This is a genomic window from Paenibacillus massiliensis subsp. panacisoli DSM 21345, from assembly GCF_000426545.1.
GTDB lineage: Bacteria > Bacillota > Bacilli > Paenibacillales > Paenibacillaceae > Paenibacillus > Paenibacillus panacisoli.
Window position 1 is genome coordinate 288,358 of the sequence record NZ_AUFO01000007.1, and the last position, 91,245, is coordinate 379,602.

At 48.2% G+C, this 91,245-nt stretch carries 85 protein-coding genes (1 of these 85 only partly in view); 1 reads left to right on the forward strand and 84 read right to left on the reverse strand.

From position 1 onward, the window contains the following. The 84 genes from dapG to pdxR all read right to left on the reverse strand — a co-directional run. Positions 1 to 576, reverse strand: the 5' portion of a protein-coding gene (gene dapG, locus K331_RS0104440) for an aspartate kinase (protein ID WP_028589356.1). 642 nt of this gene lie to the left of the window's left edge; 576 of the gene's 1,218 nt are visible here — the first part of the coding sequence; the start codon lies at positions 574 to 576; its stop codon lies beyond the left edge, outside the window. Positions 577 to 613: 37 nt separating this feature from the next. Continuing rightward, positions 614 to 1,651 (reverse strand): aspartate-semialdehyde dehydrogenase, encoded by a 1,038-nt coding sequence (locus K331_RS0104445; RefSeq protein ID WP_028589357.1) that lies wholly within the window; start codon positions 1,649 to 1,651, stop codon positions 614 to 616. Between the two features lie 316 nt (positions 1,652 to 1,967). After that, positions 1,968 to 2,558, reverse strand: coding sequence for a dipicolinate synthase subunit B (locus tag K331_RS0104450; RefSeq protein ID WP_018883351.1), 591 nt, complete (start codon positions 2,556 to 2,558; stop codon positions 1,968 to 1,970). Beyond that, a complete protein-coding gene (gene dpsA, locus K331_RS0104455) occupies positions 2,555 to 3,454 on the reverse strand; it encodes a dipicolinate synthase subunit DpsA (protein ID WP_028589358.1) in 900 nt (299 codons plus the stop codon). Before dpsA ends, K331_RS0104450 begins: the two co-directional genes overlap by 4 nt. Positions 3,455 to 3,587: 133 nt before the next feature. Continuing rightward, positions 3,588 to 4,034: a dUTP diphosphatase gene (dut, locus tag K331_RS0104460; protein WP_018883353.1), complete on the reverse strand. Its 447-nt coding sequence runs from the start codon at positions 4,032 to 4,034 to the stop codon at positions 3,588 to 3,590. Then, a complete protein-coding gene (locus K331_RS0104465) occupies positions 4,012 to 5,277 on the reverse strand; it encodes a M16 family metallopeptidase (RefSeq protein WP_028589359.1) in 1,266 nt (421 codons plus the stop codon). The genes dut and K331_RS0104465 overlap by 23 nt, the downstream gene beginning before the upstream one ends. Before the next feature lie 96 nt (positions 5,278 to 5,373). Then, positions 5,374 to 6,363: a polysaccharide deacetylase family protein gene (locus K331_RS0104470; protein WP_404821464.1), complete on the reverse strand. Its 990-nt coding sequence runs from the start codon at positions 6,361 to 6,363 to the stop codon at positions 5,374 to 5,376. A 168-nt stretch (positions 6,364 to 6,531) separates the two neighbouring features. Beyond that, positions 6,532 to 8,634, reverse strand: coding sequence for a polyribonucleotide nucleotidyltransferase (gene pnp / locus K331_RS0104475; RefSeq protein ID WP_028589361.1), 2,103 nt, complete (start codon positions 8,632 to 8,634; stop codon positions 6,532 to 6,534). Between the two features lie 290 nt (positions 8,635 to 8,924). After that, entirely contained in the window at positions 8,925 to 9,194 is a 270-nt protein-coding gene (rpsO, locus tag K331_RS0104480) for a 30S ribosomal protein S15 (protein ID WP_025679857.1), read from the reverse strand. A 161-nt stretch (positions 9,195 to 9,355) separates the two neighbouring features. Next, complete coding sequence (locus K331_RS0104485) at positions 9,356 to 10,303, reverse strand: bifunctional riboflavin kinase/FAD synthetase (RefSeq protein ID WP_028589362.1); 948 nt, start codon at positions 10,301 to 10,303, stop codon at positions 9,356 to 9,358. A gap of 47 nt (positions 10,304 to 10,350) precedes the next feature. Next, positions 10,351 to 11,274, reverse strand: coding sequence for a tRNA pseudouridine(55) synthase TruB (gene truB, locus K331_RS0104490; protein WP_028589363.1), 924 nt, complete (start codon positions 11,272 to 11,274; stop codon positions 10,351 to 10,353). After that, a complete protein-coding gene (locus K331_RS0104495) occupies positions 11,271 to 12,248 on the reverse strand; it encodes a DHH family phosphoesterase (RefSeq protein ID WP_028589364.1) in 978 nt (325 codons plus the stop codon). Before K331_RS0104495 ends, truB begins: the two co-directional genes overlap by 4 nt. Before the next feature lie 22 nt (positions 12,249 to 12,270). After that, positions 12,271 to 12,624, reverse strand: coding sequence for a 30S ribosome-binding factor RbfA (gene rbfA / locus K331_RS0104500; protein ID WP_018883361.1), 354 nt, complete (start codon positions 12,622 to 12,624; stop codon positions 12,271 to 12,273). 21 nt (positions 12,625 to 12,645) lie between these two features. Further along, entirely contained in the window at positions 12,646 to 15,150 is a 2,505-nt protein-coding gene (gene infB / locus K331_RS0104505) for a translation initiation factor IF-2 (RefSeq protein WP_028589365.1), read from the reverse strand. Next, positions 15,143 to 15,466, reverse strand: a complete 324-nt coding sequence (locus K331_RS0104510) for a L7Ae/L30e/S12e/Gadd45 family ribosomal protein (protein ID WP_025679865.1) — start codon at positions 15,464 to 15,466, stop codon at positions 15,143 to 15,145. Before K331_RS0104510 ends, infB begins: the two co-directional genes overlap by 8 nt. Then, entirely contained in the window at positions 15,459 to 15,770 is a 312-nt protein-coding gene (gene rnpM, locus K331_RS0104515) for an RNase P modulator RnpM (protein ID WP_018883364.1), read from the reverse strand. Before rnpM ends, K331_RS0104510 begins: the two co-directional genes overlap by 8 nt. A gap of 23 nt (positions 15,771 to 15,793) precedes the next feature. After that, positions 15,794 to 16,891: a transcription termination factor NusA gene (nusA, locus tag K331_RS0104520; RefSeq protein ID WP_018883365.1), complete on the reverse strand. Its 1,098-nt coding sequence runs from the start codon at positions 16,889 to 16,891 to the stop codon at positions 15,794 to 15,796. A 114-nt stretch (positions 16,892 to 17,005) separates the two neighbouring features. Then, positions 17,006 to 17,467 (reverse strand): ribosome maturation factor RimP, encoded by a 462-nt coding sequence (rimP, locus tag K331_RS0104525; RefSeq protein ID WP_025679867.1) that lies wholly within the window; start codon positions 17,465 to 17,467, stop codon positions 17,006 to 17,008. Between the two features lie 383 nt (positions 17,468 to 17,850). After that, a complete protein-coding gene (locus tag K331_RS0104530) occupies positions 17,851 to 22,167 on the reverse strand; it encodes a PolC-type DNA polymerase III (RefSeq protein WP_028589366.1) in 4,317 nt (1,438 codons plus the stop codon). A 307-nt stretch (positions 22,168 to 22,474) separates the two neighbouring features. After that, positions 22,475 to 23,923 carry a proline--tRNA ligase gene (gene proS / locus K331_RS0104535; RefSeq protein WP_028589367.1) on the reverse strand — a complete coding sequence of 483 codons (1,449 nt, stop codon included), beginning with the start codon at positions 23,921 to 23,923 and terminating at the stop codon, positions 22,475 to 22,477. Between the two features lie 57 nt (positions 23,924 to 23,980). Then, entirely contained in the window at positions 23,981 to 25,252 is a 1,272-nt protein-coding gene (gene rseP, locus K331_RS0104540; RefSeq protein ID WP_018883369.1) for an RIP metalloprotease RseP, read from the reverse strand. Between the two features lie 263 nt (positions 25,253 to 25,515). After that, positions 25,516 to 26,655 (reverse strand): 1-deoxy-D-xylulose-5-phosphate reductoisomerase, encoded by a 1,140-nt coding sequence (locus tag K331_RS0104545; protein WP_028589368.1) that lies wholly within the window; start codon positions 26,653 to 26,655, stop codon positions 25,516 to 25,518. Positions 26,656 to 26,698: 43 nt separating this feature from the next. Next, positions 26,699 to 27,490, reverse strand: a complete 792-nt coding sequence (locus K331_RS0104550) for a phosphatidate cytidylyltransferase (RefSeq protein WP_028589369.1) — start codon at positions 27,488 to 27,490, stop codon at positions 26,699 to 26,701. Between the two features lie 15 nt (positions 27,491 to 27,505). Next, positions 27,506 to 28,273: an isoprenyl transferase gene (locus K331_RS0104555; RefSeq protein WP_028589370.1), complete on the reverse strand. Its 768-nt coding sequence runs from the start codon at positions 28,271 to 28,273 to the stop codon at positions 27,506 to 27,508. Between the two features lie 87 nt (positions 28,274 to 28,360). Then, on the reverse strand, positions 28,361 to 28,915 hold the full coding sequence (gene frr / locus K331_RS0104560) for a ribosome recycling factor (protein ID WP_018883373.1): 555 nt from the start codon (positions 28,913 to 28,915) through the stop codon (positions 28,361 to 28,363). After that, positions 28,915 to 29,643: a UMP kinase gene (gene pyrH / locus K331_RS0104565; protein WP_028589371.1), complete on the reverse strand. Its 729-nt coding sequence runs from the start codon at positions 29,641 to 29,643 to the stop codon at positions 28,915 to 28,917. Before pyrH ends, frr begins: the two co-directional genes overlap by 1 nt. Positions 29,644 to 29,930: 287 nt before the next feature. Continuing rightward, positions 29,931 to 30,581 carry a translation elongation factor Ts gene (tsf, locus tag K331_RS0104570; RefSeq protein WP_018883375.1) on the reverse strand — a complete coding sequence of 217 codons (651 nt, stop codon included), beginning with the start codon at positions 30,579 to 30,581 and terminating at the stop codon, positions 29,931 to 29,933. Between the two features lie 144 nt (positions 30,582 to 30,725). After that, positions 30,726 to 31,424, reverse strand: a complete 699-nt coding sequence (gene rpsB / locus K331_RS0104575) for a 30S ribosomal protein S2 (protein WP_018883376.1) — start codon at positions 31,422 to 31,424, stop codon at positions 30,726 to 30,728. 182 nt (positions 31,425 to 31,606) lie between these two features. Further along, positions 31,607 to 32,236, reverse strand: a complete 630-nt coding sequence (locus K331_RS0104580) for an endolytic transglycosylase MltG (protein WP_028589372.1) — start codon at positions 32,234 to 32,236, stop codon at positions 31,607 to 31,609. Then, positions 32,229 to 32,807: a hypothetical protein gene (locus K331_RS0104585; RefSeq protein WP_028589373.1), complete on the reverse strand. Its 579-nt coding sequence runs from the start codon at positions 32,805 to 32,807 to the stop codon at positions 32,229 to 32,231. The genes K331_RS0104580 and K331_RS0104585 overlap by 8 nt, the downstream gene beginning before the upstream one ends. Before the next feature lie 33 nt (positions 32,808 to 32,840). Continuing rightward, positions 32,841 to 33,167, reverse strand: a complete 327-nt coding sequence (locus K331_RS0104590) for a hypothetical protein (RefSeq protein ID WP_226383531.1) — start codon at positions 33,165 to 33,167, stop codon at positions 32,841 to 32,843. A gap of 91 nt (positions 33,168 to 33,258) precedes the next feature. Beyond that, the gene (locus K331_RS0104595; protein ID WP_028589375.1) at positions 33,259 to 34,668 is read right to left on the reverse strand and encodes a DUF342 domain-containing protein; all 1,410 of its coding nucleotides are present in this window, start codon (positions 34,666 to 34,668) and stop codon (positions 33,259 to 33,261) included. Between the two features lie 41 nt (positions 34,669 to 34,709). Beyond that, complete coding sequence (locus K331_RS0104600; RefSeq protein ID WP_018883381.1) at positions 34,710 to 35,498, reverse strand: FliA/WhiG family RNA polymerase sigma factor; 789 nt, start codon at positions 35,496 to 35,498, stop codon at positions 34,710 to 34,712. Between the two features lie 15 nt (positions 35,499 to 35,513). Then, complete coding sequence (locus K331_RS0104605) at positions 35,514 to 35,933, reverse strand: hypothetical protein (protein ID WP_018883382.1); 420 nt, start codon at positions 35,931 to 35,933, stop codon at positions 35,514 to 35,516. A 3-nt stretch (positions 35,934 to 35,936) separates the two neighbouring features. Next, positions 35,937 to 36,434, reverse strand: a complete 498-nt coding sequence (locus tag K331_RS0104610) for a chemotaxis protein CheD (protein WP_028589376.1) — start codon at positions 36,432 to 36,434, stop codon at positions 35,937 to 35,939. A gap of 3 nt (positions 36,435 to 36,437) precedes the next feature. Then, positions 36,438 to 37,046, reverse strand: coding sequence for a chemotaxis protein CheC (locus K331_RS0104615; protein ID WP_018883384.1), 609 nt, complete (start codon positions 37,044 to 37,046; stop codon positions 36,438 to 36,440). 3 nt (positions 37,047 to 37,049) lie between these two features. Beyond that, complete coding sequence (locus tag K331_RS0104620; RefSeq protein WP_028589377.1) at positions 37,050 to 37,511, reverse strand: chemotaxis protein CheW; 462 nt, start codon at positions 37,509 to 37,511, stop codon at positions 37,050 to 37,052. A gap of 33 nt (positions 37,512 to 37,544) precedes the next feature. Next, the gene (locus K331_RS0104625; protein ID WP_028589378.1) at positions 37,545 to 39,659 is read right to left on the reverse strand and encodes a chemotaxis protein CheA; all 2,115 of its coding nucleotides are present in this window, start codon (positions 39,657 to 39,659) and stop codon (positions 37,545 to 37,547) included. Between the two features lie 33 nt (positions 39,660 to 39,692). Then, on the reverse strand, positions 39,693 to 41,162 hold the full coding sequence (locus K331_RS0104630; protein ID WP_028589379.1) for a chemotaxis protein CheB: 1,470 nt from the start codon (positions 41,160 to 41,162) through the stop codon (positions 39,693 to 39,695). A 31-nt stretch (positions 41,163 to 41,193) separates the two neighbouring features. Then, the gene (locus K331_RS0104635) at positions 41,194 to 42,084 is read right to left on the reverse strand and encodes a MinD/ParA family protein (RefSeq protein ID WP_028589380.1); all 891 of its coding nucleotides are present in this window, start codon (positions 42,082 to 42,084) and stop codon (positions 41,194 to 41,196) included. Beyond that, positions 42,081 to 43,457 carry a flagellar biosynthesis protein FlhF gene (flhF, locus tag K331_RS0104640; RefSeq protein ID WP_028589381.1) on the reverse strand — a complete coding sequence of 459 codons (1,377 nt, stop codon included), beginning with the start codon at positions 43,455 to 43,457 and terminating at the stop codon, positions 42,081 to 42,083. Before flhF ends, K331_RS0104635 begins: the two co-directional genes overlap by 4 nt. Then, on the reverse strand, positions 43,454 to 45,487 hold the full coding sequence (gene flhA, locus K331_RS0104645; RefSeq protein WP_028589382.1) for a flagellar biosynthesis protein FlhA: 2,034 nt from the start codon (positions 45,485 to 45,487) through the stop codon (positions 43,454 to 43,456). The genes flhF and flhA overlap by 4 nt, the downstream gene beginning before the upstream one ends. Positions 45,488 to 45,510: 23 nt before the next feature. Further along, positions 45,511 to 46,599, reverse strand: coding sequence for a flagellar biosynthesis protein FlhB (gene flhB / locus K331_RS0104650; protein WP_028589383.1), 1,089 nt, complete (start codon positions 46,597 to 46,599; stop codon positions 45,511 to 45,513). Between the two features lie 16 nt (positions 46,600 to 46,615). Further along, positions 46,616 to 47,401, reverse strand: a complete 786-nt coding sequence (gene fliR / locus K331_RS0104655; RefSeq protein WP_028589384.1) for a flagellar biosynthetic protein FliR — start codon at positions 47,399 to 47,401, stop codon at positions 46,616 to 46,618. Positions 47,402 to 47,411: 10 nt separating this feature from the next. Then, entirely contained in the window at positions 47,412 to 47,681 is a 270-nt protein-coding gene (fliQ, locus tag K331_RS0104660) for a flagellar biosynthesis protein FliQ (RefSeq protein WP_028589385.1), read from the reverse strand. Between the two features lie 43 nt (positions 47,682 to 47,724). Next, positions 47,725 to 48,489 (reverse strand): flagellar type III secretion system pore protein FliP, encoded by a 765-nt coding sequence (fliP, locus tag K331_RS0104665; RefSeq protein WP_028589386.1) that lies wholly within the window; start codon positions 48,487 to 48,489, stop codon positions 47,725 to 47,727. Then, on the reverse strand, positions 48,486 to 48,998 hold the full coding sequence (locus tag K331_RS0104670; protein WP_036634111.1) for a flagellar biosynthetic protein FliO: 513 nt from the start codon (positions 48,996 to 48,998) through the stop codon (positions 48,486 to 48,488). The genes fliP and K331_RS0104670 overlap by 4 nt, the downstream gene beginning before the upstream one ends. Before the next feature lie 38 nt (positions 48,999 to 49,036). After that, entirely contained in the window at positions 49,037 to 49,399 is a 363-nt protein-coding gene (locus K331_RS0104675; RefSeq protein ID WP_028589388.1) for a response regulator, read from the reverse strand. 27 nt (positions 49,400 to 49,426) lie between these two features. Then, complete coding sequence (gene fliY, locus K331_RS0104680; RefSeq protein WP_028589389.1) at positions 49,427 to 50,701, reverse strand: flagellar motor switch phosphatase FliY; 1,275 nt, start codon at positions 50,699 to 50,701, stop codon at positions 49,427 to 49,429. Continuing rightward, positions 50,691 to 51,689 carry a flagellar motor switch protein FliM gene (gene fliM / locus K331_RS0104685; protein ID WP_028589390.1) on the reverse strand — a complete coding sequence of 333 codons (999 nt, stop codon included), beginning with the start codon at positions 51,687 to 51,689 and terminating at the stop codon, positions 50,691 to 50,693. Before fliM ends, fliY begins: the two co-directional genes overlap by 11 nt. Positions 51,690 to 51,729: 40 nt before the next feature. Further along, entirely contained in the window at positions 51,730 to 52,200 is a 471-nt protein-coding gene (locus tag K331_RS0104690) for a flagellar basal body-associated FliL family protein (RefSeq protein WP_028589391.1), read from the reverse strand. Beyond that, complete coding sequence (locus K331_RS0104695) at positions 52,197 to 52,421, reverse strand: flagellar FlbD family protein (protein WP_028589392.1); 225 nt, start codon at positions 52,419 to 52,421, stop codon at positions 52,197 to 52,199. Before K331_RS0104695 ends, K331_RS0104690 begins: the two co-directional genes overlap by 4 nt. 64 nt (positions 52,422 to 52,485) lie before the next feature. Continuing rightward, entirely contained in the window at positions 52,486 to 53,304 is an 819-nt protein-coding gene (locus K331_RS0104700; protein WP_028589393.1) for a flagellar hook-basal body complex protein, read from the reverse strand. A gap of 86 nt (positions 53,305 to 53,390) precedes the next feature. Continuing rightward, entirely contained in the window at positions 53,391 to 53,774 is a 384-nt protein-coding gene (locus tag K331_RS0104705) for a TIGR02530 family flagellar biosynthesis protein (RefSeq protein ID WP_028589394.1), read from the reverse strand. Continuing rightward, positions 53,771 to 54,316 (reverse strand): flagellar hook capping FlgD N-terminal domain-containing protein, encoded by a 546-nt coding sequence (locus K331_RS0104710; RefSeq protein ID WP_028589395.1) that lies wholly within the window; start codon positions 54,314 to 54,316, stop codon positions 53,771 to 53,773. Before K331_RS0104710 ends, K331_RS0104705 begins: the two co-directional genes overlap by 4 nt. Before the next feature lie 20 nt (positions 54,317 to 54,336). Next, positions 54,337 to 55,647 carry a flagellar hook-length control protein FliK gene (locus tag K331_RS0104715; RefSeq protein WP_028589396.1) on the reverse strand — a complete coding sequence of 437 codons (1,311 nt, stop codon included), beginning with the start codon at positions 55,645 to 55,647 and terminating at the stop codon, positions 54,337 to 54,339. 25 nt (positions 55,648 to 55,672) lie between these two features. Then, a complete protein-coding gene (locus tag K331_RS0104720) occupies positions 55,673 to 56,614 on the reverse strand; it encodes a magnesium transporter MgtE N-terminal domain-containing protein (protein ID WP_028589397.1) in 942 nt (313 codons plus the stop codon). Between the two features lie 39 nt (positions 56,615 to 56,653). Further along, positions 56,654 to 57,097: a flagellar export protein FliJ gene (fliJ, locus tag K331_RS0104725; protein ID WP_028589398.1), complete on the reverse strand. Its 444-nt coding sequence runs from the start codon at positions 57,095 to 57,097 to the stop codon at positions 56,654 to 56,656. Between the two features lie 10 nt (positions 57,098 to 57,107). Continuing rightward, entirely contained in the window at positions 57,108 to 58,427 is a 1,320-nt protein-coding gene (gene fliI, locus K331_RS0104730) for a flagellar protein export ATPase FliI (protein WP_028589399.1), read from the reverse strand. Beyond that, positions 58,414 to 59,256 carry a FliH/SctL family protein gene (locus tag K331_RS0104735; protein ID WP_028589400.1) on the reverse strand — a complete coding sequence of 281 codons (843 nt, stop codon included), beginning with the start codon at positions 59,254 to 59,256 and terminating at the stop codon, positions 58,414 to 58,416. Before K331_RS0104735 ends, fliI begins: the two co-directional genes overlap by 14 nt. Continuing rightward, positions 59,249 to 60,259, reverse strand: coding sequence for a flagellar motor switch protein FliG (fliG, locus tag K331_RS0104740; RefSeq protein WP_028589401.1), 1,011 nt, complete (start codon positions 60,257 to 60,259; stop codon positions 59,249 to 59,251). The genes K331_RS0104735 and fliG overlap by 8 nt, the downstream gene beginning before the upstream one ends. 11 nt (positions 60,260 to 60,270) lie before the next feature. Continuing rightward, positions 60,271 to 61,851 carry a flagellar basal-body MS-ring/collar protein FliF gene (gene fliF / locus K331_RS0104745; RefSeq protein ID WP_028589402.1) on the reverse strand — a complete coding sequence of 527 codons (1,581 nt, stop codon included), beginning with the start codon at positions 61,849 to 61,851 and terminating at the stop codon, positions 60,271 to 60,273. A gap of 33 nt (positions 61,852 to 61,884) precedes the next feature. Beyond that, a complete protein-coding gene (fliE, locus tag K331_RS0104750; protein WP_028589403.1) occupies positions 61,885 to 62,196 on the reverse strand; it encodes a flagellar hook-basal body complex protein FliE in 312 nt (103 codons plus the stop codon). A gap of 33 nt (positions 62,197 to 62,229) precedes the next feature. Next, on the reverse strand, positions 62,230 to 62,679 hold the full coding sequence (flgC, locus tag K331_RS0104755) for a flagellar basal body rod protein FlgC (protein ID WP_018883412.1): 450 nt from the start codon (positions 62,677 to 62,679) through the stop codon (positions 62,230 to 62,232). Between the two features lie 2 nt (positions 62,680 to 62,681). Continuing rightward, entirely contained in the window at positions 62,682 to 63,092 is a 411-nt protein-coding gene (gene flgB, locus K331_RS0104760; protein WP_028589404.1) for a flagellar basal body rod protein FlgB, read from the reverse strand. A gap of 560 nt (positions 63,093 to 63,652) precedes the next feature. Continuing rightward, the gene (gene hslU, locus K331_RS0104765) at positions 63,653 to 65,050 is read right to left on the reverse strand and encodes an ATP-dependent protease ATPase subunit HslU (RefSeq protein WP_018883414.1); all 1,398 of its coding nucleotides are present in this window, start codon (positions 65,048 to 65,050) and stop codon (positions 63,653 to 63,655) included. Between the two features lie 68 nt (positions 65,051 to 65,118). Next, on the reverse strand, positions 65,119 to 65,661 hold the full coding sequence (gene hslV / locus K331_RS0104770) for an ATP-dependent protease subunit HslV (RefSeq protein ID WP_028589405.1): 543 nt from the start codon (positions 65,659 to 65,661) through the stop codon (positions 65,119 to 65,121). Positions 65,662 to 65,693: 32 nt separating this feature from the next. Next, positions 65,694 to 67,028, reverse strand: a complete 1,335-nt coding sequence (trmFO, locus tag K331_RS0104775; protein WP_028589406.1) for an FADH(2)-oxidizing methylenetetrahydrofolate--tRNA-(uracil(54)-C(5))-methyltransferase TrmFO — start codon at positions 67,026 to 67,028, stop codon at positions 65,694 to 65,696. 48 nt (positions 67,029 to 67,076) lie between these two features. Further along, a complete protein-coding gene (gene topA, locus K331_RS0104780; protein WP_018883417.1) occupies positions 67,077 to 69,179 on the reverse strand; it encodes a type I DNA topoisomerase in 2,103 nt (700 codons plus the stop codon). A 263-nt stretch (positions 69,180 to 69,442) separates the two neighbouring features. Continuing rightward, positions 69,443 to 70,564: a DNA-processing protein DprA gene (gene dprA, locus K331_RS0104785; RefSeq protein ID WP_028589407.1), complete on the reverse strand. Its 1,122-nt coding sequence runs from the start codon at positions 70,562 to 70,564 to the stop codon at positions 69,443 to 69,445. A gap of 197 nt (positions 70,565 to 70,761) precedes the next feature. Beyond that, positions 70,762 to 71,691 (reverse strand): succinate--CoA ligase subunit alpha, encoded by a 930-nt coding sequence (gene sucD, locus K331_RS0104790; RefSeq protein WP_018883419.1) that lies wholly within the window; start codon positions 71,689 to 71,691, stop codon positions 70,762 to 70,764. Between the two features lie 85 nt (positions 71,692 to 71,776). Then, on the reverse strand, positions 71,777 to 72,937 hold the full coding sequence (sucC, locus tag K331_RS0104795) for an ADP-forming succinate--CoA ligase subunit beta (protein WP_018883420.1): 1,161 nt from the start codon (positions 72,935 to 72,937) through the stop codon (positions 71,777 to 71,779). Positions 72,938 to 73,194: 257 nt separating this feature from the next. Continuing rightward, a complete protein-coding gene (locus K331_RS0104800) occupies positions 73,195 to 73,659 on the reverse strand; it encodes a MarR family winged helix-turn-helix transcriptional regulator (protein ID WP_028589408.1) in 465 nt (154 codons plus the stop codon). Positions 73,660 to 73,940: 281 nt separating this feature from the next. Further along, positions 73,941 to 75,011 carry an AI-2E family transporter gene (locus K331_RS0104805; RefSeq protein WP_028589409.1) on the reverse strand — a complete coding sequence of 357 codons (1,071 nt, stop codon included), beginning with the start codon at positions 75,009 to 75,011 and terminating at the stop codon, positions 73,941 to 73,943. 37 nt (positions 75,012 to 75,048) lie between these two features. Next, positions 75,049 to 76,392, reverse strand: coding sequence for a magnesium transporter (mgtE, locus tag K331_RS0104810; RefSeq protein WP_028589410.1), 1,344 nt, complete (start codon positions 76,390 to 76,392; stop codon positions 75,049 to 75,051). A 342-nt stretch (positions 76,393 to 76,734) separates the two neighbouring features. Next, positions 76,735 to 77,358, reverse strand: coding sequence for a copper amine oxidase N-terminal domain-containing protein (locus K331_RS0104815; protein ID WP_028589411.1), 624 nt, complete (start codon positions 77,356 to 77,358; stop codon positions 76,735 to 76,737). Positions 77,359 to 77,675: 317 nt separating this feature from the next. After that, the gene (locus K331_RS0104820; protein ID WP_018883425.1) at positions 77,676 to 79,316 is read right to left on the reverse strand and encodes a sensor domain-containing diguanylate cyclase; all 1,641 of its coding nucleotides are present in this window, start codon (positions 79,314 to 79,316) and stop codon (positions 77,676 to 77,678) included. 105 nt (positions 79,317 to 79,421) lie between these two features. After that, entirely contained in the window at positions 79,422 to 81,668 is a 2,247-nt protein-coding gene (locus K331_RS0104825) for a helix-turn-helix domain-containing protein (RefSeq protein WP_028589412.1), read from the reverse strand. Between the two features lie 81 nt (positions 81,669 to 81,749). Further along, positions 81,750 to 82,940, reverse strand: a complete 1,191-nt coding sequence (locus K331_RS0104830) for an MFS transporter (RefSeq protein ID WP_028589413.1) — start codon at positions 82,938 to 82,940, stop codon at positions 81,750 to 81,752. A gap of 159 nt (positions 82,941 to 83,099) precedes the next feature. Next, positions 83,100 to 84,794, reverse strand: a complete 1,695-nt coding sequence (locus tag K331_RS0104835; protein ID WP_028589414.1) for a hypothetical protein — start codon at positions 84,792 to 84,794, stop codon at positions 83,100 to 83,102. A gap of 17 nt (positions 84,795 to 84,811) precedes the next feature. Then, entirely contained in the window at positions 84,812 to 85,681 is an 870-nt protein-coding gene (locus tag K331_RS0104840) for a carbohydrate ABC transporter permease (protein WP_018883429.1), read from the reverse strand. Positions 85,682 to 85,720: 39 nt separating this feature from the next. Beyond that, positions 85,721 to 86,572, reverse strand: coding sequence for an ABC transporter permease (locus K331_RS0104845; protein ID WP_404821469.1), 852 nt, complete (start codon positions 86,570 to 86,572; stop codon positions 85,721 to 85,723). Positions 86,573 to 87,041: 469 nt separating this feature from the next. Continuing rightward, positions 87,042 to 88,649: an extracellular solute-binding protein gene (locus K331_RS0104850; protein WP_036634175.1), complete on the reverse strand. Its 1,608-nt coding sequence runs from the start codon at positions 88,647 to 88,649 to the stop codon at positions 87,042 to 87,044. Between the two features lie 309 nt (positions 88,650 to 88,958). After that, positions 88,959 to 90,410, reverse strand: coding sequence for a MocR-like pyridoxine biosynthesis transcription factor PdxR (gene pdxR, locus K331_RS0104855; protein WP_028589416.1), 1,452 nt, complete (start codon positions 90,408 to 90,410; stop codon positions 88,959 to 88,961). 139 nt (positions 90,411 to 90,549) lie between these two features. Between pdxR and K331_RS0104860 the strand changes: the two genes are divergently transcribed. Beyond that, a complete protein-coding gene (locus K331_RS0104860; RefSeq protein ID WP_028589417.1) occupies positions 90,550 to 91,122 on the forward strand; it encodes a GNAT family N-acetyltransferase in 573 nt (190 codons plus the stop codon). Positions 91,123 to 91,245: the final 123 nt, after the last annotated feature.

A 91,245-nucleotide genomic window follows, 5' to 3' on the forward strand; every position in this document is an offset into this window, starting at 1 on the left:
CTCCACAATCCGCGGATCTGCCGTGAGAATGCCGTCTACATCTGTATAGATATCTACTATGTCAGCATGCAAAGCGGCTCCAATAGCTGTAGCTGAGGTATCGCTCCCACCCCTGCCAAGTGTCGTGAAATCTCCTTGTTCATCCTGCCCCTGGAAGCCGGTAACGATAACGACACGTCCCTGCTCCAGCTCTTGCAGCACCCGGTCCGGGCGAATATCTACAATACGCGCATTTCCGAACTGGCTATCCGTCAGGAAGCCTGCCTGTGCTCCTGTCAATACCGTTGCCTCAATGCCCTCATGGCAGAGGAGACTGCACAAGGTGGCTGCAGAGATAATCTCCCCACAGCTCATAAGCAAATCCCGCTCCCGGGTAGGCAGACTGTCCCCATTACTTGCAGCCCAGCCCAGCAGAGTATCAGTAGCATAGGGCTCACCTATGCGCCCCATAGCAGATACGACCACGACCAGTTGATATTGATTAGCCAGTTCTCTTTTAATATGTCCAATAACAAGCTCACGGGCTTCAGGTGTAGATAGTGAAGTTCCCCCGTATTTTTGCACTAATATCCCCATTACCTATTTCTCCTCTACGGTAGACACCTTTGGAACCTTATGCTTTCTTTGCTGCGATGATCTCGGCAATCTGAACAGCATTCCATGCTGCACCCTTAAGCAGATTATCCGATACGATCCACATATTCAGACCACGGCTATTGCCCAGATCCTCCCGAAGACGTCCTACAAAGACATCCAGTTCACCCGCAGCCGTCGTAGCCAGCGGATACGCTTGATTCGTTGGATCATCCACCAGTGTAATTCCAGGGGCTGAGGCCAGAAGCTCTCGTACATCCTCCAGCTTGTAATCCTGCTTCAGCTCGACATACACGGATTCCGAATGCCCGTAGACGACAGGAATGCGCACACATGTAGCCGTTACCGACACGGACTCGTCATTCAGGATCTTCTTCGTTTCACGAACCATCTTCATTTCTTCCAGGGTGTAACCATTATCTTGGAATTTATCAATTTGCGGTACTGCGTTGAAGGCGATCTGATGCTTAACAGGCAGGGCACCTACAGGAAGAATGTCCGGCTCAAAAGCATCCCCATTCAGCACTGCCACCGATTGTCTGTTCAATTCGCTAATTGCTTTGGCGCCAGCGCCAGACACAGCTTGATAGGTAGATACGATGATGCGTTCAATTCCATAGCGGTCATAGAGCGGCTTCAAGGCCGCTACCATTTGAATGGTAGAGCAGTTCGGATTCGCAATAAGACCATTGTGCTCAAAGATCTGATCTGGATTCACTTCTGGGACCACCAACGGAGTGTTCGGGTCCATGCGGTACGCATTGGTATTGTCAATGCAGACAACTCCACGCTCAATGGCATGAGGAGCCAACGCTTTACTTACGTCTCCACCTGCACTGAATAATGCAATATCGACACCTTCGAAGCTCTCAGGGGTTGCTGTTTCTACTACGATATCTTGGCCCTTAAAGTTAATGACTGTGCCAGCAGAACGCGGAGAAGACAGCAGCTTGAGTGTCTTAATCGGAAAATTCCGTTTATCCAGCAATTTAATAATTTGCTCTCCAACCGCACCTGTTGCTCCAACGACAGCGACATTAAACTCTACATTGCTCATCTGGCATATCTCCTCTTCTAATCGCACTCATTAATAGTTGCTGCATACAGAACACGTCTATCGTCGTATTCACGATGAAGACCGACCGCAATTCGCGATCATTTTTTCTGCTGATGACAGAATCACGCTGCCCTAATAAAAGCTTATGAATCATGCCATCATAAATAAAACTAGCATTTTGCCAGCGCACATCTCACTCAGCAAAATGCACGAAAGGCCCTTCCTCTTACTCATCACACATATAAGGAAGGAATATATAATTCTTCAGCTTAGCTGAATTATTACCTGGATGTTAGCTTGGTCTGACCGTTATGCGTTAGTCATGACGTTCAATAATCATGGGCTGTAGCTGTTGGCCTTGTATGGCAGCATAGCATGCTTCTGGAATAATCGACATTTTGGCCACTAGTGAGTTAGGCTTCTGCTGGGGATTATCCTGACCGAAAGGTACGAAGTATATGTTCTTTGCCACCAGTAGCTTGGCGATATTAGCAGCATTCAAGCCCAGACCATCATTGGTCGAAATGGCGAGGACAAGCGGTCGTCCGTTCCTCATCTGTGCTTTGGCAGCCATCAGCACAGGACTGTCAGTCATGGCATTCGCAAGTCGACTGATCGAATTGCCGGTGCACGGCGCAATGACCAGTACATCCAGCAACTGCGAGGGGCCTAGCGGCTCAGCCTCCACAATTGTAGAAATGATATCATTCCCTGTTATATCTTTCAACTGTTTTTGCCAACTTTGCGAGGTGCCAAAGCGCGTGTCTGTAGTCATGACCGTATTGGAGACAATCGGAATTACCTTAGCCCCACTGTCTACAAAACGTTGAATAACGGGCATCACTTCCTCAAAGGTACAGTGAGAGCCCGTAATTGCATAGCCGACTGTTTTACCCTGCCAGTTCATTTGCCTTCCCCCCGATTCGGATTATCTTCCATTAACAGCTGCACCAATGCATTTGCCATAATCACGCCTGCCGTCTTGGGAGCTACGATGCCGGGGAGTCCCGGAGCCAGGATCGCCTTAATGCCGCGTTTGGCAGCATATCGGTAATCACATCCGCCGGGGGAAGAAGCAATATCTATAATCACTGCACTTGTCTGCATTCTGGACAGGATTTGTGCTGTGATTATCATAGAGGGTATCGTATTAAAAATCAAGTCGATCTCCCCGACCTCATTGGCCAGATCCCTTGTCATAAAAGGCCTCCAGCCCATCGCACTCGCTCGTGCCGCTTCCTCACGCAGCTGTATTCCTACCTGTACATCGGCACCAAGCCCTTGCAGCGTCCTGGCCAGGGTAAAGCCGGTTCGACCCAGCCCCAGTACCATACAGCGCGCCCCATGCAGCGTGATATCCGTATTCTGAATCGCCATCATAATGGCTCCCTCTGCTGTGGGGATGGAATTATAGATGGCAACATCATCGCGCTCCAGCAACTCCACAAGCCTGAGATTGTACTTATCACACAGCTTTTGCAAATAAGGTTTGGCCATACCCGTATACACTACGCAATGAGGCGGTAAAGCGGACGCATGCTCATGCTGAAAGTGAAGTGGCTGTTCCGTAAAATCAGCCTTCACACTCCCATCCTCCTCACAGCCTACCACTGGCAGTACAATGGCATCTGCAGATTCAAAAAGCCGGACGCTCAGCTTCTCGTTGCTCACACCCTTAAGCTGATCGGCGATCCGGTCAAAACCCACTACACTTACAGTCGCGTCCATATCTACACACTTCCGAATGACCTCAAGTTGCCGTGCATCACCGCCAAGAATGACGGTGCGAACTCCTGTCAGCATCTGGACCTCACCCCTTTCCCAGATACGGTATGCATTATCCTATGCATTAGCCCGTGAAGGGTGATACGCAGCACAAAAAACCACTCCAGAATTGGAGTGGTCTAATGTCATGCGCTCTATGGTCATACTTTCTTTATTTCCCCGTGTGACCGAACCCACCTGCACCGCGTACGGTCTCGGATAGCTGATCGACTTCCTTCCACAGCACCTCAGGCACCTCCTGGAACACCATTTGAGCTATACGCTCATGACGAGTGATGGAAAAGGGTTCTTGACCAAGATTAATGAGTAGCACCTTGATTTCTCCCCGATAGTCCGCATCAATAGTTCCTGGTGTGTTCAGGCAAGTAATGCCATGCTTGAGAGCCAATCCACTGCGTGGACGGATCTGTGCCTCGAGTCCTCCTGGCATAGCTATGGCAATGCCTGTAGGGACCAGACAACGTTGCCCCGGCTCCAGCACTAGCGGCTCATGCACAGCAGCATGAAGATCAAAGCCAGCAGCAAGCTCAGACATTTTGCGTGGAAGCTGAATATCCTCATTGCCTGCCAATCTGTTAATTTCTACGTAATGCGGCAAGTTCATTCCTCCTCATTCCCGAGATAGGGGCATCCGATGCGCCTACCATCGCCAGTGCAAATGGCTGTGAGAACACACGGTCCAGCACAGCATGCACATCATCCATCGTTACTCGTTCTATTTTACGAATCATTTCATCCAATGTATAGTGCTTGCCCAGCATCAGTTCATTTTTGCCCAATCGATTCATTCGACTGCCTGTGCTCTCCGAGCTGAGAATCAAGCTACCCTTAAGCTGCTCTTTGCCCTTGCTCAGCTCATCGTTCGTCAAGCCATGGACAGCAACATCTCGCAGCAGTTCATGCGTGAGCTCAAGCACATCCTTCGTCTGCTTAGGAGCAGTTCCCGCATAGATTGTCAGCAGGCCACTGTCTGCGTGAGAGCTATGATAGGAATAGACGGAATAGGCCAGACCTCGCTTCTCGCGAATCTCCTGAAACAGTCGGGAGCTCATACCGCCACCAAGCGCATTATTGAGCAGCACCATAGCATATTGCAGATCATCCCCAATACGATTGCCCGGGAAGGACATACAAATATGATTCTGCTCTGTAGCCTTCTCATGGAACATGAGATCACCGTTAAAGACAGGCTCTAGCAATGCAGGAGATTGTCCATGGTTGTTGAAATGTCCAAAATGGCGCTCCAAGAGCTCAACTACATCATCATTAATATTCCCCGCAAGACTGATTACGGTATTTTCAACTGTATAGTGCTCCTTCATGTAGCTGCGTAAGCTGGAGCTGTCCATTGCATGCAGCCGTTCCTCAGTCCCCAGAATGGGGTAAGCGAGCGGATGCTCCTTGTAGGCTGCTGTAGCCACCAGATCATGCACCAGGTCATCAGGAGTATCCTCATACATGGAGATTTCCTCCAGAATAACGTTTTTCTCCCGGCTGAGCTCCTCCTCATCCAGCTTCGAATGGAAGAACATATCTGATAACATATCAACGGCAATCGGCAAATGCTCATCAAGTACCTTGGCATAATAGCAAGTATATTCTTTAGACGTAAACGCATTGACATTTCCGCCGATGGAATCGAAGCGTTCTGCGATATCCTTGGCAGAATAACGTTCTGTTCCTTTGAAAAGCATATGTTCAATGAAATGGGTTACTCCATTTTGCGGCAGCAGCTCATTTCTGGACCCGGCCTTCACCCAGATCCCGAATGAAACGGAGCGATAGTTCGGAATCTTCTCCAGAACTACCTTTAGCCCATTGCTTAGCTGTATTCGTTCCACGCATAGTCCTCCTAATTAACATAGACTTACCTACTCTGGCATAATTAAAAACAAAATTGCCCGTACAATCCCTTCATCGTAACAGAAAAATACGCATCACTCAACCTGTGTGGATGGTACACGTCTTGAGGAAAGCGTCTCACTGACCGTTCCAAGCGTCAGCCCCTTACTTCTGATGCCCTGAATCATGCCTTTGAGTGCCTGGGAGGAGGAGGAGGTTGGATGCATCAGAATAAGAGCCCCGGGCTCTACTCGTTTGGTGATTTTATTCACGACAGCACCAGGCTCCGGCTTCTTCCAGTCCACTGTATCCAGAGTCCAGAGCACTGTCCTTAGCCCAGCCTCCGCAGCAACCTCTATTGTCTCTTGATCAAAATCACCCGATGGGGGGGCGAACCAGACATTTTTCACCCCTAATGTGTCCTTGAGCAGCTGCTCCGTCTTGGTAATCTCCAGTCTCGCCCGCTCCCGGCTAACTCTGCTCATGGCTGGGTGAGAATAAGCATGATTACTTAGCTCATGTCCTCGCTTCTGAATGGTTTTGGCTAGCTCTGGATTCTTCTTCAGCCAGCTACCATCCAGAAAAAAAGTCGCCTTCACTCCCTCAGCATCCAGCGTATCCAGCATGGGCACAATGAATTCATTACCCCACGCTACATTGATCATGAATGCGACCATCGGCTTGTTCGGATTCCCACGATAGGTTGGGTGCTGTCCGAGCTGTTCAAGCTGGATCTTCGGTGCAACCTCTTTGTAAATATACTTTATTGGCGTGCCAGGGGCTGCCAGTGCCTGTCTGTAAGTCGCCTCTACGTCAACCTCAAGTCCGTTATAGCCCGGGATTGCCTTCCAGATCGGGTCCATACGCGCATCTACGGCCGGCTTGCTTCGTGTCCTCGCCTCGGCCTGGATCTGCTCTAATAATGGTTGCTCCGCTACAGATGCTGCAATGGCGGGTACAGAGTTGCTGTCCTCCACATGTCTATTTCTCATGTCCTGCAGGTAATCGCGTACTCCAGTGAGTTGTCCAACTAGCAGCACGGCTGCTGCGCTGATGACAATGACTGCCGCTTTATTAGACCTCATTCTCATTCATCCTTCCGCTAGCCTTTGTCCCCAATTTATGCAGAGCGGACAAGGTTTATGCCGTCAGGATGAGCATTCATGGCAAAGAAAAAAGAGCCAGAAATCACTCTCTGCCTCTTTGACTTTTATATGTTTTTGGTGAAACGATAACGCTTCTTCTCATGCTGCTTAGGACTTAGCAGGCTCCTCGGCTGTCAGCACAGCTTTACGGGATAGATTCACGCGCCCTTGCTGATCAATCTCGGTCACCTTCACGGTAATAGTATCACCGATCGCTACTACATCCTCAACCTTGCCGACACGCTCAGTAGAGAGCTGTGAAATGTGCACAAGGCCATCCTTACCAGGCAGGATTTCTACAAACGCACCGAACTTCTCGATTCGCTTAACAGTTCCTACATAGATCTCGCCAACAACCACTTCGCGAACAATACCTTCAATGATAGAACGCGCTTTTTCATTCATTTCCTGATTGGAGGAAGCGATGAACACACGGCCATCCTGTTCGATATCGATCTTGACGCCAGTCTCTTCGATGATCTTGTTAATGATCTTACCACCTGCGCCGATTACATCACGGATCTTGTCCGGATTAATGAACATCGTGATAATCTTTGGTGCATATTGTGACAAAGTCGCTCTTGGAGCCTGGATAGCCTCCATCATCTTGCTCAAAATGAACAAGCGGCCTTCCTTCGCCTGGGTCAATGCATCCTGCAAAATGGTACGGTCGATTCCATCGATCTTGATATCCATCTGGATCGCCGTTACTCCTTCAGCAGTACCAGCTACCTTGAAGTCCATATCCCCGAGATGATCCTCCATACCCTGAATATCTGTCAGAATGGAGACATGCTCCTGATCCTTGATCAGACCCATAGCTACACCAGCCACTGGCGCCTTGATCGGCACACCTGCATCCATCATTGCCAGCGTGCTTGCACAAATGCTAGCCTGTGAAGTTGAACCGTTGGATTCAATAACCTCAGATACCAGACGAATCGTGTACGGGAATTCCTCTTCCGAAGGAATAACCTTGGATAGAGCGCGCTCACCAAGAGCACCATGCCCGATCTCACGCCGACCTGGAGCACGAAGCGGACGAGCTTCACCCACGCTGAACGGAGGGAAATTGTAATGATGCATGAAGCGTTTGGTTTCTTCCAGAGAGATCCCGTCCAGAATCTGTACATCTCCCAGAGCACCAAGAGTACATACGCTAAGCGCTTGTGTCTGACCGCGCGTGAACAGACCGGAGCCATGCGTACGCGGAAGCAGACCTGTGTCAGATTCGATTGGACGAATTTCGTCCAGCTTACGACCATCTGGTCTTACCTTATCATGGGTAATCAGACGGCGTACCTCTTCCTTCACAATGTCATAGAGCACTTCATTCACGTCTTTCATGAATTCCGGTGTATCTATGTATTTCTCTTCAAAATGAGCCACAGTCTCCGCATTGATCGCATCAATCGCGTCCTGGCGAGCATGCTTCTCAGCAATGCTTACAGCCTCAACCAGTCGTGCAGCAGCATATTCACGTACTTCCTTGTTAACGGACTCGTCTACCGCATGCAGCTTGACTTCCATTTTTTCCTTACCAGCAATCTTCACAAGCTCTTCAATGGTAGCTACAATATTCTTGATCTCGTCGTGCCCGAACATGATTGCTTCCAGCATCGTCTCTTCAGGAATCTCATTGGCTTCTGCCTCTACCATCATGATAGCGTCCTTCGTACCTGCAACCACAACATACAGATCACTTACGTTCTGCTGTTCAATGGTTGGGTTAATCACGAATTGGCCGTCAATACGTCCTACAGCCACTCCACCAATCGGTCCGTTGAAAGGAACGTCCGAAATACTGAGGGCAGCAGAAGTACCGATCATAGCAGCAATTTGAGGCTCACAGTCCTGATCCACACTCATGACCAGATTTAATACCTGTACATCATTTCGGAAGCCTTCTGGGAACAGTGGACGAATCGGACGGTCTGTCAGCCGGCTGGCCAGAATAGCCTTCTCGCTCGGACGACCCTCTCTTTTAATGAATCCACCAGGTATTTTACCAACAGCATACAGTCTCTCTTCATAGTTCACAGTGAGTGGGAAAAAGTCCAAATCCTTAGGCCCACTGGATGCTGTAACTGTACACAATACCGCTGTGTCACCATATCGAACCATAACTGCTGCATTTGCCTGCTTAGCCAGTCGGCCTGTCTCCAGGACCAGCTTTCTTCCGCCAAGCTGCATCTCAACTTGTTGTTGCATGGGATCCCTCCATTCTTCAAAATAGTTACTTCGGCATAAAACAAGTATTTCCTGCTTCACGCGTATTCATAATGGATGCAAGCCACTCATTTCAAATGTATTGGATTGTATCCATAACTCAAATCATTTATATTAAGAAATCTTCAATGAACATACTGCATTGCAGTGAAAAGCTTGTCCATTTATAAATTCGATCATCTTAAAAAATAACCTGGCTGCTGTCCGCAGTCGCCTCCTAAGGGACAAGCGGTGAACAACCAGGTTGTTTTTTTGGATAGCTTATCTAAAAATTAACGACGCAATCCAAGTCTTTCGATCAACGCGCTGTAACGTTTAACGTCAGTCTTCTTCAAGTAAGCCAAAAGCTTACGACGTTGACCAACCATTTTCAGCAATCCACGACGGGAGTGATGATCTTTCTTGTGCGAACGAAAGTGGCTTTGCAAGTTAACAATGTTCTCCGTAAGGATCGCGATTTGTACCTCTGCAGAACCAGTGTCGGATTCATGAGTTTTGTACTCACCAATCAATTGTTGTTTGCGCTCTTGAGTCAATGCCATTCTGTTCACCTCCTTCATTATAATCGCCATTAGCCTCGTAACCGCCGGTGAGAGCGAGAAACCAAGCCAAGGTTCAGTGTTGCTTGACACAACATAAAACAGTATAGCACACCAGCATGTCCTATGTAAATCATGGAATGCTGTTTTGCATGAATTTACATCTATTCAGCTGAGGAGAGCAATTGGCGTGCTGTGTCCGCATCATGGCCAATCTGAGCCACCAGTTCATCCACAGAAGCAAATTTCCGTTCAGGTCTTATGTAATAGTACAAATCAACCTTCACCTGCTCGCCGTAAATATCCTCCGCAAAGTCAAACAAGTGTACCTCAAAGGAAGGTCGAGTTACTCCATCATGGAAGGTAGGCTTCACGCCCACATTCATTACCCCGCTGTACACCGCGTCCCGTACATGAGCTTTCACAGCATACACGCCCTTGGTCGGCATTACAAATTTATCCTCTAGCTGCAAATTCGCTGTCGGAAAACCAATCGTCCGTCCGCGCTTCTCACCGTCCGCTACGATTCCACGTACTCGGTATGGACGTCCCAGCCAGCTACGTGCTCTTGCAAAGTCTCCGTCCTGAAGTGCACGACGAATACCCGAGCTACTGACCTTCTCTCCATTCAGCTCATAAGGAGGGACCGTCTCAACCTGCATTTCTTGCCCGCCCAACTCACGTAGCAGGGCTTCATTGCCTTCACCGCGATATCCGAAGCGGAAATCAAATCCAACTACGGCCTGCTTGACCTGAAGCGGGAGCAACAATTGCTGTACGAAGTCAGATGGGGATACCTGCGAGAATTCCGGATTGAATTCCACAATATATAGAATATCCACTCCCATGGATTCCAGCACCTCCTGCTTCTCAACAAGTGGCGTAAGGTAGCCTTCGTAATCTCCCTTCTTCATTACTTCCTTCGGATGTGGGTAGAAAGTCATTACGGCAACGGGATATTCATGTTTCTGGCCGAATGCAATCGCATTGCGGATCACACTGGCATGTCCCATATGAAGGCCGTCAAATTGGCCAATAGCCATCACCTGCGGACGTCCCCATGTCTGCAGTAGCTCCGGTAAAATTGGGTACGACAGTGATACGGTTATCATATGATTTCACCTGCAATTCATCTTCGATTTCACGGGAGCCCGTGCATCTATCCATTGCCTGGAAGAAATACCTTCACTGGTGCAATAGCACTCGACGATTCTTCACGCTTGTAGATTCCTAGAAACTGTCCATTCTCCCGATAAAGACGAATCGGTTGATCTGTACTTACAGGAGGATGAACTACAGTGAAGGACAGACGCTGTCCCTGTAATGCTGCTGTCGCCTTGGCTTCCTCAACAGTATGTGAGGCTAAGAAGGATATCGCCTCATCCACAGGAATCAGATATTTATCCAGGGTCCCATCTGCAGCATACTGCTCAATCTGCTCCAGCGTCAAGCAACGATCGAGAGGAATCCCTGCCGACATCGTACGCTGAAGCTCTACCATCGTAGCTGGCAATCCAAGCGCTTGTCCAATGTCTACACATAGGGTTCGGATATAGGTTCCCTTCGAGCATAGTACGCGGAAGGTAATATCCGTAAAGGAGTCATGATGCACACACTCCGTCATTTCGATCTCATGTATAGTTACCTGGCGACTCTTTCGCTCAACGGTCTTTCCCTCACGAGCCAGCTCATACAATCTCTTGCCATCAACCTTAACGGCAGAGTACATTGGCGGCACCTGAGAAATGGTTCCTATGAACTGCTCCAGAACCGCCTTGGCTTCCTCCAAAGTCACATGACTACCATCTGCTTGCTCCAGAACGGTTCCCGTCAGATCTTCCGTATCTGTCGAGATACCAAGGCGTAGCGTGGCTCGATATTCCTTGGGCTGCTCCTGTACATATTCGACGACACGCGTAGCTTTGCCCAAGCACAAGGGCAGTACGCCTGTCACCTGTGGGTCCAGCGTCCCTGTGTGTCCGATACGCTTCATACGCAGCAATCTGCGAGTCTTGGCAACGACGTCATGAGAAGTGAAGCCCGCTGGCTTGTATACAGGTAGTATTCCTTCCCAGTGGCTCATAGCATCTCCTTCGCCTTCATAACAATCTGGTTCATCGCCTGCTCCAGCGAGTCCTCGATACGACAGCCAGCGGCACGTACATGCCCCCCGCCACCGAAGCTCTGAGCCAGAGCCGCAACATCGACATGACCCGCAGAACGAAGACTGACCTTGACAGACTGCTCTTCTACTTTCTTGAATAGAATACCGACTTCCACACCCTCGATATTTAGCGCATAGTTCACAATGCCCTCAAGGTCTTCATTAATAGCACCACAGGCAGCCATCGCTTCCGGCGTTACATAGACCCAAGCAATTTTACCATCATCCGTCATGGACAACGTCTGCAGTGTATTCGTTAGAATCCTGAACTGGGATCGGGTCAGCCGCTCCAGAAGCATTTCTGACAAGCCTGGGCCATCCACTCCGTAAGTCAGCAGCTTCGACGCAATAGCCATAACCTTCGGCGTAGTATTGGAGTAGCGGAATCCGCCTGTATCCGTCAACAGCCCGGTATACATAGCTGTAGCGACGTTAACATCCAGTTCCAGATCAAACTGCTCCAGTAGATCAAACAGGATCTCAGCCGTTGCCGCTGCATCCGTCTTGATGAGGTTCACGACACCATATCCGTTATTGGTCGGATGATGATCGATGTTCAAAATAAGGGCATCCTCCGCAAAATACTGCTCGGTTAGTCCAACCCGTCGGTAATCAGCACAATCGACTGCAATGACCCGGCTATACTTCCGTTCAGGTGGCTGAGCCGACAAATCATGTATTTGATCGGCGTTCCACAAGAAGCGCATTCGCTGCGGAATCGGTCCCTCATTCAGCATTGTGAATTTTTTGCCCAGACATGAGAGAAGCCAGCCCACCGTTAAGGTGGAGCTGACTGCATCTCCGTCAGGCTGTACATGCGACACGATCAGGTAATCATCATGCTCCATCAGAAATTCCTTTCCTAGTTGAAGCGCCTGTTCATAAGTGTGCATCGCCGTCTCCTTTACATTCAGTTCAAGATTGTTCTTCTTTCTCGATATCACTCAGCAGTCTCTCAATGCGGCTGCCGTAGGCGATGGACTCGTCGATCTTGAAGATCAGCTCAGGCACATGACGAAGGCGGATACGTTTACCTACCTCCGAGCGAAGAAATCCGCTTGCCTTCTCGAGCCCCTTCAGAGACCCCTGCTTCTGTTCCTCATCACCCAACACACTCAGATATACTTTGGCCTGTGACAAATCGTTGGTTACCTCTACACCGGTTACTGTAATAAAGCCGATGCGTGGGTCCTTTAGTTCCGACTGAATTAAAAGACTCAGTTCCTTTTTGATTTGTTCACTGACTCGTCCCGTACGTATTTTAGCCATGGATGTTCTACCTTTCTGCCCTTAGCGCTCCACGGTCTCCATGACGAAGGCTTCAATAACATCCAGTTCCTTCACATCATTGTAGCCGTCCAGAGTAATACCGCACTCGTAGCCTTGTGCAACTTCCTTGGCATCATCCTTGTAGCGTTTCAAGGAATCAATCTTGCCTTCGAAAATTACAATGCCGTCACGGATGAGACGCGCTTCTGCCGAGCGAGTAATTTTACCGGAGGTCACCATACAACCAGCAATCGTACCGACCTTGGTAACTTTAAATGTACTTCTTACTTCAGCATGCCCGATAATATTTTCTTTATAGATTGGATCAAGCATTCCCTTCATGGCCTGCTCAATCTCTTCAATTACATTATAGATAACGCGATGCAGACGGATATCTACCTTCTCAGACTCAGCTGTAGCTTTCGCCTGATTATCCGGACGGACGTTGAAGCCGATAACGATCGCATTCGAAGCCGCCGCTAGAATAATATCCGATTCATTGATAGCACCCACGCCATTATGAATAATCTTGACGCGAACACCTTCCACTTCGATCTTGTTCAAGGAGCCCTTAAGCGCCTCAACCGAGCCCTGCACGTCACCCTTAATAATGACGTTCAGATCCTTCATCTCGCCGTCCTTAATGTGCTGGAACAGGTCATCCAGGGTAACCCGAGTGTTGCTGCCCAGCTCGGACTGACGATGAGTAATAGCACGTCTGTCAGCGATCGCACGAGCTTTGCGCTCATCCTCGAACACCATGAACGGATCACCAGCCAGAGGCACCTCTGTCAGACCTGTAATTTCTACAGGCGTAGACGGCCCGGCTTCCTTCAGACGACGACCCTTGTCGTTCACCATCGCACGCACACGACCGAAGCAGTTACCAGCTACGAACGCATCCCCGACTTTCAGCGTACCGTTCTGCACCAAGATTCGCGCTACAGAACCGCGACCTTTGTCCAGCTCGGCTTCAATAATCGTACCACGAGCACGCTTGTTAGGGTTAGCCTTGTATTCATTGACCTCGGCTACCAGCAGGATCATCTCAAGCAGATCCTCCAGCCCCATGCGCTGCTTGGCAGACACGTTCACGAAGATCGTATCACCGCCCCACTCTTCAGGTACCAATTCATATTCAGTCAGCTCTTGCTTGACTTTATCCGGATTCGCATCCGGCTTGTCAATCTTGTTGACAGCCACAATGATCGGAAGACCTGCAGCCTTGGCGTGATTGATCGCCTCAACAGTTTGCGGCATGACACCGTCATCCGCTGCCACGACTATGATCGTCATGTCCGTTACTTGTGCACCACGGGCACGCATCGCTGTAAAGGCTTCGTGACCAGGCGTATCCAGGAAGGTGATCTTCTTGCTGTTGATCTCAACCTGGTAAGCACCAATATGCTGGGTGATCCCGCCAGCTTCTCCGCCAGTTACGTTCGTAGAACGAATCGCATCAAGCAAAGTCGTCTTACCATGGTCAACGTGACCCATAATGGTAACAACGGGTGGACGTGTAACCAGATTAGCTTCATCGTCAACCTCTTCTACAGTCTCGAAGCGGTCTTCTTCAACCGGAATCTTCACTTCAACCTCAACACCGAAATCGCCGGCAAGCAGCAAAATGGTGTCCATGTCAAGCTCTTGGTTGATTGTCGCCATTGTACCAAGGGTAATGAGCTTCTTGATTACCTCGGATGCATCCTTGTGGAGCAGCTTAGCAGTCTCGCCTACAGTCATCTCTCCACGCACAATAATCTTCTTAGGCGTGTTGTCGATCTTCTCGCGGCGCTCTTGCTGTTGGCCTCCACGACCTCGGTTATTGAACTTACCGCCTCGGTTATTGCCACCTTTGTTGCCACCACGGCTGTTGTTACGGTTGCCGCCCTGACGGTTGTCATCAAAACGGTTCTGTCCCGGACGGCCGCCACCGCTATTGTTGTTGCTGCGGTTGCCGCCACGATTATTGCCGCCTCCGCTTGAATTACTGCCCGAACCACTGCGTTCGGCTGTTCTTACTGGAGCTCCACCATCACGTTGTCCACCTTGCCCACCTTGTGGACGGCTATTAGCTGTGGCTGTACCTGCAGGGCGGTTGCCGCCTTGCGGACGAGGGGAGGATCCTGTATTACCTTGACTACCTTGGCGCGGTGCGCCACTGCGATTTGCATTCGACTGACTGCCTTGACTGCGGGAAGCACTTCTTTGACTTGAGTTTTGGTTTGAGTTTTGGTTTGGTTTATTATTCATACTTACCTGCTTTTCCTGTTGATTTTTGGACTGCTCTGTTTTCTGGGAACTGATCTGGGCAGCTCCGCTGTCACCAGGCTTCGCAGCACTGGATTTAATATCCTTGAAGAACTTTTCAACCTTGCTAACCGAATCGTTCTCCATTACACTCATGTGATTGTTAACGGGAATGTCCAGCCTTTTAAGGATGGTAATAATTTCTTTGCTGCTCATATTCAACGATTTGGCATATTCGTATACCCGCAATTTATCTTTGCTTTCCTGTTTACTCAATATACTCCACCTCCGACATGATCCCAGCATGTTTTACGATCAGCTTCGCGAACCCTTGATCCAGAACTGCCAGCACCACCCGTTCAGGCTTGCCGACACTATTCCCCAAGCTTTCCCGGTCAAATCCTATCAGTAGAGGAATGTTGTAAGACCCGCATTTATCACGGAATTTTTTTTGAGTATTCTCTGAAGCATCTTTAGCAAGGATGACCAGCTTGGCTTCGGAAGAGCGGACAGCCTTTAGCACGATTTCATCGCCGGTTGCCAATTGACCTGCCCTCATCGCGAGCCCTATATTAGACAGTGCTTTATTCATCATCATCAGCCCTGTGTTGTGCCGCTAGGAATTCTTCCTCGGCGGCAGCGAAATCACGAGCAAGCTGTTCGTGAATTTCCGGTTGTACTTGATGTTTGAGCGCCCGGTCCAGCGCTTTATTCTTCTGAGCCAGCTTAAAGCAAGCAGCCTTGCCGCACAAGTAGGCTCCGCGGCCTGATTTTTTTCCGGTCAGATCAATCAGCACCTCATCTTCAGGGGTCTTGACGATGCGGATCAGCTGCTTTTTAGGCATCATTTCCTGACAAGCCACGCACTTGCGCAGTGGTATTTTTCTCTGTTTCATGACCACACCCCCTCTAATTGCCACTAATCGACGGATACGGAATCCTGATGCATTTCTCCATCGGATGTTCTCGGTCTGCCGAATTCCTCTTCCGCCTGCGTCTCACTCTTAATATCGATCTTCCATCCAGTGAGCTTGGCAGCCAGACGGGCATTTTGTCCTTTGATACCGATCGCAAGGGAGAGCTGATAATCCGGTACGATTACTCGTGCCATCTTCTCTTCTTCAAACACCTGTACTTCCAGTACCTTGGATGGGCTGAGTGCATTTGCCACATATTCATCCACATTATCAGAGAAGCGCACAATGTCAATCTTCTCACCACGCAGCTCGTTCACGATAGTCTGGACACGAGTCCCTCTCGGGCCGACACAGGAGCCAACCGGATCGACTTCTGTATTTCTCGAATACACAGCAATTTTGGAGCGGAAGCCTGCTTCACGCGCAACGGAGCGAATCTCAACGACACCATCAAAGATCTCAGGCACCTCCAGCTCGAACAGGCGTTTGAGGAGGCCTGGATGCGAGCGAGACAGCATAATTTGCGGCCCCTTGGTGGTGTTCTCTACCTTAGTAATGTAAGCCTTGATTCGATCCAGATGATTGAACTTCTCGTTCGGCATGAGCTCGCCCAGCGGAAGCACAGCTTCTACCTTACCCAGATCCACATAAATATTACGCAGATCCTGACGCTGCACCGTTCCAGTAACGATGTCCTCTTCTTTGTCTACGAAGGCATTGTAGATCAGACCACGCTCAGCTTCACGAATGCGCTGTGTGACAACCTGCTTGGCCGTCTGTGCTGCGATGCGTCCGAAATCACGCGGTGTAACTTCGATCTCTGCAATATCCTCCAGTTGGAAATGTGGGTTGATTTCGCGGGCAGCTGGCAAAGAAATCTCCGTACGCGGGTCCAGCACCTCTTCCACAATCAACTTGCGGGCATACACCTTAATTACCCCAGTGTTACGGTTCATATCAACACGCACATTCTGAGCCGTATTAAAATTACGCTTGTAGCTGGAGATCAAAGCGGCCTCAATCGCCTCGAACAGAACATCCTTACTGATGCCCTTCTCTCTCTCCAATTCATTCATTGCTTCAATAAAATCCATACTCATGGACTTGTTTCTCCCCCTTTCATATCATGGCGCCCTGCTATGAGAAAGCTTGCTGATACATCAAGGCCGCCTCTCACCGCAGGACTAAACAGTCATTCGTGTGTGTGTCAAGCATTAAAATATGATCGCCAGTCTCGCTCCCGCTACCTTGGCATATGGCAATGTATACGTTTTGTTACCTATTTGAACCGTCAGCTCATCGTTCTCAAAGGAAACCAGCTTGCCTTCGAATTCCTTGAGACCGCTTATTGGTTCGTAGGTGGTCACAAACACATTTTTCCCAACGGCCTTGGCTACGTCCTGTGCCTTCTTCAGCGGACGCTCAGCTCCAGGAGAAGATACCTCCAGGAAATAAGCATCAGAGACCGGATCATTCTCATCCAGCTTCTGACTGAGAAATTCACTGATCATACTGCAATCGTCCAGATCAATACCGCCATCCTTGTCAACGAAGACACGCAAAAACCAGTTGCTTCCTTCCTTGACATATTCGACATCGACCAGTTCGAAGCCATGCTCAAGTAAATAAGGTTGGACCATTTCTTCCACGATAGATTTGATCTTTGGTGTGCTCAAAGATTATAACCTCCAAGAGTATCGTTTCCAGTTCGCCCGCTATGGTACATAGACCAAGCAAGCTGAACTCAAGTGATGTTGTCGGCGTTTACAGCCAACGGGCTGCCTTTTTATGGCGTAGTATATGAAGTTATCCAGAGAAGCAATCCAAGTAGATCAGATTACTTGTCGGGCAGCTTTCGTTAGTTACAGGGCATAGGACATGAGAAAATCATCAATTTCGGGCGAATTTCTTCTGTAGCAAATATGAAAGAGTGGGTTTCCCCACTCTTTTAGCAACGAGCCTATATCCGTAATTACCAAAAAAATTATACCATACCATCATGTAAGTGACAAGTGCCGGGACTTGACTGAATCCGTATCCCGCAGCAACACATTGACTGCTAGAACAGTGACAATTGATTGCTTTCAGGGAGTCCACGGAAGCAGCCCATTTGAGACAGCAATTCAATAATCGTCTTACTTGCCTTGGATTTCTGCTGGAAGTCCTCAACGGACAAGAATTCTCCCTGCTCGCGAGCTGCGGCAATGTTACGTGCGGCATTCTCACCAATCCCCTGCAAGGCACCGAATGGAGGAATCAATGCATCGCCATCTACCTTAAAGCGTGTCGCCTCGGAACGGTACAGATCAATCGACTTGAAGCTGAAGCCGCGGGCAGTCATTTCGAGTGCCATCTCAAGGATTGGCAGCATGTTTTTCTCCTTCGGCGGCGCCTGGAAGCCTAGCTGCTCAATCTCCACAATTTTACGATAAATGGCCTCATAGCCCTGACAGCAAAGCTCAATATCGAAATCTGCGGCACGAACAGAGAAATATGTCGCATAATATTCGATCGGGTGATATAGCTTGAAGAAGGCTGTACGTACGGCAGAGATAACATAAGCCGCGGCGTGCGCCTTCGGGAACATGTACTGGATTTTCAAGCAGGAATCAATGTACCATTGCGGCACCTTGCATTTCTTCATCTCCTCGATCCACTCTGGCGGCAGCCCCTTACCCTTACGAACACTTTCGGTAATTTTGAAGGCAAGGCTGGCATCCATGCCCGCTTTATAGATCAGGAACAGCATGATATCATCACGACACCCGATGACTGTCTTGATGTTACAGGTTCCATTTTTGATCAGATCCTGCGCATTCCCCAACCATACGCCCGTACCGTGAGACAATCCCGAAATCTGTAGCAAATCCGCAAAGGATGACGGCTGTGATTCCACGAGCATCTGCCTTACGAACTTTGTTCCCATCTCCGGTACCCCGTAAGTGGCCACTGGGGTTCGAATCTGTTCGGAAGTAACACCCAGCGCCTCTGTGGAGTTGAACATGCTCATGACCTTTGGATCATTCATCGGAATACTAGTGGGATCAACACCCGTCAGATCTTGCAGCATTCTCATCATGGTCGGATCATCGTGGCCCAGAATATCGAGCTTCAGCAGGTTCGCATCGAAAGCGTGATAATCAAAGTGTGTCGTCTTCCATTCAGCATTCGTATCATCGGCCGGGAATTGAACCGGAGTAATGTCCTCAACTTCCATATAGTCAGGAACAACCACGATCCCGCCCGGGTGCTGCCCGGTGCTCCGCTTAACCCCTGTACAGCCAGAAGCAAGACGGTTCAGCTCGGCCCCGCGCCATCTTTGGTTATGCTCTTCTTCGTATTTCTTGGCGAAGCCGAAGGCAGTCTTCTCCGCTACCGTACCGATCGTTCCTGCCCGAAATACACTTTTTTCCCCGAACAGCTCCTTCGTATAGTTGTGAGCCGTCGGCTGATACTCACCGGAGAAGTTCAAGTCGATATCGGGAACCTTGTCCCCCTTGAAGCCCAGGAAGGTCTCGAACGGAATATCCTGCCCTTCTCCCTTCAGTCTGCCCCCACAGTGCGGGCAATCCTTGTCCGGGAGATCGAAGCCGCTCGGGATACTTCCGTCGAGGAACCACTCACTGTATTTACATTCCGAATTGACACAAATGTAATGCGCCGGAAGCGGGTTAACCTCTGAAATACCGAGGAAGGTCGCAACGACAGAGGAGCCAACCGAGCCCCGTGAGCCTACCAGATATCCATCCTGATTCGATTTCTTAACGAGACGCTCAGAAATAAGATAGTTGGCAGAGAAGCCGTATTTGATGATGGGCTCCAGCTCCTTCTCCAGGCGAGCCACCACTACTTCAGGCAGATCCTCTCCATATATGGACTTGGCTGTTTCATAGCAAGTATTTCGAATTTCCTCATCTGCTCCCTCCAGAACTGGAGTGAACAGCTCATCCGGGAACAGCTTCAGCGATTCAAAACGATCCGCGAGATCATTTGTGTTGGTAACAACGACTTCGAGCGCCTTCTCTTTCCCCAAAAACTCAAACTCTGCCAGCATTTCTTCGGTGGTCCGCAGATGGGCATCTGGTTTGCGCATTCCTTTAAGTGGACTGAAGCCCGTGATCCCATGAATGGTAATATCCCGGTACAGCTTATCCCTTGTCTCCAGGTAATGCACATTGCCCGTAGCAATAACTGGCTTGCCTAGTCGATCTCCGATATCACAGACTTTGCGAATAGCTATTTTCAGCGCTTCGGGATCACTCACCAGCTGCTTCTCCACCAGGTGCATGTACATCGTAAGAGGTTGAATCTCCAGCACATCATAGAAGGCCGCTACCTCCTCAGCCTCTTCCACCGACTTGTTCAGCACCGCCTCGAAGAATTCACCCTTCTCGCAGCCAGAGATGATAAGAAGACCTTCACGCATCTCTGTCAGCTTGGACTTGGGAATGCACGGCACGCGCTTGAAGTATTCTGTGTGAGACATGGAGACCAGCTTGTACAGGTTTTTCTTCCCGACAGGGTTGAGCGCATAGATGCAGCAGTGGAATGGACGTGCAGTTGACAGATCCTTGCCGACATAGTCGTTCAGTCTGTCCAGCATGGTCATTCCCTTCAATTGTGCCGCATCATTCAGGAGTCCATTCAATACTCCACCGAGCGCAAGCGTATCATCAATGGCCCGGTGGTGGCTCTCCAGCGCTACTTTATATTTATCTGATAAAGTGTTCAGCCTGTGATTCTTCATCGTTGGAAAGAGCATCCGTGCCAGCTCCAAAGTATCCAGCACCGGGTTTTGCAGCTCCGGCAGCCCCATCTGCTTCAGGGTAGCCTGGATAAAGCCGATATCAAAGCGGGCATTATGAGCAACAAGCACTCCATCCCCCACGAATTCGACAAATTCTCTCATGACAGGCTCAACATCCGGAGCATCCTTCACCATCTCATCATTAATATTGGTCAACTGCTGAATATTGTAGGGAATTCGTTCATGCGGATTGACAAAGGTAGCATAACGGTCAATTTCCTTGCCCTCCTGCATTTTTACAGCAGCAATCTCAATAATCTTGTTCTGGGTTACGGATAATCCCGTCGTCTCAATATCAAATACGACAAAGGTAGCCGTCTTCAGCTCCAGTGGTACGGCCTGCATGACGACCTCTACGGCATCATTGACGACGTTGGCCTCTACCCCGTATATCATTTTAATATCATTTTTTTTGGCTGCCTTGGCAGCTTCCGGGTAACACTGCACGCCACCGTGATCCGTCACGGCAATCGCCTTATGTCCCCACTTGGCTGCAGTCTTCACATACGTATCTATTGAGGTTACCGCATCCATCGTGCTCATCTTCGTATGCAGATGGAATTCCACCCGCTTAACGGGAGCGTTATCCTTGCGTGAAGGCGGAGCCTGTACCTCGACCAGATCAGAAGGTATCATCGCGAGCTCTGGCACCTGCATGAAGCGATCATATTCGACGCGACCTCGCACCTTGACCCATTTACCGTTGGCCAATAGGCTAAGTATCTTGAGATCCTCTTTGGTCTTGGCGAACATCTTCATCTGCAAGGAATCAGTAAAGTCGGTCAGGTAGAAGGTGAACAGCGTGCTGCCGTTTCTTAGCTCTTTGCGATCCAGACCGAAGATTGTCCCCTGCAGGGTCACCTTCTTCTCCTCATCCTGAATCTCTTGCATGGGAACGGCCGGCTCCTTGATATCATAGCCGAACTGAAGTCGAACATCGCCTTCGTCCTCATCTGCCGGTGGCATTTCCGACTCAATGCTCTCCATCATGGCTTGGATGACTTCCCGTTCCTCTTCAAGCTTCTTCTGCTGGAATTCTTCCAAGGCTGCCTGATCTGTCTCTCCCGCCTGGATTTTAATACGCAGCGGAACATGGAAATACTGATTGTAGAAGCGGATGATCGCCTGATCAATCTGCTTCTTGCGGGCAAGCTCCAGTGACATGGCATCTGTCATGTTCAAGGTCAATAGCCCCTCATCCCATTCTTGCCCTGCTCTCGTTAGCCACCCATTCACAGAAGGAATCTCTCTATGCACCCACTCCAGGAACAATCTCCAGTACTCTTGAACGATCACTTCATGCCCAACAGCCTCTGCATACTGGAACCCGAAGGTGATCTTCGCGATATGCTGCAGCTTCTCTTGTATCCGCAGGCAGAAGGTTCGATATACTTGGGCAGGTACAAGCGTCTCCTTGTGCAGAATAATATGCCATTCTTTATTCGCCTTGCTGATCTCTACCCGCTCAATTCGTCCATCCAGAAAATAGGGATCAACGACAGCCGCCGGCATCTCAGCCTGCTTCATCAATAATTCCAGCCTATGTCTCTTATCTTCAGTTCCGCTCATGCTTTCCCCTCCTGGAACTTTGAAATCTCCTGTTCTCTCACATCATTATATCAGGATATCAAGATTAGTTGATTGAACAATACTACGCTTATATGAAGGAGCTATACGAAAAGGATGCTTATACATAACGACGCTTATACTTAACAGCACTTGTATGAACGCCCATGTAAAAAGCTTCTGTGCGTCACTGCTCTGCAACAGAAGCTTCTTATATACTCTATTCATACCGTATCGAATACGGTGGTGGTGAATGATCATTCACCTTAACCCATACCTATCCCCACAAAGCAATTGCTGCTTCGAGCTATTAATAGGCTCTAGCGAACACTACAGTATGCGCCGCAGGCTTGCCACAGCACAGACATGTCTCCTTCACCACTGCAGGCTTGAATGGAATATTACGGCTGGTTGCTCCCGTAACTTCCTTCACTTGGTCCTCACAAGTCTCAGAACCACACCAGCCTGCCAATGTGAAGCCACGTTTTTCTTCCATTAAGGCTTTCATTTCATCCAAGGTGTCAACGTCATAGAAATGCTCATTCATGAAACCTTTGGCCCGTTCAAACATCTCACGCTGCACTTGCTCCAGCATAGCTTGAACTTCCTCAACCAGCCTTGCTTGCTCAATGACCTTCTTCTCTCCGCTGATGCGGGATACGAGTACACAGACGCCATTCTCCATGTCACGTGGTCCAAGCTCAAGACGTACAGGTACTCCGCGCATTTCATATTCGTTGAATTTCCAGCCTGGGCTTACATCGGACCGATCGTCAACCTTAACCCGAATACCAGCCTTCTTCAAATCCTCGAACAGCTCATCGGTACGAGCGAGGACAGCATCCCGTGTCTTTGGTGGGCCGATTGGAATCATCACGACCTGCGTAGGAGCTACCTTCGGTGGAAGGGCTAGACCACGGTCGTCACCATGCACCATAATCATGGAGCCAATGAGACGTGTGCTTGTTCCCCAGGACGTCGTATGCGCATATTCCAGATTATTGTCCCGGCTCAAATACTTGATATCGAACGCTACCGCAAATTTTGTTCCGAGATAGTGGGAGGTTCCCGCTTGTACTGCGCGTCCGTCTCTCATCATCGCTTCCAACGAGAAGGTATCCACAGCACCAGCAAACCGCTCTGAAGGAGTCTTCTGCCCTGTAATAACAGGAATCGCAAGTACTTCCTCAATCACTTCGCGATAGACCTCCAGCATCTTCATGGTCTCTTCGCGAGCTTCCTCTTCATTCTCATGAGCGGTGTGACCTTCCTGCCACAAGAATTCGCTCGTGCGCAAGAATGGAAGTGTTCTCTTCTCCCATCGAACTACGTTTGCCCATTGGTTTATGAGTACTGGCAGGTCACGGTATGACTGAATCCACTTGGAATACATGTGTCCGATCATCGTCTCTGAGGTAGGACGAATCGCAAGTCGCTCTTCGAGCTTCTCTCCGCCTGCCTCCGTTACCCATGGCAGCTCTGGATTGAAGCCTTCCACGTGCTCCTTTTCTTTCTGGAAGAAGCTCTCTGGAATGAACATTGGGAAATAAGCATTACGATGACCTGTTGCCTTAAAACGCTCGTCCATCGCATCCTTGATATGCTCCCAGATCTCGAATCCGTCCGGACGGAACACAATACAGCCACGAACTGGGGAATAGTCCATTAGTTCAGCTTTTTTGATGACATCAATGTACCAGCGGGAGAAGTCTTCTCCCTGTGGTGTTATTTCGGATACAAACTGTTTATCTTTTGACATTAGAAAAGCGTCCTCCCGTACCGTCTACAAGCATTCTAGCCTGCATACGACCATTAATTAACCGCTGATCAAGCGTAATATATCGTTATAAGTTACCGCAAGCATAAGCAGGAACAGCATCGCAAATCCAACGAAATGCACCATGCCCTCACGGCTAGGATCAATAGGCTTGCCACGAACGGCTTCAATCCCGAGGAAGATCAGTCTGCTACCATCAAGCGCTGGAATTGGCAGTAGGTTGAAGATACCGAGATTAATGCTGATCATAGCTGTCCAATACATCATCTGCACGAGTCCTGACTTTGCCACCTGACCTGTAACCTCAATTGTTCTGACGGGGCCACCAATGTCATCAAGTGCAAAATTCTGAACGAGCTGCTGCAATCCACGGAAGATTAGCATGGATGTATCTACTGTGTACTGTCCTGACAGCTTCAATGTCTCACCGATCCCTGCACTCCGAGTCGGCAATTCCAGACTAATCCCCACCTTGCCGCCTTCCTGGCCAGGCATCGCTCTCGGAACTACAGTGATATCCATCGGCTTATCCTCACGCTTAATCTGCCAGCTCATTGGTACATCCTGTGAACCAGAGATCAGTTCAATGGCTTTTTGCTGGTCCGCTCCAACAGGGGTACCATTGATCTCATTGATGATATCACCCTTCTGCAATCCAGCCTGCTCGGCTGGTGAGCCTGCAGTGATCTCTCCTATTTTTATGTAGGTTGGGTTATCAATTTGAACACCGTTGACCTGAATGTAGATAGCAAATAAAAAAAAGGCCAACACAAAATTCATCAAAGGTCCAGCAAAAATAGCCAAGGCACGTTGTCCGACCGTCTTACTGCCGTACTGTCGATCTCTCGGAGCAATCTGTATCTCACGGCCTTTGCTCACAATGATCGCCTGGGGGTGGACAGAATAGGTCATCGTTTCACCGTCTGCGAGCAGTGTAATCGTGAGTGCATCCTCCAGATCGATATGCTGTACCTCGCCCTGGATGACATTCTTCTGCTTGTCCAGATCGTCAGTGAACATTCTCTTAACCAATCCGTCAGTCAATCTAACATTAATGGTCTGACCGGGCTCGATCTGAATCAAATCCGGGTCTTCCCCGGCCATTCTAGCGAAGCCTCCAAACGGTAACAGGCGAAAAGTGAACTGAGTTTCATTCTTCTTATATGAAAACATCTTGGGCCCAAAGCCAATAGCAAACTCACGGACCAAAATGCCAGCACGCTTTGCAAAGTAGTAATGACCCCATTCATGTACCGCAACAACTAGAAAAAACATGAAGAAAATATAGATCACGATCTTAATAGTCTCCAACTGGTCGACACCTCCTTATACTATAATATGCATGTTCTAGGATAACATTATTCTTTTATAATACCAAGAGTTTTTGATGGTTGGCAAATGGTTCATACTCTCAGCGGATTCTCAATCTACTCTACGAAAATCATGCTATAAGCTTAAAAAAACGAGACTGCAGATCAGCCATGAATCATAGCCTATACAGTCTCGTATTAATCGATCTAACGCAGCTCGTTCATCTCTGAGGAGCTCATTGGCTTACTAGCGTGGCTACAGGTCTATAGCACCGACGCAGCCTTGCGAGCTTCCTGATCCGCCCATTCAATAGCTTCCAGGTCAGGCTGCCTCACCGGCTGATGCTGGCTGACGATTCGCTCAATAATCTCTTCGATCCGGAGGAAAGGAATCTCTCCCTTCAAGAAGCGGGCTACCGCCACTTCATTGGCTGCATTAAATGCTGTAGCCGCCGTGCCACCAGCCTTGCCGCATTCAAAAGCCAAGCGTAATGCCGGATAACGCTCATAATCCATCTCGCTAAAATGCAACTTCCCTACCTGCGCAAGCGACAATGGCTTGGCGGGAGAAGGCATCCGGTCAGGATAGGTCAGTGCATATTGGATCGGGACCCGCATATCCGGATTCCCTAACTGAGCAATCATGCTAGTATCAACGAACTCTACATAGGAATGGATAATACTCTCTGGATGAAGCAGCACATGAATGCGATCATAGTCGATTCCGAACAGCCAATGGGCCTCAATGACCTCAAGGCCTTTGTTCACCATGGTAGCTGAATCAATCGTTATCTTCGCTCCCATGGACCAGTTCGGATGCTTGAGCGCATCCTCCACGCTCACACGCTCTAGCTCGGCACGACTGAGATGGCGAAAGGATCCCCCCGAGGCCGTCAACGTAATGTGGGACACGCGATTCAGATCCTCACCATTCAAGCACTGAAAGATCGCAGAATGCTCACTATCAACAGGCAATAGCGCTACACCTTTCTGACGAGCTCGCTGCGTAACGATGTGTCCAGCCGTCACCAACGTCTCCTTGTTAGCTAGTCCGATATGCTTGCCTGCCTCGATCGCCGCAAGTGTAGAGCGCAGGCCCACGCTTCCCATCACCGCCGTTACGACGAGCTCAGCATCGGTTCCTGCAGCTACCTCAACTAACCCCTCGTCTCCCCAGTAAACTGCTATGTCTTCTGGAAGCTGCTGTCTCACTTGTTCGGCTAGCTTCTGAGTAGCGACGGATACTTTTTTCGGCCGAAAGCGCAGTGCCTGCTCCAGTAGCAACTCTACATTCTGGCCAGCTGCCAGACCTTCAATCTGATAGGCTTCAGGATGCATAGCCACCACATCCAACGTCTGTGTACCAATAGAGCCGGTGGAACCAAGTAATGAAATCCTCTTCATCATGCACCTTCCTCACGATAACTCATAAACCTTCCTGCCTCTCTCAAAAAGGGAGCAGAAACATATGTATGAAAGGAAATACTACAATCCAGCTGTCACAACGGTCCAGAATACCTCCATGACCTGGCAGTAATCGACCTGAATCCTTGATATCATAGGCCCGTTTGTAAGCAGACTGAATCAAATCTCCTAATTGTCCAACGAGGGAGCAGGCCAAGCCAATGACAATCGCATGTCCCACTGTAAGAAGCCCACCCGAGAACCAGGAAAATACTACAGCTATGACGACAGCAAGTATAATCCCTCCCACAGAGCCTTCAATTGTCTTATTCGGACTGATGGAAGGCCATAGCTTCGTACGACCGAACGCCTTTCCTGCAAAATAAGCTCCTGCATCACTGGACCATATACTGGCCAACAGCAATATGGTCCAAAATAATCCATATGCCATATGTCTTGAATCCGCAATCGCAGAAAAGCCAACCCCCACATAAACAGTACCCAGAAACAGTAATGCTGCTGTATTGATGTTCACCCTATTTTTGGACAGTACCGTAATGACCAGAAATAAAGTCAACCATATCCACAGCATACTGGACAATTCCAGAGGTGGTTGTACTTGTAGAGGCTCATATGGAAATACCAATAGCAGAACTCCTACATAGCTCAGAAGAGCTTCTATGCTAAATGAAGGGACCTTGATCATACGAATGAATTCATGTATGCCAATCAAGGCCATAGCAAGAATCAGGATATGATAGGGTAGCCCTCCCAGATAGACCATCATAAAAAACAGGGCACCTGCTATAATGCCTGTCAGCAATCGCTGCTTCAACGGCTTCAACCTCCATTACTTCAGGCCGCCGTATCTCCGTGTCCTGCGTTGATACTCAGCCACTGCTTCGTATAAATGCTCCTTGGTAAAATCGGGCCAATAGATATCTGTGAACCAAAGCTCACTGTACGCCAGCTGCCAGAGCATAAAGTTGCTCAGTCTGAGCTCCCCACTTGTACGGATCAGCAGATCCGGATCAGGCATTCCATTCGTAAGCAAGGATTGATCGATCAATTCTGACGTAATATCCTCAGCCTTCAGACGGCCCGCTTCAACCTCACGTCCGAGCGTTTTCATGCATTCCGTTATTTCCATACGACTCCCATAATTCAGGGCAAAATTAAGCACAAGTCCTGTATTATGCTCCGTCCGCCGGATCGCCTCCAATAATGGTTCCCGTGTATACGAGGGTAAATACTCCTCATGCCCCATCATACGTACTTGAACATTATTTTCGATCAGTTCATCTAGCTCAATCGCTAGAAATTCCTGTGGAAGCCGCATCAGAAAATCGACTTCTTCTTTGGGGCGCGTCCAGTTCTCCGTTGAGAAGGCATACATCGTCAAATACCGGATACCGAGATCACTTGCGGCGATTGTCGCACGCTTTACAGCTTTCATACCGTTCTGGTGTCCTACCGTGCGTGGCATACCGATTCTCTTAGCCCATCTGCCGTTCCCATCCATGATTATGGCAACATGCTGCGGAATATTATCGTTTGAAATGGTCGGTGTCTGCTCTTTATGTCCCCCGCTCCACCAGGACCGAACCCGTTTGATCATGCTAATCCTCCAACATTCTCCCCGAAATGAATCATGGCCCATAAAGAGACAAACCCCACCTTGACGGAGGGGTCCGAGGTCTCTCACTTATACTTCCATGATTTCTTTTTCTTTCGCAGCGAGTACTTTATCTACCTCTGCAATGAATTTATCTGTTGCTTTCTGAATATCATCCTGATGGCGACGAGACTCATCCTCAGAAATATCTGTCTTCTCCAGCTTTTTGATATCATCATTAGCATCACGACGAATATTACGCACAGCAACTTTGGCTTCTTCACCGAACTTCTTCGTCATCTTCACGAGCTCCACACGGCGCTCTTCCGTTAACGCTGGGATGCTCAGACGAATCTGGTTACCGTCATTTGACGGAGTCAGACCAAGATCCGATTTCTGAATAGCACGCTCGATGTCAGCCAGCGAGGACTTATCCCAAGGCTGAATCATGAGTGTACGAGAATCTGGCGTGTTAATGTTCGCCAACTGGTTCACTGGTGTCGGCGCTCCATAATATTCTACCTGAATCCGATCGAGAAGACTAGGGGTCGCTCGACCTGCACGCAGTGTTGCCAGGTCCCGTTTGAGTGCCTGGATCGCTTTATCCATGCGCTCCTCTGCGTTCTTTTTAATCGCTTGTGGCATTAGTCTACACTCCCTTTTACAATTGTACCGATTTTCTCGCCAAGCACAACACGTTTGATGTTGCCTTGCTCCGTGATCGCGAACACGATCAACGGGATATTATTATCCATGCAGAGGGATGAAGCTGTAGAGTCCATTACGCCCAGATTCTTGTTCAGAACATCCAGGTAGGTCAGCTGCTCATACTTCTCAGCGGTGCTATCCTTGAATGGATCTGCTGAGTATACTCCGTCCACTTTGTTCTTGGCCATTAGAATAACTTCAGCTTCAATTTCAGCCGCACGAAGAGCTGCAGTCGTATCTGTAGAGAAGAATGGGTTACCTGTACCTGCCGCAAAAATAACTACTCTGCCCTTCTCCAAATGGCGAATCGCTCTGCGCCGTATGTATGGCTCAGCAATTTGTTGCATGGCAATGGAGGTCTGTACGCGAGTAGGAACGTCAATCTGCTCCAGGGCATCCTGCAATGCCAGTGAGTTCATGACGGTGGCCAGCATGCCCATATAATCAGCCGTTGCACGGTCAATACCGTTGGCGCTGCCAGCAATCCCCCGCCAAATATTCCCGCCTCCGCACACAATCGCCACCTCTACACCCAACTCTACTACATCTTTAACCTGCTGGGCAATCGACGCAATCGTATCGGCATCAATTCCGTATCCATTTGGACCCGATAATGATTCACCACTAACCTTCAGGACAACACGTTTAAATACTGGACTTTCCAAATGTTCAACCTCCATTGATATTCCATATTTGTTAATGCGCCTGACGAAACAAAAGCTCCTGACGGAGCCTGGCCCCGTCCGGGGACCGAAGGATCGTGCCCGCAGGAAGCTTATGCTGTCAAGGAGCTGTAAGACAGACCACATGTAGTAGTTGTTTTCCTTGCGATTATAGAAGCATTTCAGTTCAGCTGAAATCTTATTCATTCTATAATCTAAAGAAAAGGAACACCGCTGTTGCCGTGTTCCAATTCTGTGTCTAATGTACTATAGTCCCCGAGGGGCTATCATTATTGCTTAACTTGAGACATAACTTCTTCGTAGAAGTTGTCTTCTTTCTTCTCCAGACCTTCGCCCAGCTCATAACGAACAAAACGACGAATGGAGATGTTCTCACCAATCGTGCTGATTTTTTCGTTCAGCAGTGTAGCGATTGTCTTGTCTGGATCTTTAACAAAGGATTGCTCCATCAAGCAGAACTCTTCGTAGTACTTGCTGATGCGGCCTTCCACCATTTTCTCAACGATGTTAGCTGGCTTACCTTCGTTCAGTGCTTGAGCTTTCAGAATTTCCTTCTCTTTCTCAAGCTCTTCTGCGGATACTTCTTCACGACGTACAAAGCGAGGGTTGGAAGCTGCGATATGCATCGCGATGTCGCGCACGAACTCTCTGAATTGGTCTGTCTTCGCTACGAAGTCAGTCTCACAGTTGATTTCTACCAGCACACCAATTCTACCGCCAGCGTGAATGTAAGATTCAACTACACCTTCAGTTGCGATACGGCCAGCTTTGTTCGCTGCTGCTGCCAGACCTTTTTCACGCAGGAATTCGATTGCTTTCGTCAAATCACCGTTTGTTTCTTCGAGTGCTTTTTTGCAATCGAGCATTCCTGCGCCTGTTTTTTCACGAAGTTCTTTTACTGCGCTAGCATTAACTGCCATATTTAATTCCCTCCAAAATTGAATTTAATTCCTTTTGCTTTAACGCAAGGCTGAATTTATTCCTTAAAAAAAGGGTAGTGAAAGGCTTCCACCTACCAACCACCCTTTTCATTTAATTCATGTGTATTAGCAATCCAGGGCTAATTAAGCAGTTGTCTCTTCGCCTTGGTTTGCTTCCATAACAGCGTCAGCCATTTTGCCAGTCAGCAATTTAACTGCACGGATCGCATCGTCGTTACCAGGGATAACGTAGTCGATTTCGTCCGGATCACAGTTCGTATCAACGATACCAACAATTGGGATACCCAATTTGCGTGCTTCTGCAACAGCGATGCGCTCTTTACGAGGATCGATGATGAACAGGGCACTTGGCAGACCCTTCATGTTTTTGATACCGCCCAGGAATTTCTCAAGACGATCTTTCTCTTTGCGGAGAAGGATAACTTCTTTCTTAGGAAGAACTTCGAATGTGCCGTCCTCTTCCCAAGTTTCCAGTTGTTTCAGGCGATCAATACGCTTTTGAATAGTTTGGAAGTTAGTCAATGTTCCACCCAACCAGCGTTGGTTGATGTAGAATTGACCAGCACGAGTAGCTTCTTCTTTTACAGAATCCTGTGCTTGTTTCTTAGTTCCTACAAACAGGATTGTGCCGTTATCAGCTGCGATGCTTTTAACGAAGTTGTAAGCTTCCTCTACCTTTTTCACTGTCTTTTGCAAGTCAATGATGTAAATACCGTTTCTTTCAGTGAAGATATAACGATCCATTTTTGGGTTCCAGCGACGAGTTTGGTGTCCGAAATGAACCCCAGCTTCCAGAAGCTGTTTCATGGAGATTACTGCCATCTTCACGCACCTCCTAAATTTGGTTTTTTAGTGTATCCTCCGTCGACATCATTTTCCACAAAGACTTCCTTGCAGAAGCACCCCTTTGCAAAATTAATCGACGTGTGTTTTTAACACCGTCATTTAATATACCATAATACAAAGCTCCTTGCAACAGCAAAACCGTCCCCTGTCCGATAGTCTTATCGGGAAGGGACGGTCGTGAATTTGGTAATGATGGAATTCAGGCTCTCACCTTTTTCAAGCGTATAGGTACCTGAGCGAATTTTGCGGTTTATTTTCTTGGCATTAGCTGCCTCCATGAAGTCACTGGCACTCTGCACAACCCCTGACTTCTCCAGCTCCTCTGCTACTGCGGTCAGATTCTTGCCTGGGGCAATCCGAAAGGTGACAAGCTGCTTCGCGGCCTTTGCCTGCTGCGGTGCCACTGCCTCCTTAGGTGTATCCACTGCCTTCACTACTGCTGTCTGCTGCTTGCTCGTCTCCTGGGGAGCAGAGCTTTGTGGTTCTGAAGGGGTTGATGGCTCCTGAGAGGGATTTGCCGTGTCTGGAGCTGTCGGATCAGCAGGCGTTTTGTTGCCTTGCTCAATGACCTTTTCACGCCACTCATCCTCTGTCATAAGCTCCTCTGAGCTTTCAATCACCTTCAGGTCCAGTCTCGCAGCAGCTTCCTCCAGTTGCTCGCGTGTCAGCTCTTGCGTATTCATGGAGGACACGCTCTGTGCCTGACCAATAAGGGCTAGCTGCAGCAACAGAGCACCAGCGATCAAGCCTGTACCAAGCCCAAAAATATATAAACGTTTTTTAATCATGCTGGTCCTCCTGCTCGGCAAGCTGTAAAATCAACTGGACCTCTCCGCGCTGAATTCCTGTCTGCTTCACGATGAAATCGACAGACTTTCCTTGCCCGTATAAAGCAAACAATTCGGGATAACGATCCCGTATGCTTGGCCTTGTCTCTGGAACAGCCACCTCCGACTCTTCTGCCTGAAGCACTGCTTCCTCCGTAATCGCGGCTTCTTGTTCAGCTACGACCAAATTCGCAGCTTGCCTCTCCTGGAACTGGATGAAATCTGCAGCTTGCTTCGACAATTCAACGGGCTCGCTACCTGTCCGTTCCAGATCCACGACGCGCTGCCTCAGCTCTATAACCTGTTCTTGCAAAGCAGCATTCTTCGCTGCATGCTCACTCTTGATCTGAGTTACGATCTCAATGAGCTCATCGTTACCATGCTCAATGTCAGCCATGTATTGCTCAAGCGTAGCCTCTACATTACTCAGGACCTTTTCGTCCGAGGCTTGTGCATTCTGATTCTTTGGCAGCATCCAAGCATATAGCATGAGCGCCAGCCCCAGCAGGGCAATCATGATCCATGGCTCCACAACCCATCTTCTCCTTCTTATGATGATTTTCTGCTATAGCGACAGGTCCAGATGGTGTCCTTTGTACGGATGCTCTGCCTTCGGCTCTTCTGCTGACTCGGTCTGAGTGCGAGCCTTCTGATCCCGATGTCGTTGCGACTGCTGTTGTCCGTCCTCCTGGTCCTTCAGCTTCACGAAGGCCTCCGAGGATTCCGAGACGTTGACCGGCTTATTCCGCTCGGCATCAGCATCTTTTATTGCCTGTTCTCCAAGATGTGATTGTTCATTCATAGCTCTATGCCGATATTCGCTTTGATACCTCCCTGCTTCACTTGTACGAGGCACGGCTATCTGCAATTCAACGGCTTTCAAACTCATCATCACCACACCCTTCACTGGTTTGCATTTTGCAACAGTCGACTCAAGTAGCACACGTGATGTCTGCAAACGATCAGTTCAACTGAACAAGCTATTAGGCCAAAGCTGACATAGTGATATCTCCGTCAAAATAATAAAATGACATTCTTGATACCGGATCTTTAATATATTTCGTGTATCTGCCGATAACTATTTTAGAGCCACCATAAATGACATTCTTAACCTCTACCTTTGCCATGGTGGTATCCTCCAGCATTTTCTCAATTTCAAAAATGCGAACCTTGATTTCACCGGCTTCACGCTCGCTGGATTTCTGAGTAGCTGAGAGCTTTACTCGCATCGCCAGCTTATCAGGCGTCAATTGACCAGCTGCTGCCAATTGGTCCAAAATATGAAGCGCTTTATTTGTCTTGTCCATGCTGGCCAGCTGCAGCTTCAACTGGTCCCGCAATGTTGTTAATTCATTACGCAATTCTGGCAACACGCCTACTTCAATGGAAGTCAACGTGGACATTGTATTCCCCACCGTGCGCGCGCTTACCCTTTCGCCCGCCTGAATACTTCCGCCAACAATCAGGCCCTTCGGACCACCACAAGTTACGTTTCTTCCGGCGCGTACATGGGAATGCATGATGCTCTGGGATACAAGAATATCCACTCCTGCTATGACATTGCCATCCTGAATAAATGAGCATTTGACGTCCTGCCCAGCCTTGACATGTCCTTTGTTGTAACCGATGATGCCACTGCTGATCTCTACAGAGCCCGAGGCTTCAATCTCAGCTCCCTCGACGCCTCCGATGACACGGATATCCCCATCTGCTCGTACACGAAAGCCTGTCAGCACATTTCCACGGATGACCACAGTACCAACAAAATCAACATTCCCAATGCTGTAATCAACATCTCCATTGATTTCGTAGACCGGAAAAACATTAATCTTATCGTTGTCTGTTTTGGTAACCAGGCCATCAATTGCCGCATACATAGCGATCCCTTCAGGATGAATAACTACGTTCTTTCCAACCTTGAATCTGGCCTGTTTACCTTCCTTATAAGGAATCTCCTCATTCGTGACCGCAATACCAGGCACACCAGGTTCAGGAGCTACCAACTCAGCGATTAACTGACCTTTACGCACATTCTTCAGCCTGGTTAATTCTTTATAGTCTACTACTCCGTTGTTATGCTCAAGCGGCTTATGCTCATCATCCTGCAGCATAATATCTGCATACATGACATAGCCGTCTACACCGTGAACCGGTTGCTTTCCTTTGGCAATCAGTGTCTTGGTATGCAAAAACAGCTCCGGCCTAACAGAAAATTCAGCCAGTGCTGCATCGATGACACCAAAGCGAATCTGATTACGTTCCACGAACTGCTCCAACTCCGGCAATGAGCAAGTGAAATCCTCCACCGGCTCGATGAACTCAAGATATGCAGCGCTTTTATCAGCAGATTGTGTAATTTTAAGTACAGATTCTAAGGTATGTGGCTGCTCCATTGCAATTAGCCCCCTTTGCATCAGTTCATTCCGATTTATCTTTAATCCTTGCTCATTAACAGATCCTTTTGCTTGTCTAGGGCTGCACGTAAGCGAAGAATTGCCTTGGAATGCAGCTGGGAAATGCGGGATGGGGAGAGCGACATTACCTCAGCAATCTCGCTTAATGATAAATCCTCATAATACAAGAGGGATACTACCGTACGTTCTTTCTCTGTAAGCTTATCAATGCCTTGGACCAAGGCTTCCTTCAAGTAAAATTCATTGACCTTATGATCCGGATTTTTCGCTTTTTCATCTACCAACAGAGAAAGTCTAGTCTCGGATTCCTCTTCCCGAATCGGGTCCTCCAGAGAACAAATGGACATGACCGCTACTTCCTGCAGCATCGTATTGAATTCCTTCTCCGAGATGTCCAAGTAATTGCTCATCTCTTCATCGCTTACGGATCTGAGATAACGCTGCTCCAGATGCTGATAGGCATCCTCAATCCGTTTAGCTTTTTCTCTAACCGAACGCGGGACCCAATCTCCCTGACGAAGACCGTCCAGAATGGCGCCACGTACACGCCAGGAGGCGTAGGTCTCAAATTGCAAGCCTCGCTCGTAGTCAAACTTTTCAATAGCGTCAATCAAGCCCATTACCCCATTGCTGGCCAGATCATCTTTGGAGACATTCTTGGGCAAGCCCACAGCCAGACGGCCAGAGACGTAGTCCACGATGGGAAGATAGTTCTCGATTAACTGCTTTTTGGCTTCCACTTCACCATGTTCTTTCCATTGCTCCCACAGCTCCGAGTAATTCAAATGAGCGGCTTTTCGCTCGTTCATCGAGTTCACCCTTCCTTATTGGTCTGTCAGGTGACGAACGGCCTTGGCCAATTCCTCAGGTTCCTTGGTTGTAACTAGCTTGGGCGGGTTCAAAGGCGTGAATGCTGCTTGTGCCGGATCAGGTTCCGGCTTTGGCTTCAGCATGTTGTTCAGATCTTCACCCTCATCAGGAGTAACCAGGTCCAGATTGGTGCCGAGACCTTGCTCCTGCCCGTCCTGCCTCATGTTAGACAGCCCGGCAGACGACAAATCTGGTCTGGATACATACCCGATCACCCAGCGAACCAGATAAGCCAGGATAAACCATACCACAAAAGCAATTATGCCACGTATGAAGCTCGTCACCAGCAAGTTTTTGCCGGTAGATAACAAGAATGTCAGCACAAACCCAAATATTCCAGACCACAGATTAATGCGCAAGCTTCCAAATAGCATAGTTTACAGTTCCTTTACACCTTTTTGTACGCTCCGAATACTCAAAACGCCAGTCTCACAATTCAATTCAATTGTTCTGCCGACACTTCCGCCAGTGTCTTCACCTAGCAGTGGAATCTTCAGATCCAGCAGAACATCCCGACAGGATTCCACATTCCGGGGACCGATTCTCATCGTATCCCCGCTGCCAGCAAATGCAAACATCTGAGAGCCACCAGCCATCTTGGCAACAATCCGGTGCCTGGATGCTCCCATGGAAATCAAGCGATTCAGCAGCTCCGGAAGGGCTGTGTCAGCATACTTGGCAATATTCAGATTTCCTTCACGGGCAATCTCCGAGGAGGGCAGCATGACATGTGCCATGCCTGCCAGCCTCAGATTAGGATCGTACATCGTTAATCCGACACAGGAGCCAAGGCCTGTAGTTCGGATTAAGTCTGTAGAACTAGCCACGTTTAAATCAGCCATTCCGACTTTAATGATGTTCTTTTCCTCAATCATGATTTAACGGACTCCTAGTGACTCAAATATTTTCGCAAAGGATTCTGGATCGGGAATCAGGAAGAATTGTCCCTCAATCTGATCCTGCCCTTCTAGAAAAGCTGTGTCAATCAACAAGGCGTCGTTACCCATTTGACCGAATTGCAAGAGTCCATAGCTCAGGATAGCACCAGCCATATCCATCGCAAGTCCCGGTACGGTAGGGAACATGGACAGCTTGGTAAAGTCCGCCAATGAGGACAGATAAGAGCCTGCCAGAATGTTGCCAATTTCCGAAAGAGCTGAATGTTCCATCTCATTAAATGTTTCGTCATCGTCCGACTCAATTCCTGCTAATCTGCGCACCAGACTTTTGGCGGCTTCAGGAGAGAGAATAAAGAACAGATTGCCAGGGACCTCTCCCTCCACTCTAAAAAAAATAGCAATGACAAGCCGCTCAGGCCCGCCTACTTTCTCGGCTATCTCCTCGAATGGAAGAAGCTGTACCTTGGGAACACCCATGTCAATTGGCTTATCCAGGAGACGGGATAGGGCTGTCGCCGCATTCCCTGCTCCGATATTGCCAACTTCCTTCAGCACATCTAGCTTGAAATCCTCCAAATGATTAAACACGGCTTAGTCCTCAATACTTTCCAGCTGGACAATCTCGCTCTTATTCAAGACTTCTGCAAGATTCAGCATAATCAGCAGACGTTCTTCGCTGATCTTCGCTACACCACGTAGGTATCTGGCTTTCACGCCGCCAACGACCTCTGGTGGAGTCTCAATACTGTCTGTATTGAGATCAATAACATCATTCGCAGAATCTACGATAAAGCCTACTTGCATCTCATTTACAGCCACAATGACAATCCGCGTCTGGTCCGTATATTCTGCTTCAGGAAGGCCAAAGCGTCCACGCAGGTCGATGACTGGGATCACGACCCCACGCATATTGAACACACCCTTCACGAAGGTGTAAGTCTTCGGTACCCGCGTAATCGGCACCATCCGTTCGATGGACTGAACCTTATCTACCTCAATACCGTATTCCTCGTTCCCCAGTTTAAAGACGATAACTTTAATCTCTTCTCCCATGTCTAAAGACCTCCTCCAATGAGTTAAGCAGCTTTATTTAATGAAAACATTCGGGTCAAGAATGAGTGCTACCTGACCGTCTCCAAGAATGGTTGCACCTGAAATCCCTTGAATGGCCGGCAGATATTTCCCCATATTTTTAATGACAATTTCACTTTGTCCAAGGAAATCCTGCACTGAAATCGCAGCAAGTCGATCCCCTTTGCGGATGACTACGATTTCTGTCTCTTCCTCTTCGTTTTCATTAAAATCAGGTACCTCGAACACTTCACTCAGAGAGATCAACGGAATCGTGAATTCACGGTATGAGATCATCTTGTTACCATGTACATTCCGGATACGGTTGCGCTTGATAATAGCTGTCTCCAGGATTGAGGAGAGCGGAATGGCATATTTCTCGGAACCAATCTGCACCATCATGGCTGCGATAATCGACAAGGTCAGCGGAAGCTGTACAGAGAAATTGGTACCTTTTCCAGGTGTCGAGAATATCGTAACATTACCGCCGAGTGATGTAATCTTGGATTTGACCACGTCCAGTCCTACGCCACGACCAGATACGTCGGAGATGACCTCTGCAGTACTAAAGCCCGGAGCGAATAGAATCTGGTAGGCTTCCTCATCGCTCATAGCGTCAGCCTGCTCCTGCGTAATGATGCCTTTCTTGATGGCATTTCCCAGCACCTTGTCACGGTTAATACCAGCGCCATCATCTTCGATCTCAATGAAGACATTGTTCCCACTATGGAAGGCACGAAGGTTTACTGTACCAATCTCCGGCTTGCCAGCAGCAATACGATCGGCAGCGGATTCGATACCATGGTCTACTGAGTTACGCAGCAAGTGAACCAGCGGATCCCCAATCTCATCAATGACTGTGCGGTCCAGCTCAGTCTCCGCGCCAGTAATGATAAGCTCCAGCTTCTTGTCCAGCGTCTTTGCCAGATCACGAACCATTCGAGGGAACCGATTAAATACCGTGTCGATCGGAACCATCCGTAGCTTCAGAACAATGTTTTGCAGGTCTGAGCTGACACGGCTCATGTGCTCAACCGTCTCCGTCAAGGACTGACTGCCCACTTCCGAAGCCAGCTGCTCCAGACGAACACGATCAATCAGAAGCTCACTGAAGAGGTTCATCAGGACGTCCAGACGTTCAATATCCACGCGGATCGTACGGCTCTGAGCTGCTGCTCCATTCTTCGCAGGACTACTAGCCGCCTTGGCAGTCTTTGGAGCTGCAGTTGGTTGTACAGTAGCAGCTGTAGGAGCTATAACTGGCGTCACTGCCTCAGCTACAGCTGCAGCCATCTCTGTAGAAGCAGCTCTTGCAGCAGCCATACTCTCTTCTGTCATGTGCCGGAGCGATTCCTCATCCAGCAAAGTCAGCACTGCGTCTTCAATTTCGGAAATCCCTTTTATTTCTTTCTCCAGGTCAGCGGCGTCCTTCTGGGTTATGTAGTACAACGAGAAGCCGCGGTCGAATTTCTCTTGTTCAATGTCCTGCACCGATGGGTAAGCCTTCACTATTTCCCCCGAGTTCTCCAGAACGTTGAACACCATGAATGCGCGGGCAGCCTTTAGTTGACTCTCCTCACTCACCGTAACCTGAATATAAAGTACCCGGTGACCTTCCCTGATGGATTGCTCCAGAATTGAGTACTGGTATTGATCGAGTTCAAGTCCTGCATTGGTGTACGATACTGTAGCTTCAGCAGGGGTTCCTGTCGCAGCTACTTCAGCAATGGCCGGGCTTGCTGTTTTGAAATCACCACTCACAATTGATTGCAGGGAGGCAACAATTGAGGAGACATCTGCCTTTCCGTCTCCGCCCTCCATAATGTTCTGGACCATGGATTCCAATGCATCCAGCCCTTTAAAGAAGGTGTCGAAAATGAACTCATGCATATCAAGCTTTTCATTGCGCACTAGATCTAGTACATTTTCCATTTGATGTGTTAGTGACGCGAGGTCTTCAAAGCCCATTGTTGCTGCCATACCCTTCAAAGTATGGGCGGAACGGAAAATGATTTGAACGATTCCGAGATCAGTCGGATTGCTTTCCAATTGAAGCATATTTTCGTTAAGAGACTGCAGATGATCATTCGACTCATCAATAAACATGGATAAATACTGATTCATGTCCATTGTGAGACACCTCCTCCATGAGTTACACTCCGATTATTTCACAACTTGTACAAGCTTTGGCGCTATCTGGTGCAAAGGTAACAAGTATTGCACACAATTCAACTCCACAGCAGAGCGGGGCATGCCGTATACCACACAAGTCTCCTCATTCTCTGCAAACGTAGATCGAACTCCCGAATCGTAAAGCTTCTTCATCATTCTGGCTCCATCACTACCCATGCCTGTCAACAATACCAGATGTCGCTCCAGTGAAGTGAGCGAGGCAAGTGATTCGAACATCGTGTCCACAGAAGGTCTATGTCCGTTGCGTGGCTCCTCTGTCGTTAAGGAGAATGCGTATTTACCGCCGGATTGTGATGTGACTCTTAACTGATAGCCGCCTGGTGCGATATAGGCTGTCCCACTCTCCAACGTCATTCCTTGTTCTGCCTCAACGACCCGAATAGCGCTTAGCGAATTCAGACGCTGGGCAAGAGAACGGGTGAAATTCGGCGGCATGTGCTGCACAATTACAACGGGAGCAGGGAAATCGCCTGGAATCTGTTCCAGGAACGCCTTTAAGGCTCGCGGCCCCCCTGTAGAACAACCGACAGCCACAAGCTTACGGAACTGGACACCCCCGGTAGGTTTCTTCACGCTCTTTGCAGACTCCTCTGCCAATAATGATACGGTTGGCGGATTGGCCTTTGTTACTGCTGGAGTAGTCTTCACCAGCTCTGGCGGTCTGGCAGTCACCCCAGAGGTCTTCTTCGTTACCGAAGGATCAGCAGGCTTCTTCTCACTGAAGCTCTTGAGAGGCTGTGCTTTTCCGATTTCCGCTTTGCGAGGCTCTGTCTTACGAGGCTCGCTAGGCTTGGAAGCACTTAGCTCCTGCCAAGTCCTGCGCGATTGTTCATCCAACGCTTTTTTAAGTAGCGGTTGGGCTGGGATAGGCTTGGGCTCTGCATTAGGCGGGACCTTAAGTACAGCTTGAACAGATTCCTCCGATTGTGATGGCTTCGGAGAAGGCACCTGCGAATCCTGCTTGCGTTCTGCCGGCGGTCTGCTAGACAGTGCAGGCTCGGTTTGAGAAGATTCCTTGAAGCGTTCCTGCTTCCTCTCAGCCGCCTGTACAGCTGCCTTCAATCTCTCCAGCAGTTCGACCCCCACCTTCGCAATATCGTGAGAATTGCTGATTGAAGGTTTGCGGATGAAATCAAAAGCCCCAGTTTCCAACGCTATGATGGTCTCCTTCATCCCCTGCTCATTAATGGCAGACAGCATAATAACGGGAAGGGGGCATTCCTTCATAATCAGCTTTAGCGCCTCTAAGCCATTCATTTCAGGCATCTCGACATCCATCGTCACCAGATCGGGCTTCAGGTGTCTAATCTGTTCCACAGCCTCACGACCATTGCTGGCTGTCCCAGCAATTTCAAACGACGCGTCTGCTACGATCAGATCGGAAAAAATTTTCCTCATGAACGCAGAATCGTCAACGACGAGTACACGATATACTGTCATTCATTTCACACCTCTGTCCTCGTTTCAAGAATCATTTGGTTGTCAATCGAAGCCATTTTTGCATGAAGCCCTTGATTCCTGTCACGGTACCTCCATTTTGCTCTGGCAAAGCCATGCCTGCATAGTGATGAGCCAAGCGCACAAGATCCCTTGTCGCTGGGCAGCCTGGAAACCCAAGTGAGAAAGGGACCTGCTTTTTGACAGCCTCGCTCACATGAGGATCATCACTAATGTAGCCAAGCAGCGGAATATCAAGGTTCAGAAATCGACTGGTGACTAGTGAAATCTTATCAGCCACAAGACGGGCCTCATTATCGTTATCGGCACGGTTGACGATAATCTTAAATTTTGTATCTGATTGATTGCCACTTACCACCTTTATAAGTGCATATGCATCTGTAATGGAGGTAGGTTCTGGCGTTGTTACAATTAAGCATTCGTCCGCGGCCATGATGAATTTCAGGTTCTCCATCGACAGACCGGCTCCGGTGTCAAAGAAAACATAGTCCATGTCAGTGGCTAGGAATTCCATTTCTTCCATAAAATAATCCAAATCAGCAGATGTTAACGAGAACAGCTCCTTCACACCAGAGCCCCCTGGCACAAAAGGGAGTGAGTTGGCCCCCTTTTGCACAATCTGTGTCATTGTCTTTTCCCGTCGCAGAACATGGGAAAGGTTGTAAGGAGAGGATGACCCCATTAACACATCAATGTTAGCCATTCCAATATCCGCATCGAAAAGTAAAACCTTTCTTCCAAGCGATTGAAGGGCCAATGCAAGATTTAGCGTAATATTGGACTTGCCCACCCCGCCTTTCCCGCTCGCTACGGTAACGATTCTGGCCTGTCCAGTTCTTTTGGGTAGTCTATATTTATCCAAAGTAGACATCAGCTGTCTCAACACCTGAGCTTGATCACTCATGTCGACTCACCAAGCAACATATTTAGTAGCCGCTTCGTATCTGGCAAAAATACATCCTCAGGAACGTTTTGTCCGTTGGTCATATATGATATTTTCAACGGATACTCATGCAGGAGATTGAACATGGCTCCAATACTGCCTGTCTCGTCTGCCTTCGTGAAGATGACCTTATCCAGATGATACTGGCTGAAATGCTGTGCAATGGTCTTCATATCTTTACTTTTGGATGTGAGGCTGAGTACCAGGTATGTCTCGCTATCCTCCCTATGAGCCAGCAGGCTTTGGAGCTCGGATACAAGCAGCTCATTTCGGTAGTTCCGCCCAGCGGTATCCATCAGAATCAAATCGCAGGCTTCCAGGCGTTGCATGGCCCGATGTAGATCACTAGGGGATTGAACAATCTCTAAGGGAACATTCAGAATGGAAGCGTACGTTCTAAGCTGATCAACTGCTGAAATCCTGTATGTGTCAGATGTAATGAGCCCTACCTTCCGATTGAATCTGAACAGCTGCTCTGCGGCCAGTTTGGCAATTGTCGTCGTCTTGCCGACACCCGTTGGTCCCGCTACATATATGATTCGGGTGCTTAGCTCAATACCGCCGCCAATACGCTGGTCGATGAAGCCTTTCAATAACTCCCGAAATGCTTGTTCCCAGTCGAAGTCACTTGCGCTGGACAGCTCTCGGTCTCTTTGCTGATACACCATTTCCAGCCAATCATCCAGCAGTTCGCGGTCTACATCCTGTTCAATCAGGCGTTCACAGATGCGCTGTGCCGGCTCTGGTAGCTGTGGTTCCGTGACCGCGCTTCGGGACAAGCGGGTCATCATCAGCTTCATTTCGCGTATTTCCTCTAATAGAGATTGGTCTGCTGTGCTTACTTCAGCATATGCAGGAGGTTCATTCTTGACTGCACGATGACCTGCTACAGCCAACAGCTCCTGCATCTGAGCCTCGGAAAAAGGTGCCGAGACCTTCGCCTGCGGCACGCTCTGCTCAAGCTGAATATCATTCGCTCTGACCTGTTGTTCTGTATTCGGCCGAGGCTGCGGCGGCGCATAATCCTCTGCTGCTCTTCTATAAGCGTTTGGGGCGGCAGAGCGTGGCACCGTCACGGGTCGTGGAGGCTGCTCTTCTTCCATAAACAGCTTCTCCGCAGGTCTTGCTATTGTAGCCGTATTGATGCGTGGTGAAGAGTCAGCCTCCTTTTCGAGTGCAGCAATAACCTCTATCTTTCTCTGACGGAACATACCTAGGAAACCGCCAGTTTTCATAGGCTTCGTACTTAGTATTACAGCGTTGGAACCCAGGTCTTCCCGAATCTGCTGCATGGCTTCCGGCATGGTGTTTACGATATACCGTTTAACCCTCATAGATTCACCACCCCGACACTTTGAATTTCAACGTTAGGCTCCAATTCACTGTATGACAGTACCGGTACATCCTGCATGGTCCGCTCCAGTACCTGTCGCAAATACATGCGAATCGTTGGTGAGGTTAACAAAATTGGCTGCTGACCAGACTGAATCAAGCGATTGACTTGCTCTGAAATCTTCTGATAGACCGTCTGGGTTGAGATAGGATCCAGTGCTAGATAGCTTCCTTGCTCCGATTGCTGTACACTTTCTGCAATCTTCTTTTCTAGCGAAGGGCCGACTGTAATCACCTTCAGCGTATCACCTTGTCTGGAGAACTGCTGGGTAATCTGACGTGATAGCGCCTGACGCACATATTCTGTAAGCACATCCGGGTCCTTCGTGTAGGCTCCGTAATCTGCGAGCGTCTCGAAGATGGTCACAGTATCCCGAATGGATACCTTCTCCCGCAGCAGCTTAGCCAGTACCTTCTGCACGTCGCCAATGCTGAGTACGGAAGGAATCAGTTCATCCACAAGCACCGGATAGCTCTCTTTCAGATTATCTACAAGTGCACGTGTCTCCTGTCTACCAATCAATTCGTGTGCATGACGTTTGATCATCTCCGTTAGATGTGTAGCAACTACCGATGGCGGGTCAACCACTGTATAGCCTGATAGCTCTGCCGCATCCTTGGTTCCTTCATCAATCCATAATGCTGGCAGACCAAAGGCCGGTTCCGTGGTCTCAATGCCTGTTATGCTTTCATCATCGTACCCGGGACTCATCGCCAAATAATGATTCAGCAGCAGTTCACCGCCACCCACTGCATTTCCTTTTATTTTGATGATGTACTCATTGGGCTTCAATTGAATATTGTCCCTGATCCGAATAACCGGTACAACCAGTCCCATCTCCAGAGCGCATTGGCGCCGTATCATAATAATCCGGTCCAGCAGATCTCCTCCTTGCTGGGTATCAGCTAATGGAATCAGCCCATAGCCGAACTCGAACTCAATGGGATCTACTTGCAAGAGGTTAATGACACTTTCAGGACTTCGAACCTCTTCAATCTGCTGTTCCTCCTCCAGTTGTTCTTCCTCGATCGATTTCCGATCCAGATTCTGCTGCATTTTCCTGGCCACAAAAAAGAGCAATATGGCCAGAGGCAACGTCGTAATCACGTGAATCGGTGTGAAAAAACCGAGTAGAGCAACCGTTATAGCAACGATATAAATAAGCTTTGGATATTTGAAAAGTTGTCCTGTCAGGTCATCAGCCAAATTCCCATCAGAAGAGGCTCTAGTAACGATTAGCCCTGCAGCAGTAGAAATAAGCAGAGCTGGAATCTGACTCACGAGTCCGTCCCCGATCGTTAGAATCGAATACGTGGATAATGCATCAGCGAAGCTCATCCCCTTGACAGTCATTCCGATAATAAAACCGCCAATCAAGTTGATAACCATAATGATGATACTGGCTATGGCATCTCCCTTAACGAACTTACTTGCACCATCCATTGCACCATAGAAGTCAGCTTCTCTTTCGATCTTGCTGCGACGCTCACGAGCTTGCTGTTCATTAATAAGTCCTGCATTCAGATCCGCGTCAATACTCATTTGCTTACCTGGCATAGCGTCGAGGGTAAATCGAGCCCCAACCTCAGCTACACGCTCCGAGCCCTTCGTAATGACGATGAACTGGACGACAACGAGGATCAGGAACACGACGAAGCCTACTGCAATCTGTCCTCCAGCGACCCAGCTACCGAAGGTAGCTACTACTTCCCCCGCATGACCCTCGCCCAGAATCAGCTTAGTCGTAGACACGTTCAGGGATACCCGGAACAATGTCGTAATGAGCAGGAGAGCCGGGAAGATCGAGAATTCGAGTGGCTCGTTTGTGTTCATAGCCACCAACAGCATAATCAATGCAATCGAAATATTAATGACCAGCAAAATATCGAGCAGCCATGCAGGGATCGGAAGTATCAACATAAGTACAATACCGATGATACCAACAAGGACAGTTATATTTTTAGTTTTCAATGGTCTCTTGGCCTCCGATCCCGTTATTTCGTTTTACCTTTTAATTTATATACATAGGCCAGCACTTCAGCGACTGCTTGGAATAAGTCGGCAGGGATGGAGTCCCCAACCTCGGTCCGCTGAAACAGCGCTCGTGCAAGCGGCTTATTTTCCATAGTCATTACACCATGCTGCTTAGCGATATCTTTGATGCGAAGCGCCATATAATCCTGACCTTTTGCTACTATCTGGGGCGCCTCCATCTCCGAGCCCTCGTACTTCAAGGCTACAGCAAAGTGAGTCGGGTTCGTGATAATGACATCAGCCTTAGGCACTTCCTGCATCATGCGTTGCATGGCCATCCGACGCTGCCGTTCACGAATTTTCCCCTTGATTAAGGGGTCCCCTTCCATCTTCTTATATTCATCCTTAATATCTTGCTTGGACATTCTTAGATTCTTCTCATATTCATAGCGCTGATAAATATAATCCAAAATCGCTAGAGCAAACAAACACGCGCCAATTTTGAGTCCCAGCTCCAGTGTCAATCCTGCCGCAAAGTTTAGAATTTGATCCCCTGAGAACTCGGATAGCTTGGCAAGGTTGCCGCGTGTGCCCCAAACGACGTTGTATACTAGAAGAGCTATAATCGTCATTTTAAAAATGGATTTTAGCATTTCTACGATAGAACGCATGGAAAACATATTTTTGAACCCTTTTATCGGGCTTATTTTACTGAACTTCGGCATCAGCGGCTTGCCTGTTAGTAGAAAGCCGATTTGAACGTAGTTGGCCAGCAATCCAACTAACATCGCTACGGCAAATACCGGGGCCAGAAGCATTACAATCTGGATTCCATACTCCGAGAACATCATCATCACATTTTGTTGCGTAACATCCATCGTAAGCCGATTTGTAAATACATCTACAAAGAGGTCAACTGTTCGAGTCTTGAAAAAGTCACCCATCATCATGAGACAGCCGAATACGAGTAGCAGGATCGAAGCAGCTGATACATCCATACTTTTGGCTACTTGTCCTTCTTTTCGGGAATCCTGTTTTTTCTTCGGAGTAGCCTTCTCGGTCTTCTCACCAGCAAACAGCTGCAGATCCAGTGTATACCTCAGTCTCACATGCACACCTCCGGCATTAGGGGCGGGTTCCAATTACATTAAGTAGATCTCTCATCGACTCAAACATCATGTTGAACAGACGCTCGAATACAAAACCAAAGCTAGGCATCAAAAGCAAGAGCATAAAAAGACCTACAATAATTTTTAACGGAACTCCTATTACGAAAATATTGAACTGTGGAGCCGTCTTGGCAAGGAATCCCAGGCCGACATCCGTCAAAAAAATAGCCACCACAAATGGCGCCGCCATCTGAAAGGCTAACAGGAACGATGTTGCAAAGGTCCGGATCAGAAAACCCGAAATGTTACCTGCATATAGCTTTAAGAAAAATTCATTGTCCAGTGGAATCCAATTGTAGCTGTACACAATCGCATCCAATAGATAATGGTGACCATTCATCGTCAGAAAAAGCAACGTGGCAATAGCATATTTGAAGTTTGCAGTCACTGGTACTGAGGCACCTGTCATCGGGTCATATACATTCGCCATCGCAAAGCCAACCTGAATATCCACAAAGGCTCCTGCCGTCTGAATGGCTGTCAGAATTAAGTAAGCGACAAAGCCAAGCAATAAGCCCACCAGAATCTCACGTACAATCAGCAAAACATAACTGACATCGGTTGGAATCTTCTGATCCACACCAAAAATCAAAAATACAATAAGTGCTATACAAGCCGAAATTCCAACTTTGTACGTAGCGGGTACACTTCGCATAGAAAAGATTGGTGCAACTACAAAAAACGATGTAATTCGACAGAATATCAACAGAAAAATAGGAAAGCTCTGAAGTATGATCTGCATCGCTCTCCGCCTACCCTATGTATCTATAAAGATTGTCTAGGATACCGTAGGTAAAATCGATCATCGTCGATAGAATCCAAGGGCCAAATAACAGCAGTGCCAGCAAGACTGCCACAATTTTAGGTACAAAGGCGAGCGTCTGCTCTTGAATCTGGGTCGTGGCCTGAAACACACTGACGATTAGGCCCACAAGCAATCCCAAGATCAGCATCGGCGCACTCGCCTTCAACACGGTGTAAACTGCTTGTGCGGCCAAAGAAATTATAAATTCTGATGACATTTCCGGCCTCCTTGGCTTGAATCTAGACTTGAATCGAAATTACTCATGTGTTAAAGCTGAGCAATAATGACTTAACAACTAAATACCATCCGTCCACCAGTACAAAGAGTAGTATTTTGAAGGGCAGTGAAATCATGACAGGTGGAAGCATCATCATCCCCATGGCCATCAAGGTACTCGCAACCACGATGTCAATGATTAGAAATGGTATAAAGATCATGAAGCCCATCTGGAATGCCGTCTTTAATTCGCTGATTGCGAATGCAGGCACCAGTACGTTCAGCGGAATCTCCTGATGATTGTTCGGCTTCTCCAAACCCGTATACTTGATGAACAACAGCAGGTCCTTCTCTCTTGTATGTGTGAACATGAAGGTCTTGATCGGCTCTTGTGCTTTATCCAATGCTTCTGATTGGCTCAATTCGCCTTTGAGATAAGGCTGCAAAGCCGTATCATTCATCGCCGAAAACGTAGGTGCCATAATGAACAAAGTTAAGAACAAAGCCAAACCGACCAATACCTGATTAGGTGGCATTTGCTGCGTCCCCAAAGATGTTCTTACAAAGCCTAATACAATAACGATCCGTGTAAAGCTGGTCATGAGCATCAGTATTGCTGGTGCGATACTCATAATGGTGATAAGCAGGATTATAGACAGCGACGTCGTTCCGGGCTGCCCGTTCTCTGAATTGCCGATGTCTATGCTAATATCAGGTATCGGATTGACAGCTGATGCTGACACAATCGTTACAGACATGAAATGACACAGAACGATCAGCAGGCAAGCAAGTATCAACTTTTTCTTCATCTTTCTCCCGACCGATCTGTAGTATTATCCTCATCCCGCAGCTTTTCAAATTTATCCTTGCGATCTGGCCTTTGCCGCAACTTCGATTCAAACAGCTCATGGAATGAAGCGTCATCCTCTAGTTCCTGCGACTCTATCGTATTTCTCTTGCGTAGCTTTTCCGTTAACCTCGCGACGAGCGGGGCTAACGGGCCGCTGTGCAAGGATGTCTCCTGCTCGAATGCGGCCACTATTCGCTCCACTTCCTCGGGATCGGATACTTTGTCAATGAGACGGATCTCTTCTCCTACGCCAATCAGATATATACTGCTGCCAACCTCGATAAGCTGCAACGACTTGTTGGGAGCCAGACCCACGCCACCCAAAATACGAACCGAACGGCTGCTGAACCAACTCTGATTCCGGCGACTCAAGAAACGGATCAGATAGAGGATCAGCATAATGACGAAGGCAAGGACGACGATTACCCAAATAACATTTCCAATACCATAATCGTCTCCGCCAGACATTAGCTGGTTTCCTTGGTCAGTACCCATACCAGTGTGCCTTAGCTCAACGTCTTGCTGATCGCCTCAATGACACGATCGGATTGGAATGGCTTCACGATGAAGTCTTTTGCGCCAGCTTGAATCGCATCGATAACCATCGCTTGTTGTCCCATCGCAGAGCACATGATGACCTTGGCATTTGCATCAATTTTCTTGATCTCTTTCAAAGCCGCAATGCCATCCATTTCTGGCATGGTGATATCCATTGTGACCAGATCAGGACGCAGTTCCTTGAACTTCTCAACAGCTTGTGCCCCATCTGGTGCTTCTCCTACCACTTCATAGCCATTCTTGGACAAAATGTCACGAATCATCATTCTCATAAATGCAGCATCATCAACGATCAAAATACGGTTAGCCATGTAAAATAAATCCTCCCTAGATTATGCTTATTGTAATTTCTGAATCCGGTCCCATTGGCTCACGATATCCGTTACGCGCACACCAAAGTTCTCATCGATAACTACGACTTCACCTTTGGCAATCAATTTATTGTTAACCAGTATATCTACTGGCTCACCGGCTAGCTTGTCCAGCTCGATGATTGACCCTTGCGACAGTTCCAAAATATCTTTAATTTGCTTCTGGGTCCTTCCTAATTCTACGGTGACTTTAAGGGGAATGTCCATCAATAAATTCAGATTGTTCTCATCAAGGTTCGAATAGGAACCTGACTGCAAATTCGCGAATTGAATTGGCTGAACATTTACATTTCTACCCGGTGCTCCACCATAATGTTGAGGCCCGCCATAGGCTGGTTGTGGAGGCATGCCTCCATAATTCATCCCCTGTTGCTGCATGCCGTAGTCCTGCGACATACCATAATCCTGCTGCATTGGCGGTGGATTATAAGCAGGCTGCGCTGGCGGCGTATGAGCTGCCGGTGGTGCCGGTGACGCTGATGGTGATGCTGGTGGCGCATGAGTTGCCGATGGTGCAGAGACAGCCGCTTCAGTTGGTGCCGAATCATCGCCCTGAACCAGAATTCTCACCATTTCCTTGGCAAATGGTACTGGGAGTAACTGCATTAAGGTCGAGTCAATAAGATCCCCGATCAACAAACGGAAAGATACTGTGATTAACGTCTCATCGCTAGGGAGACTAGTAACTCCGCTTCCGTTCGCTGGATCCAGGATGTCAATTCCCGGCGGTGAAATATTCACGAACCTATTAAAGATCGTGGACATGGAAGTAGCCGAGGAGCCCATCATCTGGTTCATCGCTTCCTGGACGGCACTGATGTGAATTTCGTTCAGTTCCTCATCCTTCGGATTGCCTTCTCCACCCAACATAAGGTCAGCAATGACCTGTGCATCCCGGGTCTTGATCACCAAAGAATTGATTCCTTCAAAACCATCCACATAGTTGACATGTACAGTTACATGTGGTTTAGGAAACGTTGTTTCGAACTCAGGTCTCGTAATAATTGATACCTTTGGCGTTGTAATGTCTACTTTCTTTCCTAGTAATGTCGAAAGCGCTGTAGCAGCACTCCCAAATGTAATGTTACCAATTTCCCCCAAGGCATCTTGCTCCAGAGGAGTCAAGTAATCATCCACAGTATTCTGACCAGAAGAAGCAGGAGCTGAGGCGCTTTCTCCCGATTCAGACTGCTTTAAAAGAGCATCGATCTCCTCCTGAGAGAGATAGTCTTTACTCGTCAATTTCTTCAACTCCTTCGCTGACGATTTCATCAATTTGGACAGCTGCCCGATCCTTGACCACACCAGGGCTCCCAATAAACTTAAGTTTTTCTCCTACCCGAATGGAAAGCCCTTCATCAACAGGTTTATTTAATGAAATAACGTCTCCCACTGACAGACCAAGGAATTCAGCAATCGAAATCTGCGATCCCCCTAATTCAGCTACAATAGGTAACCGAGCCTTACTCACCCGCGCACGCAGTGCATCAAATTCCTCTGGAGCACGTGATTTTTTTTCAGATATGAACCACTGGTGCGTCGATAATCTAGACATAATCGGCTCCAGAACTACATGTGGAATACATAGATTGATCATCCCGGTGGTATCACCGATTTTGGTACTCAATGAGATCAACGCAATGGTCTCATTGGGAGAGACAATCTGCATAAATTGCGGATTGGTTTCCAATGCTTCCAATCGAGGAGTAATATCCAATACAGTCTTCCAAGCTTCTTGCAAGCTCTCAAAGGCACGACTGAAAATTCTCTCCATAATAATGGTCTCAATCTCCGTTAAAGAGTTGATCTTCGCAGGAGATGAACCCACCCCGCCTAAAAGACGATCAAGCATCGCAAAGGCTACGTTGGGGTGAACCTCCAGTACCATCCTACCTTCAAGTGGCTCAGCTTCAAAAATATTCAGAATCGTCATCTTCGGAATCGACCGGATGAATTCATCATAGGGCAGCTGCTCAACCTGGACCACACTGATCTGCACAAAAGTACGAAGCTGTGCTGAGAAATACGTAGTTAGGAAACGTGCGAAGTTCTCATGAATTCGGGTGAGACTTCGGATATGATCCTTGGAGAAGCGAACAGCTCTCTTGAAATCATAGGACCGGACCTTCTTTTGTGTCTCCTCTTTCTTTAACTCTTCCGCATCCATCTCACCCGAGGAGAGTGCGGCTAATAGTGCGTCTATCTCACCTTGCGACAATACATCCACCAATGTTTCTTCACCCCCCCTGCATGCTCAACTGACTGTGTGATCAAATTGGTGCTAGAATAAAGTTTGTGATTTTCACCGAAGTCAGCTTTCCATCAGGAATCGTTTCATTAATAAGTTCCATCAGCTTATCACTGAATTCAACTCTTCCCTTGGCTGATCTGAGCTGCTCTGGTTTGGTATCAGCAAGGGTCTGGATTACGACAGGCTTTATAGTAATCTCTTTAATTTTCTCGAAAGACTCTTTTGCTTCCTTACTGTTCAACTGAAACGAAAAGTTCACAGAGACGATGTAGTCAGCATCCGCGAGGTTCGTCTTGATGTCTTGAATCTCAGAGGTAACTTCCACAATTTCATCAGCCGTAAGTCTGAGCTCAACATGTTCAGCGGCAGCTGATCTAGCATTACTGCCTGATGGATTATCCATAAATTGTGGAACAAGCAGGAACACGGCTAGTACAATTAATGTGATGGACAACAAAATCGTAATAAGCCAAGGCAACATCTTTTTCATTCATCTTCCTCCAATTGTTGCACTTTGATCGTGGCGGCGTGTATACCGACCTCCCGATTGTAATCCTTGATCATCTTCACTACCTCTGCTGCTTTCTCAAGTACAATCAGCCTCTTTCCGGTGATCAGAGTGACATAAGTATCAGGCGTCTCCTCTACGACCTCAATCATCAAGGCGTTGAGCCACATGGGAGAACCGTTCAAGCGTGTTACCGGGATCATCTATATACTCGCCTCCTGATTTATGCAGAGAGACCCAGAGGTCTCTCTGCTACAACTAACTTAATTAACGTTTTAGGTTAACGACTTCCTGAAGTATTTCATCAGAAGTTGTGATAATTCGGGAGTTAGCCTGAAATCCACGCTGGGCAACGATCATCTCAGTGAATTCGGAAGTCAACTCAACATTGGACATTTCGAGCTGTCCTGCAATGATAGCGCCTGTACCAGCTGCACCATCATTCCCCCCAAAGAATTCTGCCATTTCTCCATCCGGATTGGCATTGACCGTCATGCGATACAGACTGCCTCCGATTTTCTCTAGGCCCTCAGGATTGACAACCATACCGAGGCCAATCTGGGAGGTCACTCCTGCTACACCATCTACAACCTCAACAATTTGGCCATCCTGCTGAATGGAGAAAGAAGTGGTCTCCGCAGCGATCGTAATTGGTTCCCCTCCGACATCTACGACGAAGAAACCGTCACTGGTAACCAAATTTCGGTTAGCATCCAAATGGAAATCCCCTGCTCTAGTCAGGTAAGGCACATCTTGGTCTCCATTTAGCTTCACAAGGAAAAAGCCATCTCCGTTAATCCGCAGATCGGTTGGATTGTTGGTCGTCATTGCACTACCAGCAAGATGAAGTGTATCGATGGAGCTGATACCAACTCCAAGGCCAACCTGTCTCGGGTTCGTACCCGCTACATCAGTACCGTCAGGTCCACCTGCTCCAGCCGATGTTTGGCTAAGAATATCTTTGAACATAACGCGTGAGCCTTTGAAACCTGTTGTATTCACGTTCGCAATGTTATTACCAATTACGTCCAGCTTGGTCTGAAAACCTTTCATCCCGGATACACCAGAATACATGGATCTTAGCATGAATTAAGCCTCCTAAATGTAATAGTTATCTAACCGCATCTGTCGATCAGCGGTCTTCTGGCTTCCTCTTCGGGCCAGCCAGTATGTTACGATATAATGACAGCACTATCAATTTGCGTAAAAACATTGTTCTTCATGGACTGCTCATCCAGAGCTGTAACTACGGTTCTGTTCTGAACATTTACGATTAAAGCAACATTATTCATCAAGATTAGCGATTCCTTGGCGCCTTTAGCAGCTGCTTTATCCAGTGCAGAATTAATTTGATCCATCTGCTCTGTTCTAAGTTCTATACCTCTTTGCTCCAATCGCTTCGCGGCATGTCCGCTCAATTTGACTGCTTGCTCTTGAAGAATTTCGTTAAATGGCTTAGCTGACTGTCCTGATACTGATGAAGTTCTTTTGGAATGAACCACATTCGTTGGTGTAGCTGTCGGATATAAGCTTCCAACGGTCATGCGTTCATTCATAACTCTTCCTCTTCTTCCTGAATACCGGAAGAATTAGAGGATACATTTGCAGCATTTGTACCAGCTTGTCCATTATAGGCAGCTATTGAAGTAATATTTGACAACAATACCTCTGCTGCTCCGACAACAGCATACTGCTTGCCGTCCTTCATTACGATGGATTCTACAAGGCCCTTCTTAACAGTCCCTTCAGCTTCTTCACCTGTAATACTGTCTTTTGCACCCGACTGAATCCAGGTGATTTCTTTGCCAATCATACTGGATGCAATACTCAAAGACTGACTTAAAGACGACACTTGTGTATTAATGTTCATCAATTGCTCTACGGTTGTAAATTGTGCCATTTGAGCAATGAACTCTTTGTCTTCCATCGGGTTCATCGGGTCCTGATTCTTCAACTGTGTAATCAGAATCTTCAGGAACTGATCCTTCCCCATCTCAGCGCTACCATTCGTGTCTTTCCTGGCCGCTGCCGCTCTTGCGACATTCTGCTCTGAGTAGTTCGGCCAAACATTCGATGTAGATACCGCTTCATTGGCCATTTCTGTATTCACCTCCACGTTTAAGCTCTGGCAGTAAAGGAAGTCGTGTTTTCTTCTCGTATCGCCGTTTGTTCTTCATTCCAGTTGCGAAGTTCTTCTACCATCTCCGAAATCTTCACTGCATCTTCCGACTCCTCCTCAGTGCGAGGCTTCGAACGACGTTCGGATTGCTGCTGCTGGGAGCCCGCACCCTTACCATCCTGATACATGTAAGAAGATGCAGACTCACTTTGAGTCACCTCTACTTTACTTACCTGAATGCCTTGGTTTTGTAAGCTAATACGAAGCTGAGACATTTGCTGCTCCAGAAGATCCTTAGCTCCAATACGTTCCGTTACAAACTGTGCTACCAGTTGTCCATTATGCATGCTTAATTTAATGTCCAACTGTCCAAGATGCTCTGGTCGAAGAGAGATCTTAGCCTCCGTAACCCCGAGTTGCTTCACAATATCAAACTTTTGCACTACAAAATCGGTCATTTCTGATGTGAATTGCCGAATATGCACCGTCGAGGTAGCAGGTCCTGTTGATGAAGTACCATGATTTTGCACGACGAGTTGACCTGCTGTAGTAATTGGAGTAGTCTTTGCATCCAGTAAAGAAGATTCTTGATTAGATGCAGAAGCATTCTCTTGCGCATCTGATCTGCTTAGATTCAAAGCAGTTGGAAGCACTTGCTTCATTTCATTCGTCTCGGCTAGTCTTACTGCAACGGAAGGTAGTTGCTTTATAGCTCTATCAACAGATGCCTCAAGCTCCTTCGGAAAAACATCGGTATTCTTCACCATTTCCTGTAAGGATTGTAGAAGTCTAGCAGCCTTGTTAGCTACTTGCGAATTCTGCTGATTATTTGTTAGTGCTACGAGTTGTGTAAGGGCCTCCTGTACCGCAAACCGTATAGTCGATGGATCCTGTGCTAGCAGTGTAATCGTCGTTGACACTGCTTGACCTGTTCCATTGTTGGATAAGTCGCTCGGGAGCAACTGCTGTACCTGCTGAAGCCAGTTCTGCAGAGCTGCAAGTAATTCAGGACTCGCTTCAATCTCATCGTCCAGCTCCTTTAATCCCTCCAATAAAGCTGGCAGCAAATTAAGCAAAGCCTCTGCTCCCTCAACATCTGCCTCTTGTGGGACTACCATCATCGTGAGCAGATTCCCAGTGCTGCTCTCAGCCCCTGAATCACCAGAAGTGCTCTGACCCATAACCTGATTCAAGGCGGCAGTAAAACCACCTGTACCAGCCGCAGCAGTATTACCTGCCGAGGTTGTACTGGATGTTGAGGTCGTGCTCGCAGAACTGCTCATGGAAATATTTCCGGCCACCATTGTCATATTGTCACCTCCTTTCCTAGACTCGTTAATTACTACCCAGCATCTTGTTCAGAATCTTGGTTGTTGCTGCCGGGTTCTCCTTGTTCATGGCCTCTAGCAATTTAGAACGAGTCGCAGCATCTACGGAGCTCAAAATGTTAAGAGCCTTATCCGGGCTGATCTTGTTCGTCTCCAGAATCAGCTTGGCACCAGTATCAGCATTCATGGAAGAGAACGTCGCTCCGAGCTGTGTGGTATCAAGATTCGTTGAAGAGGTAGACGAAGGCGTCGCCGCTTCCTTCTTAATTCTAGATTGTAGAGCTGCTACGCTCAGATCACTAGAATTGGTCGCATTCTTCAGCTCTTGCGTAATGTCAGCAGCGAGCTGTGGATCCATCTTCTCCAAGATTCGCACCTGATTCTCAGGACGCATGAAGCTCAGTAGCTGCACAACCTCTTCGTTCGTCATATTTTGCAGAATTGGAGCAGATTTGCTTGGTCGCATGTCCTCATACATCGACGACAGTGACTTCACTTGTTTGAGATAAGGGTCCTCATTTGTCGTAGAAGAGTCTTGTTGCTGTTCTGACTGAGCTGTCTGCTCCTGCTCAATGCTGCTGATCTTCTTCTCAAGCTCCTGAACTTTCTTATCCTGCTCGGCCTTCTCGGTTGCCGCTTGCTCCAATTGAGCTGTCTGCTCTGTAAGCTCTGTTTTCAACTGCTTGATTGTTGCCTCCGAGCTCTCGGTCTGTGCCTTGGCATCAGCCACCTTCTGCTCCTCGGGAGTCAATTTGGGATCAGGAACCCAGTTGTTTACATAAGGAATTTTGTTGGCCACTTTCAGTAAGCCGTCGCGGAAATCCATATTAAAAAGAGTTAGCAGTACGGCAACCAGGACCGCAGTAAACACGATTGGAATCAGGACAAACATGACCCGCTCCATTCCCGTACTAGACTCTTTCTCTAAATCCAAATCGTTGTCTGCCATCGTTACCCTCCTCAAACCGTCACTCGCAAGTGACCCGTGCTAGCGCGCTCTCATTGCAAAACGAACGGTCGCCATCTCATCCAGCTCGTTTTGTTCTTGGAGGAGCAGTTCTTGTTGGAATCTGACTTTAGCTTTCTCTCTTGCTTTCAACCAGACTTGCTCATCCAGCATTTTATCGGTCAGAACTACCTTTTTACTGTTCACATTCTCCTGTGCATACCGCACATCCATTTGTTTGCGGGCAATACACTGATTCAAATGGTTGATATAGCTTTGCAGCTCTTGAATTGTGGACAAGGATACGCACTGCTCAGCAGCTTGCTGAATCCCCATGAACACTCGCTGTTGCTCAGCCATCAATTGCTGTAACGTCTGTTCCTCGCACTGTAAATGGCCTACTGCACTAGAGAGCATCCATTCTGCCTGTGACTTCTCATTGGACTTCAGGTCCACAACCTTTTGAAATGAGTACTGGAACTTCATTATTCAGTAGTCAACTCCTCGCAAACTCTGATATCAACCGTTTCTGTACTTCTTCAAGCTCAACCTTCTCATCCGTGCGCTGACGGGTGAAATCCCAGACATCCTTAATTCGTTCAATGGACTCATCGATATCGGCATTCGAACCTGGCTGGTAAGCACCGATATTAATCAGATCCTCCGACTCTCGATATACAGACATAATTCGTTTGATATTCTCAGCCGCATCCAACTGCTCGCTTGGGGAGATATCCTTCATCACCCGACTTATGCTGGCCAACACATCAATGGCCGGAAAATGTCCTTTATTCGCAATCGAACGATTCAAGACGATGTGACCATCCAATATCCCTCGAACCGCATCTGCAATCGGCTCATTCATATCATCACCGTCTACCAGAACGGTATAGAAGGCAGTGATCGAACCTGCAGGACCCGTGCCAGCACGCTCCAGTAGCTTCGGTAGACTTGCAAATACAGAGGGAGTATACCCACGCATCGCTGGTGGCTCACCCACAGCAAGGCCCACTTCACGTAATGCCATCGCATACCGGGTGACCGAGTCCATCATTAGCATGACATTCAGACCACGATCCCGGAAATATTCCGCGATCGTCGTAGCAATCAGAGCCGCTTTAATCCGAATTAGCGCCGGCTGATCGGAGGTAGCAACAATGACTACCGAACGGGACAAGCCTTCAGGACCGAGATCCCGTTCGATGAAATCGAGCACCTCCCGCCCCCGCTCACCGACGAGTGCAATGACATTGACATCTGCTTCTGTATTCCGTGCGATCATCCCCATCAGGGTACTTTTACCAACACCAGAGCCCGCAAAGATACCTACCCGCTGGCCCTTACCGACCGTTAGCAGGCCATCAATCGCGCGCACTCCGATACTGATCGGCTCCAGTACACGGGGTCGAGTCAGCGGATTGGGAGGAGCATTAAATGTCGAATAACGAGTCATCCGTGACGGAATCAAGGAGCCGTCAAGCGGTTGTCCAAGTCCATCCAGCACCTTACCCAGCAGCTCAGATCCAACCTGGACATTGAGCGGCTTGCCTGTACCCACCACATCGCAGCCTGGTCCAATTGATTGTAGCTCACCGAGTGGCATCAAGAGCACCTTATTATCACGGAAGCCTACGACCTCAGCCTGCAACGGCTTTGCATTCTTACCAGGATAGATGTAGCATACATCTCCGATGCTGGCATCCGGCCCTTCCGACTCTACCATGAGTCCGATAACCTGGGTGACCTTGCCGTTCACACGAACGGTGTCAAGATTCCTCAGATGATCCAGATAACGACGCGCACTAAGCTCCTTCATGTCTATGCTCCTCTTCCTCTAGCACCAGACGCAGCAGCTCTTTTTTGATCTCGGCCAGCTGGGTATCCACCCGAGCATCCACACTACCGAATGCAGAACGGATCACAACTCCACGGTCCTTCACAGAACCATCAGGAACAATTTGAAGCTCAGCCTGTGAATCAATAGACAGTGTCAGTTCTTCACGAGCAGCATTCACATAGGCAAAGTGGTCAGGTGACACGCACAATGTAATTGTTCCTTGCTCACGTTTACGCGCCAGATGCTTGCGGATCAGCTCAATCGTGTACTCAGGGTCTGTGCTTAGCTGCCTATCAATCACTTTCTCGGCAATTCCACAGCTCAGCTCTACCAAGAAAGGCTCGGCCTCCAAAATAAGCTGTTCCTTCACCGCATAAGCGTGCTGAAGCACTTCCTGAGCTTCTTCCATCATCTTGTCTGATTTGGCCTGCCATTCTGCTGCCGCAAGCCTCTGTCCTTCCTCATAGCCCTGTTGAAATCCCTCTGCTCTGAGCGATTCGGACAGCTGTTCATCCTGTTCACGCTTCTCTAGCCACCAGGCTTCAATCTGTGCTTGAGCTTCCTGTAACATTCGCTCTGCTTCCTCCGAAGCTTCCCGGATCTGTCGTTCAGCAAAATCACGAGCATCCTTAAGCATCTCATCACGCATACGCAGAGCCTCTACACTCACCTGAGGTTCTGCCTGAGCCACTTCGACTGATGTCTCAGTTATTTCAGACTCCTCAGTCTCTACATATGAATAGCTGGGCTCAAGCTTTTTTAATATCTCGACAGGAACGTATTGGAAAGACTTAATCAAATTAGACAATGATGTCATCTCCTCCGCCGCGGGCAATGATAATCTCTCCGGATTCTTCCAGTCTGCGGATTGTAGCTACAATTCGAGTCTGAGCCTCTTCTACATCACGCAGCCGGACAGGACCCATGAATTCCATTTCTTCCTTGAAGGTCTCTGCCATCCGCTTGGACATGTTGTTGAAGATTGCATCCCGAACTTCCTCGCTGGACACCTTGAGCGCCAGTTGCAAGTCAGCATTGTCAATATCACGGATAATGCGCTGAATCGAACGGTTATCCACATTGACAATATCTTCGAATACAAACATCCGCTTCTTGATTTCTTCGGCCAGCTCTGGATCTTGAATTTCCAAGGAATCGAGAATAATGCGTTCTGTTCCACGGTCTACACCATTCAAAATCTGCACGATTGATTCAATACCACCTGCATTGGTGTAATCTTGAGTAACAGTAGATGAAAGTTTTTGCTCCAATACGCGCTCCACTTGGGAAATAACCTCAGGCGATGTACTGTCCATCACTGCAATTCTCCTTGCCACATCCGCCTGTTTCTCTTGTGGAAGTGAAGAGAGAATGGTTGCTGCTTGATCAAACTGCAGATAAGATAGTACCAGCGCAATTGTCTGTGGACTCTCGTTCTGGATAAAGTTCAAGATTTGATTCGGATCAGCCTTGCGTGCAAAATCAAACGGTCTAACCTGCAGCGTAGCCGTCAATCTGTTAAGCACCTCAATGGCTTTCTGTGAGCCAAGTGCTTTCTCCAAAATCTCACGAGCGTAGTTAATGCCGCCCTGGGAAATGTATTCTTGGGCTAGACACATTTGATGGAATTCAGCCATAATCATATCTTTTTCTGAAGCATCAACTGTTCTCACATTTGCAATTTCAAGAGTAAGTTGTTCAATTTCTTCCTCACGTAGGTGTTTAAAAATTTCAGCTGATACTTCCGGCCCTAACGTAATCAATAAAATGGCCGCTTTCTGTCGTCCCGACAACGTTCCCGATTTAGCCAATGCACTCACCTCTATTCGTCAGCCAGCCATGTACGCAGCAGGTTGACGAACTCATCCGGCTTCTTCTTAGCCAAAGAGTCGAGCTGTTTGCGCACTTGACTTTCACTAGTCACACTTTCCAGATTAATGGATGGGAATTCCGCAGGTGTTGGCAGCGACAATTCGTCCTCAAGTTCTTCCTCTTGCTTGCGACGGTTTCTGGCAATGATGATGATTGCACCCGCTACAAGGGCGAGAACCGCGGCACCAATCCCCCATAACCATGGATTGGACAGGGACAAGAAATTAGCATTTGCTCCGGCTTCCGGAATATATTGCGGCACTACTGATACTTTCAGCGCCAATTGTTGCTCTGTAAATTCGGTTCCTGAATCCGCCAGTGTCGCTCTGACAATGTTCGTCAGTGTGGATCTGATTGGATCTGCATACTTCGGATCTACCTCATTTAGATCTGAAGGCGTCTCAACTGAGACGTTGATCGTCAAATCCTTGACGGTATACGGGCTAGAGATAATATCTCTTGCAATCCGATTAACCTCGTAGTTAATCGTGCTTTGACTTTTCTCCGACTCACTGTTGCCGGAGGTATCCCCACCGGGATAACCAGGTACATCCTGTGTACCCGTTCCAGCAACACCGCCAGTGTTTCCGCTGGACCCAGAGAAGCTTTCCTGAATGTCCTGAACACTGATCTCGATGCCCTTCATTCGATCCACATCAACTGGTGTCACCAGTTGCTCTTTGGAGTTCACCTTATCGAAGCTCAGCTTGGAGGCTACCAACACTTTAATCTTGCGATCTCCAGCGATCTCGGAGAGGAATTGCTCAACCTTTAGCTTCACGTCATTCTCGAATTTCTTCTGTAAGGCCATGTTCTCCTGCACACCGCTGGAGATACCACCTTGTCCACCTTTAATAGTAGGAATCAGTTCATATTCGTTATTCGTAATCGTAATATTCTCTACAGGAAGATTCGGAACTGCCGTCTTCACCAGGTTGAAGTAGCCGTCAATCGCCTGCTGACTTGGCCGGAAGCCTGGTTGGAAATCCATGACTACCGATGCGGAAGCCTTATCAGCCTCCTCAAGCCCTGCAAAGATGTTTTCCTTCGGAAGATTAATAATGGCCTTGGCGCTCTTGACCCCTTCCATCCGGCTCAGTAACTGTTGAACCTCACCATTGAGTGCGTTGTTGTACTTCACATCGAATTCATTCTCGGTCATCCCGATGGCGTTGGTAGATTGATCAAATGCGCTCATTCCAATGGAGCCATTCTGAATAAGACCTTGGGACCCCACTCCCACTTTAGCCTGTGCTGCCTGTGCAGTCGGCACACTGATCGTCGTACCACTGGCGCTCAGCTGATAAGGAATGCTTGCTGAGTCCAGATACTGCATAACTGCGGCCGCATCGTTAGCATTCAATTCCTGAAACGCAACCTCATACTCCGTCTTGGTAAATTGCACGGTCAGTACGCTTAATGCGACGATGATAATCGCTAAGGTCGAGATCAATAATATTTTTTGTTTGTTACTAAAGTTATTCCAAATACCGGATACTTTGTCGCGATATTGGGCAAGTCTCTCGTTCACTGTGTCACCCCATCCGAAACTTTGCTAGATCTATTAAATCTGCGTTCGCATTATTTCTTGATATGCTTCAATCGCCTTGTTTCGAACCTGGGTTGTGAACTGTAAGGACAGCAAAGCTTCTTGGGAAGCAATCATTACTTGATCAATATCAACCTGCCCGTTCAAAAACTTGTTTGACATTTCTTGAGAGTTTTGTTCCTGCTGATTGACTTCTTCCAGAGCATTTTTAAGATACGCTCCAAAGTCCTGCATCGCCTCAGATGGAGAAGTCTTATTTCCTTTTCCAACTATGTCTGTACTAGGAGCAATGGGTACCGGGATGCTAAACATGGTGTTCTGAATCATTTCTTGCAATCCTCCTTAATGAATTTATAGTTCTTATTTCCCGATTTCCAAAGCTTTGGTAATCATGGCCTTCGTGGCATTCAGAGCCGTTACATTTGCCTCGTAAGATCTGGTAGCTGAGATCATGTCTACCATTTCTTTCATAATGTCCACGTTAGGCATATATACATAACCGCTGGCATCTGCATCAGGATGTGATGGATTATATACCGGCTTCAGCGGAGATTCATCATTTCGAATCTGGGCCACTTTAACACCTGGCGTGTTCGCCTTGCCTTCCATCTGGTTTCTCATCGTTTCGGCAAAGCTCGCTTGATTCGGCTCCAGCACCACTACTTTTCGGCGGTATGGAACTGCTTGTCCGTTAACCACCTGTGCACGTGTTGTTTCAGCGTTAGCAATGTTACTTGAGATTACATCCATGCGCAGACGCTGAGCGGTAAGCGCTGAGGAGCTGATATCAAAGCTGTTGCTAATCTTCATCCTTAGGTTCTCCCTTCAATGGCGGTTCGGATCATTTTGATGCGGTCATTGACTTGCTGGATATAAGCATTGTAGCGTAGCTGATTTTCAGCCATGAGACTCATTTCCCGATCCACATCCACGTTGTTAAAGTTATTATTCATGGTGGAATATGGGTCTATAGTAACAACGGATTCCGGTACGAAATTTACAGGACCTATACGAAAATGCCGGCGATCCGTCACCCGGCCAACGAGCTGCGGCATCTCTCCTTCAACTTGCTCGCTTAGCATGCTTTCAAACTGCACTTCTGCTCGTTTGAAATAAGGCGTATCCACATTCGCAATGTTATTCGCAAGCACTCTTTGCCTCACGTTAGCGGCTTGCAGCCCTGCTTCAAGCCTGTTGAAGGTTACTCCGCCGAGTAAATTCATAAGTACCTCCTCTCCGCTGTCTAACTGTCTTATTCAGGTGATTTTCAGCATTTAATCGCCCAAAATCTCCTTTTTCGACAAAAGAACTACTTTTTTACACACCAAGACTTAGGTCTTAAGTAGAAATATCTCTTCTGCTGTCGTATATTCTAAGTTTCGTAGAGTTTGGACCTAATTACAATAAGAAAAAAGCCCTATCTTTTCAGAAAAATTGGGCTTGGGGTGTATTTTTTTGTAATTACTTTCATTTTATATGTCTATACCCGAGTAACTTTACAGTATTATATCCTTTTATAAGGTCCTATTTCCTATCACTAAATTGGGCCATTCATAGCGGTTTCAAAAATTGCAAGTTGCATCATTGGCTTGTTATCGGCTTTAACTAGCTTTTTCTGAACGCAAATAGGGACAACGGTAGCCGTTGTCCCTATTTTTGCATCCAGCAGAAGCGAAGGATTCGACATCCTACGACTGCGACATGTCGATTTCAGTAAATGTTGTACTTGATGCAGTCGAAATCGAATTGTGCAGTTCCGCTTGAACATTTATAAATGCTTTGTCTATAAAATATACTGGCTAAGATCCCGATCCTCGGCGATCGTCCCCAGCTTCTCTTTTACATATTCCGGTGTGATGATCATACGCTCCAGGGTAAGCTCAGGCGCCTCGAAGGACAGATCCTCCAGCAGCTTTTCCAAAATAGTATGAAGTCTGCGAGCACCGATGTTTTCTGTATTTTTATTCACGGATTCCGCTATCTTGGCAATTTCACGAATAGCATCCTCAGAGAACTCCACCTCAATATCTTCGGTACGGAGCAGTTCTACATATTGCTTGGTCAGTGCATTTTGGGGCTCGGTCAAAATAGACACGAATTCATCCAGTGTAAGACTGCTTAGCTCCACCCGGATTGGGAAACGCCCTTGAAGCTCGGGAATCAGATCGGATGGCTTGGATACATGGAAGGCTCCTGCTGCAATGAACAGAATGTAATCCGTTTTGACAGGTCCATATTTGGTCATAATGGTGGACCCTTCAACGATAGGAAGGATATCCCGCTGCACTCCTTCTCTGGACACATCAGGACCGCTTCCTTGACCGCGAGCGGCAATTTTGTCGATCTCATCGATGAATATGATTCCCGATTGTTCAACACGCTGTATGGAGTCCTGAATGACGTCATCCATATCGATCAGCTTGCCAGCCTCTTCCTGAATAAGCACCTTGCGTGCTTCCTTGACGGTCAGCTTGCGTTTCTTCGTACGCTTGGGCAGAAGGTTGCCGAACATCTCTTGCATATTCATGCCCATCTGCTCATTACCTTGTCCAGCAAACATGTCAAACATATTGGGTGCGTTATCCTCAACATCAATCTCGATCAGGTCATTCTCCAAGTTGCCAGCCAACAAATTGAACTTAACCTGGCGTCGTTTCTCAGTAACAGAGGAATCCTGTTGCTCATCCTCTTCCTTATCGTTGTTATCATTGTTGCCGAACAGCATTTCAAACGGATTACGTTGGGAGCGGGAGGAGCGTGCAGACGGCACAAGGATACTCACAATACGATCATTGGCCAGTTCCTCGGCTTTATCCTTGACCCGCTCTGTACGCTCACCTCTCACAATCCGGATCGAGGTCTCCATCAGGTCACGAATCATGGATTCGACATCTCTGCCGACATAGCCAACCTCAGTGAATTTGGTAGCCTCAATCTTGACGAAGGGGGCACCAACCAATTTGGCGAGTCTGCGTGCAATCTCTGTCTTGCCGACGCCTGTTGGACCGATCATGAGAATGTTCTTAGGTACAATCTCATCACGGACACTCTCAGGCAATCGACTACGCCGATAGCGGTTGCGCAGAGCAACCGCTACTGATTTCTTGGCATCCTTTTGACCCACAATATACTTATCCAGCTCAGCTACAATCTCTCTGGGGGTTAACGCCTGATTTTTCATTTACATTCCTCCAACCAGATTACTGAATCCGTTTATCAGTATGGAGAGCGGTGTCGTGAGCGCCATCGTCACAGCTCTTCCACGATAATATTATCATTCGTATATACGCAAATCTCAGATGCGACTTGAAGAGCTTCCTTAGCAATATCCTTTGCTTCCAGATCAGCTGGATGACGCTTCAGCGCACGCGCTGCTGCCAGAGCAAAGTTGCCGCCAGAGCCTATCGCCAAAATATGATCATCTGGCTCGATGATCTCGCCACCACCAGAAATGAGCAACATTCCTGTACGATCCATCACAATCATGAGTGCTTCTAGCTTGCGCAGGATGCGGTCCTGACGCCAATCCTTGGCCAGCTCTACCGCTGCTCTCTGAAGATTGCCATGATGCTCCTCCAGCTTGCCCTCGAACTTCTCGAATAGCGTGATCGCATCAGCGACCGAGCCAGCAAAGCCAGCAATCACTTGACCTCTATACAGTCTGCGAACCTTTTTCGCGGTCTGCTTCATCACGACATTATTGCCGAAGGTTACCTGCCCGTCACCAGCAATAGCTCCCTTACCATTATGCATGACTGCGCAAATCGTAGTTGCGTGAAAAGACATCTCCATGTCCTGCCTCCTCCCTGAAAGTAACCATATGCTTACTGCCCAGCAGGTATGACATCTGACTCTGTCATGTACCGACGCAAGGAATCCAGCGCACGCTGAGCGAGAGCTTCATTTTTTTCCTTTTTGTTACGGATGCGTGTCTCCAGCTTAGGCAACAATCCAAAGTTAGCATTCATAGGTTGAAAATGCTTGAAGTCTGCCGTCGTGATATAACGAGCCATACTACCCAGTGTGGTATCTGCTGGCAGCACCAGCAGCTCTTGACCCAAGGCTGCACGCGCTGCATTCATGCCAGCGATCAGACCTGATGCAGCTGACTCGACATAGCCCTCTACGCCTGTCATTTGTCCTGCGAAGAACAAGGTGCTGCGGCCCTTGAACTGATATGTCGGCTCAAGCTGCTTCGGTGAGTTAATAAATGTATTGCGATGCATGACGCCATATCTAACGAATTCAGCATTTTCCAGACCCGGAATCATAGAGAAGACCCGCTTCTGCTCACCCCATTTGAGATGTGTCTGGAATCCGACCAGATTGTACAACGTACCTGCCGCATTGTCCTGACGCAACTGGACAACCGCATGCGGCAACGTCTCCGTATGCGGGTTCATCAGTCCTACCGGCTTCATCGGGCCGAACAAAGCCGTCTGCTTCCCGCGCTTCATCATAACCTCGATTGGCATGCAGCCCTCAAAATAGATTTCCTTCTCGAACTCCTTCAGCTGTGCAACTTCAGCAGTGATAAGTGCATCATAGAATGCATCGAATTCAGCTTCGTTCATCGGACAGTTCAGATACGCGGCTTCACCTTTATCATAGCGAGAAGCCAAATACACCTTGCTCATATCGATAGAATCCTTCTCGATAATTGGTGCAGCTGCATCATAGAAATAGAAATATTCCTCTCCTGTCAGCTTCTTGATCTGCTCAGATAGGGCCGGGGAGGTCAACGGACCTGTGGCTACGACCACAATGCCATCCTGCGGAAGCTCCTGCAGTTCCTCCTGCACAACCTCCACAAGTGGATGCTCATGCAGTCTGGAGGTAATCTCCCCAGAGAAGCCGTCCCGATCTACGGCAAGCGCTCCACCCGCAGGAACGGCATGACGATCAGCCGCATTCAGTATGAGTGAATCTAACATTCTCATCTCTTCCTTGAGCACGCCGACTGCATTACTCAAGCCATTAGCCCGCAATGAATTACTACAGACCAACTCAGCGAATTTATCCGTATGATGCGCCGGCGTCTTCACGACCGGTCTCATCTCATATAATCGAACAGGTACACCGCGACTGGCAATCTGCCAAGCAGCCTCACTTCCGGCCAGACCGGCGCCAATCACAGTGACCTTCTGTACTTCACTCACTCGATAATCCCCCTACACTTTCCATTTTCACATCGCTGCTTCATGCTCTCAAGAATTCTCCGCAGCCTCATCGCTTTCTTCCACCATCTCGACATGGTCGCAGGATGTACATTGCAGCTTGGTACCTTGTTTGCTACGCTTCTCCACCATCATGCTGCTGCATACAGGACATGGCTTTGTCGAAGGACGATCCCAGGATACAAAATCACATTCAGGATAGCGGTCACAGCCGTAGAAAATTCTCCCCTTCTTGCTCCGACGCTCTACTACATGCCCAGTTTTGCAGGAAGGGCAAGTAACACCTATATCCTTCACAATCGGCTTTGTATTTCGACAATCCGGAAATCCTGAGCAAGCGAGGAATTTGCCAAAACGCCCCAGCTTGTAGACCATCGGCTTGCCACATTTGTCGCAGACCTCATCGGATACTTCATCCTCGATCTCAATCTCTGCCATCTCTTCTTCAGCAACCTCAAGCCGCTTCTCAAAGGACTTGTAAAAGTCATTCAGGACCTTTACCCAATCCTCGGCCCCTTCCTCAACATGGTCCAGATCCCCTTCCATGTTCGCGGTGAACTCTACATTCAGAATTTCAGGGAAGAATTGCTCCATCTGCTCAATGACCAGTTCCCCCAGCTCCGTAGGGACGAATTTCTTCTCTTCGATCGCTACATATCCACGCTTCTGGATCGTCTCCAGTGTCGGTGCATAGGTACTCGGTCTCCCGATTCCCAGTTCCTCCAGAGTCTTCACCAGTCTGGCCTCCGTATAACGTGGCGGCGGCTGCGTGAAGTGCTGCTTCGGCTCAATGCCCTCACGCTTCAACGCATCTCCTGTCTGGAGCGGAGGCAGCAGTTTGTCCTCTTCAGTCTTACCGTCATCGTTCCCCTCAACGTAGACCTTCATGAAGCCAGGGAATCGAACCTTGGAGCCATTGGCACGGAACACGGTATCGCCAGCTGTGATATCCACAGAGAGGGTATCCATAATTGCTGATGACATTTGGCTTGCCATGAAGCGTTCCCAGATCAGCTTATATAGCCGCAGTTGGTCTCTGCTCAGGAAAGGCTTCATTGTATCGGGATCACGCAGCATTGAGGTAGGCCTGATGGCTTCATGCGCATCCTGTGCATTGGCTGACTTCTTAGCATACTGGCGAGGAGTCTCCGGCACAAAAGCATCCCCATATTGACCAACGATATACTCCTTGGCCTCTTCCTGTGCGGATGCAGCTACTCGAGTGGAGTCAGTACGCATGTAAGTAATCAGACCGACCGTTCCTTCTTTGCCCAGATCCACACCCTCATACAACTGCTGAGCTACAGACATCGTCTTCGACGCCCGGAAATTCAGCTTCCGAGCAGCTTCTTGTTGGAGAGAGCTTGTCGTGAATGGAGGCGAAGGATTACGGAGACGTTCCTTCTCCTTCACACTGGCGACAGTGAATTCATCATTGCCGATGGCTGCCAGCACCTTTTGAACATCCGCTTCACTGCCGAGCTCTGTTTTCTCACCGTTCAGCTTGTGAAATTTGGCTTCAAAGGTGCTGCCCTTAATCGCAAGCTTGGCTGTTATGGTCCAGTATTCTTCAGGCACGAAGTCACTGATTTCATTCTCACGATCCAGAATAATTTTCACGGCTACTGACTGTACACGTCCAGCCGATAGACCCTTCTTAACCTTCTTCCACAATAGAGGACTAATCTTGTAGCCCACAAGTCGATCCAGAATACGTCTGGCTTGCTGGGCGTTCACAAGGTCCATATTGATCTTGCGTGGTGTCTTGAAGGCATCCTTGACCGCCTGCTTCGTAATCTCATTGAACACTACCCGACATTCCTCAGTACCATCCAGCTCCAAAGCATGGGCTAAATGCCAGGCAATCGCTTCCCCTTCGCGATCGGGGTCAGCCGCCAGATATACTTTTTTTACTTTCTTGCGGGCATCCTTTAATTCCTTCAGAACCGAGCCCTTCCCGCGAATGGTAATATACTTGGGATTGAAATCATTTTCGACCTCTACGCCGATCTGGCTTTTGGGCAAATCCCGCACATGCCCCATAGATGCCTTTACTATGAATTTGCTGCCCAGGTACTTGCCGATTGTCTTCGCCTTGGAAGGCGATTCCACAATGACGAGTGAATCCGCCACAGGCCCATCCTCCTCTCAAATGCAACCGTTACTCTCTACTTCACACATAGACAGAATAGGATCTGCCCATAAGCGGCTTATTTCGCATGCTCCCTGTTAAGATCAGTTCATCTGAATCAATCATGCATCACAGGTATAGTAAGTTCCGCTACAAGCCGTAGATTTATGGTTCAATTTACATTGTTTTTTCGTTTTCACTGTTCATTTTTACTTTTTCGTTGATATTAAAGAAATTCACTATGGATTGTCGCAGATATTGCCCATTAAATCAAATGATAGCGAGCACCTGCTAGTTGAAGAACGCGTTTTTTTATGATTAACGATAACAGAACTGAGTGTAAAAGTCCAAAATCCCAGGCTGTCATGGTTAACAGCTCATCTAATGTCTGGTCCCCTTGTTCCAGCAGTTCAACAATTCGCTGTTCCTCGCTACTGAACTGGCCATCGACCGCACCAAGCATACTAGAAGACTGAGCGCAGGCAGTTGAACCTTGGACTGACACTGTTGTTCTGTCCAATGAAGCAGTATACTCCTCCATAACGTCCTCAGCCTCTGTCACAAGCTTTGCCCCTTGCTTGATCAGCTGTAGCGTGCCCCGACTCTTCGGGGAAGTTATTGGTCCCGGAACAGCAAATACATCTCTACCTGATTCCAAGGCACAATCCGCCGTAATCAGCGAGCCACTTCGTGCATCTGCCTCCACAACAAGCGTGCCACGCGAAAGCCCTGCGATAATCCGGTTACGTTGCGGGAACAGACCAGGATGAGATTTGGTACCTGGCGGATACTCGGAGATAACCAGTCCTGTACGTGCAATCTTCCAGTAAAGTCCATGATTCTCGGCAGGATAGACCGTATCAATGGCCGTTCCTAACACAGCAATTGTACGTCCCCGGACTTGCAATGCCGCTTCATGACATATACCATCGATCCCTTTCGCCAATCCACTGATGATCGTGATGCCATTAGAAGCCAGTGCAGCGCCTAGCGCTTCGGCGACCTTCCGTCCGTATGCCGTAGGCACACGGGTACCAACCATGGCTACTCCCAAAGTATGAAGCAACTCAATGTTGCCCAGTGCATACAGCACCCAAGGCGGATCTGCAATCTCACTTAGCATCTGCGGATATTCCTGATCAAGAAATGTTATAACCTGAATGCCTGCCTCTTGAATCTGGCGCTGTCGCTCCAGAATCCAAGCTTTATTAAAGGTAGCAACCGCCCGACGGGACTGCTCAGGCTTCATACCCGCTCCAATCCATTCCCTCTCCCCGAACCAAAGTGTATCTGATAAAGCACATCCACTGTTCAACAAACGAGAGATGGTCTTACGGCCTACCCCTTCCAAGGCATCCAAGGCGACTAATATCCATTTATCCTCCATCAGAGCTCTCTCCTCTTACAGGGAAGTAGAGCACTTCCCTATTATTTGATATGCGCAACTATTTTGCAAGCGTTTCAATCCGATTCCTTATGTACAACAAAAAAAGCAACCCTTTTTCTCCCCGGTACAGGGACAAAAAAGGTTGCTTACCTTTGTTCTACATTATAATGCAGATAATATGAAAATGCTATGCTGCCTTAGTGTGTCGTGCATTGGCTGAGAAGACCCTTCTCTTCCAATACGCTGACCAGTGTCGAGCCCATCTCGGATGGGGTCGGTGCCACCTTGATTCCACAGGACTCAAGCTTCTCGATCTTCTCTTTGGCCGTACCTTTCCCCCCAGAGATGATAGCGCCCGCATGTCCCATCCGCTTGCCTGGAGGCGCCGTTACGCCGCCAATGAAGCCCACGACTGGTTTGGTCATGTTCGCCTGAATCCACTCTGCTGCTTCTTCCTCAGCTGTACCACCGATTTCACCAATCATAATTACTGCATATGTGTTCGGGTCCTCGTTGAAGCGACGCAGTACGTCAATGAACTCCGTTCCTTTAACAGGGTCGCCACCGATCCCCACGGCAGAAGATTGTCCAATGCCGCGCGTTGTCAGCTGGTGAACAGCCTCGTACGTCAGTGTTCCACTACGGGATACTACGCCGACATGGCCTGGTGTGTGGATATAGCCCGGCATGATACCGATTTTGCACTCGCCTGGTGTAATGACACCTGGACAGTTCGGGCCGATCAATACGGTATCCTTACCTTCCATGAAGCGGCTAACCTTGATCATGTCCACGACCGGAATCCCTTCCGTAATACAGATCACCAGCTCCAGCCCTGCATCCACAGCCTCCATAATGGAATCCGCTGCAAATGCTGGGGGAACATAAATAACACTTGCTGTTGCGCCCGTTGCTTCCTTGGCCTCAACAACCGTATTGAAGACCGGCAGACTAACTGTGCTGCCATTCTCCAGCGTAATTTCTACTTGCGTACCGCCCTTGCCCGGAGAGGTTCCGCCGACCATCTGGGTACCGTAATCAAGCGCCCCTTTGGCATGGAACAATGCCGTCTTCCCTGTAATCCCTTGCGTAATCACCTTGGTATGCTTATCGACCAAAATACTCACGTTGTTCACATCCCCTATCTTTATATTCATCCATCTGGAATGCAATTGCTGATGAAGGACGCAAATACGCATCCTCAATTCATAATTACTTCACAAGAGCAACGATCTTCTGAGCGCCATCTGCCATGGAATCAGCCGATACGATGTTCAGACCGGATTCCGACAGGATTTTCTTGCCCAGATCGACATTCGTGCCTTCAAGACGAACAACAAGAGGACGAGTAAGACCGATTTGTCTAGCAGCCTCCACGACACCGTTCGCAATGACGTCACACTGCATAATTCCACCGAAAATATTTACGAAAATCCCCTTCACACTAGGGTCTGACAAAATAATCTTGAAGGCCTCGGTAACCTTCTCGGTTGTCGCACCGCCCCCTACATCGAGGAAGTTCGCGGGCTCACCGCCGTAATATTTAATAATATCCATAGTAGCCATCGCAAGTCCTGCACCGTTAACCATGCAGCCAATGTTGCCATCCAGCGCAATGTAGCTGAGGTCGAACTTCGAAGCCTGAATTTCTCTCTCATCTTCTTCGTCCAGATCCCGTAGCTCCTGGATATCCTTATGACGATAAAGAGCATTGGAGTCAAAGTTCAGCTTGGCGTCCAGTGCCATTACATTTCCGTCGCCAGTTACTACCAGTGGATTAATCTCAGCAATCGAACAATCCTTGTCGATGAACGCCGCATAGAGAGCAAGCATGAATTGGGCAGCCTTGTTCACCAGCTCATTCGGAATATTGATGCTGTATGCCAGCTTCCGCGCCTGGAACACCTGCAGTCCAACGGCCGGATCAACCACTTCCTTGAAGATCTTCTCTGGCGTAGCTTCTGCTACCTCTTCAATCTCTGTCCCGCCTTCTTCAGAGGCCATCATAACGACACGTCCGGTCGCACGATCTACTACCACACCCACGTAATACTCCTTGCGGATGTCACAGCCCTCTTCAATCAGAAGACGTTTGACTTCTTTCCCTTCCGGGCCTGTCTGATGCGTGACCAGGACCTTACCCAGAATTTCTGATGCATAGGTACGTACTTCGTCCAGATTCTTTGCGACCTTTACACCGCCTGCTTTTCCGCGGCCACCCGCATGGATTTGTGCCTTTACAACAGTAACAGCGCTTCCAAGGGACTCAGCTGCTGCTACAGCCTCCTCCACCGTGTATGCTACCTTACCGTTCGGTACCGAAACTCCGTATTGCTTCAACACTTCTTTCCCTTGATATTCATGGATATTCATTCTAGTATCCTCCTATCAACATGACTGCAACAAGGCGGTTTACAAAAAAATCTGACTATAAACCCACATCATTGTAACATGTTTTTAAAACGCTTTCCTTAAAAATGCATCCATAAATACACAGCATTTTTATATCGGTATCATTCCTAAAATCGAATATTTGGAATTATATGTAAGTTATATCGAATACAAAAAGGACTATTCCCGCTGCAAAAATCCTCCGCGGCTGGAACAGTCCCTTCCATAGGGGCCTAGCTCTACTCTTTGGGCTCTAGATTACACGCATGAACGCGTTGCAAAAGATCATTAAATTCCTCTAGCAAAGACTGAAAATGCTGAGTCGAGAAGCACACCTTCCCACGAATGGCTCCAGGGATAGAGGCAGCCTTCAAGCGCAGCTGATCTCCTTCCTCCGTCAAGCTGATCATCACTTTGCGCTCATCCTGTTGCGAGCGTTCCCGGTGGATCAAGCCAGAGCTCTGCAGCCGCTTCAGCAACGGAGTAAGCGTTCCTGAATCCAGATGCAGGGCATCGCCAAGTTCCTTGACTGTTGAAGTCCCTCTCTCCCACAGCACCATCAGGACGAGATACTGTGAATAAGTAACGCCAAGCTGCTCCAAGTAAGGCTGATACAGCTTGGTTATCTCACGCGAACACGCATATATGGCAAAGCAAAGCTGATTCTCAAGCTTCAGAGCCTCTTCTGGACGATTGATTTCAATCACGTTGTTCACCTACTTTCTTGCTCTATTTTAACACAAATTCATCTCTAAAGCATATAAATTGACAACAATTTAAACTATATTCAATCTTATTTACCACAATTATATATGTATCATCGGCCCAATACAAAGTCATGTGTGTATTCAGCAACCTCTGCACACTAAATCTTGGCTGTAAAAATACTCTACATCACATTTCGATCGCCGTGTGCCCATAATATGGCCCTATGCTGCACGATTCATGCGCTCGTAGTCAGCATAAGACCACAACCTGCCAAGCACTATTCCAGTCGTTTGAGCATCATTACACTATAGGCACGACGCAGCAGCACTTTGACTACCATATATACAGGAATGGCCAGCAGCAAACCCCAGAATCCGCCAACCTTAACACCTGCAATGCTGACAAGCACCGCACTAAGCGGATGAAGATCCATACTTTTCCCGTAAACAACTGGTGAGAACACATTGCTCTCAATCTGCTGTGCCACAATAATGATGACTAATGACCATAGCGCCGTCATGGGGGAGTCAATGAAGGCGACAATCACAATCGGAATCGTGGATAGGATCGGTCCGAAATATGGGATGAAATTAAAGATAGCTGAGATGAGTGTCATCAGGAGTGGATAGGGCTGATCAATGATGAGAAAGCCCACATAGATGAGTATGCTCATTAGGAAGGTCACGATGAAGCGCCCCATAATGAATCCACCTAAGGCCTTGTCAATATCATGCAGCATGATTTGGACATCATCACGATAATGGTGCGGAACCAGATTTCCGAGACCAGTTCTGAATTTCTCCCCTTCCTTGAGCATGTAATACAGTACGATGGGAACTGTCGATACAACCAGCACAATATTTGTGATCGTCGTCATCCAATTTGAAATCGAATGAATAGCTAGGTTGATAAAATGATCCAAAAATTCGGATACCCGATTCAGCAAATCTGATTGCTCAGGGATCACTCCTGCCCAAAATGGGTGCCGCCGCAGCTCCTCCAGAGCGATTCTTGCATTTTGGATCATATCCGGGGCATTCTCCGCAAAGCTTACGGCCTGCTCCTGCAGGGACGGCCAGATCCAAATCATGAAGACTGCACTGGCAACAGCTGCGAATAGATAGATGAGCAATACGGATATCATCCGGCGAACATGAAGCTTGTCCATATAATGAATTAGCGGACGCAGTATATAATAGAAGAAACCCGCTATGACAACCGGAGCAAGGATCAGAAAGGCCACACTGAATACTGGAGTGAATAGAAAACTCAGCTTGTTCGCCATATACAGGATCAGCATAGTCAGCAGAATACGAAGCGCATTTCGCAAATATACATCTTTAAGCATAAGACACCTTCCTCCAGAGATATGAATTGGACCTCTACTAAAGTAGGGTTAGCAGTGCCGTAGCTATGCTAAAGTAAATGAACAAGGAGAGAATGTCATTGATGGTCGTAATCAGCGGGCCTGACGCTACAGCAGGATCTACCTTCAGTCGGTTCAGCAGCAAAGGAATTACAGTTCCCGACATGGTGCCGATAACCAATGTCAGGAACAGAGAAATTCCCACGACGAGACCCAGCATCATATCTCCCCTCCAGAGATAGGCAATGAGAAATATCAACACTCCGCAGCAGGCTCCAATGGTAACACCCACTTGCAGCTCACGCAGAAGCAGCTTCCAGAGCTTGCGCCGATTCAATCGCTCGGAGGCAAGCCCTCGTACAATCACAGCAAGAGATTGCGTACCTGTATTTCCCGTCATTCCTGCAATCATGGGCATAAAAAAGGCCAACGCCACAACCTGGGTTAGAGTATCCTCAAACCCGGCAATAATGCTGCCTGACACCAGACCAATGAAGAGCAGCAGCACCAGCCAGGGCAAGCGCCTGAGGGAAGCGGTAAGTGCCGGTGTATGAAGGCCGATCTCCTTGCCTGATCCTGACAAACGCCCAATATCCTCATCTGCCTCCCGCACGACTACATCTACGGCATCATCAATGGTGATAATGCCGCATATCCTGTGCTGCTCATCCACTACAGGCAGCGCTAAGAGATCATACTTGCGGATCGTACGCGCGACCTCCTCCTGATCCATATCCGCCGGAATCGTAATAACTTCCGTATTCATGAAGCTCTCTACAAGATCATCTGGCTCGGCTAACAAGAGATCACGATAGGAGCAGACACCGAGCAGTCCTTCGTTCTTGTCCACGACGTAGACATAGCTCACACTTTCAAGGACAGGCAGCATTACTTTTAGTTGTCCAACGATTGCTTGTACACTCGAATGAATCGGTACAGCCAGATATCTACTCGTCATCATTCGTCCAGCTGTCTCCGAAGGATAATTCATTCTTCGCCTAATGACTGCGGAATACTCAGCCTCCAGAGTAGACAATAGCTTATGCTTCTCTTCTGTATTCAGGGCATCCAGCATATAAGTAAGGTCATCATCTTCCATAGCTGCGACGACCAGCATCTGCTGCTCCGGGTCCATTAACCCGAAAGCCTCGGACTGCTCCTCAGGCTCCAGCTCCGGGATCAGGGCTGCTACTTGCTCTGCAGTCATCTGGCTCAGCAGCTTGAATTGGTGATCCAGAACCAGGTCTCTGTACAATTGGCCTACATCGTAGGGATGCAGCTTTTCGATCAAGCCTTGCAGCTCGAGCTCATTTCCTTGCAGAATCAATTCGATTATAGTTGTCGTTGAGATAGCTTTTGACATATAACCCCCGCTTTCTTACACTATATTGGATTTATCTGGATCTATTTTTAGCCCTATTGATCTTCCTTAGATGTTTATTTATTTGCTTGATCTATTTCCATTCTATTTTGATCTCCTTTGATTACTCTCAACCACCTTGTCCTCTCTGGACTACCTTGATTCCTCTAGGTCGTTCTTGCTTTTCCATTACCCATAAATTCCGAGGTTTAGACACAGAGGTTCACTATAGATCAGTTCTATAGTCGGCATCACCACAACGCATTTATACAAAAAAGGAAACCCCAGATTGGAGTTTCCTTTGTCGATTTCATATCTACGTACTGCTATAAGCGTCATCTTGCTCTACTTCAAGGTTATATTGAATCTTTGCTCAGCGCTAATATATTCCACCTGAGCCCCTAGTCCTCTGGCTACAACCTGAAGAGGCACATACGTTACCCCATTGATGACTTTGGGAGCTACCTGCACAGTATCCGCCGTCTCGCCGTAGTACACCGTTTTGCTCCCGATCTGGAGGGTCAGCTTGTGCTCTCCACGAATCACTTCAACCTTACCGGCTTGCTGATCCCAGCTCAGCGTGGCTTCCATGGCGTCTGCAATATCACGGAGCGGCACTACATTAGTCTGCTCGATAAGCAATGGACGATTCGTGAGGCTCAGCTTGCTACCATCCACATACACCTGTAGGTCGGAACTCTTATAGGACGGAGTAGATGAGGCTGTGCTCTTTTGGGTGCTTGAGGAGGACTTGGACTTTGAATCTGAGCTAGAGCTCTTGCCAGACCCCGAACTACTTCCACCGTTATGTTTGTGATACTCGCCGTCTTCAAGCCCCCACTTGGCACAATTCGTCTGGCAATAGTGGCCTCCCTTACTGTCTGTTCTTCCCGGATGGGCAAAGGCAGTAGAGCTCACCATCAGTAGCAGAACTAGAACCATTGAAGCGGACAACCAGCGCTTGATCATAACCAACTCTCCATTTCTAGTATATTTTTCCTACATCCTATCACAATAGTCCTATTAACTGTGCTGTTTTTCAAAATTTAATTACCATTCGACAGCCTTTGACACCAATTTCAGCTAATAGTACACTCTTCAACTGAATCTGCAAGTTCTTCTGGAATACGTTTGTGCAACAAAAAAAGAGTATCTGCCAACTCCAGTGCAGATACTCTACATATACAGTCCTTCCTATTCAACATACTTATAATCAAGTTCAGCATACTTATAATCAAGATTAGTTATTCGAGATGATCATAGTCAGAATACTAATAGCACGCTAGCTACAGTTGAAAGTCACGACCATAGAAAAATACAGTGTTTTTGCCAGCACGCTTGGAGCGGTACAATCCCTCATCCGCCAGATTCAGCACCTCATCAAATTGCAGGCTATGATCAGGGTAGACGGCACCGCCTATACTGCAGCCGATGTGAACCTGCTGGTAATCAATGACGAAAGGCCGATTCATGGCAGCAATGACCTGCTCCGCAAGCTGTCCAGCCTTCTCAAACTGATGATCGCGCGGTGTATGCATGACAATCAGGAACTCGTCACCACCTAGACGAACCGCAATATCCCCTTCCGACAGCAGCTCAACAAGTCGCTGAGCCACCTTTTGCAGCAGAATATCTCCGGTCTGATGCCCTCGTGTGTCATTCACAAGCTTGAAGCCATCCAGATCAATATATAGGAAGGTTAACGTATGCCTGTTAGCATCTACAGTAGTGATTGCCTTCTCCAGATAGCTCTCCAATGCGATACGGTTCGGCAGCCCCGTAAGCTGGTCCGAATGAGCCAGGTTCTGCATGATTCCAAGCTCTGTCTCCTTCTTGGATACAGCCTCTACCATCTCCCGCAGTGAACGGGACAACGTGCTGATCTCCTGAAAGCCACCAGTCTGGGGAATCTCACGAATCTCCCCTTCCTTTAATCGGTTGGCATGGCGAGTCAGCGTACGAATAGGCAATGATATTCGGGCAGCAAGCACCCAGCCAATAAGCGCGAACAGCAAGACAGCTGCTCCACCTGCGAGCAGGTTGAAGCGGAGGAGGCTGGTAACTGAGGAAAAAGCCTCCGGCTCTGGCTGACGCACCACTACAGTCCAGCCCAAGCCCGGATAGTCCAGATATCCATCCCCATAAGCATATCCCGTGAGATAGCTCTTGCCGTCTGGCCACGTCTCGACAGCCCAGCCGTCCTTAGCCCTCTTGGTCGCCTCAAGGCTCGGCAGCTGGAGCGGCATACCTACCATGGACCTTGGGCCAAGCAGGATGGTTTGATCGTTCTTGCTGACGATGAACATTTCCACGGACTCATTGCGCGCCGCCTCCGGTTCCATCACAGTCTTCTGCACCTCATCTGCCCAAGCCCAGCTCATATGTGCCGCTAACACCCCATATAGCGTTCCTTCTTTATCCTTAATCGGGATACTGATATCTACGAATTGCAAGGGCTCTCCGGTCGGATTCGGCAGCAAGGATGCCAGAAGAACTGCATCATGCACGTCTCCAATGAACTTTCCCTTAATGCCTTCCAGATAGACAGGCCTTTCAGCCAGACTCTTCCCCTCCAATATACGTCCTGTAGCAGCCAGCACTTTACCTTGCGGGTCCGTGAAGCCTACCCAGGAGAAAGAAGGGAAGCTAGTCTGAAGTTGATGAATCATGCTACGGACTTGATCTGGATCAGGCTTGCCCTGCGAAGCAACCAGATTCCCCAGTAGATCCACTTCTCCACTTCGTGACCACATGAAATTATCCAGCTTATCCGCCATATGGTTCGCCATTCCCATCAGGGATTGACCAACCTCTGTCCGGACCGTGTCTGCGGATTTTTTGTTCAGCACCCAGCTCAGGCTGGTTGTCAGCAATAAGGACACGATCACAAATGTCATGATTAATACCGTCTTCAATCGAAAAGACATCTCTCTACTCCCCGGATGAAAAATTTAGTAGAAGAATCACTCCTTCTAACATAACATAGCTTGAGCGAGGAGGTGTATCCATAATGTATCATTTGAATCTCATGCCTACTCCTGAGCCTCCCCCGGCTTCATACCCAGCTTGCGGTAGTCACCCGGAGTAACTCCTACGATCCGTTTGAATACCCGACCGAAGGTGATAGAATTCGCATAGCCCACCTGCTGGGCGATGTCCTGTAGCGTCTCAGCTGTGGTTGCCAGCAAATATTCCGCACGCTGCATACGTAGTTGGGTAAGGAAATCCACGAATTTCATATCAAACTCTTCCTTGAATAAATAGCTCGCATACTTCCCCGAAATCTGAAATCGATCACTCAAATGCTTCAATGATAGATCTGGATTAGCAAAATTCTCTTCAATATAGACTTTCATCTCACTGATCATGGCCCTGTAGCTCTTCGACTCATTTACCGATACATAGATTCGATAGATCTCTCCCAGCCAGCGTAGCATCACGGCCTGCACCTGGGACAGCGTCGTCTCAGCCTCAATTTCCCGATAATAGGACTGAAGACTAGGTTCCTCAAAAATTCGCTGCAGACTGTCCGACACCTCACTCAACTCGCGTCCAAGCATCTGAATGAGCGTATACAGCATCATGCGAATCTCTTCATCTCTAATCTGATCGTTGCGAAAAGAAATGAACAATTCCTCCAGCTTGCGCCGCCAGCGCTCATCAGCCAGCCGGAAGTCACGGACAAGCTCGCCCAACTGCTGAAGATATTGATAGGACTGCAGAGTTGTCTTGTCGGGTAAATGATCGCTTAAGACAACCATATTCTGCCCTAGCGACAACTTATGCTGTAGTGCGATGTCCGCCGCCTCACGAGATGTTGAGATTGCCTCCAGCCCCTTGACGACAGGCCCAACGCCGATCGCGAGAGACAACCCCAAATTGTCAGTGATCCAGCGCAGACAAGCTTCAGCGAGCCTGCGGAGCTGCTGGGTATCCACCTCTGCTTCCATTGGAAAACCGATGATCAGACCGATTCGGCTACTGCTCACCCATTCTGCCCAACCCTCCAATCCTTCCTGATACGTGAGCTCCCGCAGCAAATTCATCAGCGTCAGCTTCAGCACACTCTGATCCTTTAATGCATGGCTCTCACGGAACTGGTCATATTGGTTGATCTCGGCTGTGACAAAGGCATATTGCCCTACTGACGCAGAGAACAGCTTAAAGCGCTCAAGGATTTCATCCGGGATCGGTAATGCTTCACCCTCCAGCAGATTCAGAAAGAGCTGCCTGCGCTGTACGAGCATATTCTCATCATATTGCTTCTGATAATTGACGGTCTGCTCAATCAGGTTCTCTAGCGCCTGATCAATGATGAGCAGTTCATTTCTCGCTCTCACACCTGTACCTGTCGGCTCCTGCCTAAGCTGTAGCTCCTGAATCCGATTAAGCATGACCTTGATGGGGCGGTAGTTCTTACGGGTGATGTACAGAATGTATGCTGTGCCTGCCGCTACCGTCAAAATGCCAAGTATGATCCATACATAAGACACGACCGACATCCAGGCGAACAGCTCTCCAGCCCGAATACCGCTCTCGAATGTCCAGCCTGTACTATCCAACCGTATCGCGGTCAAGACATTCGTCTGTGCTGAATCCTCGACCAGATCTGGAGTATATACGAGCTCACGATCATCGTTAACAACTCGCAAAAAAGAGACCTGGCTATTGACCATATCATTGATCATTCGTTCCAATCGGTACATACTCAGACTGACGACGACTACGCCCTCCTGCCCGAACGGCAATGGAAGCTGCTTGTACATGCTGATTACCCTTCGCTCTGATTCCGAGGTTGCCAGCCGCAGCTTACGCACAGGACTCCAGCCGCGCTCTTCCTTGTCCCTTAGCGCCATCTCCAGAAACGCTCGGTCTGCGAACACATCCAGATCAACCAAACCATTCAAGGTCAGTACCTTTCCATCTACAGCACGATAAATATACAGGGAATCTATCAGATCATTACGCACCAGCAACCGTCGCATATCATTGACTGTCGAGTAGAGGTGTGTGAGGTTACCTTCCTCATCCCGTCCACTAAGGAAATTGCCATACCTTTCATTGGTCTCCATTTCCTGCAGCAGTGACAACTCGGCACTCTTTAGCGCATTGCTCACGGAGTCAACCACATAGCCTGTAGAAATTCGATTGGCCTTGGTCGTCTCATTTCGCGATAGCTCCCCAACAATAACAATTGACAGGAAAATCAGGATCGACACTGTCAGCAGAAAGATGGGAAAATAGGAGAACATCATCCTGCTAGACCAACTCCGCTTCATTCGCCATCCCCCCATTTTTTTCTTTGGTCGGAATCAGAAGGAGTTGCCTGATCTTCTGTTCATGAGTCGAGTTAATGTCATCTAATGTGACACAACAACCCGCTTGGCCATTTTATTTATCCAATATAGCATGCCCGCCCCGATTAGTGCACTAATTGTACATGCAAAATACATGACATTGGCACCTCCACTCGAAAAGAGAAAGCCATTAAGCAAATTCCCTACAATCCCTCCAAGACCGGAAAACACCATATTAAAGATACTTTGTCCTGTTGCTTGCATCCTCTTGCCCGCAGCGGCTGCCACATATTCCACAGCGGCGACGTAGAACAGACCAAACGATAAGCCGTGCAGCACCTGGATGCCAACCATAACCATAGGAATCGGAAACAGCCATTGTATAGCCCAGCGCAGGGCGTAGAAGAAAGCAGCGAGCAACAGCGTTCTCTCATGTCCCCACGCCTTGAGTATTTTCGCTGCCAGCAGCATCGAAGGCACATTGGTCAGGGAAGCGAGCAGCAGGGCCGTTCCCACAAGTGAATAGCTCCCCCCTGCCTCCTGAAAAGCAAGCACAAAAAACGAATTGTAAGCTGTCAGTGTCTGATTCACAAAAAAGCAGGCAATCAAAAACAGCAAGAACAGACGATTTCCCAGCAGTTCACGCAAGCCTTCCGAGAGAGATACCGGTGCCGCTGCATACTCACGCTTGTTATTTGACAGACTGAGCACCGTCGCAGCCCCCGCCAGACTTAGCAGCAGGAAGGGTAACCATAGTCGAGTAATCTCGAAATGCGATAAATAAAAACCACCCGCATAGCCTCCCAGCGCAGTCCCGAGGCTGCCCAGCATGCGAATCGTTCCATAGGACGTACCCGCTGCGCGGGCAGCCGACACTGCATAAGAGTCTGCAATTGGACTTTGCGTTGTACTGAAGATAATAGAGATAATATAAGCGAATACGATAACAGCAAAGATTTGAAAGCTATAAAAAAAGGAGAGCACTGCCGGTATAATAATCGCTAGCAGGAGCACTCCTTTCGTCTGACGGTAGCGGTCCACCAGCACTCCCCAGATCGGCTGTACGATGATCGACAGCAATATCCCTACAGACATCATTCCTCCTACGATGCTCGCATTCATCTTCTGGTGCACTAATAATGTTGTCAAATAAGGATTAAATAGCCCTCCTGCTGTACCCGTCAGCAAATAGAGAAGCCGAAGCCGATATAGATCTCTTTTGGCTCCTAATGGGATGACCGCTGTATTTTCCATGTCCATAACTTCCTTTTCGTGGATTCAAGCTAGAAAAATAGCCTCCGGCAGTGCCGGAGGACTTTGAACATTAACCATATAAATACAGTGCAACTTCAAGGTTACAGTATGTTCAAAAGGAGTCGCTTGAGATGGCATTACGAATGGTTATGTTTCCTTCTATTCGGCCACAGGGTCCAGCTCCAGATCAAAGCTCATATGACCGTTAACATTCGTCCCGAGATGAGCGTATACGATTTCAATCCGGTTATCTGTCCGAATAACATGAGGATGCGGCGCCTTGCTATCTACCTTGCAGGATAGTCCGGGTAGCTTCCAGCTGTCAGCCGTAATCTCCGCTTGTGATAGACCCGGTCCCTCAATCTCAAAGTACACCTCGACATCCAACTCCGTATCCAGACTTACCTCTGCAGACAAGCGGTCTTTATCCACCTTAGCGTCGAAAACAATACCTTTCAGATGAGTGTTCCAGCCCTTGCCCTTTTCCCTTCGAATCAGCCGCATATAATACTTATCCCCACTGACTGACTTCCAGTGTATGGTTGCGGAATGCATCTGACCATTCGTATTGCGACTCCCAGACATCGCTCCAATCATGCGGGAGCGCTCAATCCACGCACTCGCTGTGCAGAGATGACGATTCTCTCCAGGCTTATTACGTTCACAGAGCTCACGAAACTGCTTATCCACTCTACGGTCTCCAGCATGAGTGGCGAGCTGCTGCCGCACATCCTCTGGTACATTCACGCCAACCAGCGCAATCATCGGATCATGACTTGTCTCACAATTGGGAAGCGTCAAATGCTTATAGTCCTGTCCTAAGGCCAGATAAATGAAAACGCCCATCGAGCTGTGCCCCAGCATTTCCATTTCATAGGCTCTTGCGAAGGGACCAGACACATTCTCAAGCTCAGGGTTGTAGAACAGCGCAATATTCCGCCATAGCCCCTCTTCAATCTCGGCTCCAATCTCCTTAAGAGCAGCGGTACGCCCATAACATCTCCACATCCCAAGCACGGTTAGATCGACACCGTAGTAAGTCGTTGTATTGAACTCGGCGAAGCTACCGAATTCACGGAATTCAACCAGCAATCGCTCGGCCTGAAGCTGGGCATGCTCCTGCCAATTCTGCCGCTTCAAGCGATATCCGAAATAGTGAACGGCGAAAATATGCATAAGTTCAATATTGGTATTCATGGGGATAGCATCCGAGCCACGGCGATCTATGGAAGCTCCCACCGTCTTTACCATGCACTCGTCCATTCGGGCTACCACCTCGGAAGGCAGAATATGCTCAAAATGCTCCAATATAATAGCAAATGCACAAGCAATGAACTCTCTCCAGTTCGGATCGTAGCTTCTCCAGACACGCGGAATGACCTTATCGGCCGCATCGCGCAAAGATTGTATAATGAACCGGGAATCCGATGCATCGGGCCCCATATTCGTATTCTGGTTCCATTGGATGCTTAGTTGCTGCCCGATCCTGTCCAGAGTATCATCCCAGAAATAGGTGAAGCCGGGTGCAAACTCCTTCCAGGCGTAGTTCCCAGCAGGTGGATCTGGTCGCTCGGGTGCCGTACGAAAGGTACCGTGATAGATTTCATCCGGTAGATCAAATTGCAAATCCATTACCTGATGTAGCAGGGTGCAGGCGCGGGTGATGTCCCCTTCACCTGCACGTATCAACAGACCTAATGCATAATGGACACTACTTCGGGTATCATGGCGTTCCGGTACTTCTTCATCCTGCAACAGCCCTTGCTCATCATCGTAGAGACCATCCATCAAATGCATAGCCTGGTCTACCAAATAACGCTGCTCCTCTGTCAACTGCTCTCGTAAAGAGATCATGAATATACTCCTCCTCATTAGCCCTTCACGGCACCTGCCGTAATTCCACTGATAAAGAAACGCTGCAAAAACGGGTACACGATCAGGATCGGAATAGTTGAGAATACGACGCTGGCTGCCTTCAGGCTTTCCGGCATCATTTGTGCCATCCCTATCCCTTCCTGCATCATCTCACTCACCTGATTATTCTGAATCATCTGATAGAGCTTAAGCTGCAGCGGGTACAGCTCTGGCTTCGAAATATACATCAAGGCATCCTGGAACCCATTCCAGCGGCCTACTGCGTAGAACAGACTAAGCGTAGCCAGCACCGGTAACGACAAGGGGAGAATAATGCGAAACAATGTCCCTATGTGACTGCTGCCGTCAATCTCGGCCGCCTCCTCCAGGCTTTCGGGAATCCCGTGCAGAAAGGAGATGAGAATAATCATATAGAAGGGACTGATCAAGTTCGGCAGTACGAGCGCCCAAATCGAATCCAACAGCTCCAGATTACGAATCAGAATATAGTCCGGAATAATTCCCCCGCTAAAAAACATCGTAACCACAATAATCAGCATGATCCATTTACGACCGCGCAGGTTCCGCTTCGACATGGCATAACCCGCCATAATGGTCATCAGCATAGACAGCACGGTCGTAAGCAGCGTTAGAAAAATGGTAAAGCCCAGTGATCGAATCATCGACATGTCCGCAAATACTTTACTATAGGCATCCAGTGTAAATTCGACCGGTATAAAAGAGACGAGACCTGCCATGATCGGACGGCTGGAACTTAAGGATATTGCGACAATATGGATAAAGGGTGTCAAACACAGCAGAATGACTACCGAAATCAACAGGACATTAAAGATATCGAATATCCGATTTGAAGTGTGCTCGCTCATCGCTTCTTTCCCCTTTCAATACATCATTGTACGTTAGATCTACAATATGCTCTCGTCTGTAAGCTTCTTGGATGTATAGTTAGCCACGAGCAGGAAGATCAATCCGACAAGAGCCTGGAACAAGCCCACTGCCGTAGCCAGGGAGATCTGCCCGGACTGAAGACCTACGCGGTACACGAATGTACTCAGCACCTCAGCATAATCTCTGACGGCAACGTTACCAATGATGTAAGGACGGTCGAATCCTATCGATATCATATTCCCAAGGTTAATAATAAGCAAGGTAACAATTGTCGTCTTGATGCCTGGGATAGATATGTGCCAGATCTTCTTGAAACGCCCTGCTCCATCGACCTCAGCAGCCTCGAACAGTTCCTTGTTAATGCCCGTCAACGCAGCCAAATAGAGAATCGTGCCCCATCCCGCGCTTTGCCATACCCCAACGAGCAGGTAGGTAATCAGCCAGTAATTTTTGTCGGCGAGGAACGGGATTGCATCAAGACCAAGACTTGTCAGCAAGTTGTTAATAAAGCCGGATTGGGTACCGAATACCTGTAGCACAATGCCGCCAATAATCACCCACGAAATAAAGTGTGGAATGTATAGAATCGTCTGCGATAGCTTCTTGAACCACTTGACCTTCAGCTCATAGAGCATAATAGCGAGAATCAGCGGAGCTGGAAAGGATACGATCAGGTCCAGAAAATTCAGCATCAATGTGTTGCGCAGTGCTTTGAAGAAATCGTTGTTCGAGAACGCCTCACGGAAGAATTCCAATCCGACCCATGGACTATCCGAGATCCCTTGAAAAAAGTTAAAATCCTTAAATGCCACCTGTACTCCGTACATTGGACCATACTTGAAAATAATAAAGTACAGCATAGGAAGCATTAGCAGCGCGTACAGCTGCCAATGTCTTCGTAGGTATGTGGATGTCCGCACTGCCTTCACCTCTCCTTGATCATTAATGATGCTACAGCGAAGAGTACTTGGACCATTGCCTTGACCAGATCAAATGTGAGTAAAGGGCCGCTTCAAGCGGGGAGCCCTGTCAACCACTGATAAGCTTGCTGTTCTAATGAACGAATATATAAGCAGATGAACAGCAAGCTTAAAGGCGTCCACTCCGTTTCTTTAGGGCTTCCCCGCTTTCCGCTAACCACGCTCTTTGCAGATCATTTAAGCCCAAAATCGTATTCGGCCAAGGTACTAGTAGCCCCTCCACTGTGCCAAGGTATTCATACGACACTCATACGACATTCATAACAATATCCCTTAAGACGCTTTAGTTAGATGTGTAGTTCAGTCCGTTAGTGTAATTAGCATTTGATGAGCATTTGAATGAGCTTGTGACAATGCTTTATTGGCCTTTCATAGCCTTATAGGCTGCCGTACGCTCGTCCAGAATGGTCTGTCCACCACTTGCCATATAGTCTTTGAGCATCGAATCAAAGGTAGCATCGAACTGATCCGCCTTCACCATCGCAGTCTTCACGATAATTTCCTGATACTTGTCAGCCAGTGTTGTGCCATATTTAGCCTCTGATTCAATCGGGTGACCAAAGCGAACCTGCTGAATATTGTCCACATTCGAGATTTCAACTGACTTACGCATATCCTCTTGATAGACGTCCATCGTCTGTGCGATATAAGCCGCTTCATTCTTGGCATCGTCTCCTGCGAACTTACCGTTTACGATGATAGCCAGGTCTCCAAAATTGTAGAGACGGTTCTTCGCTTCATCTGTCGCATCGGACTTCACTACAGGCACGCCATCCTTCATGACATAGTTCTCATTTTCAATACCAAATTGAATGTCGAACAAATTGCTATCCGAGGCCATCCAATCCAGATACTTCAGCGCAGCCTCCACATTTTCACTGGATTTCGGAATCATGACGTACATTGCATTTGGTGCATAGGCCGGCTTGGAATGCTTGCCCTCAGAGTCTGTGAAAGCATCGACAGGCGTCATGACAGCTCCAGGAACGTTCTTCTGCAAATTCTCATAGGTGCCGTTGTACGGGAAGTACATTTCGCCTGCATCATCCGTGTAGAATCCGACATTACCATTCTGAACATCCTGCCACAGCTGCTTCTTGTCCTTATCCAGACCGAAGTCCTTGCTGATTAGCCCCTCATTATAGAGATTGTTCAGGAATTTCATGGCATCCTTGAAGCCTGGCAGCAAGGTTGGGTAATCGCTGGACCCGAGTTGCTGAGTCAGAGTGTAGCGTTGCTCCTCCGTAAGCGGCTGGATGAACGACCAGATTAACGGATCATATTGAGCGGGAGCCAGGCTCATACCGAACGGAATGGCTTTGCCACCTGTATTTCCCGGGTCCTGTTCTTTAAATGCCTTAAGGGTGCTGTGCAGCTCCTCTGTTGTCTGTGGAACTGGCATATTCAGCTTGTCCAGCCAATCCTGGCGAACATATCCTGCATACTTGCCCAGTACAAGACGTTTTCCAGGAATCGCGAACTGTCTTCCGTCATACTGACCATATGCCAGCGTCTCCTCTCCCAGAAACTTCTTCAGGTTCGGTGCATGCTGATCCAGTAGCTCAGTGAGGTCTGTCAGACCACCTTGTTCGGCATAACGGTTGAAGGTACCCGAATCGTAGGTGAAGACAATATCTGGCACTTCACTTTTACTGGCCATGAGAACATTCAGCTTTTGTGTCTCTTCTGAGCGCGGCACAGGTACGAATTGCACCTTAATATTGTTCGGATCGCCGAATCTCTCCTGAATGAGGTTGGTCAAATAGCTGTCTGTTATCGTATAGCCTGCAGGAGTATTCCCCCGATCAAACAGCTCTACCTTTAATGTAGTAGCTCCAGCAGAGCCTCCATTCCCAGTGGAGGACTGTCCTTCAGTAGCTCCGCCACACGCCGAGATGAGCATCGTGGATGCGAGTACAGTCGCCATCAGAGGACCCGACCATTTCTTGGACCAACCTTTTGTCATGAACACATCACCTTTCCCCTTTTAAATAATAGGATGCCTTCTGTGCTTTCTGTCATCTCCAGCAGCTCGCCTTATAGGCATCGAACTCTAATCGCTTGCTTGTATACGCCAGCGCCTTTGATGTTAACAAGTATCACACAACAAAACAAAAATGCACAATAAACTATTTTCAAATCATTTTCAAAAGCGAAATTTTATTGATTTAGGTCATATTTATTCACATATAAACTGTTGTCCCGTGCAATAAACTTCTTTCCATATACATTTTATGTCACATTATATTACATTATATGAATATTTCGAAACATACTAAGAATGAACTCTCAATCTCCCCCATACTTGACTCAACTGCACGATTCCTTCTTCGATTAGCTCCTCATCCATGCCGGCAAAGCCGATGATGAATTCACGCCGTTCCTGATCCCCTGTCCCATGCCAGGTATAAGCTGAGGATGCAACGTGAATGCCTGCCATTCTGGCCACCTGCAGCAGCTCAGCTTCTGTATGCTCCGTATGTACCTTCAGCACGATATGAAAGCCCGCATTCTGTCCAATAACCTCTCCCCAGCCTGCAAAATGCTGCTTGATCGCCTCCACAAGAATATCGTGCTTACGGCGATAGATCTTTCGCATTTTACGAATATGCTGCTCCAGGTAACCACGCTTCATGAATAGCTCCATCGCGCATTGGTGAATCCGAGAAGCAGATTGCTCGAATAACAGCTCGTATTGTAGGGCCCGGAATGCTTCCATCAGTTCAGGAGGCAGCTCCATATAATGCAGGGATAAGGCCGGCGCCATAATCTGAGAGAAGCCTCCCATATAGATAACTCGACTCGACTCCATCCAGCCCTGCAGAGACGGAATGGGACGACCGTGATAACGAAATTCTCCATCATAATCGTCTTCAATAATATATCCCTGCTGCTGCTGAGCCCATTCCAGTAATTGCAGACGTTTACTGACCGACATAACCATCCCCTGAGGATATTGATGGGATGGTGTTACCGCTACTAGCGTTGCTTCACTGGCAAGCAGTCTACTAACATCCATTCCGTCAGGCTCTAGCGGGATTCGCTCCAGCTGGTAGCCCATCCGGCGAAAGGCCGCCGCTATAAGCGGGTAGCCCGGGTTCTCCAAGCCTATGACACTGTATCTGTCCTGCAATAGCATGGCTAGAAAGACCAATAAAGTCATTTGGTCAGCTGCAACGACGATATGATCCGGGTTGGTACGTACACCGCGAAAATGCTCCAAATAGGTACAAATCTCCTTGCGCAATCCAAGCTCTCCCTGCGGATCGCCATAGAACAGCACGTCTGGTGACTGCTGCATGACCTCTGCGGTCACCCTGCGCCATTGTATATGGGGAAATCGACTAAAATCATTACGTGACAAATGAAAATCATAGGTGTATTCTCGCTGTGGTCGCAGAGGATTTGGCACGAATGACTTTAGAGCGGGCGTATCTGCGCTGGAATAGTTCCAAGTCCGGGTACCAAGACGAGCGTAATCCTCTGGCAATGGAAGCACATGATAACCACTTCGATTTCGTGCCTCGACGAATCCTTCAGCGACTAGCTGCTGATAAGCCATTTCGACTGGCGTCGTACTGATGCCGAGTGTGTCCGCGCATTGACGGACGGAGGGGAGACGAGTGCTCACCTCCCAAGCTCCTAATACAATCTGTTCCTTCATATAATCATAAAGCTGAATATAGAGTGGGGAGTCCGGTTCAAATCGAATGCCTGCCAATATCATAGTGATCCTCCATACATCTGTCCTTTAGTTTTTATTCAATCTGACTATTTCTGAGTATACAGAAATCCATTATAGTAATGGAGTCTGGACATGCAGGAACCATTAATGGGCTTATTTCTATTACGGAGGGAAAATATATATGAGCAAGTGGATCGATGATGAAGCTACAAAGGACTTGCGCTTGGTCCAAGGGAAGAAGGTATATCTACGCCCGGTCGAGGTCGAGGATGCGAGGATGTACTATAGCACTTTGAATGATCCAGATATGCGTAGACTGACAGGTACCCAGGCTGTCTTCTCCCTTGCACGAGTGCAGAGCTATCTGGAACGCAAAGTCACCGATACCTCATCCGTGCTGCTGTGGATCGGACTGCAGGATACAAACGAGCTGATTGGGGATATTGCCCTTCAGGATATCGACACCACGAATCGGAATGCGAATCTGCGGATTGCGATCGGCAATGCAGACCACCAGGGGAAAGGCTATGGCAGTGAAGCCATTCGGCTACTACTGGGCTATGGCTTTGGCATTTTGAATCTACACCGCATTGAGCTGAATGTATTCAGCTATAACGATCGTGCCATTCATGTGTATGAAAAGGCAGGCTTTGTACGGGAAGGAGTGCAGCGACAAGTCCTCTATTACGATCATGCCTACCACGATTCCATCTGGATGAGCATACTTGCGGATGAATTCCGCCAACCAGGCTGAGTCCAAATACTACGAGGTCCCGAGAGCCCTGAAGTGCACCCCTTAGAATAGACATTGGAAAAACCCCTTGGTTTAACCGATGAATTTCTAGGGGGTGCATTTTTAATGGCTATTAAAGGTCAA

Bases quoted from the DNA above. Each gene is read 5' to 3' on its own strand.
- hslV (WP_028589405.1), bottom strand. From the start codon at position 65,661: ATGGAGATGTCTTTTCACGCAACTACGATTTGCGCAGTCATGCATAAT.
- pnp (WP_028589361.1), bottom strand. From the start codon at position 8,634: ATGCAACAACAAGTTGAGATGCAGCTTGGCGGAAGAAAGCTGGTCCTG.
- K331_RS0104830 (WP_028589413.1), bottom strand. From the start codon at position 82,940: ATGGAAAATACAGCGGTCATCCCATTAGGAGCCAAAAGAGATCTATAT.
- K331_RS0104445 (WP_028589357.1), bottom strand. From the start codon at position 1,651: ATGAGCAATGTAGAGTTTAATGTCGCTGTCGTTGGAGCAACAGGTGCG.
- K331_RS0104710 (WP_028589395.1), bottom strand. From the start codon at position 54,316: ATGGCCAATGAAGCGGTATCTACATCGAATGTTTGGCCGAACTACTCA.
- sucC (WP_018883420.1), bottom strand. From the start codon at position 72,937: ATGAATATCCATGAATATCAAGGGAAAGAAGTGTTGAAGCAATACGGA.
- K331_RS0104690 (WP_028589391.1), bottom strand. From the start codon at position 52,200: ATGAAAAAGATGTTGCCTTGGCTTATTACGATTTTGTTGTCCATCACA.
- K331_RS0104555 (WP_028589370.1), bottom strand. From the start codon at position 28,273: ATGATCAAACGGGTTCGGTCCTGGTGGAGCGGGGGACATAAAGAGCAG.
- K331_RS0104485 (WP_028589362.1), bottom strand. From the start codon at position 10,303: ATGATAACCGTATCACTGTCGTACCCAATTTTACCGGAGCTACTGCAG.
- K331_RS0104860 (WP_028589417.1), top strand. From the start codon at position 90,550: ATGAGCAAGTGGATCGATGATGAAGCTACAAAGGACTTGCGCTTGGTC.
- K331_RS0104705 (WP_028589394.1), bottom strand. From the start codon at position 53,774: ATGAATGAACGCATGACCGTTGGAAGCTTATATCCGACAGCTACACCA.
- K331_RS0104835 (WP_028589414.1), bottom strand. From the start codon at position 84,794: ATGATCTCTTTACGAGAGCAGTTGACAGAGGAGCAGCGTTATTTGGTA.
- flhF (WP_028589381.1), bottom strand. From the start codon at position 43,457: ATGAGGGTTAAACGGTATATCGTAAACACCATGCCGGAAGCCATGCAG.
- frr (WP_018883373.1), bottom strand. From the start codon at position 28,915: ATGCCACAAGCGATTAAAAAGAACGCAGAGGAGCGCATGGATAAAGCG.
- flgB (WP_028589404.1), bottom strand. From the start codon at position 63,092: ATGAATTTACTCGGCGGAGTAACCTTCAACAGGCTTGAAGCAGGGCTG.
- rpsO (WP_025679857.1), bottom strand. From the start codon at position 9,194: ATGGCATTGACTCAAGAGCGCAAACAACAATTGATTGGTGAGTACAAA.
- K331_RS0104840 (WP_018883429.1), bottom strand. From the start codon at position 85,681: ATGAGCGAGCACACTTCAAATCGGATATTCGATATCTTTAATGTCCTG.
- flgC (WP_018883412.1), bottom strand. From the start codon at position 62,679: ATGAAGATTAGCAACAGCTTTGATATCAGCTCCTCAGCGCTTACCGCT.
- K331_RS0104675 (WP_028589388.1), bottom strand. From the start codon at position 49,399: ATGGCTAACCGTATTTTGATCGTTGATGATGCTGCATTTATGAGAATG.
- rpsB (WP_018883376.1), bottom strand. From the start codon at position 31,424: ATGGCAGTAATCTCCATGAAACAGCTTCTGGAAGCTGGGGTTCATTTC.
- K331_RS0104510 (WP_025679865.1), bottom strand. From the start codon at position 15,466: ATGAATAAAGCACTGTCTAATATAGGGCTCGCGATGAGGGCAGGTCAA.
- hslU (WP_018883414.1), bottom strand. From the start codon at position 65,050: ATGAAAAATCAGGCGTTAACCCCCAGAGAGATTGTAGCTGAGCTGGAT.
- K331_RS0104530 (WP_028589366.1), bottom strand. From the start codon at position 22,167: ATGAGCGGAACTGAAGATAAGAGACATAGGCTGGAATTATTGATGAAG.
- K331_RS0104700 (WP_028589393.1), bottom strand. From the start codon at position 53,304: ATGCTAAGATCCATGTATTCTGGTGTATCCGGGATGAAAGGTTTTCAG.
- K331_RS0104635 (WP_028589380.1), bottom strand. From the start codon at position 42,084: ATGAGTGATCAAGCTCAGGTGTTGAGACAGCTGATGTCTACTTTGGAT.
- fliJ (WP_028589398.1), bottom strand. From the start codon at position 57,097: ATGAAGTTCCAGTACTCATTTCAAAAGGTTGTGGACCTGAAGTCCAAT.
- K331_RS0104670 (WP_036634111.1), bottom strand. From the start codon at position 48,998: ATGTCTGGCGGAGACGATTATGGTATTGGAAATGTTATTTGGGTAATC.
- truB (WP_028589363.1), bottom strand. From the start codon at position 11,274: ATGAGCCACTGGGAAGGAATACTACCTGTATACAAGCCAGCGGGCTTC.
- K331_RS0104850 (WP_036634175.1), bottom strand. From the start codon at position 88,649: ATGACAAAAGGTTGGTCCAAGAAATGGTCGGGTCCTCTGATGGCGACT.
- pdxR (WP_028589416.1), bottom strand. From the start codon at position 90,410: ATGATATTGGCAGGCATTCGATTTGAACCGGACTCCCCACTCTATATT.
- fliP (WP_028589386.1), bottom strand. From the start codon at position 48,489: ATGAAGAAAAAGTTGATACTTGCTTGCCTGCTGATCGTTCTGTGTCAT.
- K331_RS0104825 (WP_028589412.1), bottom strand. From the start codon at position 81,668: ATGAAGCGGAGTTGGTCTAGCAGGATGATGTTCTCCTATTTTCCCATC.
- K331_RS0104545 (WP_028589368.1), bottom strand. From the start codon at position 26,655: ATGAAGAGGATTTCATTACTTGGTTCCACCGGCTCTATTGGTACACAG.
- K331_RS0104605 (WP_018883382.1), bottom strand. From the start codon at position 35,933: ATGCTATTTGGAAGCTTGCGCATTAATCTGTGGTCTGGAATATTTGGG.
- K331_RS0104580 (WP_028589372.1), bottom strand. From the start codon at position 32,236: ATGATTAAAAAACGTTTATATATTTTTGGGCTTGGTACAGGCTTGATC.
- K331_RS0104620 (WP_028589377.1), bottom strand. From the start codon at position 37,511: ATGGGAGAAGAGATTAAAGTTATCGTCTTTAAACTGGGGAACGAGGAA.
- K331_RS0104695 (WP_028589392.1), bottom strand. From the start codon at position 52,421: ATGATCCCGGTAACACGCTTGAACGGTTCTCCCATGTGGCTCAACGCC.
- fliI (WP_028589399.1), bottom strand. From the start codon at position 58,427: ATGAAGGAGCTTAGTGCGCGTCGTTATCTGGATCATCTGAGGAATCTT.
- K331_RS0104715 (WP_028589396.1), bottom strand. From the start codon at position 55,647: ATGACAATGGTGGCCGGAAATATTTCCATGAGCAGTTCTGCGAGCACG.
- K331_RS0104720 (WP_028589397.1), bottom strand. From the start codon at position 56,614: ATGGCAGACAACGATTTGGATTTAGAGAAAGAGTCTAGTACGGGAATG.
- tsf (WP_018883375.1), bottom strand. From the start codon at position 30,581: ATGGCAGTTAATGCTAGCGCAGTAAAAGAACTTCGTGAAAAAACAGGC.
- K331_RS0104595 (WP_028589375.1), bottom strand. From the start codon at position 34,668: ATGGAGCAGCCACATACCTTAGAATCTGTACTTAAAATTACACAATCT.
- K331_RS0104610 (WP_028589376.1), bottom strand. From the start codon at position 36,434: ATGATTGAGGAAAAGAACATCATTAAAGTCGGAATGGCTGATTTAAAC.
- K331_RS0104820 (WP_018883425.1), bottom strand. From the start codon at position 79,316: ATGTCTTTTCGATTGAAGACGGTATTAATCATGACATTTGTGATCGTG.
- K331_RS0104805 (WP_028589409.1), bottom strand. From the start codon at position 75,011: ATGCTTAAAGATGTATATTTGCGAAATGCGCTTCGTATTCTGCTGACT.
- dpsA (WP_028589358.1), bottom strand. From the start codon at position 3,454: ATGCTGACAGGAGTTCGCACCGTCATTCTTGGCGGTGATGCACGGCAA.
- rbfA (WP_018883361.1), bottom strand. From the start codon at position 12,624: ATGGCTAAAATACGTACGGGACGAGTCAGTGAACAAATCAAAAAGGAA.
- K331_RS0104630 (WP_028589379.1), bottom strand. From the start codon at position 41,162: ATGACAGTATATCGTGTACTCGTCGTTGACGATTCTGCGTTCATGAGG.
- fliE (WP_028589403.1), bottom strand. From the start codon at position 62,196: ATGATTCAGAACACCATGTTTAGCATCCCGGTACCCATTGCTCCTAGT.
- K331_RS0104600 (WP_018883381.1), bottom strand. From the start codon at position 35,498: ATGAACGAGCGAAAAGCCGCTCATTTGAATTACTCGGAGCTGTGGGAG.
- rnpM (WP_018883364.1), bottom strand. From the start codon at position 15,770: ATGAAACAGAGAAAAATACCACTGCGCAAGTGCGTGGCTTGTCAGGAA.
- mgtE (WP_028589410.1), bottom strand. From the start codon at position 76,392: ATGTCAAAAGCTATCTCAACGACAACTATAATCGAATTGATTCTGCAA.
- K331_RS0104450 (WP_018883351.1), bottom strand. From the start codon at position 2,558: ATGAACTGGCAGGGTAAAACAGTCGGCTATGCAATTACGGGCTCTCAC.
- dprA (WP_028589407.1), bottom strand. From the start codon at position 70,564: ATGGAGGATAAATGGATATTAGTCGCCTTGGATGCCTTGGAAGGGGTA.
- K331_RS0104495 (WP_028589364.1), bottom strand. From the start codon at position 12,248: ATGCACACTTATGAACAGGCGCTTCAACTAGGAAAGGAATTTCTGATG.
- K331_RS0104625 (WP_028589378.1), bottom strand. From the start codon at position 39,659: ATGGACATGAATCAGTATTTATCCATGTTTATTGATGAGTCGAATGAT.
- K331_RS0104590 (WP_226383531.1), bottom strand. From the start codon at position 33,167: ATGATGAGTTTGAAAGCCGTTGAATTGCAGATAGCCGTGCCTCGTACA.
- fliQ (WP_028589385.1), bottom strand. From the start codon at position 47,681: ATGTCATCAGAATTTATAATTTCTTTGGCCGCACAAGCAGTTTACACC.
- K331_RS0104470 (WP_404821464.1), bottom strand. From the start codon at position 6,363: ATGAGGTCTAATAAAGCGGCAGTCATTGTCATCAGCGCAGCAGCCGTG.
- K331_RS0104845 (WP_404821469.1), bottom strand. From the start codon at position 86,572: ATGCTTCCTATGCTGTACTTTATTATTTTCAAGTATGGTCCAATGTAC.
- nusA (WP_018883365.1), bottom strand. From the start codon at position 16,891: ATGAGTATGGATTTTATTGAAGCAATGAATGAATTGGAGAGAGAGAAG.
- fliR (WP_028589384.1), bottom strand. From the start codon at position 47,401: ATGCAGATCATACTTCAGAGCTTTCCTATTTTTCTGTTGATATTCTGT.
- K331_RS0104815 (WP_028589411.1), bottom strand. From the start codon at position 77,358: ATGATCAAGCGCTGGTTGTCCGCTTCAATGGTTCTAGTTCTGCTACTG.
- proS (WP_028589367.1), bottom strand. From the start codon at position 23,923: ATGTCAAAAGATAAACAGTTTGTATCCGAAATAACACCACAGGGAGAA.